Below are 115,343 nucleotides of genomic sequence, written 5' to 3'. Positions count from 1 at the left end.
AGCTTCATCTGATCCTGAAGGTAAACGCCGGTCTGGCGCCCGTCGATGTCGGTGCGATAGACCGCCGGCGGGGTGACGGCGATGCCGTAGACCGGGTTGAAGACGTCGATGGACGGCGCCATCCCGAAGCCGGCGGTGTAATGGCCGTCCAGCCGCTGGTGATCGACGCCGGCCAGCACGGTGTGGCCGACCGGGCCGGTGGCGAAGCGCCCTTCGATCTGGTTGTCGAAGGCGTAGGCGTTCATCTCCTCCCGCGAGGTGGCGACGCCGCGGAAGAGACTGCGGTTGTCGGTGTCGAGGCCGTTGGCATACAGGCTGTCGTAGGCGACCTTGGCGTTCAGCCAGCGCCCGTTCAGCCGGACGGTCCAGGCATCGCCCAGCTTCTTGTCGAAGGCGTAGCCGACCGAGGCCTGACGGCGGTCGAACTTCTCGTAATTCGGATCGCCGTCATAGAAATCGACCGGGATTTTGCCCAGCGGGTTCGCCAGCACCGTGCCCTGCGGCGGAATGCCGCCATAGGAATTGCCCTTGGGGTCATGCTGGTAGAAGCCCAGCAGGGTCAGGCTGGTCTCGGCATCCGGCTTCCAGGTGAAGGACGGCGCGACGGCGATGCGCTCGTTCTCCGTCATCCGGATCTGGCCGTCCTCGCTGAGGCCGACGGCGGTCAGGCGGTAGAGGAACTTGCCGTCCTTGTCGATGGGGCCGGAGAAGTCGGCGGTGCCGCGCCAATGGTTGTCGGTGCCGTATTCGACCCCGACCTCGTTCAGCGCGGTGGCGGTCGGACGCTTGGAAACCTGATTGATCAGGCCGCCGGGCTGCGCCTGCCCGTACAGAACGGAGGTCGGGCCCTTCAGCACCTCCGCCCGTTCCAGCAGATAGGGGTCGATCTGCGGCGCCGCGTAGTAGAGCGACTGGAGCCTCAGCCCGTTCAGATAGGTGTCGGCGTCGAAGCCGCGGATCTTCAGCTGGTCATAACGGGTCGCCACCGCGCCGCGGGTCTCCGCCGTCACGCCGGCGGTGTAGCGCACCACCTGATTCAGCGTCTGCGCATTCTGGTCGCGGATCTGGTCGGCCGGAATGACGGAGATCGACTGCGGCGTCTCGATCAGCGGGGTATCGGTCTTGGTGCCGGTCGCCTGCTGGTTGGCGACATAGCCGGTCACCGGCGTCAGCGCCGTTTCGCCCTGCCCGGTCACCGTCACCGCCGGCATCTGCACCGCGGCACCACTGGTGGCGCCGCCGGCGCTTTGCGCCCCCGCTACCGCCGGCACCATCAGCCCACTCAGCACCATGGCGCCGAACGCCGCCCCTCGCGACATCCGGCCGCCGTCCACTTGTCTCTTCACGTCGATTGCCCCCGGCACGAATAAGAATCATTCGCAGTTATTGGCCCTGATAATGCAAATGATTCTTATCTTCAATACCTATTCGCGTATGTGACGCGACAATGCTGTTCACCCCCCTCGCTCCGGAGAGGGCGGCGGGCCTCCCGAAAAAATCTTCGCCCCCCCCCGACGAATCCGCCCCGCCGGCCCGTATCAGGGACGGACAGAAAGACCGGGGCGGCGGAAAGCGCCGTCCGGTCGGATGTCGGGACAAGCGTCGGAACAGGTCATGACGATTCGTTGGAAGCCGGTGGTCACCGGCGTTGTTCTTGCCGGACTGGTCGGCGGCGTCGGTTACGCGGTTCAGCAGAAGCTGGCCCCTCCGGCGACAACGCAGCCGGGCCAGCCCCCCGGCCCCGGCGGCCCTCCCGGCGGCGGCCCAGGCGGCGGTCCAGGCGGTGCGCGCAACAGCGTGGTGGCGGTCCAGGCCGGCACCGTGGCGCGCGAGGACGTGCCGATCTGGTTCGACGGCATCGGCACCGTCCAGGCCTTCAACACGGTCACCGTGCGCGCCCGCGTCGATGGCGAGCTTCAGCGCGTCTCGCTCCAGGAGGGCCAGCTGGTCAAGGCCGGCGATCTGCTGGCGACCATCGATTCCCGTCCGCTCCAGGCCCAGCTGGCGCAGGCCCAGGCGAAGAAGGCGCAGGACGAGGCGCAGCTCGCCAACGCGCGGCGCGACCTGGAGCGCAACATGGGCCTGAAGGAGTTCGCCTCCCGCCAGACGGTGGACACCCAGCGCGCCCTGGTCGCCCAGTACGAGGCGCAGATCCGCGCCGACGAGGCGGCCATCGAGGCGGTGCAGGTCCAGCTGAACTACACCACCGTCACCGCCCCGCTCAGCGGCCGCATCGGCCTGCGCAACGTCGACCAGGGCAACGTGGTGCGGGCCAGCGACCAGAACGGCATCGCCACCATCACGCAGATCCAGCCCATCGCCGTCCTCTTCACCCTGCCGGAGAAGCAGCTCCAGGCGGTGCTGGCCGCCCAGGCGCAAGGGACGGTGAAGGTGGAGGCGCAGGACCGCGAAGGCCGCCGCGTGCTCGACACCGGCGCGCTGTCGGTGGTGGACAATTTGATCGACACCGGCACCGGCACCATCCGGCTCAAGGCCGAGATGCCCAACGACCCGCAGAAGCTGTGGCCCGGCCAGTTCGTCAATGTCCGCCTGCTCTCCACCGTCCGCCGCGGCGCCACCACGGTGCCCGCGACCGTGGTGCAGCGCGGCCCCCAGGGCACCTACGCCTACGTCATCAAGGACGACATGACGGTGGAGCAGCGCCCGATCAAGGTCGCCCGCCAGGAGGAGACCAAGGCGATCGTCGAGGAGGGGCTGACCCCCGGCGAGCGGGTGGTGGTGGACGGCCAGTACCGTTTGCAGCCCGGCTCCAAGATCCGCATCGTCGAGCCCATCGCGTCCGCAGCGCCGGCCGGCGCCGCCCCCACCGCAACACCGGAAGCGGCCCCCACCGGCGCCCCCGCCAGGACGCAGGACCCGGCGGCGCGCGAGGAACGGCGGCGCGAACGCCAGCAGCAGCGCGAGCACAACGGCGGCGCCCCTCCCGGCGCCCCTCCCGGCCAGCCGGCCCCGCGTGAGGGACGGCAGCCCTCATGAACATCTCCGCCCCCTTCATCCTGCGGCCGGTCGCCACCGGCCTCCTGATGCTGGCGGTGGTGCTGCTGGGCCTGCTGGGCTACAGCACCCTGCCGATCTCCTCGCTGCCGACGGTCGATTTCCCGACGGTGCGCGTCACCACCCAGCTTCCGGGCGCCGCCCCCGACGTGATGGCCTCCTCGGTCACGGCACCCCTGGAACGCCAGCTCGGCCAGATCGCCGGCATCTCCTCGATGGTGTCGACCAGCTCCTTCGGGCTGTCGGTCATCACCCTGCAGTTCGATCTGACCCGCGACATCGACGCCGCCTCGCAGGACGTGCAGTCGGCGATCAGCGCCGCGTCGGGCACGCTGCCCAAGGGGCTGCCCAATCCGCCGGTCTACGACAAGGTCAACCCGGCCGACACGCCGGTGATGGTGCTGGCGCTGAGTTCGGAGTCCCTGCGGCTGGAGACCGTCAGCGACGCCGCCGACACGCTGCTGGCGCAGAAGCTGTCCCAGGTCGACGGCGTCGGCTATGTCGGGATCGAGGGGGGCTTGCGCCCCGCCGTCCGCGTGCAGGTCAACCCCGCCGCCGTCGCCGGCCTCGGCCTGACGCTGGAGGATGTGCGGAACACCATCACCCAGGCCAACGTCAACGCGCCGAAGGGCAGCTTCGACGGCCCGCGCCAGTCCTGGTCCATCGGCGTCAACGACCAGATCGAGAATGCCGCCGCCTACCGTCCGATCATCGTCGCCTACAAGAATGGCGGGCCGGTGCGGCTGACCGACATCGGCACCGTGGTCGATTCGGTGGAGAACACCCGGCTGGCGGCGTGGCATGACGGCAAGCCGGCGGTTCTGCTGAACGTGCTGCGCCAGCCCGGCGCCAACATCATCGACACGGTGGACCGCATCCACAAGCTGCTGCCCTCGCTCCAGGCCAGCCTGCCGCCGCAGATCCACATGGCGGTGCTGACCGACCGGACCGAGACCATCCGCGCCTCGGTGGTGGACGTGCAGAAGACGCTGGTGCTAACCGCCGGGCTGGTGGTGCTGGTGATCTTCCTGTTCCTGCGCAAGGCGTGGGCAACGGTAATCCCAGCGGCGGCCCTGCCGCTGTCGCTGATCGGCACCTTCGGCATCATGGCGCTGTGCGGTTTCAGCCTCGACAACCTGTCGCTGATGGCGCTGACCATCGCGTCCGGCTTCGTCGTCGACGATGCCATCGTGATGATCGAGAACATCGTCCGCTACATCGAGAAGGGCGAGAAGCCGTTGCAGGCGGCGCTGAAGGGCGCGCGGCAGATCGGCTTCACCGTCGTGTCGCTGACCCTGTCGCTGATCGCGGTGTTCATCCCGCTCCTGTTCATGGGCGGCGTGGTCGGCCGGCTGTTCCGCGAGTTCGCCATCACGCTGTCCATCGCCGTGCTGGTGTCGGCGGTGATCTCGCTGACGCTGACGCCGATGATGTGCGCCCGCCTGCTGAAGGCGGAGGCCGAAACCAAACCCAACGGCCTGTTCCGCTGGACCGAGCGCGGCTTCGACGCGCTGCTGAACGGCTATGCCGCCTCGCTGCGCTTCGTGCTGCGCCACCAGCCGGCGACGCTGGTCTTCACCATCGCCACGCTGGCCGCCACCCTCTACCTCTACGACGTGGTGCCCAAGGGCTTCCTGCCGCAGCAGGACACCGGCGTCATCATCGGCGTCACCGATGCCGCCCCCTCGATCTCGGTCAAGGCGATGGCGGAGCGGCAGCGCGAGGTCGCCGACATCGTGCGGCGCGACCCCGACGTGGCGGGCGTGGCGAGCTTCGTCGGCACCGGCACGGTGAACGCCACCACCAACACCGGCAACCTGACCATCGCGCTGAAGCCGCGCGACCAGCGCAGCGCCTCGGCGGAGGAGATCATCGCCCGGCTGCGCGCCGCCACCGGCGACCTGAAGGGCGTGTCGCTGTTCATGCAGGCGGTGCAGGACGTGCAGATCGACAGCCGCGTCAGCCGCACGCAATACCAGTACGTCCTCCAGGATGCCGACCCGCGCGAGCTGGAAAGCTGGACCCCGCGCCTGCTGGAATCCTTGCGCGCCCGTCCGGAACTGACCGACGTGGCAACCGACCAGCAGCCGGACGGCTTGCAGGTCTATCTCACCATCGACCGCGACGCCGCCAGCCGCCTGCATGTGCTGCCCCAGGCCATCGACGACACGCTCTACGACGCCTTCGGCCAGCGTCAGGTCTCGACCATCTACACCCAGACCAACCAGTACCGCGTGATCCTGGAGGTCGAGCCGTCCTTCCAGATGGACCCGGCGTCCCTGTCCAAGATCTATGTGAAGGCCAGCGGCGGCACCGTCGTTCCCTTGAACGCCATCGTCTCGGTGGAGCGCAAGACCGCGCCGCTGGTCATCACCCACCAGGGCCAGTTCCCCTCGGTCACCCTGTCCTTCAACGTGGCGCACGGCGTCTCGCTGGGGGCGGCGGTGGCGGCGATCCAGCAGGCGCGCGACAGCATCGGCATGCCCGACACCGCGACCGCCCGCTTCGCCGGCACGGCCGCCGAATTCCGCGCCTCGCTCGACACCCAGCCCTGGCTGATCCTGGCGGCGGTGGTCGCGGTCTACATCGTGCTGGGCGTGCTGTACGAGAGCACGATCCACCCGATCACCATCCTGTCGACCCTGCCGTCGGCCGGCATCGGTGCGCTGCTGGCGCTGATGGCGACCGGCCACGATTTGTCGCTGATCGCGCTGGTCGGCATCGTGCTGCTGATCGGCATCGTCAAGAAGAACGCCATCATGATGATCGACTTCGCCCTGGAGGCGGAGCGCAACCAGGGCATGGCGCCGGAACGCTCGATCTACGAGGCGTCGCTTCTGCGCTTCCGCCCGATCATGATGACCACCATGGCGGCCCTGCTCGGCGCCCTGCCGCTGGCGCTGGAGAACGGCACCGGGTCGGAGCTGCGCCGGCCGATGGGCATCGCCATCGTCGGCGGGCTTCTGTTCAGTCAGGTGCTGACGCTCTACACCACGCCGGTGGTCTATCTCTACATGGACCGTCTCGGCAGCCGGCTCGGCCGCTGGCTGCGGCCCTGGCGGCGGAAGGACGCAGCGGAGCCCGGCAACGACCGCTCGCCCGGCCGGGCGGCGGCGGAGTAGCCGGCCATGGCCTCTCTCAACCTCAACCCCCTGGCTTCGGCCGCCTCGCTCTCCGCCCTGTTCATCCGGCGGCCGGTCGGCACCGCGCTGCTGATGGTCGGGCTGATGATCCTGGGGGTGGTTGCCTACCGCTTCCTGCCGGTGGCGCCGCTGCCGCAGGTCGAATTCCCCACCATCATCGTCACCGCGTCGCTGCCCGGCGCCAGCCCGGAGACCATGGCGGCCTCCGTCGCCACGCCGCTGGAACGCCGGCTCTCCCGCATCGCCGGCGTGTCGGAGATGACCTCCAACAGCAAGCTCGGCAGCACCACCGTCGTCGTGCAGTTCGACCTGAACCGCAATGTCGAGGCGGCCTCGCGCGACGTGCAGGCGGCCATCAACGCCGCCGGCGGCGACCTGCCGGCCGACCTGCCGAGCCCGCCCAAGATGCGGCGCATCAACCCGGCCGACGCGCCGGTGATGACGCTGGCGATGACCTCGACCACGCTGGCCCCGGCGGACCTCTACAACCTCGCCGACAGCATCATCGGCCAGCGGCTGAGCCAGATCGAGGGGGTGGCCCAGGTCTCCATCAACGGGGCGGAGAAGACGGCGGTGCGCGTGCGCGTCAATGCCGCCGCCGCCGCCAACATGGGCGTCAGCCTGGAATCGATCCGCACTGTCATCTCCCAGGCGAATGCCAACGGCGCCAAGGGCAGCTTCGACGGCACTCATGAATCCTGGTCCATCGGCGCCAGCGACCAGCTGTTCGGCGCCGACGCCTACCGCAAGCTGATCGTGACCGAGAAGAGCGGCGCCACCATCCGGCTCGGCGACCTCGCCGACGTGATCGAGGCGCCGGAGAACAGCCGCACCGCGGCGTGGCAGGACGGCCACCGCGCCATCCTGATCAACATCCAGAAGCAGCCGGGCTCCAACGTGGTCGAGACGGTCGACCGCATCCGGGCGGAGCTGCCGACCTTGCGCGGCTGGATGCCGCCGGGGGTCAGCCTGTCGGTGCGCACCGACCGCACGCCGACCATCCGCGCCTCCATCGACGACGTGCAGAAGACGCTGGCGGTCACGGTGGCGCTGGTGGTGATGGTGATGGCGCTGTTCCTGCGCCGGCTGTGGGCGACGGTGATCCCGGCCGCCTCGGTGCCGCTGTCGCTGGCCGGCACCTGCGGCGTGATGTGGATCGTCGGCTACAGCCTGGACAATTTCTCGCTGATGGCGCTGACCATCTCGGTCGGCTTCGTGGTGGACGACGCCATCGTCGTCATCGAGAACATCGTCCGCCACATCGAAAAGGGCGCCAAACCCTTCGAGGCGGCGGTGAAAGGCGCCCGTCAGGTCGCCTTCACCGTGGTGTCGATCAGCCTGTCGCTGATCGCCGTCTTCATCCCCATCCTGTTCATGGGCGGCATCCAGGGCCGGCTGTTCCGCGAGTTCGCCGTGGTGCTGTCGGTCGCCATCGCCGTATCGGCGGTGGTGTCGCTGACCCTGACCCCGATGATGTGCGCCCACCTGCTTCAGCCGGAGGCGGAGCGCGGCCCCCCCGGCCGGTTCGCCCGCGCGCTCGCCTGGGCCGGCGACCGGCTGTTCGGGCTCTATGCCGGCGGGCTGGACTGGGTTCTCGCCCACCGCCGCACCATGCTGGCGGCGACCTTCGCCATCATCGGCGTCAGCGTCTGGCTCTATGGGCAGGTGCCGAAGGGCTTCGTGCCCCAGCAGGACACCGGCCTGCTCATCGGCTTCAGCGACCCGCCGCCGGACATCTCCTTCCGCGCCATGGTGACGCGCCAGCGCGCGCTTCAGGACGCGGTGGCCGGCGACCCGGCGGTGGAGAGCGTCGGCGGCACCGTCGGCGGCGGCGGTCCGGGCGGCACCTATTCCGGCCAGATCTTCATCGCCCTGAAGCCGAAGGCGGAGCGCGACGACCTCGCCACCGTCACCCAGCGGCTGCGCCAGCGCGCCGGCCGGGTGCCAGGGGTGCAGCTCTACCTGACGCCGGTGCAGGACATTCGCGTCGGCGGCTTCCAGGGCCGCAGCCAGTACCGCTACAGCCTGCAGGATTCCGACATCGCTGCGCTGAACGAGTGGGCGCCCAAGCTGGTCGACAAGATGCGTACCCTGCCGGAGCTGGTCGACGTCGCCAACGACCGCCAGAACGGCGGTATCCAGGCCAACGTCGTCGTCGACCGCGACGCCGCCACCCGGCTCGGCGTGTCGCTCAGCGCCCTGGAATCGACGCTCTACGACGCCTTCGGCCAGCGGCAGGTCTCGACCATGTATCTGGCGCAGAACCAGCACAAGGTGGTGCTGGAGGTCGAGCCGTCGGAAGCGCTCGGCCCCGACGACCTCAAGCGCATCTATGTCGCGGGCCGCAGCGGCATGGTGCCGCTGTCGGCGGTGTCGCACGTCGTCATCGGCAATCAGGCCGCCAGCATCCAGCACCAGAGCGGCTTCCCGGTCGCCAACCTGACCTTCGACCTCGCCCCCGGCGTCTCGCTGTCCCAGGCGACCGAGCTGATCCAGCGCGCGGCCGACGACATCGGCATGCCGGCCAGCATCCGCGCCGGCTTCCAGGGCGACGCGCGCGCCTTCCAGCAATCCTCCTCCAGCCAGCCGCTGCTGATCCTGGCGGCGCTGATCACCATCTACATCGTGCTGGGCGTTCTCTACGAAAGCCTGATCCACCCGCTGACCATCCTGTCGACCCTGCCGTCGGCCGGGCTGGGGGCGCTGATCGCGCTGATCCTGACCGGCTACGACCTGTCCATCGTGGCATTGATCGGCATCATCCTGCTGATCGGCATCGTCAAGAAGAACGCCATCATGATGATCGACTTCGCCCTGGAGGCGGAGCGCGAGCGCGGCCTGACGCCGCTGGAGGCGATCCGCGAGGCCGGGCTGGTCCGCTTCCGCCCGATCATGATGACGACGATGGCGGCGCTGCTGGGCGCGGTTCCGCTCGCCTTCGACTTCGGCACCGGCGGCGAGATCCGCCGCCCGCTCGGCATCGCCATCATCGGCGGGCTTCTGGTCAGCCAGATGCTGACGCTCTACACGACGCCGGTGGTCTATCTGACGCTGGAACGGCTGGCCCTGCGGCGCAACCGCCGCCACGCCATCGCCGCGCCCGCGGAATAGGGGGGCGGAGGATGGGTGCGGTTCTTTCTCTTCCCGTCGCGCTGCGCTGGCGCCTCACCACCCTGTTGGGCATAGTTCTCGCCCACGGCATGAGCGGAGCCCCGGTGGTCGAGGCGAGCGACACGGACGACGAACTGATGGGCCGCGTGGCCGGCGGCGACGACGCCGCCTTCGACCGTCTGGCCGCCCGCCACATGCGCCGCGCCGTGGCGCTGGCCCAGCGGATGACCGGCAACCCGTCCGACGCCGACGAGATCGCGCAGGAGGCCTTCCTGCGGGTCTGGCAGCATGCCGGGCGCTGGGACGGGGGGCGCGCCGCCTTCACCACCTGGCTCTACCGCATCGTGATGAACCTCGCCATCGACCGCGGCCGCCGGCCCGGCTGGTCGCCGCTGGAGGATGCCGGCGACCTGCCCGACCAGACCCCCGACGCGCTGGCCCGCATCGCCGAACGCCAGACCGCCGAGCGGGTCAACCGGGCGCTGGCGGCCCTGCCCGACCGCCAGCGCGCCGCCGTCGTGCTGTTCCATCAGGAGGGGCTCAGCCTGCGTCAGGCCGCCGAAATCCTGACCATGGGCGAAAGCGCCTTCGCCTCGCTGCTGGCCCGCGCCCGGGCCGCGCTGAAGACGGCGCTCAGCCCCGACGATCCCGTGGGAGGGAGGATGCCATGACCGACGAAGACTTCCTCCGCCACCTCGACGATTACGGCGCCTCGCAGGAGCGCTGGCCGGCGGAGCTGCGCGCGGAGGCCGAAGCGGCGCTCGCCCGCTCCCCCGCCCTGCGCGCCGCCCAGGCGGACGCCGCTGCCTTCGACCGGCTGCTGACGGCCCCCGCAGCGCCGGTAGAGGATGCCCGCGTCGCCCGCCTGCTGTCCGCCGTCGGCACGGCGGCGCGGGCCGTGCCGCAGGAGGGCGTCGTCATGCTGCTGCTCGGCCGGATGCCGCGGCGGAGGGTGGCCGGCTTCTGCGTCGCCCTGCTGGCGCTGGGCTGGCTGACCGGGGGCTGGTTCGCCGGCCATCTCGCCAGCCCGCTCCCGTCAGCGCCGCGCAGCCAGGAGCTGGCCCTGCTGAACGACGAGGTCGTCACCCTGTTCGACGGAGAGTCCCGATGAGCGGCCTCGTTGCCCCCCGTCGCCCGCATCCCTCCCTCCTGGCCCGCCTCCGGCAAGGGATGAGCCTGCGCCGGCTGGCGCTGCTGTCGCTGGCGCTGAACCTGTTCCTGGCCGCCATGCTGGTCGGCACCACCCGCAAGCCGGCGCCCCCGCCCTACCGGCCGATGCCCGACCGCTTCGTCGAGCATCTGGCCGCCGGCATGTCCGATGCCGACGCCGCCCGCCTGCGCGCCATTTTCGAGCCGCTGCGCCCGCGCTATGACGCGCTGACCGAGGATTATCGCGAGGAGGGCCAGCGGGTGCGCAGCCTGCTTCAGGCGGAACCGGTGGATTTCGACTCTCTGAACGCCGCGATCGCCGCTGCCCGCGCCAAGCGCCGCCTGATCGGCGAATTGACGGAGCAGACCGTGCTGCTCGTGCTGCCCGACCTCTCGCCTGCCGGACGGCTGCGGATGGTCGGAGGATGGGGAACCGCTGGCACCCCCGATACGCCCAAAAAATAGGCAAACCCACTCATCCACAGGCCGGATGCGCCCGCCGGAAGGATGCGGAAGATTCTGTTCGGAGTTTGCGCACACATCTATCCACAGATTCTGTGGAGAAGAAAACCGGCAGAAATTTTATCCACACAAATTCACATTCTATCATCCCCAGGTTTTATCGCCCGCCTTCCCATGGATCCTTGTATCCACCATCGATCCGGCATATCCAAATAACGTGGATCAGCAAGATTGGTGGGGGATCGTCATGATCGGAGATCCGTTTCATCCAAAGAAGGCGACGATCTCTTTGCGGGTTGACCGCAGAGTCAAAGATGTCGCCAAGAATTACGCACGCCAGCGGCAGACGCCTTTGGCCGAGGTCATGCGCGACCTCTTGGCCCGCTACGTCGCCGAATGCGCGCGGGAGAATGCCCTGGCGTCCCCGGACCTGTTGAAGGACCGGCCGGCGCAATATGTGGATTTCGCAAAGCTGGAAGGCCTGATGGGCCGGCAGGAGTAGGCGCGCCCGTCCACAGGGGGATCTTGAGCGGACGCAACATCGCCCATACATCGACGGTGGAAACGCTGCCAGGGGAAGGAGCCCCGCCATGCCGCCCGCCACCCGAGAGTCAGGCCAAGATTCAGGCCGGTCTTCCACAGGCGCCCAAACGGGTGCCGACAGCCTTCACGTCGCCTGCCCGCATTGCGACACGCTGAACCGCGTGCCCCCGGCCCGGCTCGGCGGCGGCAAATGCGGCCGCTGCGGCCAAGCCCTGTTCGAAGGCAAGCCGGTGGCGCTCGACGCCCGCCGCTTCGCCGCCCATGCCGAGCGTAGCGACCTGCCCCTGCTGATCGACTTCTGGGCCGACTGGTGCGGCCCCTGCCGCGCGATGGCTCCCGCCTTCGCCCAGGCCGCGGCCCAGCTCGAGCCGCAAATCCGCCTCGCCAAGATCGACACCGAGGCCTCGCCGGACCTCGCCGCCCGCTTCGGCATCCGCAGCATCCCGTCGCTGATCCTGGTCCATCGCGGCCGCGAGATCGCCCGCACCGCCGGCGCCATGCCCCTGCCGGCGCTGGTGGCGTGGGCGAGACAGGCGCTCGCCCGATAAGCCAGACGCTTGGTGCGGGCGTTACGCCGCCCGCACCGTCGCGATGAAGGTGCCGACCTCCTTGCGCAGGCGTTCGGCCTCGACGGCCAGTTCCTGCGAGGTGCCGTGGACGCGGCCGGCGGCGTCGCCGGTCTCGTGCACCGCCGTGCTGACGCCGGCGATGTTGCTCGACACCTCTTCGGTGCCCTGGGCGGCCTGGGTCACGCTGGAGGCGATTTCGCGGGTGGCGGCGGCCTGTTCCTCGATGGCGGCGGCGATGGCGGTGGTGATCTCGCTCATGTGGCCGATGGTCTTGCCGATGCCGCCGATGGCCCTCTGGGCGCCGCCGGTGGTCTGCTGGATTTCCTGCACCTTGGCCTGGATCTCGTCGGTGGCCTTGGCGGTCTGGTTGGCCAGCGCCTTCACCTCGCTCGCCACCACGGCGAAGCCCTTGCCGGCCTCGCCGGCCCGCGCCGCCTCGATGGTGGCGTTCAGCGCCAGAAGGTTGGTCTGGGCGGCGATGCCGCTGATCAGCTCGACCACCGCGCCGATCTGCTCGGCGGCGGTGACCAGATCGCGCATGGTGCGGTCGGCGCCGGTGGCGTCGGCCACCGCCTGGGTGGCGATGCGGGTGGAGTTCTCCACCTGCTGGCCGATCTCGGAGATCGAGGCCGACAGCTCCTCCGTCGCGGTGGCGACGGTCTGCACATTGGCCGAGGCCTGTTCGGAGGCCGAGGCGACGAGCAGCGAGCGCTCGCTCGCCTCATGCGCGGTGGCGGTCAGCTCCGTCGCGGCGTCGCGCATGCCGGTGGCGGCGTTGGCGACGGTGTCGACGATGCCCTTCACCGTCCGTTCGAAGGTGTCGGCCATCTGCATCATGGTCTGGCGGCGCTGGGCGGCGGCCTGCCGCTCGCTCTCCTCCTGCGCCTTGCGCATCCGCTCCATCTCCAGCGCGTTCGTCTTGAAGATCTGGAGCGCGCGGGCCAGCGCGCCGATCTCGTCGCGGCGGTCGTCGTCGGTGACGGTCACCGTCAGGTCGCCCTCGGCCAGCCGCCCCATTTCCCGCGTGATGTTGCCGAGCGGCTTGGTGATCGCCCGCGAGATCGCCCAGGCCAGCAGCAGGCCGAGCAGAACGGCGACCACCGTCACGGCGGTGCCGCGCGCTTCCGCCGCCGACACCTCGGCGGCGGCGGTGACCTCCAGCTGCGCCAGGAAGCTGGTGGAATGGTCGCGGATCAGGCCGATCTTGTCGTTGATCTGCTTGCCGGCCTTGCCCAGCGTCTCGCTGTTCAACGACTTCAACTGTTCGCTCAGCACGGCGATGCGGTCGATGCCGGTGCCATAGGCCGGCAGCTTGGCCACCGCGTCCGACAGCTTGGCCTTGACCGGGCCGTCGGCGATGCCGTTGCGCAACGCGTCCGCCTTCCCCGTCAGGTCGCCCAGATCCTTGCGGATGCGGACCAGATCCTCCGCCTTGGTTTCGGCGACGAAGCGGGCGACCAGCACGCGGACCAGCAGGAACTGTTCGCTGACGTCGGCGGCCCGCACCGTGCGGTCCAGATCGCCGCCGTCCTTCTCCGCCTTGACCGTGTCGCTCAGCGTGCGGCGGATGTCGGCACCCAGCGTGTTCACCACCGACGCGACGATGGAGTCGCGCTCCGTCCGCGCGGCGACCAGCCGGTCGAAGCCGGCGGTCAGCGTCTGGTGCAGGGTGGCGATCTCCTGCGCCGCCTGACGGTCGCCGGTATCGGTCATCCGCGCCGTGGCGTTGTCCAGCTTGCTGCGGAACTTGTCCATTTCGCCGCGGAAGCGGTCGGCCACCTCGGCGGAGCCGCTGGAAACGAACTCCTCAGCCGCCCCCAGCGCATCGGAGATGTTGGTATCGGCCTCCGCCACCGCCATCGCGACGTGCGACTGCGCCGCATAGCGGCGGAGCGCGTCGTCGCTGGACCGCAAGCCGCTCCACGACACCGCCCCCAGCCCGACCAGAAGCGCCAGCGTGACGCCGAAGCCGGTGTAGATCTTGGTCGCCGTGCGCAGGTTGGCGAAGGGACCGGCCTTGGTCGGCCGGGTTGCGGTCTGCTGGCCTGTGCTGGGGTTGCGGGCGTTCATGACTGGGACCCTCGTCTTCTGATCCGGCTGCTTGTGACCCGGCTACGGGTCCATCTCCGGTCTTTCGGATAACCGGTTGTCGACGAGGTACTCTACAAGAACAATGCCAAAGCTCCCTTAACGCCGCGATGTTTTTTTATCCTGCGAAATCGCCATTTCTCCAATGAAAGCCGTTCGCATCCTTCGCAATTTGCCAAAATCATTGAGATTGCTTTGCATTTTGCCAAAGCTCGACCTTCGCAATTGCGAAAATTTACCCATTAGTTATAGAACTGACCGCCATTCACCTCTATCGTCTGGCCGGTGATGTATCCGGCCAGCCGGTTCGACGCGAGGAACAGGTAGGCGCCGACGCAGTCCTCCGCCGTGCCCAGCCGTTTCAGCGGAATGCGCGCCGCGGTCTGCGCCAGCTTGTCGGCGGTCGAGTAGCGCTGGTGGAAGTCGGTGTCGATGGTGCCGGGCGACACCGCGTTGACGCGGATGCCGTGCGGTGCAAGCTCCGTCGCCAGCGAGCGGGCGAGGCTGGCCTGGAATGCCTTGGCGGCGCTGTAGAGCGATGAACCGGCGCTGCCCCCGGTGCGGCCGGAGATGGAGCCGGTGTTGACGATGGCCCCCCTGGACGCGATCAGCGCCGGCAGGGCGCTGCGGCTGGCGACGACCGCCGAGGCGGCGTTGAGGTCGAACTGCTCCTGCAGGAAGCCGTCATCGATGTCGGCCAGCGCCACCCGGCCCAGCATGGTGCCGGCATTGTTGACCAGCACGTCCAGCCCGCCCAGCCGGTCGATTGCCTGCTCCACCACCGCGCGGGTCTGCCCCTTGTCGGCGAAGTCGCCAGCCAGCCCGATCACGCCGTCTCCCATCCCGGCCGCCAGTGCCTCCACCGCCGCCCGGTCGCGGCCATGGATAGCGACGCGGGCGCCGAGCTGGGCGAAGGCCGCCGCCACCGCCGCACCGATGCCGCGGCTGCTGCCGGTGACCAGCACGCGCTTATCCCGGAACTCCTGTGCCAGCAGGTCGGCGGGCCAGTTGGCGGTCTCGGTGGTGGTCATGTCGAGGATCCTCCCCTGATGTCCGGCCCATCCGATGTTCGGAATCGCAAGCCGGCTTGATTGTTCGTGTTCCAATCCGATCATAGGGGCCGGCACTCCCGCGTCAACAGCCGGGCCTTCGCGCCGGCGACATCCGGCCGTTTTGCGAGAATCCTGTCGATGGAACCCTGCCCTTCGGGCTATGTAGGCGCATGAACACCGACCAGACCAGCCCCGCCCAGCCTTTCGAGATTTTCCTGGTGGCCGCCCCCGGCCTGGAACCCGTGCTGTGCGCGGAGGCCAGCGACCGCGGCTTCACCAACCCCACCATGGTGAAGGGCGGGGTGACGGTCACCGGCGGCTGGCCGGAGGTGTGGCGCGCCAATCTGGAACTGCGCGGCGCCACCCGCGTGCTGGCACGCATCGCCAGCTTCCGCGCCCTGCATCTGGCGCAGCTGGACAAGCGCGCCCGCCGCGTTCCCTGGGCCGAGATCCTGCGCGCCGACGTGCCGGTGCGGGTCGAGGCCTCCTGCAAGGCGTCCCGCATCTACCATGCCGGCGCCGCCGCCCAGCGCATCGAGCGCGCCATCGCCGAGGAACTCGGCGCCCCCATCGTCAAGGCCGCGCCCAAGAAGACCGGAAGGCCCACCGACAAGGACGCTCCAGAGGAAGATACGCGTGCCGTCCAGATCAAGGCGCGGATCGACGACGACCTCTGCACCATCAGCGTCGACAGCTCCGGCGAGTCGCTGCACAAGCGCGGCCACAAGGAGGCGGTCAACAAGGCGCCGATGCGCGAGACGCTGGCGGCATTGTTCCTGCGCCAGTGCGGCTATGACGGGCGCGCGCCGGTGCCTGTGGTGGATCCGATGTGCGGCTCCGGCACCTTCGTCATCGAGGCCGCCGAGATCGCCGCCGGCCTGAAGCCCGGCCGCTCGCGCTCCTTCGCCTTCGAACAGCTCGCCAATTTCGACCCCGCCCGCTGGCAGACCCTGCGCGGCAACACCGGCACGGCGACGCCGCCCGCGGTCCGCTTCTACGGCAGCGACCGCGACGCCGGCGCCATCACGATGAGCCGCGCCAATGCCGAGCGGGCCGGCGTCGGCGCCTGGACCGACTTCGCCCACCACGCCATCAGCGACCTGACCCCGCCGGAGGGCCCCCCCGGTCTCGTCATCGTCAATCCGCCCTACGGCGCCCGCATCGGCGAGGGCAAGTCCCTGATCCCGCTCTACCACGCCATGGGCCAGACGCTGAAGACGCGCTTCGCCGGCTGGCGCGTGGGGATCATCACCAACGAAGCCGCCCTGGCGAAGGCGACCGAGCTGCCGTTCCAGGAGGGCGGGGTGTCGGTGTCGAATGGAGGGATCCGGGTGACGCTGTATCAGACGGGGGTGCTGGGGTAGAAGATTGGGCGTTATTTATATAAAAACCTCATAAATCCATAGTACTGATAAATATCGTGAATTTATAGTTAGTAAACACTAAGGTTTACGACGCGATTACCTTAATATAGTCTATAATTAATTTCCACCATAGAATCTATTACTGTTATAAACCGATATTGATCCCTAATATTTTCTCTTTCCAGATACGAGAATTCTCGCATTCTTTTGATTTATACTCAAGCTCACTGATTTTTTCCCAAAATCTGGGGGATTTTATCTCATCAAAAAACACTAATTCACAAACAATATAAACAAGAAAAGTTGTAGCCCTTAGGTTCTCAACGATGAACTTAATGTCTTCATCACCATCTAGGTAGCATTTCGCGATTCTTTCCTGCGCATGAGCAGGACCAATGTGAACAAAATATTTACTTAAATGCCCATAAAGAGGACCAAGAACTTCAAATTTCTTTTTTGCATAGCTAACGGAATCTGGAGACTTAAGCTTTCCATTATGAAATTTTCCCAAAGCCTCGTCATCACCGATTAGCTGTATTATTACCGAAAGAGCCTCAACAATTGAACGCGATAAATTTCCATATTCAATTGTATAACCGTGTCGAGCAACCTGTATACTTGCCGAAACAGTTTGAAGAGTACTTGTAAATATTTTGGCACATGTAGGAATGATACCTTGATCGCCCTCAACATGCTTCTTTTTATAGCAAAGTAGCGCATATGTAATATCAGCATAGACAGAACTTAGTTGCTCCAAATCTTTTCTAGCTATTACGTCAAAGGATCTAGTAATAGAAATCGGATCTCTATATATTTGATTCAGTAAAATATTATTCCTAACGCCGATGATATTTCCTGTTTTTGCATCGAAAAATGCGCCAGACAATTCATCTGCGGACTTTATATTTGGATGACAGACACGCTTTCTTCTCCCACTTCCGCAAGGGCACGGATCTATTCTGCTACGTTTTACCATCGCAACACCCTAAATTTATTCGGAAAAACAGAGAAATTTATTTCATAGCGCCAAGAGGATCAAGAAAGGTTTTACCAAAAACCACAACAGGCCTGGGCTCATAGATAACATTCTTGGATTAAATGTAAATAAAAAAGCCCCGCAAAATCGCGAGGCAGAAGCATTCCGACGCAAATCCAAGTGAAATGGCGTCCCCGACGGGAGGGGATTGCTCGTTGCCCTGGAGGCGTTGATAAGAGCGCCTAACAGAACCATCTTTGGACGAAACGCCAGCAGATGAGGCTGGCGGCTATTTGGTGGAATGCGGTGAAGATGTCAGCGCGCCGTTCGTATCGGACGGCGATGCGACGGAAGCGCGCGAACCAAGCGAGCGTCCGCTCGACTACCCATCGATGTCGGCCGAGGCGCTCGCTGCTCTCGATGCCGCGCCGGGCGATGCGCGGGATGATCCCCCGCCGGCGTAGCGCCTGCCGGCAGTGGGCGAAGTCGTAGCCTTTGTCGGCGTGCAGTTTGGCTGGGCGACGCCGTGGCCGGCCCGCACATTGGCGGATCGCCGGCACGGCATCGACCAGCGCTTCCAGGAACTTGCTGTCATGCCGGTTGGCCGGCGAGATTTTCAGGGCGAGGGGGATGCCATTGGCATCGACGAGGATGTGGCGCTTGGAGCCCGGTTTGCCGCGGTCCGTCGGGTTCGGCCCGGTTTCCTCGCCCCCCTTTTTGCTGGAACGCTGGCGCTGTCAACAGCGACCCGGTCCCAGTTGATGGCGTTGGCATAGCCAAGCCGGTCGAGCAGCACGCGATGCAACCGCTCCCAGACGCCGGCTTGATGCCAGTCGTGCAACCGGCGCCAACAGGTCATCCCCGAACCGCATCCCATCTCCACCGGCAGCAGTTCCCAGGGAATACCAGAGCGCAACACGAACAGGATGCCGGTCAATGCCGCCCGGTTGTCCAGCCGAGGCCGCCCGCCCTTCGGTTTGGGCGGCTCCGCTGGGAGCAACGGTTCAATCAGGGCCCAAAGGGCGTCGGAGACCAGAGGTGCAGCCATGCCACTCTCAACAGCCCAAACGCCGTTTTGTTAGGTGCTCTGAATTATGTCGCAGGATCGCAACTGCACTGTTAACGCGACCAGCCACAACACCCGGGCGCAATTCTACCGCCAGCCACCGTATTCGGTGCGCTGCCGCCAGCATATCCGGCGACAAATCAGCAATGAGGCAAGATGTGGAAAATGAAAAAGGCCAGAGCGGATTTTCTGAGAAAATCAACGCTCTGGCCTGATTTCGTGGCGGAGGGAGAGGGATTCGAACCCTCGATACGCTTTTGACGTATACACACTTTCCAGGCGTGCGCCTTCAACCACTCGGCCACCCCTCCGCAGAGGCCCGGGTTATAGCCAGAGGTTCGCGGCGATGCAAGCCTCTGTTTCACGCGGACGACGTTTTTTTGGCGGCATGCCGAACCGCTCCGATTTCATCCGCCAAATCCATCCACCAGAGCGCCGACGCTGCGGCACAACAGGTCCAGATCCTGGGGACGGGACAGGCGGTGGTCACCGTCCTTGACCAGCGTGACGCAGACATCGTCGCTGGTCAGCGCCTCAGCAATGCGCAGGCTGAACTGCCAGGGGACGTCGGGGTCGTGCTGGCCATGCAGCAGACGGACGGGGCCGTCGAAGGCGATAGGGCCGCGCAGCAGCAGATGGTTGCGGCCGTCCTCGATCAGGGCGCGGGTGATCGGTTGCGGCTCGGGGCCGTAGTCCGAGGGGCGGTTCCAGACGCCCACCTCCATGATCTGGCGGCGGATGTCGGCTTCGAAGATGTCCCACATCAGGTCTTCGGTGAAGTCGGGGGCCGGCGCGATGCCGACCAGCCCGGAAACCCGCTCCGGCCGGCGGAGCGCAGTCAGCAGCATCATCCAGCCGCCCATGGAGGAACCGACCAGGATCTGCGGCCCGGTCGTCACCTCGTCCAGCACCGCAAGCGCATCGTCGGCCCACAGGCCGATGGTGCCGTCGGCGAACCGCCCGCTGGAAGCGCCGTGGCCCTGGTAGTCGAAGCGGGTGAAGGACAGGCCGCACGCCACCGCCCAGGCTTCCAGCGCCGTCGCCTTGCCGCCGGTCATGTCGGACATGAAGCCGCCAAGGAACATCACGCCCGGCTTGCCCTGCCCGGACGGGCCGGCAGGGCTGTGGTGATAGGCTATGGTCGCGGCACCGCGCGTTAGGCTATGGTGCGCGCCGCCCGGTTGGGCTGCGGTTTCGGTCATACGGTCACCTTCGACAACGGACACCGGCACGCGGTCGGGCACCGGGCTCGATGGGGCGCCGGCTTGCCGGGCTCCGCGGCCGGTCCCGGGCCGCCCCTTGCGAGCAGCCGGCATCATGGATTTCGACCCCCACCTTACCACCGACCATTCCCCGCGCAACGCGGACGCCCATCAGGACATCCCTGTCCCCGGCTGGCCTGAGCATTGGCCGGGAGGGAGGGCGCCGACGGTGCTGCAGGTGGTGCCGACGCTGGTCACAGGCGGAGCGGAGCGCGGCTGCATCGACATGGCGCTCGCCCTGCAGGCCGCCGGCGGCACGCCGCTGGTGGCGTCGCAGGGTGGACCGATGGTGCGGGAGCTGGACCGCGCCCGCATCGCCCATCTGACGCTGCCGCTGGCCTCCAAGAACCCGCTGACCATCCGACGCAATGCCCGCCGGCTGGCCGCCGTCATCCGTGAGCATAAGGTGGACATCGTCCATGCCCGGTCCCGCGCGCCGGCCTGGAGCGCTTGGCTGGCCTGCCGCGAGACGGGTGCGCGCTACATGACGACCTTCCACGCGCCCTACAATTTCGGTTCGGGGCCGGTCGGCGGGCGGATGAAGCGCTGGTACAATTCGGTGATGGCGCGCGGCGAGCGGGTGATCGCCATCTCCGGCTTCATCCGCGACCATGTGCTGGGCAACTACCCGGTCGATCCGCAACAGGTGCGCGTCATCCACCGCGGCATCGACCGCGGCGTCTTCGCACCCGACCGGGTCAGCCCGACACGGCTGGTGACCCTTGCCAAGCAATGGAACCTGCCGGACGACCGGCCGGTGATCCTGCTGCCCGGCCGGCTGACCCGCTGGAAAGGCCAGATCGTGTTGATCGACGCGCTGGCCAAGCTGGGGCGCAAGGATGTGCTGGCCCTGCTGGTCGGCTCCGACCAGGGCCGCACCGGCTACCGGGAAGAGCTGGAGAACCGCATCGCCAATGCCGGCCTGCGCGGCGTGGTGCGGATGACCGACCATTGCAGCGACATGGCCGCGGCTTACCTGCTGTCGACGGTGGTCGTCTCCGCCTCGCGCGAGCCGGAAGCCTTCGGGCGGGTGATCGTCGAGGCTCAGGCGATGGGCAAGCCGGTGATCGTCTCGGCCATCGGCGCCTATCAGGAGACCGTCGTCCCCGGCGAAACCGCCTGGGTGGTGCCGCCGGACGATCCCGACGCGCTGGCCCGGGCACTGGACGAGGCGCTGTCGCTGACGCCAGAGCAACGGGACGCCATCGGCGCCCGCGCCATGGCCTTCGTCGCCGACCGCTACACCAAGGACCGCATGTGCGCCGACACGCTGGCGGTTTACGCGGAGTTGCTGCAACCACGCTGAGATCGGCCTGTCGACGCAATCCGATCTTTGTCCTTCCACCGAACCGACCGGACACCATGGCCGACATCCGACAGATTTCCGGCATCGCCGAGGTCATCGACCGCTATGACGGGTTCATCCTGGACCTCTGGGGCGTGCTGCATGACGGCGAGCAGCCTTATCCTGGCGTGCCAGACTGCCTGGACAGCATGCGCGCCGCCGGCAAGACGATTTGCCTGCTGTCCAACGCACCGCGCCGAACCACCGGCGTCATTGAGAAGCTGGACGGCATGGGGCTGGGCCGCGAGCGCTACCACCATGTCATGACCTCGGGCGAGGCGACCTACGAGGCGCTGCGCGACCGCGACGATCCCTGGCATGCCACCCTCGGACGGCGGCTCTACCACATCGGACCGGAGCGCGACATCGATGTCTTCTCCGGGCTCGGCTATCAGGTTGCCGCTACGCCGGAGGACGCGGATTTCGTCGTCAACACCGGCATCGTCACCTTCGGCGAGACGGTGGCGGACTATCAGCCGCAGCTGGACGCGTGCCTGGCCGCAGGATTGCCGATGATCTGCGCCAACCCCGATCTAGTGGTGATGGTCGGGCCGATGCTGGTGATCTGCGCCGGCACGCTGGCCGCCCGCTACGAGGAGATGGGCGGCGACGTGCGCCAGCACGGCAAGCCCCATGCCCCCGTCTATGAGCGCTGCTTCAAGCTGCTGGGCATCGCCGACAAGAGCCGTATCCTGGCGGTGGGCGACAGCCTGCGCACCGATGTCGCCGGTGCCAATGCCGCCGGGATCGATGTTGCACTGGTTACCGCAGGCATCCACCAGGAAGAACTGGGCGGTGCAGCCTGGGGGGCTTCGGTCGATCCGGTCAACCTGCGCGCCCTGGCCGATGCGTCGGGTCACATGCCGACCTACGCGGTTCCCAGCCTGCGCTGGTGAACCCGGTGGACGGGAGCGCATAGACCGCTCCCGTCACCCCTGGCCCGTTATACCCGCACTTGTCACTCCAGCGGAACGGCGTCGTCCATCGCCCTGCGGAGCAGAGGCGACTGACCATCTTCCGAAAAACCGCGCTGACCGATGGCGGTGCGGTAATAGCTGACGATGAAGACGCGGATGGAGGCAGTCAGGTTTGCCTCCCCACGCCGTTCGTCGATCTGGGTGCAGATTTCGTTGAGGGTCATCTGCTCCCGCTCACAGATTTCCTTCAGCGAATCCCAAATATACGGCTCCATTCTTAAGCTGGTTCGGCGGCCGCTCACTTTGACATTGCGGCAGAGCAGCCCCGGTCCGTCTTTACCTCCGCCCGTGCCCTCCATCGGAAACCCCGTTCCCCATCCGTTGCGTGTCCCGATCTCTCGATACGGGGCCAATACATCCATTTGTGTGACCATATTGCAAGTGGCGTGTGGCGTCCAAGTCCAATTCGACCCATGGCTGCGGATTGACGCGACAATCCGGCGCAGGCGGGTATTGCATCCAACCACAGATCGACAGGTTGCCGGGAAAAGCCGCTTCCCTTGGCCGGAACCTTCGCTATACCAGTGCCGGACGGCGGACATTGGACGGCGGACACGGGGGGAAGGATCGGCGATGAAGCGACCGGGGAACGGACGATTCGCGGCCCGCATCGCAGCCGGTGCCGGGCCGGGCCTCGGGGCAGGCCCAAGAGTGAGCCTGGGCGCAACCCTCATCGCCGGCTGGGTCGCACTCGGTGCGCCGGTCGAGAGCGCCTGGGCTGCGGAGGCCACCGCCAAGGTTCCCACGGTCGAGACGATCCCGGACTCCCTCCTGCGTACGCGGATCGAAGCGCTGCTGCCCGCCCCCTGGCGCATCGAGTCGCTGAGCGTCGAACCGCTGCCGGAACCGCCATCTTCGGAACCGCAGGTGGCGGCACGGGTCAGCGCCAAGCTGGTTCTGGGCGGGCCGACCTATCTGGTGGACAGCCGTGAAGGGCCGGTGACCTTCCTGCGCCCGGCGGCGGAAGCCGGACTGAGCAAGAGCTGGGTGGCGACGGCGCTCGCCACCCGCGGCGCCGGTGGATGGACTGTAACGCTGACGCCACAGTCCCCCGGCCTGCTCGACGGCATCGGCAAGCCGGCCGCCGAACTGCCCGGCCGCACGGTCGTGCTGGGCACATCCGAAGCCAAAAGCCTGCGCGAACAGCTGGACCGCGACGCCGCCCAGCGGCTGGCCGAGGACAGCGAACGCCGGCGGCGCGAGGAGGAAAGGCTGGCCCAGCAGACCGCCGCCGCCAAGGCCGAAGCCGCCCGCACCGAAACGGAGCGCCGGGCGGTCGAGGCGCGCATCGCCCAGGTCGCCGACCTGCGCGGCAAACTGACCGGCACGGACCGCGCGGCACGGCTGGCCGCTTTCGAAGCGGCGCTGGGCGGCAACGACCCGGCGCTGCGCCAGACGGCGATGGAGGCGGCGCTGCAAAGCCGCGACCCGGTGGTCGCCAACCTCGCGCTGAAGGACTGGATCGCCCGCCACCGCGCAGTCCCGGTCCAGCTCTACGCCACCAAGGAGGATCCGAGTTCCGAGGTGGTGGTGCAGAATCTGGGACCGATGACGCTGGAGATCGACGGGTTCAGCCCGGTCAACGGGGCGCTGGCCGGCAAGTTGGGGGCGCCCGGCTACAGCATCGCGCGTTCGTCCAGCATCATCGGCACCCTGGCGCAGACCGAACTGGCGGTGAATTCCTTCGGTTGCGCGCTGACCCTGCGGCTCGCCGAACACCGGACGCTCGACGGGCTTCTGCGCTGTCAGACGCTGCCGACGCTGATCGCCCGCATCACGCTCGACTGAGGAGGGGGTGATGGCTGGAGCGCGGCTGATCGCCTGGCTGCGGATTGCGGCACCGGCCCTGCTGCTGGGCGTCCCGTTCGGCTGTCCGGGCGCGCTGGCGGACAGCGCGGCCGAACGGCTGACCCCGTCGCCCGCCCCCATCGTCGCCCTTCCCCGCCTGACGCCGGCACAGGCGCTTTCCCCCCCTTTGACCCCCGGCGTGGTCTGGGAGCATCCCCCGGAAGCCCCCGGCCTGTTGTCGGCGCCGCTATCGCCGCCCGGCCTGCACCCCGCTCCGCCCCCGGTAGCGGCCGCTGCCACGAAGGCGCCCGATCCCAAGGCCGCGGAGGCACCGCCGGCCGTCAAGGCTCCACCGCTGCCGGCGATGAAGCCACAAGTTGAGACAGCACCCCAAGCTGTCGCCAAGGAGCCGGCTTCACAGGAAGCTCCCGCCAGGCAGCCTTCGGTCGTTCCCGCACAGCGGCCGATGACCGCCACCGCCGGCATCTACCTGCGGGCGACGCCGGACGCCAAGGGCCGGGTCCTCGACACGGTGGAAAAGGGCGAGCGGGTGACGGCCTTCGGCGCGCCGTCCGACGGCTGGCAACGGATCGGCCGAAGCGGCAAGCCGCAGGGCTACGTCACCAGCGCCTATCTGGCCGAAGCCGTGCCCACGCGGACCGCCGGCACCGAGCCCGCAACCGCCGCAAAGCCCGGCCGCTATGCCAGGGCCGACCGCGAGGACCGCGGCTGCGCCCTGCCCGACGACCTGCCCGGACGGGTGCAGCGGCCAAAGCTCTCCGGGGGAACCGTCGCCCGGCTGCGGGCTGCCGGCAATCTGCGGGTCGCCCCGGTCTGCGACGCCAAGGTGCTGGATGTGCTGGAGGCCGGCGAACGCGTCACCGTGCTGGAGGCCGTCGGCGGCTGGTACAAGGTGGGGCGGACAGGCAAGGCGCTGGGCTATGTCGGCGCTCCCCTGCTGGCCCCCGCCGCACGCTGAACCGGCGCCTTTCCACCGCCCCCTCCATGGCCGGTACGAGGCTACCCGGAAGGACCCGCCCCGGCCCCCCGTGAAGGGGCTTGTTCGGCCGTGAAAAAGGATTCTACAACAAGGGGGAGACCGAACTTTCGCGGACGAACGGAGCCCCCGACGCGCCCGTTTCCTCCGACGGTTCGGCCACCCCCGCCGGCCATGCGGCGCCGGTCCGGCCGGGCGGGGACGCGAAGCACGACCGGAACGAGGATTCACACGATGTCGACCCAACACAAGCAAGCCATGGACGCGGTCCTGCAGGCCGCCGCGCACGACATCGTCGGCACCCTTCAGGAGCGGGACATCACCGACCGCCACAGCGAGGAAGGGGACCTCGTCGTCCTCGACGTCGCCATCCTGCATGCCTACCGCATCTTCATGCGCATCTGCGAGGAGAACGGCCTGGAGGTCGATGCCGGCTATTTCGCCGACCTCGCCGCCGATCTGGCCGAGGAAGTGGCCCAGGACCAGGATTACGAGGACTGATCCGGCGTCCGCTCGGCCGACACAGCCGGGGGACAGCTCCAGCGATCCGCGGTCGAATCCCGAATGCCCCCGTTCGTCCCGGCGCAGCCACGGGACGGACGGGGGCACTTCCTTTTGCGAAGGCGTCTCCAAGTGCCCCATACCTCCCCTGACGCGGCCCCGGACATGACATCGGACATGACCCCGGATGTGGCGATCGTCGGCGCCGGCCCCGCCGGGTTGATGGCGGCGGAGATCGCCGCGGCCGCCGGCCTGCGGGTCGCCGTGTTCGACCACACGCCCACCCCGGCGCGCAAGCTGCTGCTGGCCGGGCGCGGCGGGCTGAACCTGACCCATTCGGAACCGCTCGACCGCTTCCTGCCGCGCTATGGCGCCGCCGAACCGCTGTTCCGCCGCCTGCTGGCCGGCTTCTCGCCCGACGATTTGCGCGGCTGGGCGGCCGGGCTGGGCATCGAGACCTTCGTCGGCAGCAGCGGCCGTGTCTTCCCGGTGCAGATGAAGGCCTCCACCCTGGTCCGCGCCTGGCTGCGGCGGCTGGACGGCCTGGGCGTGACCCTGCACAGCCGCCATCGCTGGACCGGCTGGGACGCGACCGGCGCCCTGACTTTCCGCCATGGCGAGGAAACCGTGACCGTCGCCCCGCGCGCCACCCTGCTGGCGCTGGGCGGGGCGAGCTGGCCGCGCACCGGGTCGGACGGCGGCTGGGTTCCGCTGCTGGAAGGGCTGGGGGTGGAGGTCGCACCGCTGGTTCCCTCCAACATGGGGTTCGAGGTGCCCTGGTCCGATCACCTGCGCGACCGCTTCGCCGGCCAGCCCGTCAAGAGTGTCGGCCTATCCGCTGCCGGTCGGCGCCTGAAGGGCGAATTCGTCATCACCGAGACCGGGATCGAGGGCGGCGCCGTCTATGCGCTGAGCGCACCCTTGCGCGACGCCATCGCCGCGGAGGGCTGGGCGACCCTGACGCTGGACCTGCTGCCGGACATGGCTGAAGCCGAACTGGTCAAGCGCCTGCGCCGCCGCGGTGCGGAGTCGCTGTCCACCTTCCTGAAGAAGTCGCTGTCCCTGACCGGCCCGCGTGCCGCCCTTCTGCGAGAGTTCGCCCCCGCCGCCGACCTGTCCGACCCGGTGGCGCTGGCCCGCCAGATCAAGGGGCTGTCGATGGTGCTGACCGGCGTGCGTCCCATCGAGCGGGCGATCTCCTCGGCCGGCGGCGTCCGCCTGTCGGAACTGGACGAGCGGTCGATGCTGACCCGCCGCCCCGGCCTGTTCCTGGCCGGCGAAATGCTGGACTGGGAGGCGCCGACCGGCGGCTATCTGTTGCAAGGCTGCTTCGCCATGGGTGTGGCGGCCGGCAAGGGCATGGTGGAGTGGCTGGGGATGAAGACCCCAGGCGCGGATTGACTTCGGCTTCGGTGGAAATTCTGAATGCCGGGGCAACATCGACACGGATGTCACGGATTTAGACACGGATTACACGGATTTTCTTTTGGCTCGCCAAAGCCGACGATCTTTGGATGGAAGCAACCTTGCCGGATAACATCCGTGAAATCCGTGTCGATCTTGTTTGCCTCCGCTGCTCCTCACAAGAGACCTGCACTTCAAAGAAAAAGGGCCGCCCCACAAGGACGGCCCTTCTTTCTTAATCCCGCAACCGCTTAGTAGCGGTAGTGGTCCGGCTTGTACGGGCCGGCGGCGTTGACGCCGATGTATTCGGACTGCTTGGCGGTCAGCGTGGTCAGCTTGGCGCCGATCTTGTCCAGATGCAGGCGGGCGACCTTCTCGTCCAGGTGCTTGGGCAGGACGTAGACCTTATTCTCGTAGTTGGCGGCGTTGGTCCACAGCTCGATCTGGGCCAGCACCTGGTTGGTGAAGCTGGCGCTCATCACGAAGCTGGGGTGGCCGGTGGCGCAGCCCAGATTGACCAGACGGCCCTGGGCCAGGACGATCAGGCGCTTGCCGTCGGGGAACACGACCTCGTCGACCTGCGGCTTGACCTCTTCCCAGACCAGATTGCGCAGGGCGTCGATCTGGATCTCGCTGTCGAAGTGGCCGATGTTGCAGACGATGGCGCGGTCCTTCATGGCCCGCATGTGGTCGAGCGTGATGACGTCGACGTTGCCGGTCGCCGTGACGAAGATGTCGCCCAGCGGAGCGGCCTCGTCCATGGTGATGACCTGATAGCCTTCCATCGCGGCCTGGAGCGCGTTGATCGGGTCGATCTCCGTCACCATGACGCGCGCACCCTGCGAACGCAGCGAAGCGGCCGAGCCCTTGCCCACGTCGCCATAGCCGGCGACCACGGCGACCTTGCCGGCGACCATCACGTCGGTGGCGCGCTTGATGCCGTCGACCAGCGACTCACGGCAACCGTAGAGGTTGTCGAACTTCGACTTGGTGACGCTGTCGTTCACGTTGATGGCCGGAACCTTCAGCGTGCCCTTCTTCATCATCTCATAGAGACGATGGACGCCGGTGGTGGTCTCTTCCGACAGGCCGCGGACGCCGTCCAGCATCTCCGGATACTTGTCGTGCATGATCTGGGTGACGTCGCCGCCATCGTCCAGGATCATGTTCGGGGTCCAGCCATCCGGACCGCGCAGCGACTGCTCGATGCACCACCAGAACTCCTCCTCCGTCTCGCCCTTCCAGGCGAAGACCGGGATGCCGGCGGCGGCGATGGCGGCGGCGGCCTGGTCCTGGGTCGAGAAGATGTTGCAGGAGGACCAGCGCACGGTCGCGCCGAGCGCGGTCAGCGTCTCGATCAGCACGGCGGTCTGGATGGTCATGTGCAGGCAGCCGACGATGCGGGCACCGGCCAGCGGCTTTGAGGCGCCGAATTCCGACCGCAGGGCCATCAGGCCCGGCATCTCGGTCTCGGCGATGGTGATCTCCTTGCGGCCCCAGCTCGCGAGGCTGATGTCCTTGACCTTGTAGTCCGTGAATTCGGCGGCCATGAGGGATGACTCCTGGTGGGCGGTGACGGTCGGGCAGCGGAATTCCAGGCACGCCGGATCCCCGGCCCTGCCGCTGTCATTGGCCATGGATGTATCAGCGCTCCCGGAACCATGCAAGCATAAAGATATCTTTATGTTTGTTCGGCAGCGGAAGCGATGACAGGGCCAAGCGAGGGGGCCACCCCCGTTTGTTCTCTTTACGTTCCATTTTGCCCCGGCTAAGCTGCCGGCATGGACGAGATACGGCGATCCCCGATCAAGGGCCGCGGGGCGGTCAGCAACGTCACCGGGCGGTTCGAACGCGAGACCCGCGTCCTGACCGACGACGGCTGGACCGGCTATGCCGAGAGCGGCAACGAGGCGCTGTCCGATCCGGTCCGCACCAGCGTCTCGCCGGCCTCGGCCAAGTCGATCATCACCGGCAACCAGTCGCCCGACATCCCCTTCGACCGCTCGGTGAACCCGTACCAGGGCTGCGAGCATGCCTGCATCTACTGCTTCGCCCGGCCGACCCACGCCTATCTGGGCCTGTCGCCGGGGCTGGATTTCGAGACCAGGCTGTTCGCCAAACGCAACGCGGCGGAGCTGCTGGCCAAGGAGCTGCGGGCGAAATCCTATGTCTGCCAGCCGCTGGCGCTGGGGGCCAACACCGATCCCTACCAGCCCATCGAGCGGACGGAGGGCATCACCCGCCGGGTGCTGGAGGTCTGCCGCGACTTCAACCAGCCGGTCAGCATCATCACCAAATCGGCGCTGGTGCTGCGCGACCTCGACATCCTGGCGCCGATGGCAGCGCAAGGGCTGGCGTCGGTCGCGGTCTCGGTCACGACGCTGGACCGCGATCTCGCCCGGACGATGGAGCCGCGGGCCAGCACCCCGCCGCGCCGGCTGGAGGCGATCCGCGCCCTGTCGGAATCCTGCGTGCCGGTGGCGGTCCTCGCCAGCCCGATGATCCCGGCGCTGAACGACCATGAGCTGGAGGCCATCCTGGAAGCGGCGGCCGGCGCCGGGGCGACTGCCGCCAACTACATCCTGCTGCGCCTGCCGCTGGAGATCGCCTCGCTGTTCGAGGAATGGCTGCGCGTCCACGCTCCCAACCGCGCAGACCGCGTGCTGAGCCTGATGCGGCAGAGCCGCGACGGCGCGCTCTACCGCTCCGGGTTCGGCACGCGGATGAAGGGCAGCGGCCCCTATGCCGAGCTGCTGCGCCACCGCTTCAAACTGGCCTGCCGGAAGCACGGGCTGGGCGGCCGGAGCTGGCAGCTCGATTGCAGCCGCTTCCGGGTGCCGCCGGCGGCGGGTGACCAGCTGTCGCTTCTGTGAGGGGATGGAACAGCGTGGAACGGAGGGACGGGCGATGTTGCATCGCCGGCCTACCGGCGCCAGGAGAAGGGACCGGCGGCGCGGCGGCTCACCGGGCCGGGGTTGAGGTTGGGATACTCTTCATACTGGTTGAGGGTATAGGGGAAGACGCCCTTCGGTCCCGTCGCCTCCGGCTGGGCCAGGACGGCGGCGACCAGGGCCGGGCTGGGCGGGGTGCGTTCGCGCAGTTCGCCGGGGATGTCGTCGTCGAGTTCGGGGACGGTGACGGCGGGCGGGTCTTCGGGGCGGGGGGCGGGCCGGGGAGCAGGATTGGGAGCGGGGTCGCGGGCGGGCTGATCGAGGCCGGCGAACAGCCCCAGCCGTTCGGCCAGCCAGCGGACGGTGGCGGGATCGCCCGACGTGACCAGCCGCTCGATCTGCTCGGCCACCAGCACCCGCAGCGAGGACAGGCGCAGCTCGGCCTCGCGGTTCAGCGCCTGCCGTTCCCACCACACCCTGTGACGAAAATCCTTGGAGCCGTAGTAGGCGCGCCAGAGTGTCGTCCGGCTGCATCCCATGGCGCGCGAGACCTGAAGGAAGCTGTTGCCGCGGGCCAGCATGCCGGCGGCCATGATCCATTGTTCCTCGTGGAACTGCGAACCGGGGACCAGCGAGCCTTCGGACGGAGTCGGCGGCTCTTCGGCCCAGCGGGGGAACTGGTCGTTGGTGAAGCTACGGCTGTCGAGGGGCATGGGTCGGCTCCGCAGAAAGGTGGGTCTGCGGGAAGCGTATAAGAATAATTTCCTTTATGGCGGAATTTTTGCAACGGCCGCCGGTGTCGCCCTCTGGTCCCGGAGTCATTGCATGGGGAACAAGATCGACACGGATGTCACGGATTTCGGCACGGATTACACGGATTTTTCCGGTCTTGCCGAAGCGGCGGCCTCCCCCGGAAGCTGGGGTTTCGGAACGCCACATCCGTGACATCCGTGTCTAAATCCGTGACATCCGTGTCAACATTGCCCCCATCTCCACGGCTTTCGGCCCAAACGGACCGCCGTCAGGAGCGGCGGAACATCCTGGTCCACGGCGTCGGCACGTCCGGGGTCTTTGCCTGATCGGATTTCGACAGCGCCGACAGCGGCAGGCGGCCGGTCGCCAGCATCGCCATCACCAGCGCCGGATGCGCCGGGCCGGAATTGTGCTGGCCGTCTGAGTCCTGGCCGGCCTGCTCCGGCCGATTATCCGTGCCGCCATCCGCGCCGGGCTCCTCGTTCAGGGCCTCGTTGATGCGGGCGAAGGCTTCGATGTCTTTGATGTGCAGCATGGTCCGTACCCCTCGGCTTCGACTTTTGTGCGTCGCAGCAAAAACGAAGGTAACAGCTCTGCCCTCGAATGGTCTCATGTGCGGCGCTTTGACACAGGCCCTTTTCTAGCGGGCCGGTTCGCGAACCGCCAGCATAAGCCCGAAGCCGATGGCGAAGAAAGCCAGAACCGTCGCCATGCCGGCGCGCTGGCTGGCGAAGGCCTGGGTCGCCAGCCCGAACAGCAGCGGTCCGAAGAAGCCGACGAAGCGGCCGGTCAGCCCGTAGAGTCCGAACATCTCGCCCGCCATGCCCGGCGGGGCCAGCCGCGCCATCATCGACCGCCCGGCCGCCTGGGCCGGCCCGAAGAACAGCCCGAGCCCGAGCGCAAAGATCCAGAACCACAGCCGCTCGGTCGCCAGCAGCAGCGGCACCGAACAGACTGTCATGCCGGCCAGCGCGATCAGGATCACCGGCTTGGCCCCCGCCCGGTCGTCCATCCAGGCGAAGCCGATGGCCCCCGCCCCCGCCACCACGTTGAGCGCGATGGCGAAGACCAGGATCTCCTCGAAGCTCATGCCGAAGGTCCCGGCGGCGAAGAGGCCGCCGAAGGCGGTGATGGTGTTGATGCCGTCGCGGTAGAAGGCGCTGGCGATCAGGAAGCGCCCGACCTCGCGGTAACGCCGGGCCTGCCGCAGCGTGGCGACCAAGGTCGCGACGCCCTCGCGTGCCGCCCGCAGCAGGCCGTGGCCGGTCGCCGGCTCGTCCGGCACCCACAGGAAATAGGGCAGCGCGAACAGCCCGTACCACGCCGCGGCCAGCAGGGCGGTGGCGCGGACATTGGCCTGCTGGCCCCAGTCGGCCCACTCCATCCCGAACAGGCCAAACAGCGGGGCCGGCGCCTGGACGAAGCAGACCAGCGCCAGGACGAGGCAGGCCAGCCCGCCGAAATAGCCGATGCCCCAGCCCCAGCCCGACACCCGGCCGAGAAGCCGCGCCGGCACCAGACCCGGCAGGGTGGCGTTGTAGAAGACGTTGGCCAGTTCGAACGCCACGGTGGCGACCACCACGCAGGCGAGCGCGAAGGCGGCGTCGGCCGGCTCGGGACGCACCCACCACAGCGCCGCGGTGAACAGGACCGTGACCAGGGTGAACAGCGCCATCCACGGCTTGCGCCGCCCGGCCCGGTCGGCGACGGCGCCCAGCAGCGGGCTGAGCAGCGCGATGGCGACGCCGGCCACGGTCATCGCCGCACTCCACCTTGCGGTGCCCTCGACCGGGTCGCCGACGACGCCGCGGGCGAAATAGACCGAGAAGACGAAGGTGGTGATGATGGTGTTGTAGGCCGAATTCGCCCAGTCGTAGAGGCACCAGGAGACGATGGCCCGGCGGGAAGGGATGTCGCCGGCAGGACTGTCGCTGGACGGGACGGCTTCGCTCACGCCCGCTTACTCCCGCCCGCCCCCCGTCAGCCCGTCCACCCCGAAGGAGATCTGGTTGTTGTCGTAGCGGGCGACGATGCGCAGGCGGTCGCCGGCCGACAGCGCGATCGGCTTCTCCAGGAAGGTCATCGCCTGCTTCCAGTGGTTGGTGCGCGACCGGCTTTCCGACTTGTAGACCACCTCGTCGTCCATGAAGAGGTCGAACCAGAAGGCGACGCCGTGGCAGGTGCCGGCGGTGACGATGGTCACGTCGATCACCCGCTCGCCCTCCTCCGGCATGTTGCGGGTGAAGTCGAAATCGAGCGCGGTGAAGGGCTTCGACAGCGGGGTGTGGGCGTCGGCGCCGAGGTCGATCTGCTGGTAGCCGGGCGAGCGGAAGACGTCGAAGCTGCCCATGTCGAAGCCGTCGATGGTCTCCACCGGGTTGATGCGGGCCAGCTCCGGCGTCTCCACCAGCATGGCGTAGACGGTGGAGGCGCGCGGGATGACGGCGCCGCCCGGCTTCACCAGATGGGTGCGGGCATGTTGCAGCACCGACAGCATGCGCGGGGCCAGCATGCCGATATTGATCAGCTCCGACACGAAGACGTCGGCCTTCTCCGGCAGATCGCCGCCCTCGCCCACCGTCAGCTGGGTCGACAGGCGCGGCACCACGTCGATGCGGTCGGCATAGCCGTTGCGCGCCACGGTTTCCTTGGCGACGCGGGCGAGGATCGGGTTGACCTCGCAGGTCACCACCTTCCCGGCACCCGCGCGCGCCGCCATCATGGCGACGATGCCGGAGCCGGTGCCGATCTCCAGAACCAGCTGGCCGGGCTTCACCGCCCGTTCCAGCGAGCGCTTGTAGGCCTCGTTCCGCTCGAAATCGTTGATCATCGGCAGGTGCCAGCCGGGCACCGCGTTGGAATAGATCAGCCGGCGGGTGAACTTCACCATCGGGTGGTCGGGGGCCTGCTCGCGCGCCGCCTCGATCACCTCGATGGCCTCGGCGGCGCGGTCGAGGCTTTGCAGCACATGGGCGAGCCCGACCTGGGCCGGGACGAAGCGCGGCGCGGCGGTCAGCACGATGCGGAATTCCGCCTCCGCCTCGGCCAGCCGGCCGCGGGTGGAGAGCAGCTCCGCCAGGCTGTAATGCACGTCGAGATAGTCGGGCGCCTGGGCCAGCGCGGTGCGGAAATGCTCCTCCGCCTCCTCAAGCCCGCCCAACTCGCGCAGGGTGGCGGCGAGGAAATGATGCATCTCCGGCGCCTCGGGCCGCAGGTCCAGCGCGGTGCGGAAACAGTCCGCCGCCTCCTCCAGCCGGCTTTGCGCCTTCAGCGCGTTGCCGAGGTTGCCATGCAGCTCCGGCAGCCGCGGGTTGAGGGCGAGGCCGGCACGGAACGCCTCCTCCGCCTCCGCCGGCCGGGCCTGCTGGAAAAGCAGGCTGCCGCGGCTGTTGTGGAAAGACGGGTCGTTGCCGTTCTCCGCGATGGCCTGGGCGAACAGATCCAGCGCGTTGTCCGGATGGTCGGTGTGGGCGGCGACCAGCCCCAGCAGATGCAGCGCCTGGGCGTTGTGCGGGTCGGTCGTCAGGATCGCCCGGCAGACCTGTTCCGCCCCCGCCAGATCGTTGCTGCGGAAACGCTTGGCCGCATCGAGCAGGGTCGGGGCGGAAGTGTCGGTCATCGCGGCGGCTCCAAAGACGGCGGGATACGGAAGGCGGGATGGGCGGGAACACGGAAAGGTCGCCGCACCATACCGGGAATTGCCGCCCCGCTACAGCCTTTCGATCCGCACAGGGCGGTTGTGCCCGCGCGATTATCAGCGCATCCATACTCGCAAAAGGAGAATATGGAGTCGGGTATATGCTTGATGTGCGAATGACCAGACGCGTGACGGGGGCGCTGGCGGCGACGCTGCTGCTGGCGGGCTGCGCCACGGCGGAGATGGGCGGCAGCAGCCCCGGCGGGGGCGCCGATGCCGGCGGGTCGGCGGCGGCGCGGCGGTTCCAGGCGGTGCGGACCAGCCCGCCGGAGCTGCGCGCCTTCCTCTACCGCATGCCCAAGGGAGCGGACCTCCACAGCCACCTGACCGGTGCGGTCTATGCCGAGACCTACATGCGGATGGCGGCGGATGCCGGGCTCTGCTTCGACGTCAAGGCCAAGACGCTGGTGGCGCCGACGGCGCAGGCGCCCTGCGGCGACGCCAGATCGGCCCGGCCGGGCGCCACGGCGGTCATCGCCGACAGCGTGCTCTACCCGGTGGCGCTGGACGCCCTGTCGACCCGCGATGCGCTGCCGATCTCCGGCTACAGCCTGCACGACCAGTTCTTCGCCACCTTCGGGCGGTTCCGTGCCGCCGCCGGTGCGACCTCCACCTCCACCGGCGACCTGCTGGCCGAGGTGGTGGACCGCGCCGGCCGGCAGGGCGAACGGCATGTCGAGCTGATGGTGTCCTTCGGCACCGGCCCGGCCACCGCCATCGGCAAGTCCTTCCCCTGGACGCCGCAGGCGGCGGCCGACCTGCCGGGCACCGCAGACCGGCTGATCGCCGCCGGGCTTCCGGCGCTGGTTGCCCCGGCCCGGCAGGAGATCGACGCGGCGGAAGCGCGGATGCGCAGCGTGCTCGGCTGCGGCACGCCGGCGGCGCGGCCGGGCTGCGCGGTGTCGGTGCGCTATCTCCAGCAGGTCTCGCGCACGCAGAGCCCCGGCCCGGTCTATGCCACCACCCTGTTCAACGCCCTGCTGGAAGCGCAGGAGCCGCGCGTCGTCGGGCTGAACTTCGTAGCGCCGGAGGATAACCCGGTGGCGCTCGACGATTACGACCTGCACATGCGCATGGTGGCGGAGGCCAAGCGGCGCCAGCCCGGCACCAACGTCGCGCTGCATGCCGGTGAGCTGACGCTTGGCCTCGTCCCGCCGGAGCGGCTGCGCGACCACATCCGCAAGGCGGTGGAGATCGCACGCGCCAGTCGCATCGGCCATGGCGTCGACGTGATGTACGAGGAGGATCCCCAGGGCCTGCTGCGGACGATGGCCGGGCGCAAGGTGGCGGTCGAGATCAACCTGACCAGCAACGACAAGATCCTGGGCGTCAGCGGCAAGGCGCACCCGCTGCCGGTCTATCGCGCCGCCGGGGTGCCGGTGGTGCTGTCGACCGACGACGAGGGCGTCAGCCGGATCGACCTGACCAACGAGCTACAGCGCGCGGTGGAGGAGTTCGGCTTCGGCTATGCCGACCTCGTCGGGCTGGCCCGCGCCAGCCTGGAGCACAGCTTCCTGCCCGGCGACAGCCTGTGGTCCGCCCCCGGCTGCACGCCGCCGGTGCGTGAGGACGCCTGCCGCCCGGTGACCGCGCGCAGCGAGAAGGCGCAGGTCCAGTGGGGGCTGGAAGAGGCGCTGGCCCGCTTCGACCGCGAGATGGCGGAGACGCGGTAATCGGCCTGACTGTGACTTCCTGAGATGGAAAACAAGATTGACGCGGATGTCACGGATTTAGACACGGATTACACGGATTTTTTATAACAGCGGTCCAGCCCCGGCGCTTTGGCAAGGCGAAAGCATCCGTGAAATCCGTGTTTTAATCCGTGACATCCGTGTCGATCTTGCCCGCGATATTTGATCGACTCGAGAATATTGACCCCCTCCCCTACCCCTCGTCGGCGTTCTCCCAGCCCCAGCGGGCCCAGGCGCCGTCGAGGAAGGCGGTCAGGCGGGGGCCGGCGGGAAGGCCGGGGCAGGACAGCAGCGACGGCGCGATCCGGCCGGCGCCGCGGGTCCACCACAGGCTGGCGTCGGCGCGCAAGGGGCCGGACAGGCGGTCGAGCAGGGCGCGGGTGGCGGGGCTGACGCGCTCCGGTTCCGGCCGGCCGAGGATGGCGAGGCGGGCCGGCAACCCCTCCACGTCGGCACCGGCGCGGCAGGCGTCGGCGGCAAGGGACTCGGCGCGGGACAGCCAGGCGCCGCAGGCGGCCGGTGCGTCGGCGATGTCGAAGCCGGCGGGAAGGCCGGCGGCGATGGTGAAGGGATAGAGACGGCCGACCCGGTCGGCACTGGGCATCCAGACCCCGACCAGCGGGGTGGCGCCGCACAGGCCGGCCGACAGGGCGAAGCGCCAGACCGGGGCCTGGGCGAACAGGGGCTCCCATTCGGCACCCAGACGGCGGCCGGCCTCGCCCAGCGCCGCGGACAGCCAGCGGTCCCAGGGGCCGAGGACCGCCGACGGCAGGCCATGGCCGATGAAATCGCCGCGGGCCGGCACCTTGCCGTGGAATCCCACCACCGGATCGGCACCGGCGGCCAGGCCGCCTCTCCCACCGCCGCCAAGGCCGCCGCCAAATCCGCCGCCGAATCCGGGCGCCCGCAGCAGCGCGGCCCCCGCGGCGGCCAGCATCCCGCGCGGCGTCGCGAACCCTCCCGTCATGGCAGGGCGGCCCGGCCGGGCTGGGAAGACGGCTGGGGAGCGGCCTGGGGCGTCGATTGCGCCAGCACCTCCAGCACGCGGGCGACCAGAACCTCGTCGGGCGGGACCGGGGCGAAGCCGACGGCGAACAGGGCGGCCAGATGGTCGCCCAGCGCACGGCGCCGCGCCTCGTTGGCCGGGCCGGGCAGCGTGCGCTGCCAGTCGAGCGCCAGCCATTCCGCCATGGCGCCGGCATCCATCGGCTCCGCCCCGCCGGCCATTTGCCCGCCCGCCATCTGCCCGGCAATCGTGCGCCCGGTGATCATGCGGTAGACGCGCAGGGTCTGGCGCAGCTGGTCGGGCAAGGCCCAGTCGGCGCGCAGCCGCTCCTCCAGCCGCAGGGCGATGCGGGCCAGGAACTGGGTGCGCAGGGCGCGGCGGTAGGCCTCCTGCGCCGGGACGGCGATGCGGCCACCCTGATAAAGCCCGCCGGCCAGCGCCGGGCCGGCCCATATCCGGGCTGTCCACATCTCACCGGCCCACATCCGCCCGGCCCCGTCCTGCGCATCGTCGAAAGCGAACGGCAGGGCGCGCAGGGCCTCCAGCGCCGGCAGGATCGCCGCGGGGTCGGCATCGTCCACCCGGACCAGGGAGCGCGGCGCGGTGTCGAGCGGGCGCAGCGCCGCCTCCACCGCCGCGGCGCCGGCATCGGCGCGCTCCAGCAGGGCGGCGTTGCCGCGGGCGCTGACCAGCCACCAGCCGCCGACGGCCAGGGCGAGCGCCAGCGCGGCCGCGGCGGACAGCAGCGCCCGGCGGCGGCGGGCGCGCTCCACCCGCCGGTCGACGCGGGCGAGGTTGGCCTCCGGGAACACCACGTCGGGCAGCAGCCGTTCGAGGAAATAGGTGGAGGCCGGGCCGCCTGTCTCGTGGCCGCCCCCGGGGCCGCCCTCGGGGCCGGAATCGGGGTGGAACAGGGCGAGCGAGGCGTCGGTCTGGGTGGCGCTGGTCAGGTAGAGGCCGCGCAGGCGCGGCGCCTCCTCGCCATGTTCGGAGCCGAAGGCGGTGTCGACGATGTCGGCCAGCGCCGGCTCCAGCTCCGCCACGCGCAGCGGCAGGGCGAAGGCGTCGCTGCGGCGGCGGATGTCCGGCTCCTGGTGCAGCCGGTCGAGCAGCCGCTCGTCCAGCCGCCGCACCAGCCCGGCATAAAGCGCGCGGAAGACGGGAAGCGGACCGGCGGAGGAGCCGGGGGCGGAGGTGTCGGAGGCCGGCTCCTCCGCCGGCAGGGTCAGGCCCCAAACCTGCCCGCGCGCCTCGCGGTCGAGCGGGTCGAAGAAGGTGGCGAAACCGTCGAGCAGGTCGGCCTTGGTCAGCAGCAGATAGACCGGCAGGCGCACGCCCAGCTGCACCCGCAGCTCGTTCAGGCGCTGGCGGATCAGGATGGCGTGGTTGCGCCGCTCGGCATCGGTCCAGCCGGTCAGCTCGGGGATGCTGACGGTGAGGAGGACGCCGTTGGCGGGCTGGCGCGGGCGGTGCTCCTTCAAGAGGTCGAGCAGGCCGGACCACACCCGGCCATCCACCGCGCGCCGGCTGTCCTGGGTGGTGTAGCGGCCGGCGGTGTCGATCAGCACGGCGCGGTCGGTGAACCACCAGTCGCAGTTGCGGGTACCGCCCAGCCCAATGAACGGGCCCGCCGCCGGCTGGGCGGCTTTGCCGCCGGGCGAGAGGGCGGCGAGGCCGGTGTTGGCCAGCGCCGTGGTCTTGCCCGAACCAGGGGCGCCGATCACCAGATACCAGGGAAGCTGGTAGAGATAGCGCCCGCCCCGGCGCGTGCGCAGCTGGGCCAGCGCGGCGTCGAGCTGCTTGCGGACCGTGCCGATCTCCTCCAGCGAGGCCTTCAGCTCCGGGTCGCGGCGGGCGGCCAGCACCTCCAGCAGGCGGGTGTTGGCGGCACGCTCGCGGGCGTCGATGCGGCGGTTGACGGCGATCCAGCCGGCCAGCGCCAGGACCAGCGGCAGCAGGCGGACGCTCCAGTCCGGCTGGATGGACGGAAGCAGATGCGGGGCGAAGGAGGCGGCCAGACGCGGCAGCAGCAGCCAGCCGGCCAGCCCGAGGGCCAGCACGCCCGACAGCGACAGCACCCAGCGGCTGCGGGCGGAGCGGTACGGCGACGGAGCGGCGGCGGGTTTCCGGCGCCGGACGGTCGTCTTCGCCGTCGCCGTGGCAGCCGTCTTCGCCGCCGGGGCGCCGGCCTTGGGGGAAGGGGGTTCGGCCATGGCGGGCGCCCTAATGCGGGTAAAGGCGGATGTCGATCCGCCGGTTGGCGTCGCGACCGGCCGGCGTGTCGTTCAGCGCGACCGGCTCCTGGTCGCCATGGCCCTCGGCCGACAGGCGGGCGGGCGGCAGCGAGCGCTCCAGCAGCTTGCGCACCGCCTCGGCACGGGCATCCGTCAGGGATTGGGCCGTCAGGGATTGCGCAGCCGGCGGGCGGCCGCCCGGCGGGGTCTGGTCGTCGGTGTGGGCGACCACCAGCACGCTGCCGGGCTCCACCGCCAGGGTCTGGCCGACCCGCTCGACGATGGCGCGGTGGCGGGCCTTCACGGCGTCGCTGCCGGTGGCGAACATCGCCGCCGCCGGGATGCGGATGACCAGGGCGCCATCCTCCCCCGCCAGCACCTCGACGGCGCCGGTGCGGATTTCCGGGGCGAGCTGGCCGGTGATGCGGGCGATCAGCGCCGGGCCGGCGGTGGGGGGCGGCGGCGGAACCAGCCGGGCGATCTCGATCGTGCGGTCGGGCAGCAATGCCGCGATGCGGGCGACCACCGGCTCCGCCTGCCGGTCGAGGGTGCCGGCGAGATGCACGTAGAGGCCGGACAGGCCGAGCGCCACCCCGGCCCAGACGACCCAGCCCGGCACGCTGCCAAGCGAATTGCCGAGCGGCCGGAACGGCTCCGCCACCCCGGTCCAGGCCGGCGACAGCTCCGCCGCCACGTCGCCACGGGCGCGGCGCAGGATGCGGTACAGCTCGTCGCGCAGGCGGGCGAGGTCGTGGGCACCGCCGGGCCTGTCGCGGTAGCGGCCCTCGAAGCCCAGCGACACGCAGGCGTAGTATAGCTCCAGCGTGTGGCGGTGGCGGCGCGGATCGACCAGCATGCCGTCGAGCAGTTCAAGGAAGCGCACGCCGGCATCGGGCTCGGCGACCGCGACCCCGCCATGCCCGGCGGCACGGGCGACGTCGTCCAGCGTCACCGAGAGCGCGATGCGGGCGGCGCGGATGGCGGCGGCGTCGAGGCCGGCGGCGGCGGCGGCGCGGTCGAACCGCTCCAGCGCGGCGGCGGCGGCGGCGCGGGGCGGGTCGCCCAGGCTGCGGTCGCGGAGCGCGCCGACAAGCGCCAGGGCCGGAGCGGCGGCGCTGAGCAGCGGGTTGAGGGAGGAGGCGGGCGGCCGCGGACCCGGACTGTCGTGCCGGCGGGAGGACGGCGGCGAAGCGGAGGAGGGAGCGCCGGGTGCGGGGCCTTCGGACGCCAGCGCGGCGAGAACCGCGGCGAGCGGACGCTCGTCCTCGTCCGCCTTCGCCCTGTCCGCCTCAGCCACGTCCGGCCCGTCCAATCGCTCGTCCGCCTGCATCTGTCGTCCGCTCTGGAGAAATCCGGGTGAGATATAGCAGGGTCGGGGCGGCGGGGGGAATCTGAAGCCCTCTCCCGCCCCGGGAGAGGGAGGGGGCCCGCCGCGAAGCGGTGGGGAGGGTGAGGGGCTATCCGAACTATGGATCCCGATCCTTGGCTCACCCCTCACCCTTCCCATGCTCCGCATGGGACCCTTCCCTCTCCCGGGATGGGAGAGGGAGTCTAACGCACCCCGCTGTTGCTGTAGTCGTACTGCACCCTGGGGGCGGCGCCGGACCCGCCGGCGATCTTCTCGATCAGCGAGCCGATGCCGCCCGGCCGCGCGTCGGCGGACGCCACCGGCATGCCGCCCGGCATCGCGCTTGGCGGCATCACGCTTCCGGGCGGCATGCTTCCAGGGGGCGGGGTCCAGGCGGGGGCGCCGTCCAGGCCGGGGAGCGGGCGGGCGGGCTTGCCGGCATGGGCGTCCAGCATGAACTCGCGCCACAGCTTGGCCGGCAGGGTGCCGCCGGTGACCTTCTTCATCGCCTCGTTGTTGTCGTTGCCCAGCCAGACGCCGGCGACCAGATCGGCGGTGAAGCCGACGAACCAGGCGTCGTGATAGTCCTGGGTGGTGCCGGATTTGGCCGCCGCCGGGCGGTTCAGCTTCGCGCTGCGGCCGGTGCCGTAGTCGAGCACGCCGGTCATCATGTGGGACAGCTGCACTGCATGGGCGGGATCGACCACGGCACTGCCGCCGCCGCCCTGGCGCCGGTAGAGGACGACGCCGTCGCGGCTTTTGATCTCGGTGATGGCATAGGCCCAGACGGGGACGCCGCGGTTGGCGATGCCGGCATAGGCGCGCACCAGTTCCAGCGGCGTCACCTCGCTGGTGCCGAGCCCCAGCGACAGGTCGCGGGTGAGCGGCGAGGAGATGCCGAGGTTGGACGCGATGCGCCGCACCCGGTCGGTGCCGACCCGGTCGATCAGCCGCGCCGTCGCGGTGTTGGAGGAATGGGCCAGCGCCGAGGCCAGCGTGATGCTGCCGCGGTACTTGCCGTCGTAATTGCCGGGGCTCCAGTTGGCGAGCTGCACGGGAGCGTCGTCGATCAGGCTGTCGGGGGTCCAGCCCGACTCCAGCGCCGCCAGATAGACGAAGGGCTTGAAGGCCGATCCCGGCTGGCGCAGCGCCTGGGTGGCGCGGTTGAACTCGCTGCCGTCGTAATCGCGGCCGCCGACCAGCGCCCGCACCGCGCCGTCGGGGCTCATGGCGACCAGCGCCCCCTGGCGGACGTTGGCGGCGGCGCCGGGGCCGGCGAGCAGGGCCTCCAGCCGCTGTTCGGCGGCGCGCTGCATCTTCAAATCCAGCGTGGTGCGGACGATCACGTCGCCATGGTCGGGGCCGGCGAAGCCCGGCACCAGATCGGTCACCCAATCGGCGAAATAGCGGCCGTCGCCGCCGGGCTTGCGCTTGGGCGACGGCTTGGCGGTGCGGGCGGCCTCGTACTGCGGCTGGGTCAGGTAGCCGGCGTCCAGCATCGCCGCCATCACCACCCGCGCCCGCTCCGCCGACTCGTCGGGGTTGGAGCTGGGGGCGTAGCGCGACGGCGCCTTCAGGAGGCCGGCCAGCACCGCCGACTCGCGCACGTCGACCTCGGTCGCCGGCTTGCCGAAATAGGTGCGGGCGGCGGCGTCCACCCCGAAGGTGCCGGCGCCGAGATAGACGCGGTTCAGGTAGGCGGTGAGGATCTGGTCCTTGGTGAAGCGGCTCTCCAGCCACAGCGCCAGCATCGCCTCCTGGATCTTGCGCTTCAGCGATTTCTCGGGCGTCAGGAACAGGTTCTTGGCGAGCTGCTGGGTGATGGTGGAGCCGCCCTGCACCGCCCGGCCGGAGCGCCAGTTGACGTAGACGGCGCGGGCCAGACCCAGCGGGTCGATGCCGAAATGGCTGTAGAAGCGGCGGTCCTCGATCGCCAGCACGGCGCCGACCAGATGCGGCGGCAGGTCGCGCACGCTGAGCGTCGTGCCGTGCAGGTCGCCGAAGCGGGCGAACTCGCTGCCGTCGGCGGCCAGCACGGTGATCGAGGCGCGGCGTTCGAACTGCGCCACCTTGGAGATGTCCGGCAGGTCGAGCGCGAACCAAGCCAGCACCGCACCCAGCCCGATGCCGCACCAGATGGCGGCGACGAGGCCCCACTGGACCAGACGCCTCACCCAGCCGCCGCCGTTACCGCCGTTTTTCCGGGGCGGCTGCGGCGCCCGGCCAGGACGGGCGGACGGCTGGGCCGAGAGCTGCGGGGACAGGGTCTGGTTGCCGCCGGACCGGCGGGCGGGCTGCTTCGGTTTCGGCAAGGAGATCCTTGGAAGGGAGAGGGGCGGCAACTTGAAGTTGGGCAGCGTGAAGCTAAGCAGGCCGCGGGACCGGCGGCGGGGCAGCTTGTAGGGAGTGGCCGGCGGGGCGGCGGAGGGCGGCGGGGACTTGCGGCGCGGCCTGCCCTTGCCGGCTGCCGCCAGCCGGTCGCGGGCAAGCTCGACCGCCTTCGCGGCGAACAGGCGCGCGAACTCCCCGGCCGTCAGCCGGTCGAGCGGCGACGGGTCTTCGCGGGTGCGGATCGGGCGGGGGCCGGCGTAGAGCTGGCTGGCCCTGCGCTGGTCCGGGTCCGTGTGGTGGTCCGGTCGGTCGGCGGTCACGGCGCGCTCGCTGGCCCTGTCAGGTCTGTGTGATGAGTGCGGGAAACGTTCCCGCTTCGATCCTCATACGCCCACTGCCTCTGGGCCGGAAGCCCGGTCAGGGGCCGGCGATTATTTGTCTCCCGACCGTGGCGAAAGAATGACTCTATCCGAAATTTCGGGGTGGCAGATCAAAGCGGCAGCGTCACCGTCGCGCGCAGGCCGCCCCCGCTGCGGTTCGACAAGGTCACGTCGCCGCCATGGCCGCGGATGATGCTGCGGGCGGTGGACAGGCCCAGCCCGACGCCGCCGGTGTCTCGGGACCGGGAGCGCTCCAGCCGGTAGAAGGGGGCGAAAACCTTCTCGAACTCCGCCTCCGGGATGCCGGGGCCGTCGTCGTCGATATGGATCAGGGCATTGGCGGCGTGGGCGGCGCCGTCCGGGCCGGTCTCCAGCCGGACGGTGAAGCCGCCGCCATATTTGATGGCGTTGTCCATCAGGTTGGCCAGCGCCCGGCGCAGCGCCACGGTGCGGCCCTCCGCCACCATATGGGCGGGGCCGTCGTAGAGCGCGCGGTGGCCGGCATCGACGCGGTCGTCGCACAGGCTCTGCAACAGGTCGGCAAGGTCGAAGCGGCCGCGCGGCTCGCGCTGGGCGTCGTCGCGGGCGAAGGCCAGCGTGGCCGAGATCATCGCCTCCATCTCGTCGAGGTCGGCCAGCATCCGGCGCTGCATCTCGGGATCGTCGACCAGCTCGGCGCGCAGGCGAAGCCGGGTGATCGGCGTGCGCAGGTCGTGGCCGATCGCCGCCAGCATCTGGGTGCGGTCGGCGACGAAGCGGGCGAGGCGCGCCTGCATCCGGTTGAAGGCGCGGGTGGCGGCGCGCAACTCGCGCGGGCCTTCCTCCGGCAGGGGATCGGCCTGCCCGTCGACGCTGAGCCGTTCGGCGGCGGCGGCGAAGCCGGCCAGCGGCGCCGTCACCCGGCGGGCGGCGAGCAGCGACACCAGCAGGATCACCGCGACGATGGCGCCCATCCACAGCACGAAGCGGACGATGCCGAAGGGGCCGGGCAGCGGCTCGCCGCCGGTGAAGCTGAGCCAGGAGCCGTCGCCGAGCCGCACCGACAGCCGGACATGCGGCCCCCAGTGCCGGGGCTCGTCGCCCGCCATGAAGGGCGGCGGCGGGCGGGGGTCGTCGCGGCCCTCTCCGCGGGGCGGGCGCTGGACCTCGATCAGGATGTTGCGGTCGGCGGTGTCGAGCTGCTCGCTCAGCCGGCGCTTCAGCCCTTCGAACCGGCCGCCGGCATAGGCGCCGGGCGACAGCGGCGGCGGCCGATCGGGGCTCAGCTCCACCCGCAGGACCGGGTCGTCGATGGCGCGCACCACCCGCTCGCGCCCCTGGGGCGGCGTGCTCTCCACCAGCTGGACGATGGCGGTGATGCGCTGGATCAGCACGTTGGGACCGTGGATCGGCGGCCCCTCGCTGCGGTCGGTCAGATAGACCAGCGCGCTGATCGCCTGGGTCAGCAGCAGCGCCAGCACCACCGTCAGCGCGATGCGCGCGGCGAGGCTGTCGGGGAAGCGGAAGGGAAGCCGGCGGAAGGCGCCGCGGCGGCGGGCGAGCCTGGACTTGGCCGTTTCCGGCTGGGACTTGGCCGTTTCCGGCTGGGCGGTCATGGCGCCACACCGCCGTTGGAGACGGTGGGCGTGAAGAGATAGCCGCCGCCGCGCACCGTCTTGATCAGCGTCGGGTCGGCCGGATCGGGTTCGATCTTGCGGCGCAGGCGGCTGACCTGCACGTCGATGGAGCGGTCGAAGGGCACCGCCGAGCGGCCGCGCGCCAGATCGAGCAGCTGGTCGCGGGTCAGCACCCGCTGCGGATGCTCGACGAAGGCGACCAGCAGATCGTATTCGCCGGCCGACAGCTGGACCAGCACGCCGTCGGGCGAGCGCAGCTCGCGCTTGGTGAGGTCGAGCGACCAGCCCTCGAAGCGCAGCACCGTGCCGGCCGCCGCAGGGGCGCCGGCCACCGGCGGGGCGGAGACGCGGCGCAGCACCGCCTTGATGCGGGCCAGCAGCTCGCGCGGGCTGAAGGGCTTCGCCAGATAATCGTCGGCGCCCATCTCCAGCCCGACGATGCGGTCGGTCTCCTCGCCCATGGCGGTCAGCATGATGACGGGGGTCTGCGCCGTCTGCGGCGTCGCGCGCAGCCGTCGGCAGAGCGACAGCCCGTCCTCCCCCGGCAGCATCAGGTCGAGCACGATCAGGTCGACGCGGGCGCCGTCGAGCGTGCGCATCATCTCCGCCCCGTCCCGGACCCCGGTGACCCGGAAGCCATGCTTGGTCAGGAACTGGGCGACGAGGGAGCGGATTTCGCGGTCGTCGTCGACGACGAGGAGGTGGGGCGTGCGGTCCATGGCCCCATGATCGGGCGAGGGGCCGCGGGCGTGAAGGGGAAATGTGTAACGCCCGGTTACGGGGGGCCGGACGGTTACACTCTGTTACCAAATGACCGGTTTGCGGACATTCGACCGCAACGTTCGGCGCCCAATCTCTGGTCATCGGGACAGCGGCGGCGATGAGGCCGGCACCGTCCCAACGGAATAAGCCCCCTCCATCCGGGGTTTAGACAGCACCAACACACCGAGGAGTCGACACCATGAAACGCGCCCTTCTGACGTCCGCCCTGCTGGTCGCCGGTCTCGGCGTGGCCGTTCCGGTCTTCGCCCAGGGTGGCCCGCAGCCCGGCGGTCCCGGCCCGGCCGGCGGTCCCGACCGCCACTTCGCCCGCATGTGCGAGGACCAGGAGGCCCGTCTGGCCGGCAAGCTGGCCTATGCGGAGAAGAAGCTGAACATCACCGAGCAGCAGCGCGCCGCCTGGACCAAGTTCGCCGACGCCGCCCGCTCCAGCCTGAAGCCGACGCAGGATCTGTGCGTCAAGTTCAAGGACGCCCCGCCGCCGGCAGCCCTGCCGCAGCGCCTTGAGCGCGCCGAGCAGATGATGCAGGCCCACCTGCAACAGGTCCAGACCGTCCGCCCGGCCCTGACCGACCTCTACGCCCAGCTGACGCCCGACCAGCAGAAGCAGGCCGACCGCATGCTGAACCCGGGACCGGGCGGCATGGGCGGCCATCATATGGGCCCGCACCATGGCGGACCGATGGGCGACCGTGGCGGCCCGGGCCATCACGGGATGGGTCCGGGGAAGGGCCCCGGTCCGGGCCCGGCGCCGCAGGAGGCGCCCAAGGGCTGACGTAACAGACAGACTCCCGGCGGCGACCCCAAGCCCCCCAACGCAGCCGCCGTGAGCCCGAGGGCCGCCGAACCCCCATTCGGCGGCCCTTCCCGTCTCCAGCTTCTTTCGCTTCGCCCTGGAAATCCGGGATCATTCCCATGAGCGCACTCGATCTTTCCCCGCTGTTCTTCAGCCTGTCGGTCATAAAGCAGGATTACCTGATGATCCTCGGCATTGCCCGGAGCGGGCTCCGTTCGCTCCGCGCCGGCCGCGCATTCTCCCTGCGGCATTAGCCGTCCGGCAGCGGCCGGTCGTTCGGCCCGGCGCAATCGCCATACATCGCCAAGCCGCCGCTTGCATTGCGGCCTCGCGCACCCCAAAGCTTAACCCCATGACGTCCACTCACGCTTCGGCGGGCGGCGGTCTCGGGCGCGGGGGCCGTGTGGTCGCCGTGCTGGGGCCGACCAACACCGGCAAGACCTATCTGGCGATCGAGCGCATGCTCGGTCACCGGTCCGGAATGATCGGCTTTCCCCTGCGCCTGCTGGCGCGGGAGAACTATGACCGCATCGTCTCGATCAAGGGAAAGAACGCGGTCGCGCTGGTCACGGGGGAGGAGAAGATCCTGCCCCCCAACCCGTCCTACTGGGTCTGCACCGTCGAATCGATGCCGCTGGACCGCGCGGTCGATTTCCTGGCGGTGGACGAAATCCAGCTCTGCGCCGATCCCGAGCGCGGCCACATCTTCACCGACCGGCTGCTGAACGCCCGCGGCATGGTCGAGACCATGGTGCTGGGATCCGATTCGATGCAGCCGATGATCCGCCGGCTGGTGCCGAAGGCGGAGTTCATCAGCCGGCCGCGCTTCTCGCAGCTGACCTATGCCGGCCACAAGAAGCTGACGCGCCTGCCGCCGCGCTCGGCCGTCGTCGCCTTTTCCGCTACCGACGTCTATGCCATCGCCGAGATGATCCGGCGCCAGCGCGGCGGCACCGCCGTGGTGCTGGGCGCGCTCAGCCCGCGCACGCGCAACGCGCAGGTCGGGCTCTATCAGGCGGGCGAGGTCGATTATCTGGTGGCGACCGACGCCATCGGCATGGGGCTGAACATGGATGTCGACCATGTCGCCTTCGCCCGCATCGTCAAGTTCGACGGCTTCGCCCCGCGCCGCCTGCGCCCCGCCGAGGTGGCGCAGATCGCCGGCCGCGCCGGCCGCCACATGCGCGACGGCACCTTCGGCACCACCGACGAGGTGGGGGAGCTGGACGCCGACCTCGTCACCCGCGTCGAGAACCACGAGTTCGAGACGGTCAAGGCCTTGTCCTGGCGCAACAGCGACCTGCGCTTCGACACGCCGGGCTTCCTGCTGAAGTCGCTGGAGGAACGCGCGCCGCTGGCGGAACTGTCCCGCGTGCGCGAGGCCGACGACCATCTGGCGCTCCAGGCGCTGGTGCGCGATCCGGAGATCATGGATCTGGCGCGCGGCCGCGACGCCGTCAAGCTGCTGTGGGAGGTCTGTCAGGTTCCCGACTTCCGCAAGGTGCTGTCGGATGCCCACACCAAGCTGCTCGGCCAGATCTTCCGCAGCCTGCGCGCGCCGCTGCGCCGGCTGGACGACGACTGGGTGGCGAAGCAGATCGCCCGCCTCGACCGCACCGAGGGCGACATCGACGCGCTGGTCGCCCGCATCGCCCACATCCGCACCTGGACCTACATCTCCAACCGGCCGACCTGGCTGAAGGACCCGCTGCACTGGCAGGAACGCACCCGCGCCATCGAGGACCGGCTGTCCGACGCCCTGCACGAGCGGCTGACCCAGCGCTTCATCGACCGCCGCTCCGCCACGCTGGCCCGCACGCTGAAGGACGGGCGCTCGCTGCTGGGAGGTGTGCGCGCCGACGGCGAGGTGGTGGTGGAAGGGCATGTCGTCGGCAAGCTGGAGGGCTTCCGCTTCGTCCCCGACGCGCCCGACCGCTCCGACGAGGCGAAGTCGCTGCTGACCGCCGCCCGGCGGGCGTTGCGCGACGAACTCGCCAAGCGGCTGCGCGCCTTCGAGGCGGAGCCGGACGACGCCTTCGCGCTGGGGGCCGACGGGGTGCTGAGCGCCGACACTCTGCCGGTGGCGCGGCTGGCCGCCGGCCAGTCGGTGCTGGCGCCGCTGGTGGTGCCGTTCGACGACGGGATGCTGGATCAGGCCCAGCGCGAGCGGGTGCGGGCGCGGCTGGAGCGCTGGTTGAAGGACCACGTCGCCGCCCGGCTGAAGCCGCTCTTCGCGCTGTCCGCGGCGCAGGGCCTGTCCGGCGCCGGCCGTGGGCTGGCCTTCCAGCTGGTCGAGGGGCTGGGGGTTCTGCCGCGGCAGCCCGTCGCCGACATGGTCGAGCGGCTGGAGCGCGAGGACCGCAAGGCGCTGACCGGGCTGGGCGTCCGGCTGGGGGTGTCGCACCTCTATCTGACCGCGCTGGCCAAGCCGGCGGCGGTGACGTTGCGCGGGCTGCTGTGGGCGGTGTCGAAGGGCCATCCCCTGCCCGTCCCGATCCCGCCGCCGGGCCGGGTGTCGGTCGAAGCGCCATCTGTCAAGGAAGGCGGCGCACCGCCCGGCTTCTGGGAGGCCATCGGCTATCCGCTGGCCGGCGGGCGGGCGCTGCGCGTCGACATGCTCGACCGGCTGGAAACCGAACTGCTGACCGCGTCCAGGGCCAATGCGCCGATCCGCGAGGTGGCGCTCGGCCAGCGCGTCGGCCTGTCGGCGGAGGAGCTGGCGGCGGTGCTGACCGGGCTCGGCTATGTCCGCACGGAAGGCGAGGACGGGGCGGTGACCTGGAAGCGGAAACGGCCGCAAGGGAACAGGCAGCGGCGCGAGAAGCCGACCAACGAGGATCATCCCTTCGCCAAGCTGCGGCAGCTGTCAGGGATGTAAGCGGCACGATCACCGTAGGACACGAGACCAGAAGACGGAAACGCCCATGAGCAACACCGACAGCGAAGACTCCACCCCCGGCCGGCTGCGGATCGACAAGTGGCTTTGGTATGCGCGCTTCTTCAAGACGCGCAGCCTCGCCGCCAAGCTGTGCAACGACGGGGGCGTGCGGCTGTCGGGGACGGTGGTGAACAAGGCGCATGCGGCGGTGAAGCCGGGCGACGTGCTGACCTTCGCCCAGGGGCGGCACATCCGCGTCATCAAGGTGGTGGCGCTGGGCAGCCGCCGCGGCCCGGCGCCGGAAGCCCAGGCGCTGTACGAGGATCTCGCCCCGCCGGTGCCGGAGGAGCGCTTGCAGGATCCCTACCGCGCGCCGTTCCAGCCGCCGGGCGCCGGGCGGCCGACCAAGCGCGACCGCCGGGCGATCGACGCCCTGCACGGCGACGGCCCGATGGGCGATGTTTGGCAAAATGAGACCGATTAGGCGGCTGTGCTGATTGTTGCTCGAAAAAAGTGAGACCGCCTCTTAAACGGAGGCGGGACCACCCCCATCTGGGAAGGCTGGATAACCGACCAGATGCGACAAGCGAGCACGATCATGAGCGAGAAGACCCGACCTTCGAGCCTTTCCGCCCCCTCTTCAGCGAAGCGCGGCGCCCGCGCTGCGACCGCCGTGGCGGTTGCGCTGGTGATGGCGCTGGCCGCCGGAACCGCCGACGCCCGCGCCGGCAAGAGCAGCTCCTCGGGCAGCCGCGGCAGCCGCACGACCGAGGCGCCGGCCGCCACCAGCACCGCCCCCAATTCCGTGTCGCCGATGGAGCGCTCGACCGCCCCGGCGGCGTCGCCCGGCATGCAGCGCCCCGGCGCCGCGGCCACCGCCCCGGCGGCGGCCCCCTCGCGCGGCTTCTTCGGCGGCGGCTTCATGTCGGGCCTGATGGGCGGCCTGATCGGCGCCGGCATCGGCGCGATGCTGTTCGGCGGCGGCTTCTTCGAGGGCTTGGGCAGCTTCTCCGGCATCCTGGGCTTCCTGCTGCAAATCCTGCTGGTCGTCTTCCTGGTCCGGCTGGCCATGCGCTTCTTCCGCAACCGCTCGCAGACCGCGAACACCGCGGCGTCCGGCGCTCCGCTGGGCGGGAACCGCCCGGCCTATGCCGGCGGCCCGCAGGATGGGCAGATGAACCGCGACGCGGCCGACGCCGGCTACAACCCGATGGGCAACCGCGGGATGGGGGGCGGCAACGCCGGTCCGGCCCAGCGCCGTCAGGCCGCCGACGAGATCGGCATCCAGCCGGCCGACTTCGAGTCGTTCGAGCGTCTGCTCGTCACCGTCCAGACCGCCTACGGGCGTGAGGATGCCGATGCCCTGCGCACCGCGACGACGCCGGAGATGTTCTCCTACTTCAGCGACGATCTGGCTGAGAACCGCAGCCGCGGCGTGGTCAACAAGGTCAGCGACGTCCGTCTGCTGCAGGGCGATCTGGCCGAGGGCTGGCGCGAAGGGGCGCAGGAATACGCCACCGTCGCCATGCGCTTCGCGCTGGTCGACGTCACGGTGGACCGCGCCAGCGGCCGGGTGATCGAGGGCAACGCCTCGCAGCCGACCGAGGCGACCGAGCTGTGGACCTTCGTCCGCCCGCGCGGCGGCCAGTGGCAGCTGTCGGCGATCCAGCAGGCCAACTAAGGCTTTCGGGTCCAGGAATGCGAAACGCCCCGGCCAATCGGCCGGGGCGTTTTCGTTTGTGCGGAGTGTGTTGTTTTTCGCCCCGGGATCCCCTCTCCCCCCCGGGAGAGGGTTAGGGTGAGGGGATCGCGTGGCGAGGATCTTCAAGGATTGCGTGATCCCCGCTCTCTTATCGACGCCACGCTGTGCAKSCCCCTCACCCCGACCCTCTCCCCGGGGGGGAGAGGGGGATTGGGAGAGGGAACTCAAGCCGTCGGCAGAACCACCGCGTCGGCGGCGCGGAAGCCCAGCCGGACGGTCTCGCCGGGGACGAAGGCCGGCTCCTGGCCCAGATGCGGCATCTGCACGGTCAAGCCGCCGTCCAGAAAGGCGTTGACGAAGGCGCCTTCGAAGTCGCTGTGGCTGACGCGGGCGGTCAGACTGTTGTCGGCATCGCCCGCCCCCAAACGATCCGGCGCCAGACGTTCCGGCCGGACATAGAGGGTGGCACGGTCGCCCACCGCCAGCCCGCGCGGGTTGCGCCCGCGCAAGGCCCCGAAGGCGCTGTCGAGCACTGCCCAGCCGTCGGCCACCTGCGTCACCCGCCCGGCGAAGCGGTTCGCCTCGCCGACGAAGGACGCGACGAAGGCGGTCTCCGGATGGTCGTAGATGGTCTTGCCGTCGCCCACCTGTTCCAGCACGCCGCGCGACATCACGCCGATGCGGTCGGACATGGTGAGCGCCTCGCCCTGGTCGTGGGTGATGTAGATGAAGGTGACGCCGGTGCGCTTCTGCAACTCGCGCAGCTCGGCGCGCATGTGCTGGCGCAGCTTGAGGTCGAGCGCCGACAAGGGCTCGTCCAGCAGCAGCACCGCCGGCTCCACCGCCAGCGCGCGGGCGATGGCGATCCGCTGGCGCTGGCCGCCGGACAGGTCGGTCACCCGCTTGTCCGCCGTGTCGGGCAGCGCCACCAGCTCCAGCAGCTCGCGCACGCGACGCTTGCGGTCGGCCGACGGCACGCCGCGCACCTCCAGCCCGAAGCCGATGTTGTCCGCCACCGTCATCAGCGGGAACAGGGCCAGGTTCTGGAAGATCAGCGCGGTCGGCCGCTTGTTCGGCCCGATCCCCTTCATGTCGCGGCCGCCGATGCGGACGGCGCCGCCGGTCGGCTCCATGAAGCCGGAGATCATGCGCAGGATGGTGGTCTTGCCGCAGCCCGAGGGGCCGAGGAAGCTGAAGAACTCCCCGGCCGCGATGGTCAGCGATACGTCGCGGACGGCGACGGTGTCGCCGAACCGCATGGTGACGTGGTCGAGTTGGACGTCTTGGCTCATGGCCCCTGCTGTGTGCGGATCACGCCGCCAGGAAGCGATCCTGGTACTCGTTGCGGATGGAGACGTACCACGCCTCCTGGATCGGCCACCACCACAGCTTCTGCAGGGCGTCGCCGGGATAGGCGTCGGCGAAGAACTGCTTGTTCAGGTCGGTCAGATGGGCCTCGGCGCCGACCGCGGTGCTGGAGATGCCGGAATGGTTGGTGTAGAGCGCGCCGGCCTCGGGCGTGTAGAACCAGTTGATCCAGGCATAGGCGTTCTCCAGGTTCTCCGCCTTCTTCGGGATGGCGAAACCTTCCATCCAGGCGAGCGCACCCTCCTTCGGCGCGACGAAGCGGACCGGCAGCCCTTCCTTGCGGAGCGCCACGGCGCTGCTGTCCCAGGTCTGGCCGATGACGCAGCCGTTGGTGCGGAAGGCGCCCTGGGCCTCGTTCTCGTTGGTCCAGAACTGGGCGACCGACTTCTTGTTGGCGGCGGCCACCTTGAGGATGGCGTCGAAGTTGGCGCGCGCCTTCGCCTCGTCCTTGAACTGGTCGCGGACCGGGTGCGGCAGCTTGCCCTGGCTTTCCAGCCACAGCGCGATGCCGATCAGCGAGGAATGGCCGCGCACCGTCACCTTGCCGGCGTTGGCCGGCGCCCACAGATCGCCGTAGCTGGCGGTGCCGTAGGCGAGCGGCGCCTTCTTCATGTCGTAGGCCAGCGCCTCGGTGCCCCAGTCGGCCGGGGCGAAATAGCGCTTGGCCCCGACGACGCCGCCCATGCCGGCGGAGCCCTCGACCGACGATTTCAGGCAGCCGTCCCACTTCACCTTGGCCTCGTCGATCGGCTGCACCAGCTCGAACTCGACATAGTTCGGCACGCGGTCGACGGTGGGGTGGATGATGTCGAAGCCGGCGCCGCCGGTGGCCTTCAGCTGGTTCAGCAGCTCGTCGTTGGTGCCGTATTCGGTCAGGGTCGCCTTGACGCCGGTCTTCTTCTCGAAGTCGGCGAGCATGTCCGGGCTGATGTAGCCGGCCCAGGAGAAGATCTTCACAGAACCCGACGCCGCGTGGCCCTCGCGCAGGACGAAGGGACCGACCGAGGCGACACCGGCGGCGGCCGCAGCGCTTTGCAGCAGCAGGCGGCGGGTGAAGCTCTTGGCGGCGCGCTGGGTCTCGGCGCTGGACCGCTGGGACTCGGTCTGGGCGTGATCGAGCGTGGTGTGAACGATCTTGGACATGACGTCCGGTCTCCCTGGCTCTTGAATGGCGTTTGGACGGGCGGCGTTTCGGCGCGTTGGCGCAGCCCCGCTCAAGACGCAAAGTGTGCCTGAGATAAAAGCCGTCCGTCCATGGGGGAAGATGAAGCTCCGCCAAACTTCATAGAGCCGTCACATCGCTAATCTCCCCCTCTCCCCCCCGGGGGGGAGAGGGGATCTCGAGGGCCTTCACATCACATAGAAGCGCGCCTTCACCGTCACGCCCTCGGCGCCGCGCAGGACGGTGCGGTTGCGGCCGCTGCGCTTGGCGAAATAGAGCGCCTCGTCGGCCTGGGTCATCAGGTCGCCGACCGAGACGGTGTCGCGGTCCAGGCACATGCCGATGCTGACGGTGACGCCGAAGCTGGCGCCGCTGCCGGTCGCCACCGTCAGCTCGGCGGTGGAGCGGCGGATCTCCTCCACCCGCGCCAGCGCCCCCTCCAGGTCGCCCGACGGCAGGCACAGGCAGAACTCCTCCCCGCCCAGGCGGCCGAGGAAGCCGCCGTCGGGCACATGGGCGGCGCAGTGATCGGCGAAGCGCTTCAGCGCGACGTCGCCGTTGCTGTGGCCATAAGTGTCGTTGATCGTCTTGAAATGGTCGATGTCGAACATCGCCACCGCCATGGGAGAACCGGTCTCCTTCGCGGCGCGGTAGGCCTGCTCCAGCTTTTCCATGAAATAGCGGCGGTTCAGCACCCCGGTCAGGTAATCGGTGTGCAGCATCTCCACCATCACCCGGTGCATGCGGGTGATGCGCTCGCCGGCCCGCACGCGGGCGCGCAGCATCGACAGGTCGATGGGCTTGGCCAGGAACTCGTCGGCGCCCGAATCGAAGGCCTCGATCCGCCGGGCGGTCTCGGTGTCGCCGGTCATCAGGATGGTGAAGGTGCGGTGCTGGTCGTCCTCCGCCCGGACATGCCAGCACAGCTCCAGCCCGGTCATCACCGGCATTTCCAGATCGGTGATGAGGAGGTGGATGTCGTGGCTGCGGTAGATCGACAGCGCCTGCGCCCCGTCCGCCGCGAGCAGCACGGTGTAGCCGTTGCTTTCCAGATCGGCCCGGATCAGGTCGCGGAAGAATTCGGAATCGTCGGCGACAAGGATAGTCGTTTCCACCGCAACACCACGCCGTCCGCAAAGAGTCCGTGCGCCGGGACCTTAGCAAACTTCCGAGTGCGATGGGATGGCGGCGTGGCGACACGTCGCGGTTGATTGGGCTATCGATTGATCAGCCGAACGATCCTCAGCTTTCGAGCATGCGGCGCAGCAGCTCGACATCTTCGGCGAAGGACGGATCGGTGGCGCGCAGCTCGTCCACCTTCTTCACCGCATGCATGACCGTGGTGTGGTCGCGGCCGCCGAACTTGCGGCCGATCTCCGGCAGGGAGCGGGCGGTCAGCTGCTTGGCCAGATACATGGCGATCTGGCGCGGGCGGGCCACCGCGCGGGCGCGGCGGGCGGAATGCATGTCGGCGACGCGGATGTTGTAATGCTCCGCCACCCGCTTCTGGATCTCGTCGATGGTGACGCGGCGGTCGTTGGCGCGCAGCAGATCGTGCAGCACCTCCTGCGTCGTCTCCAGCGAGATGGAGCGGCCGACCAGCTCGGCATGGGCGACGATGCGGTTCAGCGCCCCTTCCAGCTCGCGCACGTTCGACGTGATCTTGTGGGCAAGGAACTCCAGCACCTTCATCGGGATGCTGGCCTGGAGCGCGTCGGCCTTGGCCTGGAGAATGCCCAGCCGCAGCTCGTAGGTGGTCGGGTGGATGTCGGCGACCAGCCCCCAGCCGAGGCGGGAGCGCAGGCGCTCCTCCATGCCTTCGAGGTCGGACGGGCTCTTGTCGGCGGAGATGATGACCTGCCGGTTCTGGTCGACCAGCGCGTTGAAGGTGTGGAAGAACTCCTCCTGGGTTGAGTCCTTGCCGCTGATGAACTGCACGTCGTCGATCATCAGCACGTCGACCGAGCGGAACTGCTGCTTGAAGGCCATCGTGTCCTTGAAGCGCAGCGCCCGGATGAACTGGTACATGAACTTCTCGGCCGACAGGTACAGCACCTTGCGGTTCGGGTCGTTCTTGCGAATCTGCCAGGCCAGCGCGTGCATCAGGTGGGTCTTGCCCAGCCCGACCCCGCCATAGAGGAACAGCGGGTTGAAGGTCACGGTGGTGGCGTCGGCGACGCGCCTTGCGGCGGCGTGGGCCAGCTCGTTCGGCTTGCCGACGACGAAATTCTCGAAGGTGAATCGCGGGTCGAGCGCGGCGGACAGGTCGGACCGGTCCTCCAGAATCGCAGGCACCCCGGTCGGCGATTCGTCCGACGCCCCGCCATAGGAGGCCGAGGTGTAGACGGTGGACGGGGCCTGCTCGCCTGAGAATCCGAACGGCGCACCTTGCTGCGCCCCCTGGGGCGGGGCGGGGCGGGGAGCCGGGCGGGAGTCGGCAGCGCGCGAATCGAAGCCGCGAGCATCGAATCCACGCGAATCGAAGCCGCGGGACGGGGCGGGGCGGTCGTCGTCGATGTCGTCATTGTCGGCGACGAGTGCCGCCGGCGGATTCGTGGAGGCGACGATGACGTCGATCGACTGCACCTCCGGATTCTCGCCGGACCAGAGGGCGCGGATGCGGTCGGCATAGTGGGTCAGCACCCAGTCGCGCATGAATCGCGTGGGCACGACGATGCACACCTCGCCGCCGATCAGGCTGGCGACGGACAGCGGCTGAAGCCAGCTCCGGTAGGCGATCTCGCCCACCTCTTCCTTCAGGCGTCCGCGAATGCGCGCCCACTGCTGATCCAACGACACGCCGACCGACATGCTCCCTTACCCCCGCTCCTTCCGCCGGCCGGCCAAAACCGGATGGCCGCCGTCTGGTCCAGCCCGAAAGACTCCGGACAAGGAAAAACCGAACGGAACACTATAACCGAAAAGCACACGCCGGAGTCGACGGGATTGAAAATCCCGCCCCAGGCGCGACAGCTTGTAAGTAAAAGAAGATCGTGCGAACGACCGGGACTCAACAAGCCCTGATCCGGCGTAAGACCTTCAGTATTTCACTGCTGTGTTCAGACGGACACAGAGTGTTGCATCACCCTATTTCGCCCGACCGAATGGACCAAAAGTCTAACCATGCTGCGGAAATCTGGCAATGGGACAGATGGCGAACGGGCCAAAAAGATAAAAACGTTCGCATTGACCGCATGACCGATCCCGAATCTCATACACGACCCTCAGAACAATCTAAGACAATTGTCGAGCATCGACAGATTTACTTTAAACGCAAAAAGCCGCGCCCCGAGTCACGGGCGCGGCTTTTTGAAAGCAGCGTATGAAAGCTCTATCAGAGAGCCTTGATCGCAGCCGACAGACGCGACAGCTTGCGCGACACAGTGTTCTTGTGCAGCACACCCTTCGACACGCCGCGCATCAGCTCCGGCTGAGCGGACTTGAACGCCTCGGCGGCGGCGGACTTGTCGCCGCTCTCGATCGCGCCCTCGACCTTCTTCACGAAGGAACGGATGCGGCTGACGCGGGCACGGTTGACTTCCGTGCGACGCTCGGTCTGACGAATGCGCTTTTCAGCGGACTTATGATTGGCCATGGAAACCCTACTCCGAACGACACGGCTGTCGTGATGCGAGCGCGCCTTATACGCGGCAGCGCACCGCGAGTCAAGGCGTGGACGCCCGATGATTTTGACTAATCGTGCTTGAACGACATCTTGATGGGATCTGGACCGTCCCCCGCAAGATGCAGGGGACGGCTCCAGCGGCAGAGTCGAAGCTGGCGCGACGACTCAGCGATGCTTCCAGCCGGCCTGGCGCTTCTCGGCGAATGCGGCCATGCCTTCCTTCTGGTCTTCGGTGGCGAAGGTCGAATGGAACAGGCGGCGTTCGAAGCGGATGCCCTCGGCGAGCGTCGACTCATAGGCGACGTTGACCGCCTCCTTCGCCATGGCGATGACCGGCTGCGACAGCGAGGCGATCTTGGTGGCGACCTTCACCGCCTCCTCGACCAGCTCGGCGGCCGGGACGATGCGGGAGACGAGGCCGCAGCGCTCGGCCTCGGCGGCGTCGATCATGCGGCCGGTCAGAACCATCTCCATCGCCTTGGACTTGCCGACGAAGCGGGTCAGGCGCTGGGTGCCGCCGGCGCCGGGGATGGTGCCGATGGTGACCTCCGGCTGGCCGAACTTGGCGGTGTCGGCGGCCAGGATGAAGTCGGCCATCATCGCCAGCTCGCAGCCGCCGCCCAGCGCGAAGCCGGCGACCGCGGCGATGGTCGGCTTGCGGCACTTGGCCAGCCGCTCCCACTTCGCGGTGATGAAGTTGGAGTTGTAGACATCCATATAGGAGAAGCCGGCCATCTCCTTGATGTCGGCGCCGGCGGCGAACGCCCGCTCCGACCCGGTGACGACGATGGCGCCGATGGCCTGATCGGCCTCGAAGGCGTCCAGCGCCTGGCCCAGCTCGGTCACCAGCTGGTCGCACAGCGCGTTCAGCGCCTTCGGACGGTTCAGCGTGATCAGGCCGACCGGGCCGCGCGTCTCGACGAGGATGGTTTCATAGGACATGGCTGCAGCACTCTCCCGATGGGGCGAGCCCGGTTGCTTCCGGGACTCGTGGTTGTTGAGGGTGTTCGATGGCTAGGGCTGCCGCGAGTATGGCGGGTGTTCCCGCGATCAGCGCGGCGTCAAAGTGAAGCGGACGGCGGTCCCGGCGGCGGTCCCGGCGGCGGCTTTCGCCTTTTGGGCGGCCTGCGGGAACTCCAGCCGCAGTTCCTCGCCCTCGCGGACGAAGACGCGGTCGGCGGTCCGGCGCCAGCCCAGCTGCGGCAGGGTCTGGTCGTAGAAGGCCAGCACCGCCTGTCGCGGCACGTCGCCCGACAGCACGGCCTGGACGATCCGTCCGCCCGGCTTGTCGAAGACCAGCGGCTCCGATTCGGCGGACGCCAGCCCGGGCATCACCGGAACGTCGGTGGTGCCGGGGACGAAAGGCCCGGACTCGGCTGCGGCAAGCTGGGCTGCCAGTACCGAAGGAATGGGAATGAGGAAGCTCCCCAGGCCCGCAACTGCGGGGCCGGCAAGGAGGAAAGCGGCGGACGCCGCCCGGAGCATGGCCGGTAGAGCCGTCATGCTCCCAGCTATATCACCGTTGGCGCGCCGCACAAAAGAAAGTCGAGCGGCCCGACTGTACAATCCGCTGAACGCCCCCCGTCCGGGCGCGGTCGCAGTCGCAGTCGGGGCAGCCCTCGCCCTCCCGGTCGTAGACGGCGAACTGGTGCTGGAAATAGCCCAGCTCCCCCGACGCCTGCCGGTAGTCGCGCAGCGACGAGCCGCCGGCGGCGATGGCGCGCTCCAGAACCTCGCGCACCGCGACGGCGAGGCGGTCGACCTCCCCGGCGGTCAGGCTGGCGGCGGTGCGGGTCGGCAGGATGCCGGATCGGTAGAGCGCCTCCGACACATAGATGTTGCCCAAGCCGGCGACGATGCTCTGGTCGAGCAGGGCGGCCTTGATCGGGGTGATCTTGCCGGCCAGCCGGCGGGCGAGGTCGGGGCCGGAGAATTCGTTGCCGAGCGGCTCCGGCCCCAGATTGCGCAGCATCGGGTGGTCGCCCAGCGCGTCGGCCACCGTCAGATCCATCAGCCCGAAGCGGCGGGCGTCGTTGAAGGTGACGATGGTGCCGGCATCGGTCTCGAACACCACATGATCGTGCTTGTCGAAGACGTCGGGCCGTTCCGGCGCGATGATCATGCGGCCGGACATGCCGAGATGGGCGATCAGCACGCCGCCGTCGTCCAGATGCATCAGGATGTATTTGGCGCGCCGCCGCACCGACGTGACCACGCGCCCGGTCAGCCTTTCGCAGAAGCGCGGCGGAAAGGGGGTGCGCAGGTTCGGCCGCCGCTGTTCCACACGGACCAGCCGCCGGCCTTCGAGATGCGGGGCGAGGCCCCGGCACACCGTCTCGACTTCGGGAAGTTCAGGCATCGGCAGAGTGTGGGGTGGGAGGGGGATTGGCGCAAGGGCGGTTGCTTGGAGAGTGCGGGAGCGGCGGGCAAGATCTCCACGGATGTCACGGATCACAGCACGGATGTCACGGATGTGGCGTTCCGAAGCGGCTTTCGTCGGGGAAAGCCGGAGCGCCGGCAAGCTCGGAAAAATCCGTGTAATCCGTGTCTAAATCCGTGACATCCGTGTCAATCTTGTCCCCCTGCTCAGCGACTGCCCGAAGCGCCCGTCACCGATATTCCTTGAAGCGCTCGGTCGCCTGGATCAGGGCGGCGCGGATGCCGGGCTCCATGGCGGAGTGGCCGGCGTCGGGGACGATGCGGTAGTCGGCTTCCGGCCAGGCGCGATGCAGCGCGTCGGCGGAGATCACCGGGCAGACGATGTCGTAGCGGCCCTGCACGATCACCGCCGGCAGATGGCGGATGCGGTCGACGTCGCGCAGGAGCTTGTCCTCCGGCGTGAAGCGGTTGGAGCGGAAGTAATGCGCCTCGATCCGCGCCAGCCCCAGGGCATGACGGTCCTCCCCGCTGGCCGCGATCAGGTCGGGAGACGGCAGCAGCGAGGAGCAGCTTCCCTCATAGATGCTCCACACCCGCGCGGCGGCCATGCGCACCGCCGGGTCGGACGAATCGAGCCGCTTCCAGAAGGCCTCCAGCAGGTCGCCGCGCTCGTTTTCCGGGATATGGCCGGCGAAGGCGGCCCAGGCCTCGGGGAAGAGGATGCGCATGGAATAGAGGAACCAGTCGATCTCGCTCTTCCGCATCAGGAAGATGCCGCGCAGGATCAGCCCCAGGCAGCGGTCCGGATGGGTCTGAGCATAGGAGAGCGCCAGCGTCGAACCCCAGGAGCCGCCGAACAGGTGCCAGCGCTCGATGCCGAGATGGCGGCGCAGGGTCTCGATGTCCTCGACCAGCCGTTCGGTGGTGTTCTCGCGCGTTTCGCCCAGGGGCGTGGAGCGGCCGGCGCCGCGCTGGTCCATCACGACGATGCGGTAATGGGCGGGATCGAAGAAGCGCCGGTGGGTGGGCGAGGCGCCGGCCCCCGGACCGCCATGCAGGAACATCACCGGCACGCCGCGCGGATTGCCCGCCTGCTCCCAATAAACCGTGTGGATCCCGTCGACGGCGATCGTGCCGGTCTGGAACGGGTCGATGGGCGGATAGAAGTCGCTGCGGGGCATGGCCATGCATCCAGTGGTGCGGGCCCCGAGTGTAGAGGAGCCACTGGGGCTTGCGCCAGCGCGACGAGGCTCATCAGCAAAACCCCAAACGACAAAGGCCGCCCGGAGGCGGCCTTGCATGTCGATCACTGTGCTTTTGAAGAATGGCGCGCCCGAAGAGATTCGAACTCCTGACCCTCAGATTCGTAGTCTGATGCTCTATCCAGCTGAGCTACGGGCGCGCTGTGTATCCTTCAGTCCCGGCGTCGGCGGCAGGCCGTCGGCGTCGAGGCGCGCAACATACTCAGAAGCCCCCTGCCCCGCAAGCGCTTTTTTATCGAAAAATCGCACCCTGTCCGGCCGACGATCCGTTCACGATACACCCCCTTCCCATGCCGCCCGGATGGGCACCGGCGACTTGCGGATCTGGCAATGGAAGCGGTTTTTTCCCGTGACATATCGTCGCAAGATTAAGGTTTCATAAGAGATTTCCCGGCCTATGATGCGGCATTGACGAGCGTACGCTTGTGAATTTGCACCAAACAATTGAAGAACCGCCCCGTCGGACAGAAAACAATGAACGGCAATCATGGCTGTTCATTGGAATCGATGGTCCGGCTTGAAGAAGAACGGTCACCTTGTAGGGAGCGGAACGCTCACCAGCAACGAAGCGGTATCGCCGCAAATACGGATGAAGTGTGACCCGTCCATGATTCAGCTTCGAAAGACTTCGCTCAGAGCGGTTCTCAGCGTGGTGATCGGTACCATCGGACTGCTTGCGGTCTTCACGAGCGTCTCGGACCTCGTCGATACGGCGCGCAACGCCCGCGATGCCGGCCGCGTCGCCACGCTCGCCGCGACCAGCCAGCAGCTTTACGAGGCCCTGCGCTCGGTGCGGCTGGAGCGCGCCACGACGCTGGTCCCGCTACGGGCGGAGACGGCGGCCGATGAGGCCACGGTGAAATCGGTGGCCGAGCTGCGGGGGAAGGCCGAGGCCGCCTTCGCCCCCGGCATGGCGGCGCTCGACCGGCTCGACCCCGCCGGTTTCGGCAAATATGCGATGGCGATCCGGTCGAGCCACGATGCCCTGAACGAGTTGCGGGGACGGGTGGACACCGCGCTGCGCACGCCGAAGGCCGCGCGCGACCGCGCTGCCGCCGATTCCTGGCCGAAGGTCACCGACGCCTATCTGGCCGCGGTGCAGGCGGCGACCGACGCCGTCGATGCCGGCATCGCCCTGGTCGATCCGACCACCGACCAGCTTCTGGCCCTGAAACGCGCCGCCTGGGTCGTCCGGCTGCGCACCTCCACCGAAATCCTGTCGGCCAGCACCGCCATCGGCGAAGGCCGGCCCTGGACCCAGGCGGAAATCCTGACGGCCGCCGAGGAGCGCGGCCGGATCGACACGGCCTGGACCCTCATCACCGCGGCGGCGAAGCGTCCCGACACGCCCAGGCGCATCGTCGAGGCGGTCGAGGCCGCCCAGAGCAAATTCTTCGAAACCGGCGGCGCCCGGCGCAAGATTGTGCTCGACGCCCTGTCCACCGGCGGCAAGCCGGACATCACCGCGGAGGCCTGGGTGAAGCGCGAGGCCGCCGACCAGGCGCCGCTCAACGCGCTGGTCAACGCCGCGCTGGAGGAGATGGTGGCCCATGCCGACTGGAAGGCGGGCCAGGCCGAGCGCGAACTGTTCACCCAGTCCGTCATCCTGGCCCTGGCCATCGGGCTGTCGGTCGCCGGTCTGCTGCTGGTGTGGCGCCGGGTGACCCGGCCGATCCACATCCTGACCGTGGCCATCGACCGGCTGGCCCAGCGCGATTACGAGGTCGAGCTGCCGAACGACGGGCGCGGCGACGAGATCGGCCGGATGCAGCAGGCGCTTCTGGTGCTGCGCGACAACGGGCGCCAGCATGCCGACATGGTGCAGGCGCAGGTCGCCGCCCAGGCGGCGGCGGCGGCACGCACCACGGCGGTCGACCGGCTGTGCGGCGATTTCAGCGGCCGGGTCGGCACCAGCCTGCGGTCGGTCGAGAGCGCCGCGGCCCACCTGATGGGCACCTCGGCAGCGGTGACGCGGATCTCGGAACAGTCGGCCGGCGACAGCGGCGCCGTCGCCGCCGCGGCCCACGAGGCCTCCGCCGGGGTCGAGACCGTGGCCGCCGCGGCGCAGGAGCTGTCGGCCTCCATCGGCGAGATCAGCCGGCGCATGGCGGAATCCGCCACCATCTCGCAGGATGCCATCGAGCGGACGGAGCGGACCGACAGGATCATCGTCGAGCTGGCCGCCGCCAGCGAGGCCATCGGCGCCATCGTCACCCTGATCGGCGACATCGCCGGCCAGACCAACCTGCTGGCGCTGAACGCCACCATCGAGGCGGCCCGCGCCGGCGAGGCCGGCAAGGGTTTCGCCGTCGTCGCCAGCGAGGTCAAGGGTCTCGCCACGCAGACGGGGCGCGCCACCCAGGACATCACCGACCGGATCGCCCGCATCCAGGCCATGACCCAGGACGCCGTCGACGGCGTGCGGTCGGTGTCGACGGTGATCCGGCAGATGAACGGCGTCACCACCGGCATCGTCGCCGCGGTGGAGGAACAGGGGGCGGCGACCAGCGAGATCGCCCGCAACGTGCAGGAGGTGGCGACCGCCGCGGGCCGCATCTCCGCCAGCATCTCCGACCTCGCCCGCACGGTGGAGCAGTCGCGCACCGTCGCCGCCGACGTGCTGGAGGCGGCGGAGCTGATGAACCGGCAGGCGGAAGCATTGAAGGACGACGTCGGCGGCTTCCTGGCGGAAATCCGGCGGGCGTAGCGGCGGACGTTCCCGGTCGAGGACTGGGCGGGGCCGGTGGTCCCGCCCTTTTCCGCCGGGCCGCGCGACATGCGAAGATTTGGCAGGCCGGACGACTTGACCGGAAAAGTCCTGTCCAAGGCCTGGGCCTGAAAACACGAAAGGCGGCCAGAGGCCGCCCAGTCGTCAGTATCGGATTTTTGAAAGATGGCGCGCCCGAAGAGATTCGAACTCCTGACCCTCAGATTCGTAGTCTGATGCTCTATCCAGCTGAGCTACGGGCGCGCTGTGTATCTTTCGATCCCGGCGTCGGCGGCAGGCCGTCGGCGTCGAGGCGCGCAACATACTCAGAAGCCCCCTGCCCCGCAAGCGCTTTTTTCACGAATTTTCGCCCCGCCCGGAAGCCCCCTGCTACGCCCCCTGCGGCGCGCCCTGCGACCGCGGGGGCCGGACGGCCGAATCGCCCCGGATTGCCGGGCGGCGGCGGCTGGGTTATACAGTCCACTTGCTGTTTTTGGAGAGTCAGTACCGTGGCCGAAGCCCCCTTCAACAAGCATTTCCCGGTGTCCTGGGAAGAGCTCCACCGCAATGCCAAGGCGCTGGCCTGGCGCCTGATCGACCGCGGCCCCTGGAAGGGCATCATCGCGATCACGCGCGGCGGCATGGTTCCCGCGGCGATCATCGCGCGCGAGCTTGAGATCCGCATGATCGACACCGTCTGCGTCTCCAGCTACGACCACCAGCAGCAGCGCAACGCGACGATCCTGAAGGGCGTCGAAGGCGCCAATGCCGGCGAGGGCGAGGGCTGGCTGATCATCGACGATCTGGTGGATACCGGCAAAACGGCGGAAATCGTGCGCAAGATGCTGCCGAAGGCGCATTTCGCCACCGTCTACGCCAAGCCGGCCGGCCGCCCGCTGGTCGACACCTTCATCACCGAAGTCAGCCAGGACACCTGGATCCACTTCCCCTGGGACATCGAGCTGCAATTCTCGCAGCCGATCGCCAAGCAGCGGAACGGCTGACCGGCGCCAGAGCGGGGCGCGTCCTTCCCGTCCGGCCCCATCCGGCCGGGGAGGGCCCGCCCGGTTCATTACATAAAAATTTACAGTTTGCGTCCTAAATGACGCGCGGCGGAGCGCCTGCGCCCGCCGACGCCTTCAACATCGCGTGGCGGCCCGCGCATGAGCGACGAATTGACCGGCGACCTGCGCCCGGACGAGCTGCATCAGGAAGAGCTGCGCCAGAAGATCGACGCCCTGGTGACGCGGCTGCCGGCCAGCCTCGTCTACAGCCTGCTGAGCGAAATCGAAGGCATGGACAGCGAGCCGACCGACCGGGTCCAGCTCGTCCGCCAGTATGTCATCGAGTATCTGAACCGCCAGCGCACCAACCGCGCCCGCCGCCTGTTCACCAACCTGTTCGAAGCCTTCCTGATCGACGACGACGTGCTGTACCATTCCGGCGTCTCGATCCCCGGCATGCTGCAACGGGTCGATGTCGGCGCCCTGTGGGAGGCGCTGAGCCGCGACGCCTTCCCCCTGCTGGCGGTCGAGGCGCAGGAAACGCTGGACGAGATGGCGCGCGGCGACGTGATCGACCGCATCCTGCGCTCCCCCGTCGCCATGGTGATGAAGGAGCGGATGCGCGTCGCGTCGGTGAAGCATCTCGACGCCGTGCTGACGAACAAGAAGGCGGCGGACGAGCTGCTGGCCGGCATGTCGCGCAACCGGCCGCGCCGCACCCGCCTGATGTCGGGTTTCCTGGAAAAGACGCCGCACATCGACCTCGCCACGCTGCGGCTGATGCACCTAGTCCTGACCAACGCCGAGGGGCCGGTGAAGCCGGTCGCCGACCGGCTGGAGGATTTCCCGGCCAGCTGCAGCGGCGAGATGGAGGCGAACCGGCTGGCCGACCTGCTGCTGGACGCCACCGAATCGCTGCGCGACCGCTGCGGCGACGATCTGGCGGCCATGCTGCCGCTGTCGGTGCTGTCGGTGAAGCGCAACTATCCGGTGGCGGCGCTCTATATCCGGCAGAGCGGCGTCGATCCCGGCCGCGGCGACGCCATGACCGCGGCGCTGACCGGCCATTTCATCGGCGTGACCCGCGCGCTGACCGCGGCGCTGAGCGTCGTCCTGAAGCTGAACGAGCGGGTCCCCGGCTCCGCCATCCGGCCCAGTGCCAAGGAGAAGGCGCGGCTGGAGGCGCTGGTGCAGCGGCTGGACCAGCTGGTCCACGCGGCGACCTCGGCCGGGCTGATGGAGGACCGGCGCAGCGAGCCGGCCTTCCGCAATGCCTGGACCCAGGCGGCGAAGATCATCGGGTCGCGCGTCGCCGCGGTGGCGATGGAACGCTCCGCCCAGGCCGCCGCCGCCCGGCGCCAGCCGGTGATCGACCATGCCGACATCGTCTGGCTGGACCGGCTGCTGTGGCGCTGGCAGGCGATGTCGCGCGACTTCGGCTTCGAGACCTACGATCTGGTGAAGTGGCGCGAAACCCTGCTGGAGGAGCTGCGCGCCAACGTCGAGAAGGCGATGAAGTTCGAGGACGCCGATCCGCTCGACGAGCGGATGGAGCATCTCCTGCGCATCAACGCCATCGCCGGCGTGTTCGGCCAGCGGGTCAGCGCCTGGATTCCCACCTTCAGCCACAACATGACCCGCCTGCTGTCGCACCGTCTGGAACGCGGCGGCGAGCTTGGTGACGACGAACAGGCGATCATCGACGACCTCGTCGCCACGGCGCGCACCGAAGTGGGCAAGTCGCGCTATTGGAAGAGCAACGAGCTGATGGACCTGATCGAGCTGTCGGAGCGGACGCGGCAGGCGGGGTGAGGGGGTCACGCTCCCTCCCCCTCACATCACTCCAGACGACCGGTGCCGCGGGTCGAGCCAGTCGCGCAGCCCGTCCCCCAGCATCGTCAGCCCCATGACGCTGAGCGCAATCGCCACACCCGGAAAGACCGCCTGCAACGGGGCGGTGAACAGGTGGGTCTGGGCGTCGCCCAGCATCTTGCCCCAGCTGGGGCTGGGCGGCTGGATGCCGAGGCCGAGATAGCTCAGCGCCGCCTCGTTGACGATGGCGACGGCAAACAGGACAGTGGCCTGGACCACGACGATGCCGGCGATGTTGGGCAGCACATGCACCAGCGTCACCGACAGCGGTCCCCGCCCCAGCGCCAGCGCCGCCCCGACGAAGGGCCGCCGCCACACCGCCAGCGCGGCGCCGCGGGTGACGCGGGCCAGCACCGCGGCGTTGAACAGGGCCAGCGCCACGACGACGTTGATCGCCCCGGCGCCCAGGGCGGCGGTCAGCAGGATCGCCGTCAGCACGGCGGGAAAGGCGAAGACCAAATCGCCCAGCCGCGCCACCACCTCGTCCCCCCAGCGTCCCAGCGCGGCGGCCAGCAGCCCCAGCGGCACCCCGCCCAGCAGCCCCAGCCCGACCGCCGCCGCGCCGACAGCCAGCGAGTTGCGGGCGCCGACCATGATCATCGACAGCACGTCGCGCCCGAAATGGTCGGTGCCGAGCCAGTGGGCGGCGGTGGGCGGCTTCAGCCGGGCGATCACCCGCACCTGCTCCGCCGGGTAGGGCGTCCACAGCAGCGACAGCAGCGCGATGGCGACCAGCAGCAGGGTCAGCCCGGCGCCGAGATGGAGGGAGAGCGGAAGGCGGCGCTTCACGACGCCCCTCCTTTGGGACGTGGATCGGCCAGCGCGCAGGCGATGTCGACCAGGGCGTTCACCAGCACGACGAACAGCGCCAGCAGCACGACCACCCCCTGCACCACGATCAGGTCGCGCTGGCCGATGGCCTGATAGAGCAGCCGGCCCAGCCCCGGCAGGGTGAAGACATTCTCCACCACCACCGCGCCGGCCACCAGGAAGGAGATCTGCAATCCCAGCACCGTCGCCACCGGGATCAGGGCGTTGGGTAGGGCATGGCGCAGCAGGACGGCCATGCGGCCCACCCCCTTGGCGCGGGCGGTGCGGATATGGTCCTCGCCCAGCGTGTCGAGCACGGCGGTGCGGGTGACGCGGGCGAGGATGGCGGCCTCCGGCACCGCCAGCGCCAACGCCGGCAGCACCAGCGCCTGCAACGCCGGGCCGATGCCGGCGCTCCAGCCCGGAAAGCCGCCGGCCGGAAACCAATGCAGGGTCAGCGAGAACAGCAGGATCAGCAGGATGGCGATCCAGAAGCTGGGCATCGACACGCCGAGCTGCGCGAAGCCCAATACCGCCCAGTCGCCCCCCCTGCCCCGCCGCGCCGCCGCCAGCAGCCCGAGCGGCAGGGCCAGCATTGTGCTGAGGACGAGCGACAGCAGGGACAGCGGCAGGGTCACCGCCAGCCGCTCCGCCACCAGATCGGCCACCGGGCGGGCATAGGTCAGGCTGACGCCGAGATCGCCGCGCGCCAGCCCGCCGGCCCAGTGCAGGTAACGGGTAAGGATGGGCTGGTCGAGCCCCATCTGGCTGCGCAGCACGGCCAGCGTGTCGGGCTGGGCATCGATGCCCAGCATCAGCAGCGCCGGGTCGCCGGGAACCAGTTGCAGCACCGTGAAGACCACGATGGTGGCCAGCCAGACGGTGACGGTCAGGCTGACCAGCCGTCGCAGCAGGAACGCAAGCACGCGGGTCTATCCTTACTTGGCCTTACTTGCTTGGCTTTATTTCCAGGCGACGCCGGTGACGTCGTTGGCCTGGACCGGGCGGTTCACCCACATGCCGGTCAGGCCGGCCTTCTGCACCGTCACCGACGGCAGCATGAAGAGGAAGCCGTTGACCGCATCCTCCGCCAGAACCTTCTGCTGCTCGCCGTAGAGGGCGTTGCGCTTGGCCGGGTCCTGGGTGCGGTTCAACTCGTCGTTCAGGGCGTTGAAGCGCTCGCTCCTGTAATTGAAGTAGTAGTCGGGCCGGGCGTAGATGTCGATGTCCAGCGGCTCGGTGTGGGCGATCATGGTCAGGTCGTAATCCTTGCCCTTGAACGTCTTTTCCAGCCAGGCCGCCCACTCCACCGGCTCGATCTTCGCCCGGATGCCGACCTCGGCCAGCATGGCGGCGACCAGCTCGCCGCCGCGGCGCGCGTAGGGCGGCGGCGGCAGGCGCAGCGTGGTGTCGAAACCGTTGGGATATCCGGCCTCGGCCAGCAGCGCCTTCGCCCTGGCCGGATCGTAGGGATACATCCCGGTCAGGTCGACATAGCCCTCGCGGTGCGGCGGGAAATGGCTGCCGATGGCGACGCCGTTGCCGTAGAGCACGCCCTCGATCAGCGTCTGGCGGTCGATGGCGTGGGCCATGGCGCGGCGGACGCGGACATCGTCGAAGGGCTTGCGGGCATTGTTGGTCGACAGCAGCGTCTCGCCCTCCGTCGAGCCGACCATCACCGTGAAGTTCGGATCGTTGCGGAATTCCGGCAGCGCCTCGTAGGTGCTGAACAGGGTGAAGGCGTCGATGTCGCCGGCCTTCAGCGCCGCCACCTGGGCGGCCGGATCGCTGATGAAGCGGAAGGTGACGCGGTCGATCTTCGGCTTCGCCCCGTCATAGTCGGGGTTGCGCACCAGCACGACGCGGTCGCCGGCGACCCAGCGGTCGAACTTGAAGGGACCGGTGCCGACGGGCTTCTGCTTGTTGGTCGCCGCCGATTCCGGGGCGACGATGGCGGCGTCGCCGCTCGCCATGTGGAACAGGAACAGCCCGTCGGGGCGCGACAGGGTGACGACCGCCGTCTGCGGATCCGGCGTCTCCACCTTGGCGATGGGGGCGAAATAGGCCTTCTGGGCGTTCACCGACTCGGCGGCGCGGGCGCGGTCGAGCGTGAACTTCACGTCGGCGGAATCGGTGGTCGTGCCGTCGTGGAACTTCGCGTTGGGACGCAGGCTGAAGCGATAGGTCAGCCCGTCTTCCGACACGCTCCAGCGCTCCGCCAGTCCGGGGACCAGCCTGCCGTCGGCATCGACGCGCAGCAGCGGTTCGAACAGGTTGGCGTAGGTGACTTCCTTGATCGCCCCGGCCGCACCGGCGGTCGGGTCCAGATGCGGCGGCTCCAGCGCCATGCCGACGACGAGGTCGGTGCGCGGCTGGGCCAGCGCCGCCTGCGGTGCGGCGGCCAGCGCCAGCACGGCGAAAGCGGCCAGGGTGAAGCGCGGCTTGGCGGTCGGCATGGTTGGCAAACTCCCCCGTCTCGTCGTTACCGACGTTGTCTTTGCCGCGATGATGCGGTGCGGCGAGGGAGAGCGCAAGGGAAGCCGCCAGCCGTTTTCATTGTCCCGTCAGCTATTGTCCCGCCCGCTATTCCACCCACCAGCTTTCCAGCATCGGACCGTAGAGCGGGGTGACGGCGGGACGGTGCAGGGTCGCCCAGCGGGCGATGCGGTCGACCGGGCTGTGATAGAGCGGCACCATATAGTGCCCCCACAGCAGGACCCGGTCGAGCGCCCGCACCCGGCCGACCAGGGCGTCGCGCGTGGCGGCGGCGGCGATGGAGCGGGCCAGCGCATCGACCACCGGGTCGCGGATGCCGGCAAGGTTGCGGCTACCCTCCTGTCCGGCCGCATCGGATCCGTAATAATAGAGCTGCTCGTTGCCCGGCGACAGGCTGGACGCCCACCAGCGCATGGTCATGTCGAAATCGAAACGCTCCAGCCGGGCCTGGAACTGGGCGCTGTCCACCGTGCGGACGCGGGCCGCGATCCCCAGCGGCTCCAGCGAGCGGGCGAACTCCAGCGCCACCCGCTCCTCCGACGGATCGGACAGCAGGATTTCGAAGGCGAAACGGTTTCCCGCATCGTCGGTCAGCCGGCCGTCGCGCACCCGCCAGCCGGCCTGTTCCAGCAGCCGCAGCGCCTCGCGCCGGTTGGCGCGCAGACCGGCCGGCCCGCTGCTGCTACCGTTGCCGGTTTCCGGCAGGGTGAAGGGTTTGGTGAAGAGATCGGGCGGCAGGCGGTCGCGGAAGGGCGCCAGCGCCTGCAACTCCTCGCCCTGCGGCAGGCCCCGGGCGGCAAGCTCGGAGTTGGGATAGTAGCTGGCGGTGCGGGTCAGCAGACCGTGGAACAGGCTGCGGCCGATCCAGTCGAAATCCGGCGCCATCCCCAGCGCCCGGCGGACCCGGACATCGGCGAACAGGGGGCGGCGGGTGTTGAAGATCAGGCCGCGCGCCGGTTCTGGGCGGTGGTCCGGCAACTCCTCGCGGACGATGCGGCCGTCACGCAGGGCGGGACCGTCGTAGCCGGTGGCCCATTTGGCCGGATCGATCTCGTAACGAACGTCTCCCTGCCCCGCCTTGAAGGCCTCCAGCGCCACCGAATCGTCGCGGTAATAGTCGAACTCCAGACGGTCGGCATTGAACTGCCCGACCCGGACCGGCAGGTCGCGGCCCCAATAGTCGCGCACCCGCTCATAGACGATGCGGCGGCCGGGATCGACGGAGGCGACGTGGTAGGGGCCGCTGCCCAGGATCGGCTCCAGCGTCGTCCGGCTGAAATCGCGCCCCGCCCAGAAGGCCTTGGAATGGATCGGCATCAACCCCATCAGCAGCGGCATCTCGCGGTCGATGCTGCCGTCCGGATTGGCGGCGAAGGCGAAGCGGACGGTCTGCGGGTCGGGCGCCTCGGCCGCCGTGACCTTGGCGTAGAACAGGCGGCGGTTGGGGGTGCCGTGCAGCCGCTGCGCCTCCAGCGAGAACAGCACGTCGGCGGCGGTCAGCGGCGTGCCGTCCTGCCAGCGCGCCTTCGGGTCGATGTGGAAGGTGACGGCGGAGCGGTCGTCCGCCACCTCGACCCGGTCGGCCAGCAGGCCGTAGAGCGAGAAGGGCTCGTCCCAAGAGCGCGTCAGCAGCGTCTCGAAGACGTAGCCCATGCCCAGCGCCGGCACGCCCTTGACGATGTGCGGGTGCAGGCTGTCGAAGCTGCCGGTCACCGCCTGCCGGATGGTCCCGCCCTTGGGTGCCGCCGGGTTGACATAGGGAAGGGCGGTGAAGTCCGCCGGCAGGGCCAGATCGCCATGCATGGCGATGCCGTGATGCGGCTGGCCGGCCAGACCCGGATGGGGCGCCAGCAGGGCCAGAAGGGTGAATAGAAGGAGGATCGGACGGGGCATGACCGGCAGGGTTGCCGCTTTGCCGCACCTGCGCAAGAGCCCGCGCAAGTTCCTTGGACTCAGGGTGCGTTCCGCCTAAACTCCCGCCCCGCGTGGCGCCGGACCGGGCATCGGCGCCAAAACAAGAACGTGCCCTGAATACGCCAGTCGAAGGAACGCGATACATGGATCTGAGCAAGCTCGCCGCGGGCAAGAATGTGCCCTGGGACGTGAACGTCGTCATCGAGATTCCGATCGGCGGCCAGCCGGTTAAGTACGAGGTCGACAAGGACTCGGGCGCCGTGTTCGTCGACCGCTTCCTGCACACCGCGATGTTCTATCCCTGCAACTACGGCTTCATCCCGCACACCCTGTCGGGTGACGGCGACCCGGTGGACGTCTGCGTCGTCGGCCAGCACGGCGTTGTCCCGGGCGCGGTACTGCGCTCGCGTCCCATCGGCGTCCTGTACATGGAGGACGAGGCCGGCGAGGACGAGAAGCTGCTGGCCGTTCCGGTCGACAAGCTGCACCCGTTCTACACCGACGTGAAGAACTACACCGACCTGCCGGCCATCGTGACCGAGCAGATCGCCCACTTCTTCGAGCACTACAAGGATCTCGAAAAGAACAAGTGGGTGAAGGTCCGCGGCTGGGGCAACGCCGAAGAGGCCGCCAAGAAGATCGAGGAAGGCCTCGCCCGCGCCCTGGAAGCCAACAAGGGCAATCCGGGTCCGGTGGTCTGAGGGTAGCGGCGATTTTCGGTCGCCGATGAATCGGCCGGCGTCAAAAATCTGACGCCGGCCGTTTTCTTTTGCCGGTGCGTGAGGAGAGCCATGACTGAACCGGAGCGGCTTTCTCCGCCGCCATTCTGGCGAACCCGATATTTTGCTTTCGACGTGCTACCGCGCCGTCCCGATCTCGATCCGCTGGAGATCAAACGCATCGTGGCCCGCCCGGAAGCGCGCATCGTTCAGCCCGACGGCCGTATCCGTCTTTATGGGTATTCGGAAACGCTCCGCTGCTTTCTGCGCGTCGTGTTATTGTCCGACGGCGTAACTGTTCACAATGCGTTTCCTGACGAGCAATACACGTCATGAAAACCAGCTACGATCCCGGCACCGACAGCCTGTACATCGAGGTTCGTCCGCTGCCCTCGAAACGGACGGTTGAGGTCGAACCGGACGTCATGGTCGATTACGGCGCCGATGGCGAACCGGTCGGTTATGACATTCAGCATGCTTCAGCCAAAACCGACCTGATCGGCCGCCTGATCCTGATGCCGATGGCTGCCGAATAAGGCTGGACCGCTCTCTCGATCCGCTGCCTGCACTGCGAGGTGCCCCAGCCCTTCAAGGGTCCGGCGCACCGCAAGCTCCAGCGGCGTGTGCGGTTCCTCGCCCAGGAAGGCCAGCAGGCGGCGGTTGTCCAGCCGCACCGGGCGTTGCCAGAGATAGCGCATCTCGCCGAGTTCGCGGAACAGTGGCACCGCCACACCGGCCAGCCGCAGCAGCCACCAGGGCATCCGCCGCACCGGCAGGCCGGGCTTGCCAAGGGCTTGCGCGATGGCCGCCACCATCTGGCTTCCATTGGCATCCCAATGACCGTCCATATGGAACATCGCGTCGTTGCCCAGCTCCGCCTCGCGGTCGAGCAGGCGCATCGCCGTTTCCGCTACGTCGGGCAGATAGGCCCATTGATGGCCGATCCCCGGCCGGCCGGGCTGGTTGATGCGGGTCGGCGGCTTGCCGGGCGTCAGCAGGCCCTGGCTGAACCAGCTGCTGCCGGCCTTGGGTCCGAAGAAGTCGCCGCAGCGTAGGATCAACAGCCTCGCCCCCTGCCCCACCGCGCGGTGCAGGCGGCGTTCCATCTCCACCCGGATGGCGCCCTTGCGGGTCAGCGGGGTCTGCGCCGCGGTTTCCGGGATCAGCGGGAAGACGTCGGGGCCGTAATTGTAGACGGTGCCGGGCAGCAGAATGCGGGCGCGGTTGGCACAGGCCGCGGCGATGCTGTTGTCGACCATGGGTAGAACCAACCGGTCCCAATCCTTGTAGCCGGGCGGGTTCACCGCATGGACGATCAGCGCCGCCCCCTCGGCCGCCGCCGCCACGTCGGCGGCGTTCATCGCGTCGCCGACCACCCATTCGATGCCGTCCGGCTGCGGCTGCTGGGCTGGCTTGCGGCGCAGGCCGCGCACGGTCCAGCCGCGCGCCGCCAGCGCCCGCGCCAGTTCGCCGCCGACCCCGCCGGTCGCCCCCAGAACCAGAGCGGTCCTGCCCGCCCCGGTCGCCTGCATGCCGGTCATCTGCATGCCGGTCATCTGCTCTGTCATCGCCGCCTCCATCGCCTTCCGCCTGGTGATGGAGGAGGATGGACCTGGGAGAGGGCTGAACGGAATTGTCGAACTGCGGCTAACCGCTATACTGAAATCGATGAGCCCGCCGCCGCCCAGTTGGGACCTTTACCGCAGTTTCCTGGCCGTGATCCGCGAGGGGTCGCTGTCGGCGGCGGCGCGTGCCCTGGGGTTGACACAACCGACGCTGGCCCGCCATGTCGCGGCGCTGGAGGCGGCGGTCGGCGGCTCGCTGTTCGTGCGCTCGCCGCACGGACTGGATCCCACCGACGCGGCGCTGGCGCTGAAACCGCAGGCGGAGGCGCTGGACGCGGCGGCGGCCAGCCTGTGGCGCACGGCGTCAGGCTATGGCGGGAAAGGTGGTGGGACGACGGATGGCGGGGCGGAGGTGCGCGGCACGGTGCGGGTCACCGCCAGCGAGGTGGTGGGCGCCCGCATCCTGCCGGCGATTTTGGCGGACTTGCGCGAACGCCATCCCGCCCTGGAGATCGAACTGGTGCTGTCGAACGCCGTCGACGATCTGCTGCAACGCGATGCCGATGTGGCGGTGCGGATGGTGGAGCCCGACCAGCAGGCATTGCTGGTCAGGCGGATCGGCGTCGTCAGGCTCGGCATGCACGCCCGCCGCGACTATCTCGACCGCCACGGCAGTCCGCAGTGTCTGGAGGATCTCGGCCATCACAGCCTGATCGGCTTCGACCGCGAGACGCCCGACATCCGCTCCATGATGCGGCGGGCGCCGGGCCTCACCCTGCCCCGCTTCGCCCTGCGGTCCGACAGCCATCTGGCCCAGCTGTCGGCCATCGAGGCCGGGTTCGGCATCGGCATCTGCCAGGTCCCGCTGGCGCGGCGGACTCCCGGTCTGGTCAGGCTGCTGGCCGACGCCTTCGACATGCCGATGGGCATGTGGGTCGCCATGCACGAGGATCTGCGCTCCACCCCCCGCTGCCGCGCCGTCTTCGACGGGCTGGCGGCGGGGCTAAAGGACCATGTGTCGGCGGATCCGGTGACGTAGCGTCAACTGCTCCAGCCCATCCGGCGTTCGACGCCGTCGGCGGCTTCCTTCAGGATTTCGGCGCTGCGGCGGAGCGCCGTCTCCTCCTCCGCCGACAGGTTGGGCAGGATTGTGTCCACCACGCCGCCGGCACCGATGACGCGCGGCAGCGACAGCACCAGCTGCGGCACGCCGCAGACATCGTCGGTCAGCATGGCGCAGGTCGCCACCATCCGTTCGTCGGCGCCGATGGCCGCAACCAGCCGGGCCAGCCCGCCGCCGATGCCGAAGGCGGTGTGGCCCTTGCCGTTGATGATGCGGTAGGCGGCACGGCGCACGCCCTCGTCGATGGCGGCGCGGTCGTCCGCCGTCAGGCTGCGGCGGAGCTGGGCGGCCGCCTGCTCGACGGACAAGCCGGCGACGGTGGCGCTCGACCACAGCAGAACCTCCGAATCGCCATGCTCGCCCACCACATGGGCGTGGACGGAGCGCGGCGTCACCGCCAGCTGTTCGGCCAGCAGGGCGCGGAAGCGCGCGGTGTCCAGCACGGTGCCGGAACCGATGACCCGGTTGCGCGGCAGCCCGCTGATCCGCGTGGCGATCTGCGTCATCACGTCGACCGGATTGCTGGCGACCAGCAGCACGGCGTCGGGGGCGGCCTTCAGCACCTCCGGAATGATGGCGCCGAACACCTTGGCGTTGCGTTCCAGCAGCTCCAGCCGGGTTTCGCCCGGCTTCTGGGCGACGCCGGCCGACAGCACGACCACCCCCGCCCCCTCCAGCGCGGCATAGGAACCGGCGCGGACGGTGACGGCATGGGTGAAGGGCACGGCATGGGCGATGTCCTGGGCCTGGGCCTGGGCCAGCGCCTCGTTCATGTCGACCAGCACGACCTCGCTGGCCGCGCCGGTTGTCACCATGGCGAAGGCGGCGGTGCTGCCGACGAACCCCGCCCCGACGATTCCGACCTTCATGCAGTCCTCCCCGAACCCGTTTCACGGTGAATTGTGCTGGATCAATGATGGAAATAAAAGAACTCAAATAATGGCCGGGTGTGTCGCGGACTCATTCCCGCCCCCCCTGCCTGTCAGCCAGCATTCCCATCAGCGGTTTTCCAGCCAAACAGGCGAAATTCACTAGAATTTTAAGGATTGACCGATCATGTCCACTGGAATCGCAAACGCTACGGGGTCCCATGCCGCCAATGGCGCATCGCCGCTCGCCGCCCTGATCGGCCCGGCGGTTCTGCCTGACCGCTTCTCGCCGGCGCTGGCGATGAACGGGGTGCGCATTCTGCTGGGTCTGTTCTATGCCCCGCATTTCTACCAGAAGTTGAGCGGCATCGACGCCTCCCTCGCCTTCTTCGCCAAGGCCGGGCTGGAGCCGGCGCCGCTGTTCCTCGGTCTCGCCATCCTGTGCGAATCCGTGGCGTTCGTGACGCTCGTCGGCGGCTTCTTCACCCGCTGGACCGCCCTGCTGTCCGCCGGCTGCATGGTGGTGGCCGCCTATGCCATCATCGCCACCAAGGGGGTCAACTGGTACTGGGCCAAGGGTGGGGTGGAGTATCTGGTGCTGTGGGGGCTGCTGTCCCTGGCGGTGGCGGCGGACGCCTGGCGCCGGACCTCGAAGTAAGGACGGCGCGACGAAACGCCTCTTGCCCAATGGTCATACCGGACCTTAGTGTTGCGGCGCAGCAAATGGCGGGGATGAAAGTCCGGTCCTGTGCTGTTCGTCATCAAAACCGTCGGTAGCCCATGGCACACTGGGGCCGGCGTCTTTCCCCGCACCGGATCCGGTCATGACCGTTCGCAACCTCGACAAGCTGTTCAAGCCCGCCTCCATCGCCCTGATCGGCGCCAGCCGCAAACCCGGCACGGTGGGGGCGGTGGTGGCCCGCAACCTGTTCCAGGCCGGCTTCGACGGGCCGGTGATGCCGGTCAATCCGACCGAGCGCGCGGTGGAAGGGGTGCTGACCTACAAGACGGTGGACAGCCTGCCGATCACGCCGGACCTGGGCGTCATCTGCACCGCCCCGGACACGGTGGCGGCGACCATCGACGCACTGGGCAAGCGCGGGACCAAGGCCGCCATCGTCATGACCAAGGGCATGTCGGCCGACCAGACCCAGGCGATGCTGGACACCGCCAAGCCCTATCTGATGCGGGTGCTGGGCCCGAACAGCCTGGGCGCCATGGTGCCCGGCCGCGGCATGAACGCCAGCTTCGCGCCGGTGGCGCCGCGCAAGGGCGACGTGGCGCTGGTGGCGCAAAGCTCCATGGTGCTGACCTCGGTCGCCGACTGGGCGACCTCGCGCGGGATCGGCTTCTCGCATCTGGTGTCCCTGGGCGACCGCGGCGACGTCGATTTCGGCGACCTGCTGGACTATCTGGCCTCCGACGTCACCGTGCGCGCCATCCTGCTCTATATCGAGAGCATCACCCAGGCCCGCAAATTCATGTCGGCCGCCCGCTCCGCCTCGCGCCAGAAGCCGGTGATCGTCATCAAGGCCGGCCGGTCGGACGAGGCGCAGGAGGCCGCGGCCAGCCACACAGGCGCCCTGGCGGTGTCGGACGCCGTGTATGACGCGGTGTTCCGCCGGGCCGGCGTGCTGCGGGTCAACGACCTGGCCGAGCTGTTCGACGCCGCCGGCACGCTGGGCACCGGGGTGCCGATCACCGGCGACCGGCTGGCGATCCTGACCAACGGCGGCGGCATGGGCGTGATGGCCACCGACAAGCTGATCCAGGCCGGCGGCCGGCTCGCCGCCATGGCGCCCGAGACGCAGGAGGCGCTGGCCAAGGCGCTGGGTCCGCAGCCGGGTGGGGGGCAGCCGGGCGGCGCACCCTTCCGCAACCCGCTGCGCATCGGTGCCGACGCCACGCCCAAGCGCTATGCCGAGGCGCTGAACGCGCTGATGCAGGACACCGGCAACGACGCCGTGCTTGTCCTGCACTGCCCGTCCGCCCTGACCGACAGCGAGGCCATCGCCCAGGCAGTGGCGGAGACGGTGCAGGCCAACAAGGCGCGCCGCCATCCGGTGCTGACCAGCTGGATCGGCGACCAGTCGGCGGTGGAGGCGCGCAAGCTGTTCGCCGACGGGCGCATCCCGACCTACAGCGGCCCGTCGGACGCGGTGCGCGCCTTCATGCATCTGGTGCGCTACCGCCGCAGCCAGCAGCTTCTGATGGAGACCCCGCCGTCGGTGGCCGAGGATTTCCAGCCCGACGAGATCACCGTGAAGAAGGTGATCTCCCGCGCCATGGCCGAGAAGCGCGAGTGGCTGAGCGAGTATGAGGCCAAGCGCGTGCTGGCCGCCTACGGCATCCCGGTGGTCGACACCCGCGTCGCCCAGACGCCGGAGGAGGCCGCCGCCGCCGCCCGCGTCATCGGCGGACCGATCGCGCTGAAGATCCTGTCGCACGACATCACCCACAAGTCTGACGTCGGCGGCGTCGCTCTCGGCCTGACCAGCCCGGAGGACGTGAAGGCGGAGGCCGAGGCCATGCTGGCCCGCGTCGCCGAGCTGGCGCCCGAGGCGAAGATCGAAGGCTTCACCGTGCAGGAGATGGCCGTCCGCCCCGATGCCTACGAGCTGATCGTCGGCATGACCGAGAACGAGATGTTCGGCCCGGTCCTGCTGTTCGGCGAGGGCGGCATCGGCGTCGAGGTGGTGGAGGATTACGCGCTGGCCCTGCCGCCGCTGAACATGAAGCTGGCGGCGGAGCAGATGAGCCGCACCCGCATCCACCGCCAGCTCCAGGGCTACCGCTCGCGCGCGGCGGTCGATCTGGACGCGGTGGCGCTGACGCTGAACAAGGTCAGCCAGCTGGTCGTCGATTTCCCCGAGATCGCGGAGATGGACATCAACCCGCTGCTGGCCGACGCAGAGGGCGTGACGGCGCTGGACGCCCGCATCAAGGTCGGCGTGCCGGCCCTGGCCGGGGCGGCGCGGCTGGCGATCCGCCCCTATCCGAAGTCGCTGGAAGACCGCATCACCATCAAGGACGGCCGCCAGTTCTTCGTCCGCCCGATCCTGCCGGAGGACGAGCCGCTGGTGCACCATCTGGTGGAGAACCAGACGGCGGAAGACCTGCGCCTGCGCTTCTTCGCCCCGCTGAAACGGCTGTCGCACCAGGCGGCGGCGCGGCTGACCCAGATCGACTACGACCGCGAGATGGGGCTGATCGCCGTCGGTCCCGACCCGCAGACCGGCGACACCATCATGTATGGCGTGGTGCGCATCACCGCCGACCCCGACAACCGCCGCGCCGAATATGCGGTGATGGTGCGGTCCGACATGAAGGGCCAGGGGCTGGGCTATATCATGATGAACAAGATCCTCGATTACGCCCGCTCGCGCGGCATCAAGGAGGTCTATGGCGAGGTTCTGCGCGAGAACACCAACATGCTGAACATGTGCCGCGCACTGGGTTTCGTCCGCAAGGAGAACCTGGACGAGCCCGGCGTGGTGGAGGTCCGCATCGAACTGGGCGGCGGGCTGGCGGCGTAAGAGTTTCTATACCGGCGGTTGACTACAGGCACGGATGGGGCAATATCAGGCTTGGCGGGCAGGGGGATTCCGCCCCCCTGTCCGCCAGCCCGATGCTAGCTGAAGAGATCAAGCAATCGCTTGACGATCTCCAACGCCAGGATCAGGAGTTGGAGGATTTCCTTCATCCTCTGTTCTCCTTGTGCGCAGCGGGGATGGCGGCCAGTCCGCCATCCCGTCCGCGCCGCCACTTTGGCGCACGCATAGGTATTGCGGAAGCGCTTTCACTCGCAAAATCAGGAATTTCAGAGATTGCGGCTCGCTGTCGCAGTCTTCGCCATTACGCCGGCCCCAGCACCACCTTCACGTCGGCGGGCTGGCCGAAGAAGGGGGCCGAGGTGATCAGCAGGCGGCAGCCGGCCGCGGCATAGGCGGCGGCGTTCGCCTCGGTCACGCCGCCGGCCGGGGCCACCACCGGCGGCGGCGTCAGGCTGCGCGTCGCCTCGATCACCGCGCGGGCGGCGGCGGGCGGCAGCTTTTCCAGCTGGATCACGTCGGCGCCGGCCTCCGCGAAGGCCAAGGCCTCCTCCATCGACCCGACCTCCACCACGATCTTCTTTTCCGGGGCCTTGCGGCGCAGCGCCGCGATCCAGGCCTCCGGAGCGTCGCTCAGGAAGGCGCGGTGTTCGGGGAAGACCAGCAGCGTTTCCGACAGGCCCAGCCGGTGCATCACCGCCCCGCCCGCCTGCACCGCCTTGACGCTGAGATCCTTGGCGCCGGGGAAGCTCTTGCGGGTGCAGGCGACGGTCACGCCGGGGGCGGCCTCGACGATGCGGCGGGCGCGGGTGGCGATGCCGGAGGCGTATTCGACCAGCGTCTGCGCCACCTTCCAGGCATGGTGCAGCGCCCCGGCCGGGCCGTCCGCCTCCAGGAAGAGCGCTCCGGCCTCGACGGCGGTGCCGCTGGGCTCGACGCGCAGGACCCGGCCGCCGGCCCTCTCCACCAGACGCGCCGCCTCCTCCGCCCCCGCCAGCACCATGGCGCCGCGGGCGGCGAAGCTCATGCGGGCATGACGGGCGGCGATGCCGAGCGAGCCGGTGGTCAGGTCGCCGTAGGGAACATCCTGCGCCAGAAGCGCGTCGAGGGCAGCGTCGGGCAGGATGGTCGTCATCGGCGGGATTTCCCTGTTGTAAGGTGGATTTACAGCCAGCCGCGCCGGCGGAAGTACCAGAGCGGGACCACCGCCGACAGCACCATCAGCAGGATGGCCATGGGGTAGCCGAACTCCCAGTCCAGTTCCGGCATGTGCTTGAAGTTCATGCCATAGGCGGACGCGATCAGCGTCGGCGGCATCAGCGCCACCGAGACGACCGAGAAGATCTTGATGATGGCGTTCTGTTCGATGTTGATCAGGCCCAGCGTGGCGTCGAGCAGGAAGTTCGCCTCGTGCGCCAGAAAGCCGGCATGTTCGGTCAGGGACCGCAAGTCGCGCGTCATCGTCTTCAGCGCGGTCTTCTGGTCCTTGTTCAGCCGCCCGCCGCTGACCGAGGTCATGAACACCACCAGCCGGTCGAGGCCGGCCAAGCTGTCGCGCACCTTGTGGGTCAGGTCGCCGGCACGGCCGATGCCGCGCAGCACGTCCTGCAGCTCGTCCGGCTTCTTGGCCGCCTTGCCGAAACCGCCGCCGTCCAGCGAATCGTCGAAGACGCGGGCCGACAGCTCGTCGATGCGGCCGCCGACCAGCTCCAGCACGTCGGCGACCCGGTCGATCACCGCGTCCAGCAGCCCGAACAGCGCACTCTCTCCCGTCGCCAGCAGTTCCGGCTGGCGGACGCAGCGGGCGGCGAAGGTGATGACCGGCAGCGGTTCGGTGTAGCGCAGCGTGATGAGGTGGCGCGGGGTCAGCACGAAAGTCAGCTCGCCCTGCTCGGGATGGGGCGAGGTGGCGCGCGAGATGATGGGAGAGGTCATGTAGATGCCCTCCCCCTCGACATAGAGCTGGCTGGAGGCCTCGATCTCCTTCATCTCCTCGCGCGTCGGCAGATCGCAGCCGGTCAGCGCGCCGACATGGGCGCGCTCCGCTTCGGTCGGACGCAGAAGGTCGATCCAGACCGCACCGCCCGGCAAAGGCTCGCCGAGTTCCAGCGGCTGGCGCACCACCCGCCCGTCTTCGGCACGGGCATGGACGGTGATCAAAGGGCAGCCTCTTCGGGCACCGGCGCGCCGGCGGCGCGGCAGGCCGCGGCCAGCGTGTTCAGCATCAGGCAGGCGATGGTCATCGGGCCGACGCCGCCGGGAACCGGCGTGATGGCGCCGGCGACCGTCACCGCCTCGTCGAAGGCGACGTCGCCGACCAGACGGGTCTTGCCCGGCTCCGCCGCGGCGACGCGGTTGATGCCGACATCGATCACGGTGGCGCCCGGCTTGATCCAGTCGCCGCGCACCATCTCCGGCCGGCCGACCGCCGCCACCAGGATGTCGGCGCGGCGGCATTCGCCGGCCAGATCGGCCGTGCGGGAATGGGCCAGCGTCACCGTGCAGTCGGCTTGCAGCAGCAGCTGCGCCATCGGCTTGCCGACGATGTTGGAGCGGCCGAGCACCAGCGCCCGCTTGCCCTTCAGGTCGCGGCCCAGCGTGTCGCGGATCAGCAGCAGGCTGCCCAGCGGCGTGCAGGGGACGATGGCGCCCGGCTGGCCGGTGGCGAGCAGGCCGGCATTGACGACGTGGAAGCCGTCGGCGTCCTTTTCCGGGACGATGCGGGCCAGCACCTTCTGGGTGTCGATGTGCTTGGGCAGCGGCAGCTGGACCAGGATGCCATGCACGGCGGGGTCGGCGTTCAGGCGGTCGATCAGCGCCAGCAGGTCGGCTTCGGCCATGTCGGCCGGCTCGTGATGGTCGAAGCTGTTCATGCCGAGTTCGACCAGCGCCCGCTCCTTGGAACGGACATAGACCTGGCTGGCCGCATCCTCGCCCACCAGCACGACGGCCAGACCGGGGGTGACGCCGTGGCTGGCCTTCAACGCCGCCACACCATCCGCCACCCGCGCACGCAGGCCGGCCGCAAAGGCCTTGCCGTCGATGATCTTCGCGTCCGCCATGCTACTCTCCACCCTCGCTGCCCACATCGTCGATCAGGGGCGACAGCCGCGCCAGCAATGCCGCCGGGTCGCCCGCCACATGCAAAATCTTGTTCCGGTCGGTGGCGCCGGCCACCACGGTCAGGCTGGTCTTGGGCAGTTTCCACGCCTTCGACAACAGTTTTATGACGGCCTCGTTCGCCTTGCCGTTTTCCGGCACCGCCGTGACCGCCAGCTTGAGCACCCGTTTCCCCTCCCCCTTCGCATCGACCGCATCGGCCGTGCCGGTCACCGCGTTGCGCGACGCCTTGGGCGTCACCCGCAGCGCCACCCGCAGCCCGTCGGCCACCGCCTCGAAGGGGGAGGAGGACGCCACGGTCAGAAGCGCGGCCAGTATTGGGCCATCAGGTTCTGGATGAAGGAGATCGCCAGCAGCACGACGATGGGCGACAGGTCCAGCCCGCCCAGGTTGGGCAGGACGCGGCGGATCGGGCGCAGCACCGGCTCGGTGATGCGGTACAGGAAATCGCCGATCAGGTAGACCGCGCGGTTGCGCGTGTTCACGATGTTGAACGCCACCAGCCAGCTGAGAATCGCCGACAGGATCAGGACCCAGAAGAACAGGTCGAGGATGGTGTTGATGAGCAAATACAGCGCGATCATGCCGGGCCAGCTCCAGGGCGGTTTTGCGACGGCCGCGCGCAGAGGGTTGCGCAGCGGGCGCCAGCCTTTTCCGGGCACCCTAAGCATAAGCGGCGAGACCTGTCCAGTACGGCGGCCCGCCGATCGGCCGGGCGGCCTGCGGCGGATCGGCCGTCCTATGCCCCGCCCCGCGCCCCCTCCCGATCCCTCTCCCACGTCATCGCACGCACACGTCATTTTTTCTGAATCAAGCGCTTGACAGCACCCCCCGCGATGGACAATATCCGCGCCACGCCGGGGCGACGAAGACGCAACGGTGTGAGTGTGGGGCCGTAGCTCAGCTGGGAGAGCGACGCGTTCGCAATGCGTAGGTCGGGAGTTCGATCCTCCTCGGCTCCACCATTTTCCCCTTCCCTCGAAGGGTGAGACAAGTCGGTAGAAGGTCAGCGGGCGTTGCCGGGAACGGCATCTGGCCCGCTTTTTCGTTTTGGGCCTTGCGCAGCCAGCAGACGTTGCCGGCGGACACGATGGCCCGCCGGCATCCATGATTGGAAAACTCGAAAGGCTCACCCGTTCTCCGCCAGCACCGTCCCGGCAAGGTAGAGCGAGCCGCAGATCAGCACGCGCGCCGGGGTTCGGCGGCCGGCCACCAGATCGGCAAGGGCGGCGTCCACCCCGTCGGCGGCGGCGTGGTCGCGGATGCCGCAGAGATTGGCGGTCTCACAGGATTCCTCGGCGGTGAAGCTGGCTTCCTCGCCGGGGATCGCCACCGCGCGCAGGGAATGGGTGAAGGGAGCCAGGGGCCCCAGGAACTCGAACGGATCCTTGCTGGACAGCATGCCGTAGATCAGCAGCAGCGGCAGAGAAGAGCCGCCATCCGATCCCTCATCCGGTTGCCCGCGCGACCAGTCGACCGCCTGGCGGGCCAGAACCTCGCCCGCCGAATCGTTGTGGCCGCCGTCCAGCCACAGCTCCCAGCCCGCGGGCAGGCTTTCGGCCAGCGGGCCGCGGGTCAGCCGTTGCAGGCGGGCCGGCCATTCGACGCCGGCAAGGCCACGGCGCACCGCCTCGTCGTCCACCGCCAGCGGCAGATGGTCGAGGCAGGCGATGGCGACGCCAGCATTGGTGATCTGGTGGGCGCCGGCCAGTCCGGGCATCGGCAGGTCGAGCCGCCGTCTGGTGCTCTCGAAGCGGAAGCCGTCCGGACGCTCTTCCACCGACCAGCTCTGGATCGGCGCGGCGATGGCGTTGGCGCGCAAGTTCAAGGCCTTCAGCGCGTCGGCCTCCGGCTGCGGCGCCAGGACCACCGGGATGCCGGGCTTGAAGATGCCGGCCTTCTCGCTGGCGATCTCCAGCAGCGAGTCGCCCAGGAACTGGCGGTGGTCGTAGGAGATGCGGGTGATCGCCGTCACCGCCGGCCTGTCCACCACATTGGTGGCGTCCAGCCGCCCGCCCAGCCCGGTCTCCAGCAGCACGACGTCGGCCGGCACGCGGGAGAAGGCGAGGAAGGCCGCGACCGTCGTCACCTCGAAGAAGGTGATCGGGTTGCCGGCGTTGGCGACCTCGCATTCCTCCAGCAGGGCGGCCAGATGATCGTCGTCGATCAGGCGCCCCCCCTGACGCCCGCCCAGGCGGATGCGCTCGTGGAAGCGGACGAGGTGCGGCGAGGTGTAGACATGGACGCGATGACCGGCCGCCTCCAGCATTGCGCGCAGGAAGGCGACCGTCGATCCCTTGCCGTTGGTGCCGGCGACATGGACCACCGGCGGCAGCTTCCGCTCCGGATGGTCCAGCGCCGCCAGCAGACGGTGCACCCGGTCCAGCGACAGGTCGATGATTTTGGGGTGAAGCCCCTTCAACCGATCCAGCACCGGGTCGGAACGGGTCGCCGCCAGCCTTGCGGACGGGTTGGCCAGCGGGGTCGGGGCGTCGCTCATGATCGTCTCTGGTCGGATGGTCGCGGGAGTGCTGCCGCTGGGGTATGGCCGGTCAGTCGTCGCCGGCCTGGACCGGCTCCGCCGTGGAGGCCGGCTGGGCCGCGGTCGCCTGGGTGGCAGGCGGCAGACCCGGCTGCGGCGTGCCCGGCTGGGCCACCGCCCCCTGAGGCAGCTGTGCCGGTTCGCCGCCGACGCCCTGGACAGCACCCTGGGCGGCGGTCAGGTCGAGATCCTCGACCACCGCGTCGATCCGCGGCGTCATCAGCAGGCCGATGGTGCGGACCAGCGTCGGGCGCAGGTCGCGGCGGTGGACGACCATGTCGACCATGCCGTGTTCCAGCAGATATTCGGAGCGCTGGAAGCCTTCCGGCAGGGTCTCGCGGATCGTGCTCTCGATCACGCGGGCACCGGCGAAGCCGATCTGCGCGCCCTTCTCGGCGATGTGGATGTCGCCCAGCATGGCGAAGCTGGCGGTGACGCCGCCGGTGGTCGGGTCGGTCAGCACCACGATGTAGGGCAGGCCGGCTTCCTTGACCATCTCCACCGCGATGGTGGTGCGCGGCATCTGCATCAGCGACAGGATGCCTTCCTGCATGCGGGCGCCGCCCGATGCCGGAACGACGATCAGCGGGGCGTTCTTCGCCACCGCCAGACGGGCGGCGGTCAGCAGCCCTTCGCCGACGGCGATGCCCATCGACCCGCCCATGAAGCCGAAGTCGAAGGCGGCGACCACGGCGGCATGGCCGCCGATGCGGCCCTCGCCGACGACGATGGCGTCGGTGCGGCCGGTCTTGGTCTGGGCTTCCTTCAGGCGGTCGGTGTAGCGCTTCTGATCGCGGAACTTCAGCGGGTCGGCGACCGACTTCGGCAGCTCGACACCCTCATAGGCGCCGTCGTCGAACATCGTCTCCAGCCGCTTGACCGGGCCGAGCCGCATGTGGAAGCCGCAATGCTGGCAGACATGGAGATTGTCCTCCAGCTCGCGGTGGAACAGCATCGACTCGCAGCTCGGGCACTTGTGCCAGAGGTTGTCGGGCACTTCCTTGCGGGCATAGAGCGCGCGGATCTTGGGGCGGACGTAGTTGGTAAGCCAGTTCATGGAACGCCTTTCAACGACATGGCGGTACGCCGAAGCCCGGCGGCGGCCGGACATCGGGTCCGTGCCGCACCGGGTTCTTCAGCCGGTCGTCGCCATGAGCGATCGTGTTGCAGGTGTCGTAAAGCGGTTTGCCGTCGTTGTAAACCGTCCGTCCCTCAGCCCCGCGCCGCGCGCACGCCCTTGGCCAGTTCGCCGACGAAGCCCAGAACGTCCTCGACCGTGCCCGGCCTGACCGCACCGGTCCCGTCGATCCCATCGGCAAGACGGGTGACGATGGCGGAGCCGACCACGGCGGCGTCGGCGACGCGGGCGACCTCGGCAGCCTGGTCCGGCGTCTTGATGCCGAAGCCGACGGCGACCGGCAGGTCGGTGTGGCGCTTCAGCCGGGCGACCGCCGCATCGATGGCGGTGTTCGACGCGCTGGCGGTGCCGGTGATGCCGGCGATCGACACGTAATAGACGAAGCCCGAGGTGTTGCGCATCACGGCGGGCATGCGCGCCTCGTCTGTGGTCGGCGTCGTCAGGCGGACGAAGCTGACGCCGGCCTTCACCGCCGGCAGGCACAGCTCCTCGTCCTCCTCCGGCGGCAGGTCGACGACGATCAGGCCGTCGACCCCGGCCTCGCGCGCCGCGGCCAGGAAGGGCTCCACCCCATAGGCATGGATCGGGTTGAAATAGCCCATCAGGATGATCGGGGTGTCGGCATCCAGCTTGCGGAAGCCGCGGACCATCTCCAGCGTCCTGCGCACCGTCATCCCGGCCTTCAGCGCGCGCAGCGAGGAGGCCTGGATCGCCGGGCCGTCGGCCATCGGGTCGGTGAAGGGCATGCCCAGCTCGATCAGGTCGGCACCGGCGGCCGGCAGGCCGTTCAGCACCGCCTGCGACACGGCGGGATCGGGATCGCCGGCGGTGATGAAGGTGACCAGACCGGCGCGGCCTTCCGCCTTCAGCGCGGCAAAACGGCGGGCGATGCGGCCATCGGCCAGAATGTCGGCGCTCACAGTTCCACTCCCAGATGCTTGGCGACGGAGAAGATGTCCTTGTCGCCGCGGCCCGACAGGCACAGCACCATCAGGTGGTCCTTGGGCAGTTTCGGTGCGCGCTTGATCACCTCGGCTAGGCCGTGGGCGGATTCCAGCGCCGGGATGATGCCCTCGGTGCGGGCGCAGAGCTGGAAGGCGTCCAGCGCCTCCTGGTCGGTGGCATAGGCGTATTCGACGCGGCCGACATCGTGCAGCCAGCTGTGCTCCGGCCCGATGCCGGGATAGTCGAGGCCGGCGGAGATCGAGTGGCCTTCGAGGATCTGGCCGTCCTCGTCCTGCAGCAGGTAGGTGCGGTTGCCGTGCAGCACGCCGGGACGCCCGCCGTTGATCGAGGCGGCATGGTCGAGCGGACCCTTCTCGATGCCGCGGCCGGCGGCCTCGACGCCGATCATCTGCACCGAGGGATCGTCGAGGAAGGGATGGAACAGGCCGATGGCGTTGGATCCGCCGCCGACGCAGGCGACCAGGCTGTCGGGCAGGCGGCCTTCCAGCTCCTGCATCTGGGTGCGCACCTCGTCGCCGATCACCGACTGGAAGTCGCGGACCATGGCGGGATAGGGGTGCGGGCCGGCGGCGGTGCCGATGATGTAGAAAGTGTCGGCGACGTTGGTGACCCAGTCGCGCAGCGCCTCGTTCATCGCGTCCTTCAGCGTGCCGCTGCCCGACGTCACCGGGCGGACTTCGGCGCCCAGCAGCTTCATGCGGAAGACGTTGGGCTGCTGGCGGGCGATGTCGGTCTCGCCCATGTAGATGACGCAGGGCATGTCGTAGAGCGCGCAGACCGTCGCGGTCGCCACGCCATGCTGGCCGGCGCCCGTCTCGGCGATGATGCGGGTCTTGCCCATGCGCCGGGCCAGCAGGATCTGGCCGATGCAGTTGTTGATCTTGTGCGCGCCGGTGTGGTTCAGCTCCTCGCGCTTGAAGTAGACCTTGGCCCCACCCAGCCGTTCGGTCAGGCGTTCCGCGTAATAGAGCGGGTTGGGCCGGCCGACATACTGCTTCAGCTGCTGGCGCATCTCGCCTTCGAAGGCGGGATCGGCGCGCGCCTCGCGATAGGCCTTCTCGACTTCCAGGATCAGGGGCATCAGCGTCTCGGCGACGAAGCGGCCGCCAAAGATTCCGAAATGCCCGCGCTCGTCGGGACCGGAGCGGTAGGTGTTCAGTTTGGTCATCGTCTGCGGCACTGCCTGAAGTCGAAGGGAAGCTGTTTGTCAGGTGGGCGGCATCGGGTCCGGACACCGGCCAAGCGCGACACCATACCGGCGGGACGCGCCGATTTGAAGCGCCGGACGGCGGGACTCCGTGAATACCACCCGTCCGCATACATGGAGCGGGGCTTTGCAGCGGCAAGGCCGCGCCCTATACACTGGCACCTTCTTCATTGCGGAGCATGCTTGCGATGACTGAGCGGACGCCGCCGTCGCTTCTCCCCACGGACGGTCAGCCGGCGCCATGCCGGATTCTGGTGGTGGAGGACAGTCCGCTGAACCAGATGCTCGTCACCGCCATCCTGGCGCAGGCCGGGCACCGCGCCGACACCGCCGGCAACGGGCTGGAGGCGGTGATGGCGGCGCAGGCCGGCGGCTACGACCTGATCCTGATGGACCTGTCGATGCCGGAGATGGACGGGCTGACCGCCACCCGCCTGCTGCGCGATCTGCCGGGGCCGGCCGGCCGGGTGCCGGTGGTGGCCATGACCGCCGACACCGACGAGGCCGACCGCGTCCGCTGCCAGCACGCCGGCATGAACGACCATGTCGCCAAGCCGGTCGACCGGGCACAGCTGCTGGAGACGGTGGAGAAATGGCTGCGGGCCTCGGAATGGCGGGCCTCGGCCTCGCCGGACATGTCGTCCGGCTTCGGCCTCTGCGCGTCGGCCGCGCCGGCGGCAGCGGGCGAGGTGCTGGACCGCGAGGTGCTGGCCCAGCTGGCGCAGGATCTGGATGCGGAGTTGCTGACCGACGTGCTGCGGCAGTTCGTGGAGGAGACCCGCGAACGGGTGGCGCGCATCGCCGGGGAGACTGACCGCACCGTCCTGACGCGCGAGGCGCACACGCTGAAAAGCACCGCCGGGACCTTCGGCGCCAGCACCCTGTGCAGCGCCGCCCGCGCGCTGGAGATGGCGTGCCGGGCATCCCTGGCGGAGCGGGAGGAAGCCGAAAAAGGGGATGGGGACGGGGTGGCGGACGGGTCGGCGGACACGGTGGAAAGGCTGCGCGGCGAGATTCCCCGGCTGGCCGGGGATGCCATCGCGGCCTACCGCGCCGCCGGGTATCCGGTCTGACTGTATCCGGTCCGACTCAGCGCGGACCCGTCACTCGACGACGCTGATGTTCACGGCGGAGTCCTTGCCGTTGTCGCCGCGGGCGACCTCGAACTGGACACGCTGGCCCTCCGACAGGGCATGCAGGCCGGAGCGCTGAACCGCGGTGATGTGCACGAACACGTCCTTCGAACCGGCCTCCGGCGCGATGAAGCCGTAACCTTTGCTGGTGTTGAACCATTTTACGGTACCGTTGGTCATGGGCCTCCCCCTTATAGTCACTGCAAGACAAGTCTTTGGCAAAACGGCTGGGTCCAAGATCGCCGGCATCGGCCGCGCCGTGAGGCCTGCCGGGCAAGCGGAACCAAGACATTGTGCGGGGAGGCTAGCCGCATGCTGTGGTTGCGGGCAATTCCATCTCACGGCATAGGACTAACGACGGCAAAATCCGGAGTGGAATTACGACCAAGGCGACGGAGCTTTGTCGAAGGGTATTAGCCCGTTTCTTGACGGATTCCGGGCATGAGGCGGATTTTCTTGCCGAAATAAAGGGTTAGGTCGAAGCAGGTCTGACGCGTCGGTCCGGTCGCCGGACGTGGCTACAGCTTCCCCTCGGCCTGCCAGGCCAGACGCTTGCGGTAGATCGTGGAGGCGCTGATCTGCAACAGGGCGGCGGCGCGCGGAATGTTGCCGTCACAGGCCGCGATGGCGTCCTCGATGGCGTCCTTCTCGACCTCCCACAGCGGCTTGATGGCGTCGGGGGAGAGCGGGACATGGGGCCGCGGGGCGGCGGCGGCACCGGCCGGCGCGGCGGCGGCCAGTATTTGCAACGGCTGCGGCGTGCCGAGAGGCGACGGCAGCATCTCGGGCGTCACGGTGTCGCCGTCATGCAGGACCGCGACGATGCGCACGACATTCTGCAATTGGCGGACGTTGCCCGGCCAGTGGTAGTGGCGCAGCGCATGTTCGGTCTGGGGCGAGAAGCGGGTGAAGCCCTTCTTCTCCTCCTTGGCGAACTCGGCCAGATAGTGGCGGGCGATCTCCAGCACGTCGTCCTCGCGCTCGCGCAGCGGCGGCAGATGGATGGGGATGACGTGCAGGCGGTAATAGAGATCCTCGCGGAACCGCCCCTCCTCCACCTCGCGCAGCGGATCGCGGTTGGTGGCGCAGACGATGCGCAGGTCGACCTTCTCCAGCTTCGAGCCGCCGACGGGGGTGAAGGTGCCGGTCTGGATGAAGCGCAGCAGCTTGGTCTGGAGATCGGGCGCCAGCTCGCAGATCTCGTCCAGGAACAGGGTGCCGCCGTCGGCACGCGCCGCCGCACCCTCGCGGTCGGACACCGCCCCGGTGAAGCTGCCCTTCACATGGCCGAAGATCTCGCTTTCCATGAGATCCTTCGGGATGGCGCCGCAGTTGATGGCGATGAAGGGCTTCGAGGCCCGCTGGCTCTGGCGGTGGATCGCCTCGGCGCAGACCTCCTTGCCGGTGCCGGACTCGCCGGTGATGAAGACGGTGGCGCGCGACGACGCGGCGCTGTCGACGATGCGGTAGACCGCCTGCATCGCCAGCGACGAGCCGATGAAGCCGTGGTAACGGGCGCGGTTCAGGTCCTTCTCGAAGGTGTCGACCAGCTGGGCCAGCCGCAGCCGCTCCATCGCGTTGCGGACCGTCACCACCAGCCGGTCGGCGGAGAAAGGCTTCACCAGGAAATCGTAGGCGCCGTAGCGCATCGCCTCGACCGCAGCCTTCACCGAGCCGTGGGCGGTGATGACGATGACGGCGCAGGGCAGCGCCTGGGCGTCGATGCGTTTCAGCACCTCCATCCCGTTCATGTCCGGCAGCTGCAAATCCAGCAGAACCACCATCGGCGCGCCGTCGTTCAGCTGCGCCAGCGCGTCGGCCCCGGTTTCCACCGAGATGACGGTGTGGGATTCCTTTTTCAGGTATTCCGCGTAGACACGGGCCAGCGAGGGCGTGTCTTCGATCAGCAGGACGGGGATGGAACCGGGCGGCATGCTGTGTGCGACACGCGAAGGTAGGGACGGGACAGCTCCTATTGTCTAACAGATAATTCTGAAAATCCCACCCCTACGCGCATGCGGGCAGCCACGAACGGATCGAAATCGTCAACGGACCGGATCTGTCGCGGCCCAGCCGCTTGCCGGGGGCGGCGCGATGAACTATCAGCAGCGGTCATGAGGCGTCGGGAAGCGGGCGCCGGAAAGAGGGGGTTCGCATGGCCGATCACGCCATTCTGGCCGGCAAGCGCGTTCTGCTGGTCATCGCCGGCGGCATCGCCGCCTACAAGAGCCTGGAGCTGATCCGCCGCCTGCGCGAGCGCGGCGTGACGGTGCGGGCGGTGCTGACCGAGGCCGGCGCCCGCTTCGTTACCCCGTTGTCGGTACAGGCGCTGACCGAGGATACCGTCTACCGCGACCTGTGGTCGCTGACCGACGAGTCGGAGATGGGCCACATCCGCCTGTCGCGCGAGGCCGACCTGCTGGTGGTGGCGCCGGCCACCGCCAACCTGCTGGCGCGGATGGCCGCCGGCATGGCCGACGATCTGGCCGCCACCGTGCTGCTCGCCACCGACAAGCCGGTGCTGGTCGCCCCCGCCATGAATGTCCGCATGTGGCAGCATGCCGCGACCCAGGCCAACATGGCGCTGCTGGAAAGCCGCGGCGTGCTGCGCGTCGGCCCCAACGAGGGCGTGATGGCCTGCAACGAGTTCGGTCCCGGCCGCATGGCCGAGCCGATGGAGATCGTCGAGGCCATCGCCGGCATCTTCACCGCGGAGGCGCACCGTCCGCTGGCCGGACGCCGCGCCATCGTCACCAGCGGCCCGACCCACGAGCCGATCGACCCGGTGCGCTACATCGCCAACCGCTCATCCGGCAGGCAGGGCCACGCCATCGCCGCGGCGCTGGCGACGCTGGGAGCCGAGGTGACGCTGGTCAGCGGCCCGACCCGCCTGCCCGACCCGGCCGGTTGCAGCGTCGTCCATATCGAGACGGCGCGCGAGATGCTGGCGGCCTGCGAGGCGGCCTTGCCGGCCGACATCGCCGTCTGCGCCGCCGCGGTGGCGGACTGGCGCGTCGACGGTGCCGGCGACCGCAAGCTGAAGAAGGACGGCAGTGGCCCGCCCGCCCTGGCGCTGACCGAGAACCCCGACATCCTCGCCACCCTGTCCCGCCCCGGCGACCGCCGCCCGGCCCTGGTCGTTGGCTTCGCGGCGGAGACCGGCGACGTGCTTGCCTATGCCACCGCCAAGCGCGCCCGCAAGGGCTGCGACTGGATCGTCGCCAACGACGTCTCCCCCGGCACCGGCACCTTCGGCGGTAGCGACAACACCGTCCACCTGATCCGTGCCGATGGCATGGAGTCCTGGCCCACCATGGCCAAGGACGCCGTCGCCGCCCGGCTGGCCGAGGCGGTGGCGAAGCACTTCACCGAGACTTTGACGGCGGAGTAGCGTCTACCCGGCGCCCGTCCCGCCATCCGAACACGAGGAACCGCTCCATGTCTTCCACCTTGTCGCCTACCGTCGCCTTCCTCCGCCTGCCCGGCAACGACGACCTGCCGCTGCCCTCCTACGCGACCGATGGCGCCGCCGGCTTCGACCTGCGCGCCGCGGTGCCGGCGGACGCCCCCGTCACGCTGGAGCCCGGCAAGCGGGTGCTGGTGCCGACCGGCTTCGCCGTCGGGCTGCCGGCGGGGTGGGAGATGCAGATCAGGCCGCGTTCCGGGCTGGCGGTGGAGAACGGCGTCACCGTGCTGAACACGCCGGGCACCGTCGATTGCGACTATCGCGGGCCGGTCGGCGTCTGCCTGATCAATCTGGGCGAGGAGTCCTTCGCCATCGCCCGCGGCGACCGCGTCGCCCAGGCGGTGATCGCCGAGGCGCCCCGGGCGGTGCTGGTCGAGGTCGCCTCGCTGGACGAGACCGCGCGGGGTGCCGGCGGCTTCGGGTCCACCGGCGTCGCCTGAACCGGCTGGAAACACACCCCTGACTTCGCCCCACCCCTCCCCCGCTTTCTATGGCATGATCGCCAGGCCGATGGGGGTAGGTCGGCAGCGGGCGAGGGGGTGGGCATGCGGGGTCCCCGGCTGAACCTGGGGCGGAGCCTGAGGCTCAATCTGGGGCGGAGCGTGGCGTTCCGCATCCTGGCGGGGTTGACGGTCATCGGCGGGCTGGCCGCGGCGACCAGCGTCGTCGCCGTCTCGCTGTTCTCGCGTTTCCACCAGGGGTACGAGCAGATCGCCACCGCCAAGGTGCCGGGGCTGGTCGCCGCCGCCCAGCTGGTGCAGCAGAGCGGCGCCGTCGCCGCCATCGCCCCCGCCCTGGTCGCCGCCCAGGACCAGACCGCGCGCGAGGCGGTGATGGCGCGGATGGGCGACCAGATCGTCCGGCTGGAACAGCTGATGGCCCGGCTGATCGCCCATGGCGGCGCCGTGCGTTTCGCCGATCAGCCCGGCGGCAGGACGGGCGGCAGCCGCGCCGAAAGCAGCCGGGCCGATCTGGGCGAGCTGGACCGCCGCAAGAACGAACTGGTCGGCACGCTGCTGACCCTGAACTCCCAGGTCCGCCAGCAGCTGGCCCTGACCGCCGAGACCAGCACCCGCGCCCAGGCGCTGGCCACCCTGACCGGCCGGCTGGGCGCCGCCGAGTCGCAGGAGGCCGAAGGCGCCTGGACCATGGAGCTGCGGGCCGGTCTGCCCGATGCCGAGGCGGCGGAGCGCAGCCGCGAGGCGCTGGAACGCTGGCGCCGCGAGCTGACCGGAGCGGCGACCACGCTGCTGGCGGCGCTGCGCGCCGACCGCGACAGCCAGCTGGACCGTCTCCAGGCCGACACCCGCACCGCGCTCGACAATGCCGCGGAGGCGCTGGCCCTGCTGCCGGCCGAACAGGCCGCCCGGCTGGAGCCGTTGCAGCGCGAACTGGTGGAGCAGGCGTTCGGCCGCTCGCCCCTGTTCTCCCTGCGCGAGGCGGAGCTGTCGCTGCACCGGTCGATCAAGCGGTCGGCCGCGCGCAACCAGGCGGTCTCCGACCAGCTGGTCGGCATCGTCTCCGACTATTTCCTGGCGGTGGAGCAGGATGTCGCCCACCGGTCCGGCGAGTTCGAACGGGTGATCCGCGACGGCGAGCGGGCGGTGATCGCCATGGCCGTGCTGTCGATCCTGGGCGCCGCCGCCATCTTCGCCTACATCCACCGCAATGTGGTGGCGCGGCTGCGCCGCCTGCGCAGCGCCATGCAGGCGGTGGAGACGGCCGGGCCGGCCGGAATGCCGGGCCCGACTCCGGGTCTGGCACCGGGCTCGATGCCCGATCCGCTGTCCCATCTGGACCTGCCCGCCTCCACCCCGTCCGGCAGCCGGGACGAGATCGGCGAGATGGCGCGGGCGCTGTCCTATTTCGTCACCACCATCCGCGCCCGGGAAAGCGCGCTGGCCGACGGCGAGCGCCGGCTGCGCACCATCCTGGAACAGAGCCCGGTCGGCGTCTCCATCGGCCGCGCCGACGGCACCGTCGCCTTCGCCAACGCCCGCGCCGCCGAGCTGGCCGGCCGGCCGCTGGAGGATTTCGTCGGCAGCCGCCACGCGCTGGCCCTGCCCGGCGCCAGCATCAGCCGGGGCGGAACCGGCCAGGACTGGGAGGCGGAAAGCGGCGGCGTGCTGGTGCGCGATGCCGAGGTGGCGGTCGACCGCCCCGACGGCAGCCGGGTCTGGGCCTTGCAGACGCTCCAGCGCACCAGCTTCGAGGGCGAGCCGGCGGTGCTGGCCTGGAGCTACGACATCACCGCGCGCAAGCAGGCGGAGGAGGCGCTGCGCAGCGCCAAGGAGCAGGCGGAGATCGCCGCCCGGTCCAAGGCCGAATTCCTGGCGACGATGAGCCACGAGATCCGCACGCCGATGAACGGCGTCCTGGGCATGCTGGAGCTGATGGCCCTGACCCCGCTGGACGAGGAGCAGCGCACGCTGGTCTCGACCATGCGCGACAGCGGGGCGGCCTTGCTGCGGATCATCGACGACATCCTGGATTTGTCGAAGATCGAGGCGGGCAAGCTGGAGCTAGAGGAGCTGGAGCTGCGCCCGGCCGATCTGGTGGAGGGGGTGTCCGACCTGCTGGCGCCCCAGGCCCACCAGAAGGGGCTGGCGCTGATCTGCGCCATCGACCGGTTGGTGCCGGACCGGCTGCGCGGCGATTCCGGCCGGCTGCGCCAGATCCTGTTCAACCTGACCGGCAACGCCATCAAGTTCACCGACCGCGGCCGGGTGGTGCTGCGCGTCGGCACCGTCGGTCCCGTCAACGCCGACACCGACGCCAATCCAGCCCGGCCGGACCATGTCCGCCTGCATGTGGCGGTGGAGGACACCGGGATCGGCATCGGGCCGGAGGGGCAGGCCCGGCTGTTCCAGCCCTTCAGTCAGGCCGACAGCTCCACCACCCGCCGGTTCGGCGGCACCGGGCTGGGGCTGGCGATCTGCACCCGGCTGATCGAGCGGATGGGCGGGCGGATCGGCGTCACTTCGGTGCCCGGCGCCGGATCCACCTTCTGGTTTACGGTGGAATTGCCGCGTGCGCCGGAGCCCCTGTCATCGCCCCTGCCCCCGGCACCGCTGGACGGCCTGCCGGTCCTCGTCGCCGACGAGGACGAGGTGCAGCGCGCGGTGCTGGCCTGCTATCTGGAGCAGGGCGGGGCGGCGGTGACGGTCTCCTCCTCGGTGGCCGACACGGCATCGAAGCTGGGGCGGGGCGGCTTCGGGCTGCTGGTGACGACGACGGCGCTGGCCGGCCGGCTGGACCCGCTGGTTGGCGCCTGCGCTCCGGGATTGCCGCGGCTCCTGCTCGGCGACGGGCGGACAACGGGCGGTGGGGCGGCTGGCGGCGGGGCGGTCGCCTCTCCCCACACCGTTTCAGGGTCGGCGGCCGGGCTGGTGCAGCCGGTCCACCGTGCCGCCCTGATCCGCGCCGCGGCCACGCTGACCGGCCGCACGGCCCCGGATGCCATCGGCGCAGAGCCGGCCGGCCAGCCGCCGGCACGCAATGCCGATTCCGGTGCCGCAGCACCCGGACCGGCGGACACCGCCGGCCACGGCCCCATCCTGGTGGCGGAGGACCATCCGACCAACCAGCAGGTCGTGCTGCGCCAGCTGCGCCGGCTGGGCTATGCGGCGGAACTGGCGGCCGACGGCGAGCAGGCGCTGGCGGCGTGGCGCGTCGGCCGGCACCGGCTGATCGTCACCGACTGCCACATGCCGGTGATGGACGGCTACGAGCTGGCCCGCCGCATCCGGGCGGAGGAACGGGACGGGCGGCGGCGCACCTCCATCGTCGCCATGACCGCCAATGCCCTGTCCGGCGAGATGGAGCGCTGTCTGGCCGCCGGGATGGACGACTACCTCGCCAAGCCGGTGACGCTGGCGCAGCTGTCCCAGGTGCTGGGCCGCTGGCTGGAGGCCCGCCCCCCACCGGCGGAGGCACCGATACCCGCACCGGCCGCCGCGGAGGAGGCGCTTCCGGTTCTCGACCTCGACCATGTGCGCGAAACCTTCGGCTGCACGGCGGAGAACGGCCTGGATGACGGCACGCTCGACATGATGGATTTCTTCATCGAGACGACGCGCCCGACGCTGGAGCGGGTGCGGCAGGCGCTCGACGCCGGCGATCGCGAGGAGGCGCGGGCCGCCGCCCATTCGGCCGCCGGGGCGGCGCGGACCGCCGGGGCGAAGGCGCTGGCCGCCGCCTGCACGGCGCTCGAACGCGCCGTCGTCGAGGGGCGCGAAACCGACATGGCCCGCCATGCCAACGCCATGGCTGCGGCCTTTCCCGAGGTCGAAAAGGCGATTTGCGCCCTGCGCCACACGAAAGAGACGGTGCCCAGCCCGGAAGAGAGCATGGCGTGACCGGACGTGTTGGAGCGAAATCTACCTGGGCGGGAACGGCAATCCGAAAAGACGCAAGGTCGGCGGGTGTCGCTTGTCGGTGGGAAAGGGCTGAACTACTCTGCGCATCTTGAATCATTTTGACAGATTCAGCCGGGCAGTTACCAAGCACCGGCAGTCCCGGGGGTGAAGAGCGTGGTCGGTCTCGCTGGCTTCTTTTGGAACAAGGAACCCCGGCGCCAAGCCGATCACGCCGCCACAGACCGCGACCGCTGGCGGGCGATGCTGGCCGCGACCCCGCAGCCCTGGTGCGCCTGGACCGACCGGGGCGAATGCCTTCTGTCCGACGAGGCGGCGGCCCTGCTGGGCATTTCCGATTGCGCCCCGCTCAATTCCGACACGCCCAGCGCCGATACGCCCAAGGCCGATACGCCCAGCGCCGATGTTCTGGCTACCCTGAAGGCGCCCGACCTCGGCCCCGCCCTGGCCCGGCTGCGCCGCGACGGCGAGCCCTTCCGCTGCGAGGCGGCGGCCCCCGGCGGGCGGCGGCTGGTGCTGACCGGCCGGCGCGGACGGGCGGGCGACACCCACTGCGACGTGGTGTGGATCGAGGATGTGACCGTCGCCCGCGACGCCGCCAAGGATGCCACGCAGCGCCAGGAACAGGCGGCCGGGGCGGCGCGCTCCCGCCTTGCCGATTTGCAGGCGATGGCCGATGCGCTGCCGCTGCCGGTGTGGATGCGCGACCGCTCGTTACGGCTGTCCTGGTGCAATCGCGCCTATGCCCGCGCCGTCGACGGCGATCCCGACACGGTGGTGGCGGAGGGGCGGGAGCTGACCGCCACCGGCCGGGCGCTGGCCGAACGGGCGCGCAGCGGCGGCTTCGCCCAGTCCGACCGCGCCCCCGTGGTGATCGGCACCGAGCGCCGCTTGCTGGAGGTGACCGAGGCGCCGCTGCCGCTGACCGACGGCGGCGGCACGCTGGCGGTCGGTTACGCCCTCGACCTCACCCCGCTGGAGGAGCTGCGCGGCGAGCTGGACCGCCATCTGACCGCCCATGCCGAGGTGCTGGAGCGGCTGGGCACCGCCATCGCCATCTTCGGCCCCGACACCCGGCTGACCTTCTTCAACCAGGCCTATGCCCGGCTGTGGGACCTCGACGAGGCGTGGCTGCGCGGCGAGCCGACCAACGCCGAGCTGCTGGAGGAGCTGCGCGCCCGCCGCCGCCTGCCGGAATATGCCGACTACCAGACCTTCAAGCGCGAGCGGCTGACCCGCTACACCCATCTGGTCGAGCCGGTCGAGGAGATGCTGCACCTGCCGGACGGCACCACGCTGCGCCATCTGGCGGCGCCGCATCCGCAGGGCGGGCTGATCACCATCCTGGAGGACGTGACCAACACGCTGGCGCTGGAATCCTCCTACAACACCCTGATGGCGGTGCAGCAGGAGACGCTGGACAATCTGGCGGAGGGCATCGCCGTGTTCGGCGGCGACGGCCGGCTGAAGCTGTCCAACCCGGCCTTCGCCCGCATCTGGGATCTGGAGGACTGCGACCTGCATGGCGAACCGCACATCGCCGACGTCATCGAACGCATGCGCCCGCTGCTGGAGATCGCGGCGGTTGACAGGGGGGCGGACAAGAGCGCCGACAGGCCGGGCGAGGCCGCCACCTGGGAGGCGGTGAAGGAGGAGCTGATCGGCGCCACGCTGGAGCGCAGCGTCCGCTCCGGCCGGGTGGAGCGCAGCGACGGGTCGGTGGTGGAGTTCTCCACCCTGCCGCTGCCCGACGGGGCGGTGCTGAACAGCTATCTCGACGTCACCGACGGCGCCCGGCTGGAGACGGCGCTGCGCGCCTCCAACGCCGCGCTGGAGGCCGCCGACCAGCTGAAGAGCGAGTTCATCGCCAACGTCTCCCACCATCTGCGCACGCCGCTGAACGGCATCATCGGCTTCGCCGAGGTGCTGGCGAACCAGTATTTCGGCGAGCTGAACACCCGGCAGATGGAGTATGTCCGCAGCATGCTGGCCGCCGGCCAGCGCCTGCTGGAGCTGATCGACGACGTGGTCGACCTGACCAGCCTGGGTGCCGGCGTCACCACGCTGGAACGGGGGGCGATCAGCCTGCCCGACCTGCTCGACTCGGTGGCCGGGCTGACCCGCGAATGGGCGCGGCGCGAGGGGCTGCGGCTGGAGGTGGTGGCGCCGGACGCGCTGGGTGAGATGGAGGGCGACGGCAAGCGGCTGAAACAGGCGCTGTTCACCCTGGTGGTCGGCGCCATCCGCAACCCGCCGCCCGACCGCCGCATCCGCCTTGCCGGCGAGCGGCTGAACGGCAGCATCACCCTGTCGGTCAGCGGCGCCGCCCCGCCCGATGCCGACCCGCAGGGTGCCGCGGCGCTCGGCATCTCGCTGGCCCGCAACGTGATGGAGCTTCACGGCGGCCGGCTGGAGCTGGACGAGACCGGCGGCCCCGGCTACCGCAGCGCCCATGTCCGCTGCATCATGCCGGTGCGGGCGCCGGCAAACGGGGTGAGGGCGGGGTAGTCCCCGCCCCGCCGGGTTTCTTACGCAGCGCCCGGCACGCCCTTCGAGGTGGAATATTCGAAATGCAGCGCCTCGCCCGGATAGACCAGCGGGCGGATGGCGTGGGCGGCCTGGGCCGCTTCGGCGAAGCCGCAGAGGATCAGCTTCAGCTTGCCGGGGTAGGTCGCGATGTCGCCGATGGCGAAGACGCCCGGCACGTTGGTGCCGCAGCCGGGCTGGGCCACCGCGATGTGGCTGCGCTCCAGATCCAGCCCCCAGTCGGCGATGGGGCCGAGATTCATCGACAGGCCGAAGAAGGCCAGCAGGGCGTCGGCCGGCAGCGCCTTTTCCTCGCCGTCCAGCGTGGCGACGCGCACGGCGGTCAGCCGGCCGTCCGCGCCGTCCAGCCCGGACAGCTGGTAGGGCACCACCATCTCGACCCGCCCCTCGCGCACCAGCGCTTCCATGCGGGCGACGCTTTCGGGGGCGGCGCGGAATTTCGGACGGCGGTGGACGACATAGACGCGCTCCGCCACGTCGGCCAGCGAGATCGCCCAGTCGACGGCGCTGTCGCCGCCGCCGGCGATCACCACCTTCTTGCCGGCGAAGTCCTGGCGGCGGCGCACCATGTAGAAGACCGACTTGCCCTCATAGGCCTCCAGCCCGTCGAGCGGCGGGCGGTTGGGGCCGAAGGCGCCGCTGCCGGCGGCGATGACGACCGCCTGGGTGTCGATCTTCGTGCCGATGCTGGTCTCCACCAGCCAGCGCCCGCTGTCCTGGCGGGTCAGCTTTTCCACCTGCTGGCCCAGGTGATAGGTGGGCGAGAAGGGGGCGGCCTGCTCCGCCAGCCGGTCGATCAGGTCGGCCGCCTCGATCGAGGGATGGGCCGGGATGTCGTAGATCGGCTTTTCCGGGTAGAGCGCCGTGCACTGGCCGCCGACCATGTCCAGCGCGTCCACCACATGGCAGCGCATCTTCAGCATGCCGCATTCGAACACGGCGAACAGCCCGACGGGGCCGGCGCCGACGATGACGACATCGGTGGTGAGGACATCGTTGCTGGAAGCGGTCTGCGACATGAAAGCCAATTCCTTGAGACGGGGCGGCGGGTTGAGGATGGGAGAGGGAAGATTGGGAGAAGGAGGGCGACCCCTTCCATTGTCCGCATTTCCCGGCCGGGTCAACCCCCAGCAAGGGAAAGGCGGTGCTGTGCCGCAAGAGGGGCCGGCCCTTGCTCTCGCCAAAGGGACTGGATGGTCTGCGGTTTTACAATTTTGCATAAATTCGCTTAAATTTGTCGATTGCGCACCGAAGCGTGCAAGGCCGACAGTGGAGAGGTGCGGCGGATGGCCGGGACGGTCAGCCCGGACGCCGGTCTGCACGCCAGTCGGGTGGAGGCCCGGGATGAAGGAACTTCGCTGTCTGGTCTTCACCGACCAGGAGGTCGTGCGGGCCGTGCTGGATCGCCGGCGCCGGGTGAAGGACACGCTGCCGGTCGGCACCGTCTCCAAGGTCGCCTACCACCGTCCCGAAGGGTCGGAGCCGGATGGCATCGAAACCCGTCTGACCATCACCGACGACAACGGTGCGGTGACCGAACTGGGGTTGCCCGAGGCCGAGGTGACGGCGGCGCTGGTCGGCTACTGCATGGGCCGGCGCATCCCCCTGCCGGTGGCGTCCGACAAGATGCTGCACCTGATCAACGGCGCGCTGACGCTGATGATCACCATGAACTTCAACAAGGCGCCGCGGCTGGTGGTCACCGCCGGAGCGGACGGCGCCGGATCGGGGCCGGCACCGGGGTCCGACCGGCTGTCGCCCAAGCGGCGGATCGGCCGCTAAGCCCGCTACCCACCCACTCTTCTTTCCGGCTTGCGGGCGGGCGGCGGCTTCGCACAGTATCCGCGCCATGCCGGACACTCCCCTCCATACCGTTACCCTGCCCCTGCCCGACGAGGCCGCCACCGCGGCGCTGGGCCGCCGGCTGGGCGTCCTCCTGCGGCCGGGCGACCTCGTGGCCCTGCGCGGCGACCTCGGCGCCGGCAAGAGCGCGCTGTCGCGGGCCTTGATCCGCAGCGTCACCCATGAGGACGCCGAGGTGCCGTCCCCCACCTTCACCCTGGTGCAGACCTACGACACCGCCATCGGCCCGGTCTGGCATTTCGACCTCTACCGCCTGTCGGGACCGGACGAGGTGTATGAGCTGGGCTGGGACGACGCGCGGGCCGAGGCGGTGGCGCTGGTCGAATGGCCGGACCGGCTGGGTCCGCTGCTGCCGCCCGACCGGGTGGAGGTGACGATGGAGCATGATGGTCCGGACGCCCGCCGCGCCACGCTGACCGGCCATGGCGCGCTGGCGGCGCGGGTGGCCGCCGCCGACTGGACTCTGTAATGACGGCCGTTTCTTCCGCGCGGCAAGCCGAGATCACCGCCTTCCTGGCCACCAACGGCCTGTCCGATGCGGTGCGGCAGCCGCTGGCCGGCGATGCCTCCGCAAGGCGCTACGAGCGCCTGCGCAAGGCCGATGGCGGCACGCTGATCCTGGTCGACACGCCCGCCCCGGCCGAGGATCTCGTCCCCTTCATCGCCATCGGCGCCGAGTTGGCCGCCATCGGGCTGTCGGTTCCAGCCGTGCTGGCCGCGGATGTGGAACGCGGTCTGGCGATCCAGGATGATTTCGGAAGCGAAACATTCACGCGCCTGCTCGACGCTGGTGCCGATCCGCAGCCGCTCTATGAAATGGCGACCGATGCGCTGATCGCGATCCACCGCGGCTGGCCGGACGGGGCGGCGCAACGCCTCGCCCTGCCCATCTACGATCCGGACCTGTTCATCGCCCAGACCCGGCTGTTCCTCGACGCCTATATGCCGGTGGTGCTGGGGCACCCCTTGAGCGAGCGGGATCGTTCCGATTTCGATACGGCTTGGCGGGCGGTGCTGGAGCCGGTCTGCGCCGGAGCGCCGTCGCTTCTGCTGCGCGACTACCATGTCGACAACCTGATGCGGCTGGACCGGCCGGGGGCGAAGGCCGCCGGGCTGATCGACTTCCAGAGCGCCGGCTGGGGGCCGCGGGCCTACGACCTCGTCTCGCTGCTGGAGGATGCGCGGCGCGACGTGGCGCCCGCTCTGGCCGAGGCGATGGTCGCGCGCTATCTCGCCGCATTCCCCGACACCGATGCCGCCGCCTTCCGCCGCGCCATGGCGGTGCTGGGGGCCGTCCGCCACACGCGGATCGTCGCCATCTTCGTCCGTCTGGCGCTGGGCCAGGGGCGGCGGTCCTACCTTGTCCATCTGCCGCGGGTCTGGCGCCTGCTGGAGGCGCAGCTGGCGAAGCCGGAGCTTGGGCCGGTCGCCGGCTGGTTCGACCGCCATCTGCCGCCCGGTGCCCGTGCCGCCTTCGTCGTTCCGGAGACGATCTGAGATGACCGTGACCATTCCCAAAACAGCCATGGTCTTGGCCGCCGGCCAGGGCCTGCGCATGCGCCCGCTGACCAACCACCGGCCTAAGCCGCTGATCCCGGTGCTGGGCAAGCCGATGCTGGACCATGCGCTCGACCGGCTGGCCGAGGCCGGCGTCGGCCGGGCGGTGGTGAACAGCCATTATCTCGGTGCGATGATCGGCGAGCACCTGAAGGACCGGACGGCGCCAGCGATCACCCTGTCGCCGGAGGACACGCTGCTGGAGACCGGCGGCGGGGTGAAAAAGGCCCTGCCCCATCTCGGCACCGCGCCGGTCTATACGGTGAATGCCGACATCTTCTGGCTCGACGGGCCGGTGCCGGCCCTGCGCCGCCTGGCAGCCCACTGGAACCCGGCGGAGATGGACGCGCTGCTGCTGCTGATGGCGACGACCAAGTCGGTCGGCTATGACGGGCTCGGCGACTATCACATGGACCCACTGGGCGGCCTGACCCGCCGGAGCGAGCGCGAACTGGCGCCCTTCGTCTATGCCGGGGTGCAGATCGTCAAGCCGGAGCTGTTCGCGGCGGACACGCCCGACGGCGCCTTCTCCACCAACCTGATCTGGGACCGCGCCCAGGCGGCGGGCCGGCTGTTCGGCCTTGCCCATGACGGGCTGTGGTTCCACATCGGCACGCCGGCCGGTCTCCGGGAAGCGGAGGATCTGCTGTCCATCGGCGGCGTGCGGGCGGTGGCGCATTGAGGGCCGGCCCGCGCTATACTCAAGCCACGCCAGACTCAATCGCAAGTAGCCCTTACCCGGAACCGATCGCAGGCTCATGACCCTCCCCAAAGTCTACAGCATCCCCGCGGGCGCGCCCTTCGTCGACATGCTGGCGGCGGGGATCATGGAGCGGGTCGGCGGCGACCCGATGGCCTTGGCCGGGGTCACCGTGTTGCTGCCGACACGGCGCGCCTGCCGGTCGCTGCAAGCGGCTTTCCTGCGGCGGTCGGGCGGGCAGCCGACGCTGCTGCCGCGGATGGCGCCGCTGGGCGAACTCGACGCCGGCGACCTCAGCCTGACCGAGGAGGAACTGCCCGACGTCCCGCTCGACCTGCCGGAGGCGATATCGCCCTTGAACCGGCAGATGACGCTGGCGCGGCTGATCCTGGGGGCCGAGGGGCTGTCGGCGACCACGGCGCAGGCGGTGCGGCTGGGCGCCGACCTGGGCCGGCTGATCGACGCGGTGTGGACCGAGCGCGCCGGCTTCGAGAAGCTGGAGTCGCTGGTGCCGGAGGATTATGCCGAGCACTGGCAGGTCACGCTGAAATTCCTGCGCATCATCACCGAGGTCTGGCCCGCCATCCTCGAGTCGGGCGGCCAGACCGACCCGGCCAAGCGCCGCAATCTGGCGCTGGAGACGCAGGCGGCATTGTGGCAGGCCGCCCCGCCGCCGGGCATGGTGATCGCCGCCGGCTCCACCGGCTCCATCGTCGCGACGACGGAACTGCTGGCGGTCATCGCCCGGCTGCCGCACGGGGCGGTGGTGCTGCCCGGCCTCGACACCGGGGCCGACGACGCGATCTGGGACGCCATCGCCGAGGATGAATCTCACCCGCAGCACGGGCTGTCGCAGCTGATCCGCCTGCTGGAGGTGGAGCGGCACGAGGTGCTGCCCTGGACCGACGCGCCGGAGCCGCGCGGCGCCCGCGCCCGCCTGATCGCCGAGGCGATGCGCCCGGCGGCGACCACCGAGGGCTGGCGCGAGCTGTCCGGGGTGGATGCCGCGGCGCTGGACGGGCTGACCCGCATCGACGCCACCACCTCGGAGGAGGAGGCGCAAGTCATCGCGCTGCTGATGCGCCATGCGCTGGAAATGCCGACGAAGACCGCGGCGCTGATCACCCCCGACCGCAATCTGGGCCGCCGGGTCGCCATGGCGCTGGCGCGCTGGGGCATCCTGGTCAACGACTCCGGCGGCCAGCCGCTCGCCCACACCGCGGTCGGCACCTATCTGCGGCTGACGGCGGAGCTGGTGGCGAGCCGCGTCCATCCGCTGGCCCTGCTGGCGCTCGCCAAGCACCCGATGGCGGCGGGCGGCCGCGACTCAGCGGATTTCCGCGCCACCGCCCGCGCGCTGGAGCGCGTCGTGCTGCGCGGCCCCCGCCCGGCGGAGGGCTTCGACGGCGTGCTGGCCGCGCTGGAGCAGGCCGAGCGCTTCGACCATGAGGAGCAGCAGGAGTTCCTGCGCACTTGGCTGGTCGACATTGGCCAGCGCGCCGCCCCCTTCCTCGAGGCGCTGGCCGGCGACACGCCGCTGGCCGACCTCGTGCGCGCCCATGTCGCCTTCTGCGAATCGCTGGCCGCCGACGACGAACTGACCGGGGCGGAGCGGCTGTGGCGGCAGGACGACGGCGAAGAGGCGGCGCGCTTCGTCCACGACCTGCTCGAGGCGGCCGACGGCTTCCCGGCAATCCCGGCCAAGGATTACCCGGCCCTGCTCGACGCGCTGATGAGCGCGCGGGCGGTGCGTCCCCGCTACGGCCTGCACCCGCGCCTGTTCATCCTGGGTCCGATGGAGGCGCGCCTCCAGCATCTCGACCTGACCATCCTCGGCGGGCTGAACGAGGGAACCTGGCCGCCGGCCGCCTCCGCCGATCCGTGGATGTCGCGGCCGATGCGGCGCGACTTCGGCCTGCCCAGCCCGGAACGGCTGGTCGGCATGTCGGCCCACGACTTCGCCCATGCCTGCGGCGCGCCCGAAGTGGTGCTGACCCGCGCCGCGCGGGTGGAGGGCACGCCGACCGTGCCGTCGCGCTGGCTCCTGCGGCTGGAGACCGTGCTGAAGGCGCTGGATCTGGACGGCGTGATCGAGGATCGCGGGGCCTGCTGGCTCGGCTGGGCGCGCGGGCTGGACGAGCCGGACCGCGTGCAGCCGGTGGCGGCGCCGGAGCCGCGCCCGCCGCTGGCCGCCCGGCCGCGCAAGCTGTCGGTGACCGAGATCGAGACCTGGATGCGCGACCCCTACGCCATCTATGCCCGCCACGCCCTGCGGCTGCGCGCGCTCGACCCCATCGCCGCCGATCCGGGGGCGTCCGACCGCGGCCAGATCATCCACGACACGCTCGACGCCTTCGTCCGCGAGCATCCCGGACTGCTGCCGCATGACGCGCTCGACCGGCTGATCGGGCTGGGGCGCGAACGGTTCGGCCCGCTGCTGCGCAGCCATCCCGACGTCTGGGCCTTCTGGTGGCCGCGCTTCGAGCGGGTGGCCGGCTGGTTCGTCGATCTGGAGCGCGAGCGCCGGCCCCGCCTGCGTCCGCTGGCGACCGAGGTGCCAGGCCGGCTGGAGCTGTCCGGCCCCGGCGGCCCCTTCGCCCTGACCGCCAAGGCCGACCGCATCGACCGCGGCCCCGACGGGCTGGTGGTGATCGACTACAAGACCGGCACCCCGCCGAGCGCGCGGGAGATCGAGCTTGGCTTCGCCCCGCAGCTGCCGCTGGAGGCCGCCATCGCCGCGGCCGGCGGATTCAGCGGGGTGGACAAGGGCGAGGTGGCGGAGCTGACCTTCTGGCGCCTGTCCGGCGGCGACCCGGCCGGCGAGGAGAAGCCGGTGAAGGGCGACCCGGCGGCATTGGGCGAGGAGGCGCGGGCCGGTCTGGAGGCGCTGATCGCGCAATTCGACGATCCGGAGACGCCCTACCGCTCGCGTCCGCGCCCGGCGATGGCGCCGCGCTACACCGACTACGCGCATTTGGCCCGCGTCCAGGAATGGTCGTCGGGCGGCGGGGAGGGCGAGTGATGGGGGGTGGTGTCGGCTTGATTCTCCCTCTCCTCCCCAGGGAGAGGGTCGGGGTGAGGGGGGCGCATTGCGTGCCTGTCTCAAGGATCCTGCGGTGCATCCCCCTCACCCTAACCCTCTCCCCGGGGGGGAGAGGGGATGAGTTCCCACACCGGAATCTGCCCGCATGACCATGACCGACCTGTCCCCCCGCACCCTGCCGCTTGATCCCAATGTGGCGCAGCGGCGGGCGTCCGATCCGACGGCGTCGGTCTGGGTTGGGGCCTCGGCCGGCTCGGGCAAGACCAAGGTGCTGACCGACCGGGTGCTGCGGCTGATGCTGTCGGGCACGCCGCCGGCGCGCATCCTCTGCCTGACCTTCACCAAGGCCGCCGCGGCGGAGATGGCGATCCGCATCAACCGGACGCTCGGCCTGTGGGCCACCCTGCCCGACGACGCGCTGGAGGACCGGCTGGCCGACCTCTGCGGCGAGCGGCCGTCGATGGAGGCGCGGCTGAACGCAAGGCGGCTGTTCGCCCAGGTGGTGGACTGCCCCGGCGGCATGAAGATCCAGACCATCCACGCCTTCTGCCAGTCGCTGCTGCGCCGCTTCCCGCTGGAAGCCGAACTGGCGCCGCATTTCGACGTGATGGACGACCGCACCGCCGACGGGCTGCTGACCGAGGCGCGCGACGCCGTGCTGCATGCCGGCCGGACCGAGCCGGACAGCCCGCTCGGCCGTGCCATGGGCCGGCTGACCGGCGAGCTGAATGCGGAGGATTTCGCCGGGCTGCTGGCCGAACTGGCGAGTCAGCGCGGGCAGGTGGAAAAGCTGTTCGAGCGCTTCCACGGGCTGGACGGGCTGATCGACGCCATCCACGACACCCTCAAGGTGCCGCCGGGCGTGACCGAGGAAACGATCCTCGCCCATGCCTGCCACGACGACCAGTGCGAGCCGCCCGCCCTGCGCGAGGCCTGCCGGGCGCTGTCGGGCGGCAGCGCCAGCGACCAGGAGCGCGGCATCGCCATCCAGCACTGGCTGGACGCCGCCGACCGCCGGGTGCGCGCCTTCGACGCCTACAGGCGCCTGTTCCTGACCGCCGAGGGCAGCCCGCGCAAGACGCTGATGACCAAGAAGCCGGCCACCGCCTATCCGCAGGCGCTCCTGTCCCTGCAAAAGGAGGCGGAGCGGCTGGTGGAGATTTCGGAGCGGGTCAAGGCCGCCGGGGTCGCCGCCTCGACCACCGCGCTGCTGACGCTTGCGCAGGCGATGCTGGAGGCCTACCGCGAGCGCAAGGCGGCGCGCGCCCTGCTGGATTACGACGATCTGATCCTGGCGGCCAACCGGCTCTTGAGCGGCAAGGACGGCACGCCGCGGGTGCCCTGGGTGCTGTACAAGCTGGACGGCGGTCTGGACCACATCCTGATCGACGAGGCGCAGGACACCAACCCCGACCAGTGGGCCATCGTCGCCTCTCTGGCCGGCGAGTTCTTCGTCGAGCTGGAGGCCGCCGCCCCCGACGGCAAGATCCGCACCGTCTTCGCGGTGGGCGACGAGAAGCAGTCGATCTTCAGCTTCCAGCGCGCCGATCCCGCCGAATTCGCTCGCATGCGCCGCCATTTCCAGGACAAGGCGGAGGTGGCGCAACGGACATGGGCGGGGGTCGACCTCGACATCTCCTTCCGCTCCACCTCGGCGGTGCTGGAGACGGTGGACGCCGTCTTCGCGCTCGACCATGCCCGCGACGGCGTGGCGTCGGACGCCAGCCCGACCATCCGCCACCGCGCCTTCCGCCGCGGGCAGGCCGGGCTGGTCGAGCTTTGGCCGCCGGTGAAGCCGGCGGAGGCCATCGAGACGCCGGCCTGGGCGCCGCCGGTGGCGCGCGAGACCGCCGACTCGCCGTCGGCCCGCCTCGCCTCGGTCATCGCGGCGACGGTGCACCGCTGGATCGACGGCGGCGAGACGCTGGAGGCCAAGGGCCGGCCGGTGCAGCCCGGCGACGTGATGGTGCTGGTCCGCCGCCGCACCGCCTTCGTCACCGAACTGGTCCGCGCGCTGAAGGACCGCGGCGTGCCGGTGGCCGGCGTCGACCGCATGGTGCTGACCGAACAGCTCGCCGTCATGGATCTGGTGGCGCTGTCCGACTTCCTGCTGCTGCCCGACGACGATCTGACGCTCGCCACCGTGCTGAAGGGACCGCTGATCGGGCTGACCGAGGAGGAACTGTTCCGCGTCGCCCATGGCCGGCGCGGCACGCTGTGGCGCTCGCTGGTGGCGCTGGCGGAGACGGAACCGGACTTCCGCCCGGCCCGGCGCTATCTGGGCGACCTGCTGGCGCGCACCGACTTCTCCGCCCCTTACGAGCTGTTCGCCGGTCTGCTGAACCGGCCCTGCCCGGCCGACGGGCGGTCGGGGCGGCGCGCGATCCTGAAGCGGCTCGGCCCCGACGCCCAGGATCCGCTGGAGGAGTTCCTGGCCGTCTGCCTCGCCTTCGAGAAGACCGAGCCGCCGTCCTTGCAGAATTTCCTGGCCTGGCTGGCGGCCAGCGACGCGGAGATCAAGCGCGAGCTGGAACAGGGCGGCGGCACCGTGCGGATCATGACGGTCCACGGCTCCAAGGGATTGCAGGCGCCCATCGTCTTCCTGCCCGACACGCTGGGCAGCCCGACCCAGAGCCCGCCGATCCTGTGGCCGGACGACGACTGCCCGGTGCCGCTGTTCGCCGCCCGGCGGTCCCAGGAGGACGGGCTGTGCGCCGAGGCGCGGGCGCGCGCCAACCGGCGGCGCGACCAGGAATACCGCCGGCTGCTCTATGTCGCGCTGACGCGGGCGGAGGACCGGCTCTACATCTGCGGCCACCAGGGCAAGCGCGAGCCGTCCGACGATTGCTGGTACCGGCTGGTCGAGGAGGCGATGCGCGACAACGGCGTGCAGCACCCCTTCGACTTCACCGGCCTGTGCCCCGATGGCTGGGAGGGAGAGGGCTGGCGGCTGGTCGGCGCCCAGACCGCCGCGGTGCCGCGCCATGTCGAGACGGAGGAGAGCGCCGCCGCCGAGCCGCCGCCGCCCTGGATCGGCGAACCGCCGCCGGGCGAGCCGGAGCCGTCGCGGCCGCTGACCCCGTCGCGGCCCGATGGCGAGGAGCCGGCGGTGCGCTCGCCGCTCGGCAACGACGACGGCCAGCGCTTCCGCCGCGGCCTGCTGGTCCACCGGCTGTTGCAGACGCTGCCCAACCTGGCCGAGGCGGCGCAGGAGGCCGCCTGCCGCCGCTTTCTCGCCCGCCCGGCGCACAAGCTGACGCCGGAGCAACAGGACGCCATCGCGCGGGAGACGCTGGCGGTGCTGAGCCATGCGGAGTTCGCGCATCTGTTCGGCCCCGGCTCGCGGGCGGAGGTGCCGCTGGTCGGCTTGGTGGCGCTGGGTGAAGCCAGCCGGACGTTGCAGGGCCGCATCGACCGGCTGGCGCTGACCGGGGATACGGTGTGGATCGTCGACTACAAGACCAACCGGCCGCCGCCGCGGGATCTGGAAGACGTTCCAATGGTTTACCGGCGCCAGATGGCGGCCTACCGCGAGGCGTTGCGCGCGGTCTATCCGGGGCGGCGGGTGCGCTGCGTGCTGCTGTGGACAGACGGTCCCTACACCATGGAGTTGCCGCCCTCGGTGATGGACGCGGCAGCGGCCGGACTGGCACCCAGGGTGGGGTGAGGGATGGCCGGCGGCTCACCCGAAAGATGGGGTGACTTGACCGGCCGGGCGCCTCCGCCCTACATTTTGCTCAATTCCACTGACGGGGCGATGGCCGCCGGCCTTCCACAACCGGTCCGCGGCGCTTCCGAATCCAGCACGAGGTCACATGAGCACCACCATCAAGGTTACCGACGACAGCTTCGAGCAGGACGTCCTGAAGGCCGACGGCCCGGTCCTGGTCGATTTCTGGGCGGAATGGTGCGGCCCCTGCAAGATGATCGCCCCGGCGCTCGACGAGCTGGCCGGCGAGTATGACGGCAAGGTCACCGTCGCCAAGCTGAACATCGACGAGAACCCGGACACCCCGACCAAGTACGGCGTGCGCGGCATCCCGACGCTGATGCTGTTCAAGGGCGGCAGCGTCGCCGCCACCAAGATCGGCGCCCTGCCCAAGGGTGCGCTGTTCCAGTGGGTCGACTCGGCGCTGTAAGCGTCCGTCCACAGCGGTCCAGACAGGAAAAAGCCCCGCCCGCGGTCACCGCGGCGGGGCTTTTTCTTTTAGAGGCCGTGAGGGAAGCCCCCCTCACTGCACCTTCTTTTCCTTCGCCTTGTCCTTGCCGGCATCCCCCGCCACCTCCGCGGTGCGGGCGAGGTTGTCGGCGGCGGCGCGGCCCCATTCGCTGTCGGGGGCGACGCGGCGGGCCAGCGACCAGTCGTCGCGCGCGGCCCCCAGATTGCCGCCCAGCGCCTTGACGTTGCCGCGCAGCAGGATCGCCTCCGGATCGCCGGGCTTCAGCTCCAGCGCCTGGTCGATGTCGGCCAGCGCCTGCCGGTAGTTGGACAGCGCCTTCTGCGCGCTCGCCCGGTAGAGGTAGGCGTCGGCCCGCTTCGGGTCGCGGGTCAGCGCCGCGTCCAGATCGGTGACGGCATCCCAGAAGCGCTCGCCCTCCGCACGGGCGAAGGCGCGGTCGATCAGCAGGTCGACGTCGCCGGGCGTCTTGTCGAGTGCGGCGCTGTAGAGCCGTTCCGCCCGCCCCTGGTCGCCGGCCCGCAGCCACGCCCAGCCGGCGCGGCCGAGCAGCGAGGCGGCGGCCCTGGGGTCGTCCTTGCCCAGCGTCGGCACCAGCGCCTCCATCTGGGCGCCGGCCGCCTTGAAGTCGCCGGCATGGAACAGCGCCAGCGCCTCGCAGAGCTTCGCGGAGTCGCCGCCGCCCTGCTGCTGCCAGCGCTTGGCGTCGGCCAGGGCGCCGTCCGGGTTGGCCTCCGCCTTGGCGGCGCAGGCCTGAAGCTCGCGGTTGCGGTCGAGAGCGGAGGGCTGTCCGGAGGATGAGGGCCCGGAGGATGAGGGCCCGGCCTGGGCGGCCGGCAGGGGGGCCGGCACGGCGGCGAGAAGCCCAAGCGCGAGAGCGCCGGAAAGGTAAAGATTGCGTCGGGTCATGGTGCCTTTACACTCCGCCATCGCCGGGCGGGGCGCAAGTCCGCAGGCCCGGTCCCGGTGTTACACAGTTCGGTGCTACACAGTTTGCCGCCCCTCCGCCGCTCCAACCGGAACCGCCCGCGATGACCGATCCCCGCCTGTTCGTCTTCGGCCTCGGCTACAGCGCCCGCGTCTTCGCCGACCGGCTGCGCGCCGAGGGCTGGCGCATCGCCGCCACCTGCCGCAGCGAGGAGAAGAAGGCGGAGCTGGAGGCCCAGGGCATCGAGGCCTTCCTGTTCGAGCGCGGCCGGCCGCTGGCCGATGCGACGGCGGCGCTGGCCGGCACCACCCATCTGCTGGTCAGCATCCCGCCGGACGGCAAGGGCGACCCGGTGCTCGACCAGCATGCCCGCGATCTGGCCGACCTGCGCACGCTGGACTGGGCCGGCTATCTGTCCACCACCGGCGTCTATGGCGATACCGGCGGCGAGTGGGTGAGCGAGGCGTCCTGGCTGAAGCCGACCGGCGAGCGCCAGAAGCGGCGGGTGGAGGCGGAGCGCGGCTGGCTGAACCTGTACCGGCAGTATGGCGTGCCGATGCATCTGTTCCGGCTGGCCGGAATCTACGGCCCCGGCCGCAGCGCCATCGATTCGGTGCGCGACGGCATCGCCAAGCGGGTCGACAAGCCGGGTCAGGTCTTCTGCCGCATCCATGTCGACGACATCGCTGGCACGCTGCGGGCATCGATGGCGCGACCGACGCTGGGCGCCATCTACAACGTCGCCGACGACCTGCCCAGCCCGTCGCACGAGGTGGTGGAGTATGCCTGCCGCCTGCTGGGGGTGGAGCCGCCGCCGCTGGTGCCGTTCGACCGGGCGGAGATGTCGCCGATGGCCGCCAGCTTCTACGCCGATTGCCGCCGGGTGAAGAACGACCGCATCAAGCGCCAGCTCGGCGTCGCCCTGACCTATCCCGACTATCGCGCCGGGCTGGACGCCCAGCTGGCGGCGGGGCTGTAGCCAGGAAAAGGGGCAAAACGTAAAGCTAAGATTACAAAGCAATTCCCTGACATATACCGGTAATCATAAGACTTTTCCGAAGACACGCGTGGAATTAGCAAAAGATATTTAATAATCTCGCGGGATCATAAGCGTCCAGGCGACGACCATCCCGCGAGGTGTTGTGCGCATGAACAGCACGCCGACGGCCACCCTCTCCATCCCGCTCCCTGCCGCATCCCCGGCCCCTTCGCCGGCATCTTCGCCGGGTGGGGGCGGCACCGATGTCGCCGCCTTCCGCCGCCAGATGGACGAGGTCGTCGCCCGCATCCCGATGCACGCCATCCGGTCCGTGCTGGACGCGGTCGAAGGGACGCCCAGCCCGAACGGCGAGCGGGCGCGGCACCTGCGCGATGCGCTGGTCGACCATTTCAACCGCCTGCGGCCGATGAAGGCGCGCCGCCTGTTCACCAGCCTGTTCGAACCCTTCCTGGTCGACGACCCCGTGCTCTACCGCTCGGCCGAGTCGGTGCCGGCGCTGGTCCAGCGGGTGGACATGGGCGGCATCTGGTCGGCGCTGACCCGCTATGGCTTTCCGGGGCTGGCGGCGGAGGTGCAGAGCCGGCTGGACGGCATGGCGCGCGAGGCGATACTGGATGCCGTGCTGGCCAGCCCCGACGCGATGGCGATGCGCGAGCTGATGCGGAAGGAGGCGCTCGACTTCCTCTATGCCATGGCCGGCGACCGCAAGCTGACCGACCGTTTCCTGGCGCTTGCCAACGACGAGGCGCTGCACGACGCCCGCCTGCGCACCCAGTATCTCGGCCGCAAGGCGCCGATCGACAGCGACCTGCTGGGTTTCGTCCGCGCTCTGCTGGAGCACAACGCGGTGCTGGTGCCGCTGACCGAGCGCATGCGCCGCGACATCGACGAGATGCGGATGGGGGACATGCAGGGTGCCGGCGACCCGCGGCCGGCCATCCCATCGTCCGCCGCCCCATCGTCCGCTGAGGTGGACTGCCAGTCGGCGCTGATGGTCGGCTTCGTCCGCCGGGTGCGCGATCTCGGCCTGCCCTTCCGCGACCAGTCGCAGCTGCTGGCCTGGTTCGCCCCGCTCTACGGGCTGAACGTCAAGCGGCGCTACGACGTGTTCCTGCGCCATGTGCGCGAGCATGTCGGTTCGGGCGGCCCGGCGGTGCGCGAGTCCCACCCGCTGCTGCGCGCCCTGCTCTGCCATTTCACCGCCGCCTGCACCACCATCCGCGAGGTGGTGGACGGCATGTTCGGCGACATGGACATCCAGGATGGCGGAGTCCTCTCCGCCCCCGCCCCGACCCGCGCCCTGCTGCACGAGGCGGTGGAGCGCTTCGACCGGGCGCTGACCGCGCTGGCCGGAACCGGCTTCCTCGCCAGCCGTTCGACCGGCCCGGCCCTGCGGGCGGAGCTGGCGGCGGTCAGCCGCGAGCTGACCGGCACGGTGATGCCGGCGCTGGCCGCCCGGATGCAGGCGGCGATGAACGCCCGCCACGCCCCGGTGCCCGACCATGAGGACATCGTCTGGCTGCTGGAGCTGGTGTGGCGCTGGGGCCGCACGCTCGGCAACGCCGGCTACGCCAACCCGGAGCTGAAGTCGCTGCGCCTCTATGCGGTGGAGACCGGCCGCCTCGCCTTCCTCCAGGCGATGAAGGCCGAGCCGCAGGAGAGGCCGGCCCACCGCATGGCCCACATGCTGCGCATCCGCCGGCTGATGGCGGCGATGGGCGAGACGGTGGATGGCTGGATCAGCCCGGTCAGCCAGGGACTGCACCGGGTCGTCCACAGCTATCTGGAGGCGGATGGCGAGATCGCCGGTGACGAATGGGCGGTGATCGACGCCTTCGTCGCCAGCGTGCGCAGCGAGCTGAGCCGGTCCCGCAACTGGCAGAGCGCCGATTTCGTCGATATCCTGCGCCTGCACGAGGCAAGACGGCGGGGGGAAGCGTGAATCCCCTTCGGCCGAAGGCCTTAGAGCGCCTAACAGAACCATCTTTGGACGAAACGCCAGCAGATGAGGCTGGCGGCTATTTGGTGGAATGCGGTGAAGATGTCAGCGCGCCGTTCGTATCGGACGGCGATGCGACGGAAGCGCGCGAACCAAGCGAGCGTCCGCTCGACTACCCATCGATGTCGGCCGAGGCGCTCGCTGCTCTCGATGCCGCGCCGGGCGATGCGCGGGATGATCCCCCGCCGGCGTAGCGCCTGCCGGCAGTGGGCGAAGTCGTAGCCTTTGTCGGCGTGCAG

92 protein-coding genes and 4 tRNA genes (1 of these 96 running past the window's edge) are annotated in these 115,343 nt (G+C 69.5%); 46 read left to right on the top strand and 50 right to left on the bottom strand.

Features of this window, described 5'->3' with window-relative positions:
- Positions 1-1,346, bottom strand: the 5' portion of a protein-coding gene (locus tag VH569_RS25200) for a TonB-dependent siderophore receptor (protein WP_423318897.1). The gene continues 823 nt to the left of window position 1, outside the view; the window shows 1,346 of its 2,169 coding nt (coding positions 1-1,346); its start codon is at positions 1,344-1,346; the stop codon falls past the left edge of the window.
- A 268-nt stretch (positions 1,347-1,614) separates the two neighbouring features.
- Between VH569_RS25200 and VH569_RS25195 the strand changes: the two genes are divergently transcribed.
- From VH569_RS25195 to trxC, 8 genes are all read left to right on the top strand, one after another.
- A complete protein-coding gene (locus VH569_RS25195; RefSeq protein ID WP_423318896.1) occupies positions 1,615-2,997 on the top strand; it encodes an efflux RND transporter periplasmic adaptor subunit in 1,383 nt (460 codons plus the stop codon).
- The gene (locus tag VH569_RS25190) at positions 2,994-6,137 is read left to right on the top strand and encodes a multidrug efflux RND transporter permease subunit (RefSeq protein ID WP_423318895.1); all 3,144 of its coding nucleotides are present in this window, start codon (positions 2,994-2,996) and stop codon (positions 6,135-6,137) included. Before VH569_RS25195 ends, VH569_RS25190 begins: the two co-directional genes overlap by 4 nt.
- A gap of 6 nt (positions 6,138-6,143) precedes the next feature.
- Entirely contained in the window at positions 6,144-9,269 is a 3,126-nt protein-coding gene (locus tag VH569_RS25185; protein ID WP_423318893.1) for an efflux RND transporter permease subunit, read from the top strand.
- Between the two features lie 11 nt (positions 9,270-9,280).
- Positions 9,281-9,940 (top strand): RNA polymerase sigma factor, encoded by a 660-nt coding sequence (locus VH569_RS25180; RefSeq protein ID WP_423318892.1) that lies wholly within the window; start codon positions 9,281-9,283, stop codon positions 9,938-9,940.
- Positions 9,937-10,380 carry a hypothetical protein gene (locus tag VH569_RS25175; RefSeq protein ID WP_423318890.1) on the top strand — a complete coding sequence of 148 codons (444 nt, stop codon included), beginning with the start codon at positions 9,937-9,939 and terminating at the stop codon, positions 10,378-10,380. Before VH569_RS25180 ends, VH569_RS25175 begins: the two co-directional genes overlap by 4 nt.
- Positions 10,377-10,883, top strand: coding sequence for a periplasmic heavy metal sensor (locus VH569_RS25170; protein ID WP_423318889.1), 507 nt, complete (start codon positions 10,377-10,379; stop codon positions 10,881-10,883). Before VH569_RS25175 ends, VH569_RS25170 begins: the two co-directional genes overlap by 4 nt.
- Positions 10,884-11,127: 244 nt before the next feature.
- On the top strand, positions 11,128-11,382 hold the full coding sequence (locus VH569_RS25165; RefSeq protein WP_109048527.1) for a hypothetical protein: 255 nt from the start codon (positions 11,128-11,130) through the stop codon (positions 11,380-11,382).
- Between the two features lie 88 nt (positions 11,383-11,470).
- Positions 11,471-11,971: a thioredoxin TrxC gene (gene trxC, locus VH569_RS25160; protein WP_423318887.1), complete on the top strand. Its 501-nt coding sequence runs from the start codon at positions 11,471-11,473 to the stop codon at positions 11,969-11,971.
- 21 nt (positions 11,972-11,992) lie between these two features.
- Here the strand turns inward: trxC and VH569_RS25155 are convergent, their stop codons facing one another.
- On the bottom strand, positions 11,993-14,062 hold the full coding sequence (locus VH569_RS25155) for a methyl-accepting chemotaxis protein (RefSeq protein ID WP_423318885.1): 2,070 nt from the start codon (positions 14,060-14,062) through the stop codon (positions 11,993-11,995).
- Between the two features lie 260 nt (positions 14,063-14,322).
- Entirely contained in the window at positions 14,323-15,111 is a 789-nt protein-coding gene (locus VH569_RS25150; RefSeq protein ID WP_423318883.1) for an SDR family NAD(P)-dependent oxidoreductase, read from the bottom strand.
- A gap of 191 nt (positions 15,112-15,302) precedes the next feature.
- Between VH569_RS25150 and VH569_RS25145 the strand changes: the two genes are divergently transcribed.
- Positions 15,303-16,496, top strand: a complete 1,194-nt coding sequence (locus VH569_RS25145; RefSeq protein WP_423318881.1) for a THUMP domain-containing class I SAM-dependent RNA methyltransferase — start codon at positions 15,303-15,305, stop codon at positions 16,494-16,496.
- Positions 16,497-16,641: 145 nt separating this feature from the next.
- Here the strand turns inward: VH569_RS25145 and VH569_RS25140 are convergent, their stop codons facing one another.
- From VH569_RS25140 to VH569_RS25125, 4 genes are all read right to left on the bottom strand, one after another.
- Positions 16,642-17,472 carry a YecA family protein gene (locus VH569_RS25140; protein ID WP_423318879.1) on the bottom strand — a complete coding sequence of 277 codons (831 nt, stop codon included), beginning with the start codon at positions 17,470-17,472 and terminating at the stop codon, positions 16,642-16,644.
- 242 nt (positions 17,473-17,714) lie between these two features.
- A protein-coding gene (locus tag VH569_RS25135; protein WP_423318877.1) for an IS5 family transposase occupies positions 17,715-18,520 on the bottom strand; the annotation gives its coding sequence in 2 pieces (ribosomal slippage) (positions 17,715-18,193 and positions 18,193-18,520; 807 coding nt in all).
- Between the two features lie 238 nt (positions 18,521-18,758).
- Positions 18,759-18,849: transfer RNA gene (locus VH569_RS25130), tRNA-Ser, on the bottom strand.
- 96 nt (positions 18,850-18,945) lie between these two features.
- The gene (locus tag VH569_RS25125; RefSeq protein WP_423318876.1) at positions 18,946-19,740 is read right to left on the bottom strand and encodes an alpha/beta hydrolase; all 795 of its coding nucleotides are present in this window, start codon (positions 19,738-19,740) and stop codon (positions 18,946-18,948) included.
- Positions 19,741-19,855: 115 nt separating this feature from the next.
- Here VH569_RS25125 and VH569_RS25120 point away from each other — a divergent pair, with 115 nt between their 5' ends.
- Together VH569_RS25120 and VH569_RS25115 are read left to right on the top strand one after the other, a co-directional pair.
- Positions 19,856-21,106: a glycosyltransferase family 4 protein gene (locus VH569_RS25120; RefSeq protein ID WP_423318874.1), complete on the top strand. Its 1,251-nt coding sequence runs from the start codon at positions 19,856-19,858 to the stop codon at positions 21,104-21,106.
- 56 nt (positions 21,107-21,162) lie between these two features.
- On the top strand, positions 21,163-22,041 hold the full coding sequence (locus tag VH569_RS25115; RefSeq protein WP_423318872.1) for a TIGR01459 family HAD-type hydrolase: 879 nt from the start codon (positions 21,163-21,165) through the stop codon (positions 22,039-22,041).
- 62 nt (positions 22,042-22,103) lie between these two features.
- Here the strand turns inward: VH569_RS25115 and VH569_RS25110 are convergent, their stop codons facing one another.
- Positions 22,104-22,421: a ribbon-helix-helix domain-containing protein gene (locus VH569_RS25110; protein ID WP_109047759.1), complete on the bottom strand. Its 318-nt coding sequence runs from the start codon at positions 22,419-22,421 to the stop codon at positions 22,104-22,106.
- 352 nt (positions 22,422-22,773) lie between these two features.
- Here VH569_RS25110 and VH569_RS25105 point away from each other — a divergent pair, with 352 nt between their 5' ends.
- From VH569_RS25105 to VH569_RS25090, 4 genes are all read left to right on the top strand, one after another.
- The gene (locus VH569_RS25105; RefSeq protein ID WP_423318869.1) at positions 22,774-23,910 is read left to right on the top strand and encodes a hypothetical protein; all 1,137 of its coding nucleotides are present in this window, start codon (positions 22,774-22,776) and stop codon (positions 23,908-23,910) included.
- Between the two features lie 10 nt (positions 23,911-23,920).
- Positions 23,921-24,889 carry an SH3 domain-containing protein gene (locus VH569_RS25100; RefSeq protein ID WP_423318868.1) on the top strand — a complete coding sequence of 323 codons (969 nt, stop codon included), beginning with the start codon at positions 23,921-23,923 and terminating at the stop codon, positions 24,887-24,889.
- Between the two features lie 252 nt (positions 24,890-25,141).
- Positions 25,142-25,408: a hypothetical protein gene (locus VH569_RS25095; RefSeq protein ID WP_098740726.1), complete on the top strand. Its 267-nt coding sequence runs from the start codon at positions 25,142-25,144 to the stop codon at positions 25,406-25,408.
- Positions 25,409-25,585: 177 nt separating this feature from the next.
- The gene (locus VH569_RS25090) at positions 25,586-26,809 is read left to right on the top strand and encodes an NAD(P)/FAD-dependent oxidoreductase (RefSeq protein WP_423318866.1); all 1,224 of its coding nucleotides are present in this window, start codon (positions 25,586-25,588) and stop codon (positions 26,807-26,809) included.
- A 254-nt stretch (positions 26,810-27,063) separates the two neighbouring features.
- Here the strand turns inward: VH569_RS25090 and ahcY are convergent, their stop codons facing one another.
- The gene (gene ahcY, locus VH569_RS25085) at positions 27,064-28,362 is read right to left on the bottom strand and encodes an adenosylhomocysteinase (protein ID WP_423318864.1); all 1,299 of its coding nucleotides are present in this window, start codon (positions 28,360-28,362) and stop codon (positions 27,064-27,066) included.
- Between the two features lie 231 nt (positions 28,363-28,593).
- Here ahcY and VH569_RS25080 point away from each other — a divergent pair, with 231 nt between their 5' ends.
- On the top strand, positions 28,594-29,685 hold the full coding sequence (locus VH569_RS25080) for a PA0069 family radical SAM protein (RefSeq protein ID WP_423318862.1): 1,092 nt from the start codon (positions 28,594-28,596) through the stop codon (positions 29,683-29,685).
- Positions 29,686-29,735: 50 nt separating this feature from the next.
- On the opposite strand, the gene VH569_RS25075 is transcribed toward VH569_RS25080, so the two are convergent.
- The 4 genes from VH569_RS25075 to VH569_RS25060 all read right to left on the bottom strand — a co-directional run bounded on the left by VH569_RS25075 (position 29,736) and on the right by VH569_RS25060 (position 34,075).
- Positions 29,736-30,416: a hypothetical protein gene (locus VH569_RS25075; protein ID WP_423318861.1), complete on the bottom strand. Its 681-nt coding sequence runs from the start codon at positions 30,414-30,416 to the stop codon at positions 29,736-29,738.
- Between the two features lie 308 nt (positions 30,417-30,724).
- Positions 30,725-30,991 carry a hypothetical protein gene (locus tag VH569_RS25070; protein ID WP_423318859.1) on the bottom strand — a complete coding sequence of 89 codons (267 nt, stop codon included), beginning with the start codon at positions 30,989-30,991 and terminating at the stop codon, positions 30,725-30,727.
- Positions 30,992-31,096: 105 nt separating this feature from the next.
- Positions 31,097-32,410 (bottom strand): MFS transporter, encoded by a 1,314-nt coding sequence (locus tag VH569_RS25065; RefSeq protein WP_423318857.1) that lies wholly within the window; start codon positions 32,408-32,410, stop codon positions 31,097-31,099.
- Between the two features lie 6 nt (positions 32,411-32,416).
- Positions 32,417-34,075, bottom strand: a complete 1,659-nt coding sequence (locus VH569_RS25060) for a tetratricopeptide repeat protein (RefSeq protein WP_423318855.1) — start codon at positions 34,073-34,075, stop codon at positions 32,417-32,419.
- A 194-nt stretch (positions 34,076-34,269) separates the two neighbouring features.
- On the opposite strand from VH569_RS25060, the gene VH569_RS25055 reads away from it, so the two are divergent.
- Positions 34,270-35,826 carry an adenosine deaminase family protein gene (locus VH569_RS25055; RefSeq protein ID WP_423318853.1) on the top strand — a complete coding sequence of 519 codons (1,557 nt, stop codon included), beginning with the start codon at positions 34,270-34,272 and terminating at the stop codon, positions 35,824-35,826.
- A gap of 211 nt (positions 35,827-36,037) precedes the next feature.
- On the opposite strand, the gene tagF is transcribed toward VH569_RS25055, so the two are convergent.
- From tagF to VH569_RS25025, 6 genes are all read right to left on the bottom strand, one after another.
- Positions 36,038-36,811, bottom strand: coding sequence for a type VI secretion system-associated protein TagF (tagF, locus tag VH569_RS25050; protein WP_423318851.1), 774 nt, complete (start codon positions 36,809-36,811; stop codon positions 36,038-36,040).
- Positions 36,808-39,063, bottom strand: coding sequence for a type VI secretion system membrane subunit TssM (gene tssM, locus VH569_RS25045; RefSeq protein ID WP_423318849.1), 2,256 nt, complete (start codon positions 39,061-39,063; stop codon positions 36,808-36,810). The genes tagF and tssM overlap by 4 nt, the downstream gene beginning before the upstream one ends.
- A 10-nt stretch (positions 39,064-39,073) precedes the next feature.
- Positions 39,074-40,414 carry a type IVB secretion system protein IcmH/DotU gene (gene icmH / locus VH569_RS25040; RefSeq protein WP_423318847.1) on the bottom strand — a complete coding sequence of 447 codons (1,341 nt, stop codon included), beginning with the start codon at positions 40,412-40,414 and terminating at the stop codon, positions 39,074-39,076.
- A 221-nt stretch (positions 40,415-40,635) separates the two neighbouring features.
- Complete coding sequence (locus tag VH569_RS25035) at positions 40,636-43,083, bottom strand: PBP1A family penicillin-binding protein (RefSeq protein WP_423318845.1); 2,448 nt, start codon at positions 43,081-43,083, stop codon at positions 40,636-40,638.
- Positions 43,084-43,253: 170 nt separating this feature from the next.
- Positions 43,254-44,738, bottom strand: a complete 1,485-nt coding sequence (locus VH569_RS25030) for an ATP-binding protein (protein ID WP_423318843.1) — start codon at positions 44,736-44,738, stop codon at positions 43,254-43,256.
- Complete coding sequence (locus VH569_RS25025; RefSeq protein ID WP_098740737.1) at positions 44,735-45,478, bottom strand: response regulator; 744 nt, start codon at positions 45,476-45,478, stop codon at positions 44,735-44,737. Before VH569_RS25025 ends, VH569_RS25030 begins: the two co-directional genes overlap by 4 nt.
- Positions 45,479-45,720: 242 nt before the next feature.
- Between VH569_RS25025 and VH569_RS25020 the strand changes: the two genes are divergently transcribed.
- The 5 genes from VH569_RS25020 (at position 45,721) to VH569_RS25000 (ending at position 50,894) form a co-directional block, all read left to right on the top strand.
- Positions 45,721-46,314, top strand: a complete 594-nt coding sequence (locus VH569_RS25020; RefSeq protein WP_423318841.1) for a Spy/CpxP family protein refolding chaperone — start codon at positions 45,721-45,723, stop codon at positions 46,312-46,314.
- Between the two features lie 140 nt (positions 46,315-46,454).
- Positions 46,455-46,589, top strand: a complete 135-nt coding sequence (locus VH569_RS25015; RefSeq protein WP_423318840.1) for a hypothetical protein — start codon at positions 46,455-46,457, stop codon at positions 46,587-46,589.
- Between the two features lie 98 nt (positions 46,590-46,687).
- Entirely contained in the window at positions 46,688-49,213 is a 2,526-nt protein-coding gene (locus tag VH569_RS25010) for a helicase-related protein (protein ID WP_423318839.1), read from the top strand.
- A gap of 46 nt (positions 49,214-49,259) precedes the next feature.
- The gene (locus VH569_RS25005) at positions 49,260-49,697 is read left to right on the top strand and encodes an RNA-binding S4 domain-containing protein (protein ID WP_423318837.1); all 438 of its coding nucleotides are present in this window, start codon (positions 49,260-49,262) and stop codon (positions 49,695-49,697) included.
- Positions 49,698-49,811: 114 nt separating this feature from the next.
- A complete protein-coding gene (locus VH569_RS25000) occupies positions 49,812-50,894 on the top strand; it encodes a Tim44 domain-containing protein (RefSeq protein ID WP_423318835.1) in 1,083 nt (360 codons plus the stop codon).
- A 245-nt stretch (positions 50,895-51,139) separates the two neighbouring features.
- On the opposite strand, the gene VH569_RS24995 is transcribed toward VH569_RS25000, so the two are convergent.
- The 10 genes from VH569_RS24995 to VH569_RS24950 all read right to left on the bottom strand — a co-directional run bounded on the left by VH569_RS24995 (position 51,140) and on the right by VH569_RS24950 (position 60,851).
- Positions 51,140-52,207 carry an ABC transporter ATP-binding protein gene (locus VH569_RS24995; RefSeq protein WP_423318833.1) on the bottom strand — a complete coding sequence of 356 codons (1,068 nt, stop codon included), beginning with the start codon at positions 52,205-52,207 and terminating at the stop codon, positions 51,140-51,142.
- 19 nt (positions 52,208-52,226) lie between these two features.
- Positions 52,227-53,426 carry an extracellular solute-binding protein gene (locus tag VH569_RS24990; RefSeq protein ID WP_423318831.1) on the bottom strand — a complete coding sequence of 400 codons (1,200 nt, stop codon included), beginning with the start codon at positions 53,424-53,426 and terminating at the stop codon, positions 52,227-52,229.
- Positions 53,427-53,633: 207 nt separating this feature from the next.
- Positions 53,634-54,560, bottom strand: a complete 927-nt coding sequence (locus VH569_RS24985) for a GGDEF domain-containing protein (protein WP_423318829.1) — start codon at positions 54,558-54,560, stop codon at positions 53,634-53,636.
- Positions 54,561-54,687: 127 nt separating this feature from the next.
- Positions 54,688-56,256: a chromosomal replication initiator protein DnaA gene (gene dnaA, locus VH569_RS24980; RefSeq protein WP_423318827.1), complete on the bottom strand. Its 1,569-nt coding sequence runs from the start codon at positions 56,254-56,256 to the stop codon at positions 54,688-54,690.
- A 523-nt stretch (positions 56,257-56,779) separates the two neighbouring features.
- The gene (rpsT, locus tag VH569_RS24975) at positions 56,780-57,040 is read right to left on the bottom strand and encodes a 30S ribosomal protein S20 (RefSeq protein WP_098740746.1); all 261 of its coding nucleotides are present in this window, start codon (positions 57,038-57,040) and stop codon (positions 56,780-56,782) included.
- A gap of 195 nt (positions 57,041-57,235) precedes the next feature.
- On the bottom strand, positions 57,236-58,012 hold the full coding sequence (locus tag VH569_RS24970; RefSeq protein WP_423318825.1) for an enoyl-CoA hydratase: 777 nt from the start codon (positions 58,010-58,012) through the stop codon (positions 57,236-57,238).
- 108 nt (positions 58,013-58,120) lie between these two features.
- Positions 58,121-58,573, bottom strand: a complete 453-nt coding sequence (locus VH569_RS24965; RefSeq protein ID WP_423318823.1) for a hypothetical protein — start codon at positions 58,571-58,573, stop codon at positions 58,121-58,123.
- Positions 58,574-58,586: 13 nt separating this feature from the next.
- Positions 58,587-59,429 carry a bifunctional DNA-formamidopyrimidine glycosylase/DNA-(apurinic or apyrimidinic site) lyase gene (mutM, locus tag VH569_RS24960; RefSeq protein WP_423318821.1) on the bottom strand — a complete coding sequence of 281 codons (843 nt, stop codon included), beginning with the start codon at positions 59,427-59,429 and terminating at the stop codon, positions 58,587-58,589.
- A 250-nt stretch (positions 59,430-59,679) separates the two neighbouring features.
- On the bottom strand, positions 59,680-60,630 hold the full coding sequence (gene pip, locus VH569_RS24955; protein WP_423318819.1) for a prolyl aminopeptidase: 951 nt from the start codon (positions 60,628-60,630) through the stop codon (positions 59,680-59,682).
- 144 nt (positions 60,631-60,774) lie between these two features.
- A tRNA-Arg gene (locus tag VH569_RS24950) sits at positions 60,775-60,851 on the bottom strand.
- A 512-nt stretch (positions 60,852-61,363) separates the two neighbouring features.
- Between VH569_RS24950 and VH569_RS24945 the strand changes: the two genes are divergently transcribed.
- Positions 61,364-63,418 carry a methyl-accepting chemotaxis protein gene (locus VH569_RS24945; protein WP_423318817.1) on the top strand — a complete coding sequence of 685 codons (2,055 nt, stop codon included), beginning with the start codon at positions 61,364-61,366 and terminating at the stop codon, positions 63,416-63,418.
- 187 nt (positions 63,419-63,605) lie between these two features.
- Here the strand turns inward: VH569_RS24945 and VH569_RS24940 are convergent.
- A tRNA-Arg gene (locus VH569_RS24940) sits at positions 63,606-63,682 on the bottom strand.
- A 245-nt stretch (positions 63,683-63,927) separates the two neighbouring features.
- Here VH569_RS24940 and gpt point away from each other — a divergent pair.
- A complete protein-coding gene (gene gpt / locus VH569_RS24935; protein WP_377808139.1) occupies positions 63,928-64,422 on the top strand; it encodes a xanthine phosphoribosyltransferase in 495 nt (164 codons plus the stop codon).
- 159 nt (positions 64,423-64,581) lie between these two features.
- Positions 64,582-66,234, top strand: a complete 1,653-nt coding sequence (locus tag VH569_RS24930) for a hypothetical protein (RefSeq protein ID WP_423318815.1) — start codon at positions 64,582-64,584, stop codon at positions 66,232-66,234.
- Positions 66,235-66,255: 21 nt separating this feature from the next.
- Here the strand turns inward: VH569_RS24930 and VH569_RS24925 are convergent, their stop codons facing one another.
- The 4 genes from VH569_RS24925 to VH569_RS24910 all read right to left on the bottom strand — a co-directional run bounded on the left by VH569_RS24925 (position 66,256) and on the right by VH569_RS24910 (position 71,493).
- A complete protein-coding gene (locus VH569_RS24925; protein WP_423318813.1) occupies positions 66,256-67,083 on the bottom strand; it encodes an ABC transporter permease in 828 nt (275 codons plus the stop codon).
- Positions 67,080-68,030: an ABC transporter permease gene (locus VH569_RS24920; RefSeq protein WP_423318811.1), complete on the bottom strand. Its 951-nt coding sequence runs from the start codon at positions 68,028-68,030 to the stop codon at positions 67,080-67,082. The genes VH569_RS24925 and VH569_RS24920 overlap by 4 nt, the downstream gene beginning before the upstream one ends.
- A 36-nt stretch (positions 68,031-68,066) precedes the next feature.
- The gene (locus VH569_RS24915) at positions 68,067-69,560 is read right to left on the bottom strand and encodes an ABC transporter substrate-binding protein (RefSeq protein ID WP_423318809.1); all 1,494 of its coding nucleotides are present in this window, start codon (positions 69,558-69,560) and stop codon (positions 68,067-68,069) included.
- Between the two features lie 127 nt (positions 69,561-69,687).
- A complete protein-coding gene (locus VH569_RS24910; RefSeq protein ID WP_423318808.1) occupies positions 69,688-71,493 on the bottom strand; it encodes an extracellular solute-binding protein in 1,806 nt (601 codons plus the stop codon).
- A gap of 164 nt (positions 71,494-71,657) precedes the next feature.
- Here VH569_RS24910 and ppa point away from each other — a divergent pair, with 164 nt between their 5' ends.
- The 3 genes from ppa to VH569_RS24895 all read left to right on the top strand — a co-directional run bounded on the left by ppa (position 71,658) and on the right by VH569_RS24895 (position 72,769).
- Positions 71,658-72,215, top strand: coding sequence for an inorganic diphosphatase (gene ppa, locus VH569_RS24905; RefSeq protein ID WP_012975242.1), 558 nt, complete (start codon positions 71,658-71,660; stop codon positions 72,213-72,215).
- Positions 72,216-72,305: 90 nt separating this feature from the next.
- Positions 72,306-72,569 carry a hypothetical protein gene (locus VH569_RS24900; protein WP_423318806.1) on the top strand — a complete coding sequence of 88 codons (264 nt, stop codon included), beginning with the start codon at positions 72,306-72,308 and terminating at the stop codon, positions 72,567-72,569.
- Complete coding sequence (locus tag VH569_RS24895) at positions 72,566-72,769, top strand: DUF2283 domain-containing protein (RefSeq protein ID WP_085087258.1); 204 nt, start codon at positions 72,566-72,568, stop codon at positions 72,767-72,769. Before VH569_RS24900 ends, VH569_RS24895 begins: the two co-directional genes overlap by 4 nt.
- Here VH569_RS24895 and VH569_RS24890 read toward each other — a convergent pair.
- Positions 72,713-73,801, bottom strand: a complete 1,089-nt coding sequence (locus tag VH569_RS24890; protein WP_423318804.1) for an NAD(P)H-binding protein — start codon at positions 73,799-73,801, stop codon at positions 72,713-72,715. The genes VH569_RS24895 and VH569_RS24890 overlap by 57 nt on opposite strands.
- On the opposite strand from VH569_RS24890, the gene VH569_RS24885 reads away from it, so the two are divergent.
- The gene (locus VH569_RS24885; RefSeq protein WP_423318802.1) at positions 73,779-74,837 is read left to right on the top strand and encodes a LysR family transcriptional regulator; all 1,059 of its coding nucleotides are present in this window, start codon (positions 73,779-73,781) and stop codon (positions 74,835-74,837) included. The two genes, VH569_RS24890 and VH569_RS24885, sit on opposite strands and share 23 nt — an antisense overlap.
- 2 nt (positions 74,838-74,839) lie before the next feature.
- On the opposite strand, the gene VH569_RS24880 is transcribed toward VH569_RS24885, so the two are convergent.
- Positions 74,840-75,790 carry an L-lactate dehydrogenase gene (locus tag VH569_RS24880; RefSeq protein WP_423318800.1) on the bottom strand — a complete coding sequence of 317 codons (951 nt, stop codon included), beginning with the start codon at positions 75,788-75,790 and terminating at the stop codon, positions 74,840-74,842.
- Between the two features lie 187 nt (positions 75,791-75,977).
- Here VH569_RS24880 and VH569_RS24875 point away from each other — a divergent pair, with 187 nt between their 5' ends.
- Both VH569_RS24875 and VH569_RS24870 read left to right on the top strand, forming a co-directional pair.
- The gene (locus VH569_RS24875; RefSeq protein ID WP_423318799.1) at positions 75,978-76,448 is read left to right on the top strand and encodes a DoxX family protein; all 471 of its coding nucleotides are present in this window, start codon (positions 75,978-75,980) and stop codon (positions 76,446-76,448) included.
- 166 nt (positions 76,449-76,614) lie between these two features.
- Positions 76,615-79,326, top strand: a complete 2,712-nt coding sequence (locus VH569_RS24870) for a bifunctional acetate--CoA ligase family protein/GNAT family N-acetyltransferase (RefSeq protein ID WP_423318797.1) — start codon at positions 76,615-76,617, stop codon at positions 79,324-79,326.
- A gap of 319 nt (positions 79,327-79,645) precedes the next feature.
- Here the strand turns inward: VH569_RS24870 and modD are convergent, their stop codons facing one another.
- Genes modD through VH569_RS24845 form a run of 5 tightly spaced genes read right to left on the bottom strand, consistent with a single transcriptional unit; the run spans position 79,646 to position 83,045 of the window.
- A complete protein-coding gene (gene modD / locus VH569_RS24865) occupies positions 79,646-80,476 on the bottom strand; it encodes a ModD protein (protein WP_423318795.1) in 831 nt (276 codons plus the stop codon).
- 29 nt (positions 80,477-80,505) lie between these two features.
- The gene (locus VH569_RS24860; RefSeq protein WP_109490515.1) at positions 80,506-81,501 is read right to left on the bottom strand and encodes a magnesium transporter CorA family protein; all 996 of its coding nucleotides are present in this window, start codon (positions 81,499-81,501) and stop codon (positions 80,506-80,508) included.
- Complete coding sequence (folD, locus tag VH569_RS24855) at positions 81,498-82,403, bottom strand: bifunctional methylenetetrahydrofolate dehydrogenase/methenyltetrahydrofolate cyclohydrolase FolD (protein WP_423318794.1); 906 nt, start codon at positions 82,401-82,403, stop codon at positions 81,498-81,500. Before folD ends, VH569_RS24860 begins: the two co-directional genes overlap by 4 nt.
- A 1-nt stretch (position 82,404) precedes the next feature.
- Positions 82,405-82,758: a DUF167 family protein gene (locus VH569_RS24850; protein WP_174474097.1), complete on the bottom strand. Its 354-nt coding sequence runs from the start codon at positions 82,756-82,758 to the stop codon at positions 82,405-82,407.
- Positions 82,759-82,760: 2 nt separating this feature from the next.
- Positions 82,761-83,045 carry a YggT family protein gene (locus tag VH569_RS24845; RefSeq protein ID WP_109095889.1) on the bottom strand — a complete coding sequence of 95 codons (285 nt, stop codon included), beginning with the start codon at positions 83,043-83,045 and terminating at the stop codon, positions 82,761-82,763.
- A gap of 305 nt (positions 83,046-83,350) precedes the next feature.
- On the opposite strand from VH569_RS24845, the gene VH569_RS24840 reads away from it, so the two are divergent.
- Positions 83,351-83,426, top strand: a tRNA-Ala gene (locus VH569_RS24840).
- A 164-nt stretch (positions 83,427-83,590) separates the two neighbouring features.
- Here VH569_RS24840 and VH569_RS24835 read toward each other — a convergent pair.
- The 4 genes from VH569_RS24835 to trpB all read right to left on the bottom strand — a co-directional run bounded on the left by VH569_RS24835 (position 83,591) and on the right by trpB (position 88,275).
- On the bottom strand, positions 83,591-84,961 hold the full coding sequence (locus tag VH569_RS24835) for a bifunctional folylpolyglutamate synthase/dihydrofolate synthase (RefSeq protein ID WP_423318791.1): 1,371 nt from the start codon (positions 84,959-84,961) through the stop codon (positions 83,591-83,593).
- Between the two features lie 52 nt (positions 84,962-85,013).
- Positions 85,014-86,060 carry an acetyl-CoA carboxylase, carboxyltransferase subunit beta gene (gene accD, locus VH569_RS24830; RefSeq protein ID WP_423318789.1) on the bottom strand — a complete coding sequence of 349 codons (1,047 nt, stop codon included), beginning with the start codon at positions 86,058-86,060 and terminating at the stop codon, positions 85,014-85,016.
- 155 nt (positions 86,061-86,215) lie between these two features.
- Positions 86,216-87,061 carry a tryptophan synthase subunit alpha gene (gene trpA / locus VH569_RS24825; RefSeq protein ID WP_423318787.1) on the bottom strand — a complete coding sequence of 282 codons (846 nt, stop codon included), beginning with the start codon at positions 87,059-87,061 and terminating at the stop codon, positions 86,216-86,218.
- The gene (trpB, locus tag VH569_RS24820; RefSeq protein ID WP_423318785.1) at positions 87,058-88,275 is read right to left on the bottom strand and encodes a tryptophan synthase subunit beta; all 1,218 of its coding nucleotides are present in this window, start codon (positions 88,273-88,275) and stop codon (positions 87,058-87,060) included. The genes trpA and trpB overlap by 4 nt, the downstream gene beginning before the upstream one ends.
- A gap of 227 nt (positions 88,276-88,502) precedes the next feature.
- On the opposite strand from trpB, the gene VH569_RS24815 reads away from it, so the two are divergent.
- Positions 88,503-89,387 (top strand): response regulator, encoded by an 885-nt coding sequence (locus VH569_RS24815; protein WP_423318783.1) that lies wholly within the window; start codon positions 88,503-88,505, stop codon positions 89,385-89,387.
- Positions 89,388-89,417: 30 nt separating this feature from the next.
- On the opposite strand, the gene VH569_RS24810 is transcribed toward VH569_RS24815, so the two are convergent.
- On the bottom strand, positions 89,418-89,627 hold the full coding sequence (locus VH569_RS24810) for a cold-shock protein (protein WP_098740770.1): 210 nt from the start codon (positions 89,625-89,627) through the stop codon (positions 89,418-89,420).
- 338 nt (positions 89,628-89,965) lie between these two features.
- Positions 89,966-91,381, bottom strand: a complete 1,416-nt coding sequence (locus VH569_RS24805; protein ID WP_423318781.1) for a sigma-54-dependent transcriptional regulator — start codon at positions 91,379-91,381, stop codon at positions 89,966-89,968.
- Between the two features lie 221 nt (positions 91,382-91,602).
- On the opposite strand from VH569_RS24805, the gene coaBC reads away from it, so the two are divergent.
- From coaBC to VH569_RS24785, 4 genes are all read left to right on the top strand, one after another.
- On the top strand, positions 91,603-92,838 hold the full coding sequence (coaBC, locus tag VH569_RS24800; RefSeq protein ID WP_423318779.1) for a bifunctional phosphopantothenoylcysteine decarboxylase/phosphopantothenate--cysteine ligase CoaBC: 1,236 nt from the start codon (positions 91,603-91,605) through the stop codon (positions 92,836-92,838).
- 47 nt (positions 92,839-92,885) lie between these two features.
- On the top strand, positions 92,886-93,353 hold the full coding sequence (dut, locus tag VH569_RS24795) for a dUTP diphosphatase (protein WP_423318777.1): 468 nt from the start codon (positions 92,886-92,888) through the stop codon (positions 93,351-93,353).
- Positions 93,354-93,515: 162 nt separating this feature from the next.
- Positions 93,516-97,271, top strand: a complete 3,756-nt coding sequence (locus VH569_RS24790) for an ATP-binding protein (protein ID WP_423318775.1) — start codon at positions 93,516-93,518, stop codon at positions 97,269-97,271.
- Between the two features lie 174 nt (positions 97,272-97,445).
- The gene (locus tag VH569_RS24785; protein ID WP_423318773.1) at positions 97,446-99,797 is read left to right on the top strand and encodes a PAS-domain containing protein; all 2,352 of its coding nucleotides are present in this window, start codon (positions 97,446-97,448) and stop codon (positions 99,795-99,797) included.
- Between the two features lie 20 nt (positions 99,798-99,817).
- Here VH569_RS24785 and VH569_RS24780 read toward each other — a convergent pair whose 3' ends face one another.
- On the bottom strand, positions 99,818-100,855 hold the full coding sequence (locus tag VH569_RS24780) for an NAD(P)/FAD-dependent oxidoreductase (protein WP_174475136.1): 1,038 nt from the start codon (positions 100,853-100,855) through the stop codon (positions 99,818-99,820).
- 325 nt (positions 100,856-101,180) lie between these two features.
- On the opposite strand from VH569_RS24780, the gene VH569_RS24775 reads away from it, so the two are divergent.
- The 7 genes from VH569_RS24775 to trxA all read left to right on the top strand — a co-directional run bounded on the left by VH569_RS24775 (position 101,181) and on the right by trxA (position 111,138).
- Complete coding sequence (locus VH569_RS24775) at positions 101,181-101,618, top strand: hypothetical protein (protein ID WP_423318771.1); 438 nt, start codon at positions 101,181-101,183, stop codon at positions 101,616-101,618.
- A 67-nt stretch (positions 101,619-101,685) separates the two neighbouring features.
- On the top strand, positions 101,686-102,168 hold the full coding sequence (gene tsaE, locus VH569_RS24770; RefSeq protein WP_423318769.1) for a tRNA (adenosine(37)-N6)-threonylcarbamoyltransferase complex ATPase subunit type 1 TsaE: 483 nt from the start codon (positions 101,686-101,688) through the stop codon (positions 102,166-102,168).
- Entirely contained in the window at positions 102,168-103,196 is a 1,029-nt protein-coding gene (locus tag VH569_RS24765; protein WP_423318767.1) for an aminoglycoside phosphotransferase family protein, read from the top strand. The genes tsaE and VH569_RS24765 overlap by 1 nt, the downstream gene beginning before the upstream one ends.
- Before the next feature lies 1 nt (position 103,197).
- On the top strand, positions 103,198-103,938 hold the full coding sequence (locus VH569_RS24760; protein WP_423318765.1) for a nucleotidyltransferase family protein: 741 nt from the start codon (positions 103,198-103,200) through the stop codon (positions 103,936-103,938).
- A gap of 76 nt (positions 103,939-104,014) precedes the next feature.
- Positions 104,015-106,978, top strand: a complete 2,964-nt coding sequence (gene addB, locus VH569_RS24755; protein ID WP_423318763.1) for a double-strand break repair protein AddB — start codon at positions 104,015-104,017, stop codon at positions 106,976-106,978.
- Between the two features lie 166 nt (positions 106,979-107,144).
- Positions 107,145-110,666, top strand: a complete 3,522-nt coding sequence (gene addA / locus VH569_RS24750; RefSeq protein WP_423318761.1) for a double-strand break repair helicase AddA — start codon at positions 107,145-107,147, stop codon at positions 110,664-110,666.
- 148 nt (positions 110,667-110,814) lie between these two features.
- The gene (trxA, locus tag VH569_RS24745) at positions 110,815-111,138 is read left to right on the top strand and encodes a thioredoxin TrxA (RefSeq protein WP_098740783.1); all 324 of its coding nucleotides are present in this window, start codon (positions 110,815-110,817) and stop codon (positions 111,136-111,138) included.
- Positions 111,139-111,231: 93 nt separating this feature from the next.
- Here trxA and VH569_RS24740 read toward each other — a convergent pair whose 3' ends face one another.
- Positions 111,232-112,086 (bottom strand): hypothetical protein, encoded by an 855-nt coding sequence (locus tag VH569_RS24740; protein WP_423318760.1) that lies wholly within the window; start codon positions 112,084-112,086, stop codon positions 111,232-111,234.
- A gap of 122 nt (positions 112,087-112,208) precedes the next feature.
- Here VH569_RS24740 and VH569_RS24735 point away from each other — a divergent pair, with 122 nt between their 5' ends.
- Together VH569_RS24735 and VH569_RS24730 are read left to right on the top strand one after the other, a co-directional pair.
- Positions 112,209-113,084, top strand: coding sequence for an SDR family oxidoreductase (locus tag VH569_RS24735; protein ID WP_423318758.1), 876 nt, complete (start codon positions 112,209-112,211; stop codon positions 113,082-113,084).
- Positions 113,085-113,253: 169 nt separating this feature from the next.
- Positions 113,254-115,047 carry a hypothetical protein gene (locus VH569_RS24730; protein ID WP_423318756.1) on the top strand — a complete coding sequence of 598 codons (1,794 nt, stop codon included), beginning with the start codon at positions 113,254-113,256 and terminating at the stop codon, positions 115,045-115,047.
- Positions 115,048-115,076: 29 nt separating this feature from the next.
- Here VH569_RS24730 and VH569_RS24725 read toward each other — a convergent pair.
- Positions 115,077-115,343 (bottom strand): transposase (locus VH569_RS24725; protein WP_423318754.1); only part of this gene is annotated, 267 nt, incomplete at its 5' end.

Origin of the sequence: Azospirillum sp. 11R-A, assembly GCF_049472615.1 — a bacterium.
GTDB lineage: Bacteria > Pseudomonadota > Alphaproteobacteria > Azospirillales > Azospirillaceae > Azospirillum > Azospirillum palustre.
The sequence above is the reverse complement of the archived record's forward strand: the minus strand, read 5'-3'. Positions and strand labels throughout refer to the sequence as shown.

What these genes read in the sequence shown, in the direction of transcription:
- VH569_RS25195 (WP_423318896.1), top strand. Translation starts at nt 1,615, where the DNA reads ATGACGATTCGTTGGAAGCCGGTGGTCACCGGCGTTGTTCTTGCCGGA.
- VH569_RS25190 (WP_423318895.1), top strand. Translation starts at nt 2,994, where the DNA reads ATGAACATCTCCGCCCCCTTCATCCTGCGGCCGGTCGCCACCGGCCTC.
- VH569_RS25185 (WP_423318893.1), top strand. Translation starts at nt 6,144, where the DNA reads ATGGCCTCTCTCAACCTCAACCCCCTGGCTTCGGCCGCCTCGCTCTCC.
- VH569_RS25180 (WP_423318892.1), top strand. Translation starts at nt 9,281, where the DNA reads ATGGGTGCGGTTCTTTCTCTTCCCGTCGCGCTGCGCTGGCGCCTCACC.
- VH569_RS25175 (WP_423318890.1), top strand. Translation starts at nt 9,937, where the DNA reads ATGACCGACGAAGACTTCCTCCGCCACCTCGACGATTACGGCGCCTCG.
- VH569_RS25170 (WP_423318889.1), top strand. Translation starts at nt 10,377, where the DNA reads ATGAGCGGCCTCGTTGCCCCCCGTCGCCCGCATCCCTCCCTCCTGGCC.
- VH569_RS25165 (WP_109048527.1), top strand. Translation starts at nt 11,128, where the DNA reads ATGATCGGAGATCCGTTTCATCCAAAGAAGGCGACGATCTCTTTGCGG.
- trxC (WP_423318887.1), top strand. Translation starts at nt 11,471, where the DNA reads ATGCCGCCCGCCACCCGAGAGTCAGGCCAAGATTCAGGCCGGTCTTCC.
- VH569_RS25155 (WP_423318885.1), bottom strand. Translation starts at nt 14,062, where the DNA reads ATGAACGCCCGCAACCCCAGCACAGGCCAGCAGACCGCAACCCGGCCG.
- VH569_RS25150 (WP_423318883.1), bottom strand. Translation starts at nt 15,111, where the DNA reads ATGACCACCACCGAGACCGCCAACTGGCCCGCCGACCTGCTGGCACAG.
- VH569_RS25145 (WP_423318881.1), top strand. Translation starts at nt 15,303, where the DNA reads ATGAACACCGACCAGACCAGCCCCGCCCAGCCTTTCGAGATTTTCCTG.
- VH569_RS25140 (WP_423318879.1), bottom strand. Translation starts at nt 17,472, where the DNA reads ATGGTAAAACGTAGCAGAATAGATCCGTGCCCTTGCGGAAGTGGGAGA.
- VH569_RS25125 (WP_423318876.1), bottom strand. Translation starts at nt 19,740, where the DNA reads ATGACCGAAACCGCAGCCCAACCGGGCGGCGCGCACCATAGCCTAACG.
- VH569_RS25120 (WP_423318874.1), top strand. Translation starts at nt 19,856, where the DNA reads ATGGATTTCGACCCCCACCTTACCACCGACCATTCCCCGCGCAACGCG.
- VH569_RS25115 (WP_423318872.1), top strand. Translation starts at nt 21,163, where the DNA reads ATGGCCGACATCCGACAGATTTCCGGCATCGCCGAGGTCATCGACCGC.
- VH569_RS25110 (WP_109047759.1), bottom strand. Translation starts at nt 22,421, where the DNA reads ATGGAGGGCACGGGCGGAGGTAAAGACGGACCGGGGCTGCTCTGCCGC.
- VH569_RS25100 (WP_423318868.1), top strand. Translation starts at nt 23,921, where the DNA reads ATGGCTGGAGCGCGGCTGATCGCCTGGCTGCGGATTGCGGCACCGGCC.
- VH569_RS25095 (WP_098740726.1), top strand. Translation starts at nt 25,142, where the DNA reads ATGTCGACCCAACACAAGCAAGCCATGGACGCGGTCCTGCAGGCCGCC.
- VH569_RS25090 (WP_423318866.1), top strand. Translation starts at nt 25,586, where the DNA reads ATGACCCCGGATGTGGCGATCGTCGGCGCCGGCCCCGCCGGGTTGATG.
- ahcY (WP_423318864.1), bottom strand. Translation starts at nt 28,362, where the DNA reads ATGGCCGCCGAATTCACGGACTACAAGGTCAAGGACATCAGCCTCGCG.
- VH569_RS25080 (WP_423318862.1), top strand. Translation starts at nt 28,594, where the DNA reads ATGGACGAGATACGGCGATCCCCGATCAAGGGCCGCGGGGCGGTCAGC.
- VH569_RS25075 (WP_423318861.1), bottom strand. Translation starts at nt 30,416, where the DNA reads ATGCCCCTCGACAGCCGTAGCTTCACCAACGACCAGTTCCCCCGCTGG.
- VH569_RS25070 (WP_423318859.1), bottom strand. Translation starts at nt 30,991, where the DNA reads ATGCTGCACATCAAAGACATCGAAGCCTTCGCCCGCATCAACGAGGCC.
- VH569_RS25060 (WP_423318855.1), bottom strand. Translation starts at nt 34,075, where the DNA reads ATGACCGACACTTCCGCCCCGACCCTGCTCGATGCGGCCAAGCGTTTC.
- VH569_RS25055 (WP_423318853.1), top strand. Translation starts at nt 34,270, where the DNA reads ATGACCAGACGCGTGACGGGGGCGCTGGCGGCGACGCTGCTGCTGGCG.
- tagF (WP_423318851.1), bottom strand. Translation starts at nt 36,811, where the DNA reads ATGACGGGAGGGTTCGCGACGCCGCGCGGGATGCTGGCCGCCGCGGGG.
- tssM (WP_423318849.1), bottom strand. Translation starts at nt 39,063, where the DNA reads ATGGCCGAACCCCCTTCCCCCAAGGCCGGCGCCCCGGCGGCGAAGACG.
- icmH (WP_423318847.1), bottom strand. Translation starts at nt 40,414, where the DNA reads ATGCAGGCGGACGAGCGATTGGACGGGCCGGACGTGGCTGAGGCGGAC.
- VH569_RS25030 (WP_423318843.1), bottom strand. Translation starts at nt 44,738, where the DNA reads ATGACCGCCCAGCCGGAAACGGCCAAGTCCCAGCCGGAAACGGCCAAG.
- VH569_RS25025 (WP_098740737.1), bottom strand. Translation starts at nt 45,478, where the DNA reads ATGGACCGCACGCCCCACCTCCTCGTCGTCGACGACGACCGCGAAATC.
- VH569_RS25020 (WP_423318841.1), top strand. Translation starts at nt 45,721, where the DNA reads ATGAAACGCGCCCTTCTGACGTCCGCCCTGCTGGTCGCCGGTCTCGGC.
- VH569_RS25015 (WP_423318840.1), top strand. Translation starts at nt 46,455, where the DNA reads ATGAGCGCACTCGATCTTTCCCCGCTGTTCTTCAGCCTGTCGGTCATA.
- VH569_RS25010 (WP_423318839.1), top strand. Translation starts at nt 46,688, where the DNA reads ATGACGTCCACTCACGCTTCGGCGGGCGGCGGTCTCGGGCGCGGGGGC.
- VH569_RS25005 (WP_423318837.1), top strand. Translation starts at nt 49,260, where the DNA reads ATGAGCAACACCGACAGCGAAGACTCCACCCCCGGCCGGCTGCGGATC.
- VH569_RS25000 (WP_423318835.1), top strand. Translation starts at nt 49,812, where the DNA reads ATGAGCGAGAAGACCCGACCTTCGAGCCTTTCCGCCCCCTCTTCAGCG.
- VH569_RS24995 (WP_423318833.1), bottom strand. Translation starts at nt 52,207, where the DNA reads ATGAGCCAAGACGTCCAACTCGACCACGTCACCATGCGGTTCGGCGAC.
- VH569_RS24990 (WP_423318831.1), bottom strand. Translation starts at nt 53,426, where the DNA reads ATGTCCAAGATCGTTCACACCACGCTCGATCACGCCCAGACCGAGTCC.
- dnaA (WP_423318827.1), bottom strand. Translation starts at nt 56,256, where the DNA reads ATGTCGGTCGGCGTGTCGTTGGATCAGCAGTGGGCGCGCATTCGCGGA.
- rpsT (WP_098740746.1), bottom strand. Translation starts at nt 57,040, where the DNA reads ATGGCCAATCATAAGTCCGCTGAAAAGCGCATTCGTCAGACCGAGCGT.
- VH569_RS24970 (WP_423318825.1), bottom strand. Translation starts at nt 58,012, where the DNA reads ATGTCCTATGAAACCATCCTCGTCGAGACGCGCGGCCCGGTCGGCCTG.
- VH569_RS24965 (WP_423318823.1), bottom strand. Translation starts at nt 58,573, where the DNA reads ATGACGGCTCTACCGGCCATGCTCCGGGCGGCGTCCGCCGCTTTCCTC.
- mutM (WP_423318821.1), bottom strand. Translation starts at nt 59,429, where the DNA reads ATGCCTGAACTTCCCGAAGTCGAGACGGTGTGCCGGGGCCTCGCCCCG.
- pip (WP_423318819.1), bottom strand. Translation starts at nt 60,630, where the DNA reads ATGCCCCGCAGCGACTTCTATCCGCCCATCGACCCGTTCCAGACCGGC.
- VH569_RS24930 (WP_423318815.1), top strand. Translation starts at nt 64,582, where the DNA reads ATGAGCGACGAATTGACCGGCGACCTGCGCCCGGACGAGCTGCATCAG.
- VH569_RS24915 (WP_423318809.1), bottom strand. Translation starts at nt 69,560, where the DNA reads ATGCCGACCGCCAAGCCGCGCTTCACCCTGGCCGCTTTCGCCGTGCTG.
- VH569_RS24910 (WP_423318808.1), bottom strand. Translation starts at nt 71,493, where the DNA reads ATGCCCCGTCCGATCCTCCTTCTATTCACCCTTCTGGCCCTGCTGGCG.
- ppa (WP_012975242.1), top strand. Translation starts at nt 71,658, where the DNA reads ATGGATCTGAGCAAGCTCGCCGCGGGCAAGAATGTGCCCTGGGACGTG.
- VH569_RS24900 (WP_423318806.1), top strand. Translation starts at nt 72,306, where the DNA reads ATGACTGAACCGGAGCGGCTTTCTCCGCCGCCATTCTGGCGAACCCGA.
- VH569_RS24895 (WP_085087258.1), top strand. Translation starts at nt 72,566, where the DNA reads ATGAAAACCAGCTACGATCCCGGCACCGACAGCCTGTACATCGAGGTT.
- VH569_RS24885 (WP_423318802.1), top strand. Translation starts at nt 73,779, where the DNA reads ATGCCGGTCATCTGCTCTGTCATCGCCGCCTCCATCGCCTTCCGCCTG.
- VH569_RS24890 (WP_423318804.1), bottom strand. Translation starts at nt 73,801, where the DNA reads ATGACAGAGCAGATGACCGGCATGCAGATGACCGGCATGCAGGCGACC.
- VH569_RS24880 (WP_423318800.1), bottom strand. Translation starts at nt 75,790, where the DNA reads ATGAAGGTCGGAATCGTCGGGGCGGGGTTCGTCGGCAGCACCGCCGCC.
- VH569_RS24875 (WP_423318799.1), top strand. Translation starts at nt 75,978, where the DNA reads ATGTCCACTGGAATCGCAAACGCTACGGGGTCCCATGCCGCCAATGGC.
- VH569_RS24870 (WP_423318797.1), top strand. Translation starts at nt 76,615, where the DNA reads ATGACCGTTCGCAACCTCGACAAGCTGTTCAAGCCCGCCTCCATCGCC.
- modD (WP_423318795.1), bottom strand. Translation starts at nt 80,476, where the DNA reads ATGACGACCATCCTGCCCGACGCTGCCCTCGACGCGCTTCTGGCGCAG.
- folD (WP_423318794.1), bottom strand. Translation starts at nt 82,403, where the DNA reads ATGGCGGACGCGAAGATCATCGACGGCAAGGCCTTTGCGGCCGGCCTG.
- VH569_RS24845 (WP_109095889.1), bottom strand. Translation starts at nt 83,045, where the DNA reads ATGATCGCGCTGTATTTGCTCATCAACACCATCCTCGACCTGTTCTTC.
- VH569_RS24835 (WP_423318791.1), bottom strand. Translation starts at nt 84,961, where the DNA reads ATGAGCGACGCCCCGACCCCGCTGGCCAACCCGTCCGCAAGGCTGGCG.
- accD (WP_423318789.1), bottom strand. Translation starts at nt 86,060, where the DNA reads ATGAACTGGCTTACCAACTACGTCCGCCCCAAGATCCGCGCGCTCTAT.
- trpB (WP_423318785.1), bottom strand. Translation starts at nt 88,275, where the DNA reads ATGACCAAACTGAACACCTACCGCTCCGGTCCCGACGAGCGCGGGCAT.
- VH569_RS24815 (WP_423318783.1), top strand. Translation starts at nt 88,503, where the DNA reads ATGACTGAGCGGACGCCGCCGTCGCTTCTCCCCACGGACGGTCAGCCG.
- VH569_RS24810 (WP_098740770.1), bottom strand. Translation starts at nt 89,627, where the DNA reads ATGACCAACGGTACCGTAAAATGGTTCAACACCAGCAAAGGTTACGGC.
- VH569_RS24805 (WP_423318781.1), bottom strand. Translation starts at nt 91,381, where the DNA reads ATGCCGCCCGGTTCCATCCCCGTCCTGCTGATCGAAGACACGCCCTCG.
- coaBC (WP_423318779.1), top strand. Translation starts at nt 91,603, where the DNA reads ATGGCCGATCACGCCATTCTGGCCGGCAAGCGCGTTCTGCTGGTCATC.
- dut (WP_423318777.1), top strand. Translation starts at nt 92,886, where the DNA reads ATGTCTTCCACCTTGTCGCCTACCGTCGCCTTCCTCCGCCTGCCCGGC.
- VH569_RS24780 (WP_174475136.1), bottom strand. Translation starts at nt 100,855, where the DNA reads ATGTCGCAGACCGCTTCCAGCAACGATGTCCTCACCACCGATGTCGTC.
- VH569_RS24775 (WP_423318771.1), top strand. Translation starts at nt 101,181, where the DNA reads ATGAAGGAACTTCGCTGTCTGGTCTTCACCGACCAGGAGGTCGTGCGG.
- tsaE (WP_423318769.1), top strand. Translation starts at nt 101,686, where the DNA reads ATGCCGGACACTCCCCTCCATACCGTTACCCTGCCCCTGCCCGACGAG.
- VH569_RS24765 (WP_423318767.1), top strand. Translation starts at nt 102,168, where the DNA reads ATGACGGCCGTTTCTTCCGCGCGGCAAGCCGAGATCACCGCCTTCCTG.
- VH569_RS24760 (WP_423318765.1), top strand. Translation starts at nt 103,198, where the DNA reads ATGACCGTGACCATTCCCAAAACAGCCATGGTCTTGGCCGCCGGCCAG.
- addB (WP_423318763.1), top strand. Translation starts at nt 104,015, where the DNA reads ATGACCCTCCCCAAAGTCTACAGCATCCCCGCGGGCGCGCCCTTCGTC.
- addA (WP_423318761.1), top strand. Translation starts at nt 107,145, where the DNA reads ATGACCATGACCGACCTGTCCCCCCGCACCCTGCCGCTTGATCCCAAT.
- trxA (WP_098740783.1), top strand. Translation starts at nt 110,815, where the DNA reads ATGAGCACCACCATCAAGGTTACCGACGACAGCTTCGAGCAGGACGTC.
- VH569_RS24740 (WP_423318760.1), bottom strand. Translation starts at nt 112,086, where the DNA reads ATGACCCGACGCAATCTTTACCTTTCCGGCGCTCTCGCGCTTGGGCTT.
- VH569_RS24735 (WP_423318758.1), top strand. Translation starts at nt 112,209, where the DNA reads ATGACCGATCCCCGCCTGTTCGTCTTCGGCCTCGGCTACAGCGCCCGC.
- VH569_RS24730 (WP_423318756.1), top strand. Translation starts at nt 113,254, where the DNA reads ATGAACAGCACGCCGACGGCCACCCTCTCCATCCCGCTCCCTGCCGCA.